This is a genomic window from Ruegeria sp. AD5 (assembly GCF_056542345.1).
On the sequence record NZ_JBQFZR010000001.1, the window covers coordinates 225,340 to 336,681 of the forward strand.

General features: G+C 57.1%; 113 protein-coding genes, 1 tRNA gene, 1 other RNA gene and 1 pseudogene (2 of these 116 cut by a window edge). 65 read left to right on the forward strand and 51 right to left on the reverse strand.

Annotated features, from left to right (window positions below; genetic code table 11):
* A protein-coding gene (hisN, locus tag ACR0JG_RS01100) for a histidinol-phosphatase (RefSeq protein ID WP_170392196.1) crosses the window boundary here: on the reverse strand, positions 1-390 show its 5' portion. Its footprint begins 402 nt before the window's first position; the window shows 390 of its 792 coding nt (coding positions 1-390); its start codon is at positions 388-390; the stop codon falls past the left edge of the window.
* Between the two features lie 44 nt (positions 391-434).
* Entirely contained in the window at positions 435-806 is a 372-nt protein-coding gene (locus ACR0JG_RS01105) for a helix-turn-helix domain-containing protein (protein ID WP_170343628.1), read from the reverse strand.
* Positions 807-1,143: 337 nt separating this feature from the next.
* Here ACR0JG_RS01105 and ACR0JG_RS01110 point away from each other — a divergent pair, with 337 nt between their 5' ends.
* Positions 1,144-2,112, forward strand: coding sequence for an NADPH:quinone oxidoreductase family protein (locus ACR0JG_RS01110; protein ID WP_480567255.1), 969 nt, complete (start codon positions 1,144-1,146; stop codon positions 2,110-2,112).
* On the opposite strand, the gene ACR0JG_RS01115 is transcribed toward ACR0JG_RS01110, so the two are convergent.
* Complete coding sequence (locus tag ACR0JG_RS01115; protein ID WP_170512372.1) at positions 2,096-2,974, reverse strand: LysR family transcriptional regulator; 879 nt, start codon at positions 2,972-2,974, stop codon at positions 2,096-2,098. The genes ACR0JG_RS01110 and ACR0JG_RS01115 overlap by 17 nt on opposite strands.
* A 127-nt stretch (positions 2,975-3,101) precedes the next feature.
* Here ACR0JG_RS01115 and ACR0JG_RS01120 point away from each other — a divergent pair, with 127 nt between their 5' ends.
* From ACR0JG_RS01120 to ACR0JG_RS01155, 8 genes are all read left to right on the forward strand, one after another.
* On the forward strand, positions 3,102-3,320 hold the full coding sequence (locus tag ACR0JG_RS01120; RefSeq protein WP_170401585.1) for a YjiS-like domain-containing protein: 219 nt from the start codon (positions 3,102-3,104) through the stop codon (positions 3,318-3,320).
* Between the two features lie 195 nt (positions 3,321-3,515).
* Entirely contained in the window at positions 3,516-4,253 is a 738-nt protein-coding gene (locus ACR0JG_RS01125) for a Bax inhibitor-1/YccA family protein (protein WP_010441904.1), read from the forward strand.
* A 442-nt stretch (positions 4,254-4,695) separates the two neighbouring features.
* Positions 4,696-5,853 carry a LacI family DNA-binding transcriptional regulator gene (locus tag ACR0JG_RS01130; protein WP_480568992.1) on the forward strand — a complete coding sequence of 386 codons (1,158 nt, stop codon included), beginning with the start codon at positions 4,696-4,698 and terminating at the stop codon, positions 5,851-5,853.
* Complete coding sequence (locus ACR0JG_RS01135) at positions 5,850-7,205, forward strand: extracellular solute-binding protein (protein WP_170392204.1); 1,356 nt, start codon at positions 5,850-5,852, stop codon at positions 7,203-7,205. Before ACR0JG_RS01130 ends, ACR0JG_RS01135 begins: the two co-directional genes overlap by 4 nt.
* 57 nt (positions 7,206-7,262) lie before the next feature.
* Positions 7,263-8,495 (forward strand): carbohydrate ABC transporter permease, encoded by a 1,233-nt coding sequence (locus ACR0JG_RS01140; protein WP_170512412.1) that lies wholly within the window; start codon positions 7,263-7,265, stop codon positions 8,493-8,495.
* Positions 8,495-9,703, forward strand: a complete 1,209-nt coding sequence (locus ACR0JG_RS01145) for a carbohydrate ABC transporter permease (protein ID WP_480567258.1) — start codon at positions 8,495-8,497, stop codon at positions 9,701-9,703. The genes ACR0JG_RS01140 and ACR0JG_RS01145 overlap by 1 nt, the downstream gene beginning before the upstream one ends.
* A gap of 5 nt (positions 9,704-9,708) precedes the next feature.
* Positions 9,709-10,956, forward strand: a complete 1,248-nt coding sequence (locus tag ACR0JG_RS01150; protein ID WP_480567260.1) for an MGH1-like glycoside hydrolase domain-containing protein — start codon at positions 9,709-9,711, stop codon at positions 10,954-10,956.
* Positions 10,956-12,011 carry an ABC transporter ATP-binding protein gene (locus ACR0JG_RS01155; protein WP_170392212.1) on the forward strand — a complete coding sequence of 352 codons (1,056 nt, stop codon included), beginning with the start codon at positions 10,956-10,958 and terminating at the stop codon, positions 12,009-12,011. The genes ACR0JG_RS01150 and ACR0JG_RS01155 overlap by 1 nt, the downstream gene beginning before the upstream one ends.
* 294 nt (positions 12,012-12,305) lie before the next feature.
* Here the strand turns inward: ACR0JG_RS01155 and ACR0JG_RS01160 are convergent, their stop codons facing one another.
* Entirely contained in the window at positions 12,306-12,812 is a 507-nt protein-coding gene (locus ACR0JG_RS01160) for a membrane lipoprotein lipid attachment site-containing protein (protein ID WP_480567262.1), read from the reverse strand.
* Positions 12,813-13,019: 207 nt separating this feature from the next.
* Positions 13,020-13,187, reverse strand: coding sequence for a 50S ribosomal protein L33 (gene rpmG / locus ACR0JG_RS01165; protein ID WP_010441901.1), 168 nt, complete (start codon positions 13,185-13,187; stop codon positions 13,020-13,022).
* Positions 13,188-13,567: 380 nt separating this feature from the next.
* Between rpmG and ACR0JG_RS01170 the strand changes: the two genes are divergently transcribed.
* Positions 13,568-13,900 (forward strand): GYD domain-containing protein, encoded by a 333-nt coding sequence (locus ACR0JG_RS01170; protein WP_170392216.1) that lies wholly within the window; start codon positions 13,568-13,570, stop codon positions 13,898-13,900.
* A 6-nt stretch (positions 13,901-13,906) separates the two neighbouring features.
* Here ACR0JG_RS01170 and rnpB read toward each other — a convergent pair.
* The 5 genes and pseudogenes from rnpB to gatC all read right to left on the reverse strand — a co-directional run bounded on the left by rnpB (position 13,907) and on the right by gatC (position 17,597).
* Positions 13,907-14,300: RNase P RNA component class A (gene rnpB, locus ACR0JG_RS01175), an RNA gene on the reverse strand.
* Between the two features lie 124 nt (positions 14,301-14,424).
* Positions 14,425-15,089 (reverse strand): annotated as a pseudogene (locus ACR0JG_RS01180) (N-acetylmuramoyl-L-alanine amidase).
* On the reverse strand, positions 15,073-15,777 hold the full coding sequence (locus ACR0JG_RS01185; RefSeq protein WP_480567264.1) for a hypothetical protein: 705 nt from the start codon (positions 15,775-15,777) through the stop codon (positions 15,073-15,075). The pseudogene ACR0JG_RS01180 and the gene ACR0JG_RS01185 overlap by 17 nt, the downstream one beginning before the upstream one ends.
* Before the next feature lie 41 nt (positions 15,778-15,818).
* Positions 15,819-17,306, reverse strand: coding sequence for an Asp-tRNA(Asn)/Glu-tRNA(Gln) amidotransferase subunit GatA (gatA, locus tag ACR0JG_RS01190; protein ID WP_480567266.1), 1,488 nt, complete (start codon positions 17,304-17,306; stop codon positions 15,819-15,821).
* 3 nt (positions 17,307-17,309) lie between these two features.
* The gene (gene gatC / locus ACR0JG_RS01195; RefSeq protein ID WP_170392224.1) at positions 17,310-17,597 is read right to left on the reverse strand and encodes an Asp-tRNA(Asn)/Glu-tRNA(Gln) amidotransferase subunit GatC; all 288 of its coding nucleotides are present in this window, start codon (positions 17,595-17,597) and stop codon (positions 17,310-17,312) included.
* Between the two features lie 224 nt (positions 17,598-17,821).
* Here gatC and ACR0JG_RS01200 point away from each other — a divergent pair, with 224 nt between their 5' ends.
* Positions 17,822-17,980 carry a hypothetical protein gene (locus ACR0JG_RS01200; protein ID WP_170401611.1) on the forward strand — a complete coding sequence of 53 codons (159 nt, stop codon included), beginning with the start codon at positions 17,822-17,824 and terminating at the stop codon, positions 17,978-17,980.
* A 154-nt stretch (positions 17,981-18,134) separates the two neighbouring features.
* On the forward strand, positions 18,135-18,698 hold the full coding sequence (locus ACR0JG_RS01205; protein ID WP_170732966.1) for a DUF4202 domain-containing protein: 564 nt from the start codon (positions 18,135-18,137) through the stop codon (positions 18,696-18,698).
* Between the two features lie 30 nt (positions 18,699-18,728).
* Here ACR0JG_RS01205 and ACR0JG_RS01210 read toward each other — a convergent pair whose 3' ends face one another.
* Complete coding sequence (locus tag ACR0JG_RS01210; protein WP_170401615.1) at positions 18,729-19,412, reverse strand: ceramidase domain-containing protein; 684 nt, start codon at positions 19,410-19,412, stop codon at positions 18,729-18,731.
* A 57-nt stretch (positions 19,413-19,469) separates the two neighbouring features.
* Between ACR0JG_RS01210 and ACR0JG_RS01215 the strand changes: the two genes are divergently transcribed.
* Both ACR0JG_RS01215 and ACR0JG_RS01220 read left to right on the forward strand, forming a co-directional pair.
* Positions 19,470-20,162 carry a metal-dependent hydrolase gene (locus tag ACR0JG_RS01215; RefSeq protein WP_480567268.1) on the forward strand — a complete coding sequence of 231 codons (693 nt, stop codon included), beginning with the start codon at positions 19,470-19,472 and terminating at the stop codon, positions 20,160-20,162.
* Positions 20,162-21,328 carry a M24 family metallopeptidase gene (locus ACR0JG_RS01220; RefSeq protein WP_480567269.1) on the forward strand — a complete coding sequence of 389 codons (1,167 nt, stop codon included), beginning with the start codon at positions 20,162-20,164 and terminating at the stop codon, positions 21,326-21,328. The genes ACR0JG_RS01215 and ACR0JG_RS01220 overlap by 1 nt, the downstream gene beginning before the upstream one ends.
* On the opposite strand, the gene ACR0JG_RS01225 is transcribed toward ACR0JG_RS01220, so the two are convergent.
* Entirely contained in the window at positions 21,325-21,777 is a 453-nt protein-coding gene (locus ACR0JG_RS01225) for a nucleoside deaminase (RefSeq protein ID WP_170392237.1), read from the reverse strand. The genes ACR0JG_RS01220 and ACR0JG_RS01225 overlap by 4 nt on opposite strands.
* Positions 21,778-21,838: 61 nt before the next feature.
* Here ACR0JG_RS01225 and ACR0JG_RS01230 point away from each other — a divergent pair, with 61 nt between their 5' ends.
* The 14 genes from ACR0JG_RS01230 to ACR0JG_RS01295 all read left to right on the forward strand — a co-directional run bounded on the left by ACR0JG_RS01230 (position 21,839) and on the right by ACR0JG_RS01295 (position 36,869).
* A complete protein-coding gene (locus tag ACR0JG_RS01230; protein WP_480444218.1) occupies positions 21,839-22,654 on the forward strand; it encodes a pseudouridine synthase in 816 nt (271 codons plus the stop codon).
* A gap of 175 nt (positions 22,655-22,829) precedes the next feature.
* Complete coding sequence (locus tag ACR0JG_RS01235) at positions 22,830-23,744, forward strand: 5-bromo-4-chloroindolyl phosphate hydrolysis family protein (RefSeq protein ID WP_170661886.1); 915 nt, start codon at positions 22,830-22,832, stop codon at positions 23,742-23,744.
* 29 nt (positions 23,745-23,773) lie between these two features.
* Positions 23,774-24,964, forward strand: coding sequence for a toxic anion resistance protein (locus ACR0JG_RS01240; protein WP_480567271.1), 1,191 nt, complete (start codon positions 23,774-23,776; stop codon positions 24,962-24,964).
* Positions 24,964-25,935, forward strand: a complete 972-nt coding sequence (locus ACR0JG_RS01245) for a DUF2927 domain-containing protein (RefSeq protein WP_480567273.1) — start codon at positions 24,964-24,966, stop codon at positions 25,933-25,935. Before ACR0JG_RS01240 ends, ACR0JG_RS01245 begins: the two co-directional genes overlap by 1 nt.
* A 22-nt stretch (positions 25,936-25,957) precedes the next feature.
* A complete protein-coding gene (locus ACR0JG_RS01250; protein WP_480567274.1) occupies positions 25,958-27,106 on the forward strand; it encodes an SPFH domain-containing protein in 1,149 nt (382 codons plus the stop codon).
* A 35-nt stretch (positions 27,107-27,141) separates the two neighbouring features.
* The gene (locus tag ACR0JG_RS01255) at positions 27,142-28,233 is read left to right on the forward strand and encodes a TFIIB-type zinc finger domain-containing protein (RefSeq protein ID WP_480567276.1); all 1,092 of its coding nucleotides are present in this window, start codon (positions 27,142-27,144) and stop codon (positions 28,231-28,233) included.
* Between the two features lie 63 nt (positions 28,234-28,296).
* Positions 28,297-28,965, forward strand: coding sequence for a nitroreductase (locus tag ACR0JG_RS01260; RefSeq protein ID WP_170625233.1), 669 nt, complete (start codon positions 28,297-28,299; stop codon positions 28,963-28,965).
* A gap of 22 nt (positions 28,966-28,987) precedes the next feature.
* A complete protein-coding gene (dtd, locus tag ACR0JG_RS01265) occupies positions 28,988-29,425 on the forward strand; it encodes a D-aminoacyl-tRNA deacylase (RefSeq protein WP_170594645.1) in 438 nt (145 codons plus the stop codon).
* Positions 29,425-30,528: a glycerate kinase type-2 family protein gene (locus ACR0JG_RS01270; RefSeq protein WP_480567277.1), complete on the forward strand. Its 1,104-nt coding sequence runs from the start codon at positions 29,425-29,427 to the stop codon at positions 30,526-30,528. Before dtd ends, ACR0JG_RS01270 begins: the two co-directional genes overlap by 1 nt.
* Before the next feature lie 334 nt (positions 30,529-30,862).
* Entirely contained in the window at positions 30,863-32,449 is a 1,587-nt protein-coding gene (locus tag ACR0JG_RS01275) for an ABC transporter substrate-binding protein (RefSeq protein WP_170392257.1), read from the forward strand.
* 15 nt (positions 32,450-32,464) lie between these two features.
* On the forward strand, positions 32,465-33,421 hold the full coding sequence (locus ACR0JG_RS01280) for an ABC transporter permease (protein WP_170392259.1): 957 nt from the start codon (positions 32,465-32,467) through the stop codon (positions 33,419-33,421).
* Positions 33,421-34,236, forward strand: a complete 816-nt coding sequence (locus ACR0JG_RS01285; protein ID WP_170402849.1) for an ABC transporter permease — start codon at positions 33,421-33,423, stop codon at positions 34,234-34,236. Before ACR0JG_RS01280 ends, ACR0JG_RS01285 begins: the two co-directional genes overlap by 1 nt.
* Complete coding sequence (locus tag ACR0JG_RS01290; protein ID WP_170512411.1) at positions 34,233-35,870, forward strand: ABC transporter ATP-binding protein; 1,638 nt, start codon at positions 34,233-34,235, stop codon at positions 35,868-35,870. The genes ACR0JG_RS01285 and ACR0JG_RS01290 overlap by 4 nt, the downstream gene beginning before the upstream one ends.
* 162 nt (positions 35,871-36,032) lie before the next feature.
* Complete coding sequence (locus ACR0JG_RS01295; RefSeq protein ID WP_480567278.1) at positions 36,033-36,869, forward strand: alkaline phosphatase family protein; 837 nt, start codon at positions 36,033-36,035, stop codon at positions 36,867-36,869.
* A 6-nt stretch (positions 36,870-36,875) separates the two neighbouring features.
* Here ACR0JG_RS01295 and ACR0JG_RS01300 read toward each other — a convergent pair whose 3' ends face one another.
* From ACR0JG_RS01300 to ACR0JG_RS01315, 4 genes are all read right to left on the reverse strand, one after another.
* A complete protein-coding gene (locus ACR0JG_RS01300) occupies positions 36,876-37,799 on the reverse strand; it encodes an alpha/beta hydrolase (RefSeq protein ID WP_480567281.1) in 924 nt (307 codons plus the stop codon).
* Between the two features lie 12 nt (positions 37,800-37,811).
* A complete protein-coding gene (locus tag ACR0JG_RS01305) occupies positions 37,812-39,701 on the reverse strand; it encodes an acyl-CoA synthetase (RefSeq protein WP_170420681.1) in 1,890 nt (629 codons plus the stop codon).
* A 160-nt stretch (positions 39,702-39,861) separates the two neighbouring features.
* On the reverse strand, positions 39,862-41,682 hold the full coding sequence (locus ACR0JG_RS01310) for an ABC transporter transmembrane domain-containing protein (protein ID WP_480567283.1): 1,821 nt from the start codon (positions 41,680-41,682) through the stop codon (positions 39,862-39,864).
* Between the two features lie 143 nt (positions 41,683-41,825).
* Positions 41,826-41,899, reverse strand: a tRNA-Gly gene (locus ACR0JG_RS01315).
* A 294-nt stretch (positions 41,900-42,193) separates the two neighbouring features.
* Here ACR0JG_RS01315 and ACR0JG_RS01320 point away from each other — a divergent pair.
* On the forward strand, positions 42,194-43,837 hold the full coding sequence (locus ACR0JG_RS01320; RefSeq protein WP_480567285.1) for a hypothetical protein: 1,644 nt from the start codon (positions 42,194-42,196) through the stop codon (positions 43,835-43,837).
* A 177-nt stretch (positions 43,838-44,014) separates the two neighbouring features.
* The gene (locus ACR0JG_RS01325) at positions 44,015-45,904 is read left to right on the forward strand and encodes a PhoX family protein (protein WP_480567286.1); all 1,890 of its coding nucleotides are present in this window, start codon (positions 44,015-44,017) and stop codon (positions 45,902-45,904) included.
* A gap of 61 nt (positions 45,905-45,965) precedes the next feature.
* Here the strand turns inward: ACR0JG_RS01325 and ACR0JG_RS01330 are convergent, their stop codons facing one another.
* Positions 45,966-46,526 (reverse strand): tetratricopeptide repeat protein, encoded by a 561-nt coding sequence (locus ACR0JG_RS01330; RefSeq protein ID WP_480567288.1) that lies wholly within the window; start codon positions 46,524-46,526, stop codon positions 45,966-45,968.
* A gap of 40 nt (positions 46,527-46,566) precedes the next feature.
* Entirely contained in the window at positions 46,567-47,043 is a 477-nt protein-coding gene (locus ACR0JG_RS01335; RefSeq protein ID WP_170392279.1) for an Lrp/AsnC family transcriptional regulator, read from the reverse strand.
* 103 nt (positions 47,044-47,146) lie between these two features.
* On the opposite strand from ACR0JG_RS01335, the gene putA reads away from it, so the two are divergent.
* Both putA and ACR0JG_RS01345 read left to right on the forward strand, forming a co-directional pair.
* Positions 47,147-50,545: a bifunctional proline dehydrogenase/L-glutamate gamma-semialdehyde dehydrogenase PutA gene (putA, locus tag ACR0JG_RS01340; RefSeq protein WP_480567290.1), complete on the forward strand. Its 3,399-nt coding sequence runs from the start codon at positions 47,147-47,149 to the stop codon at positions 50,543-50,545.
* Positions 50,546-50,587: 42 nt separating this feature from the next.
* Positions 50,588-51,331 (forward strand): rhomboid family intramembrane serine protease, encoded by a 744-nt coding sequence (locus ACR0JG_RS01345; RefSeq protein WP_480567292.1) that lies wholly within the window; start codon positions 50,588-50,590, stop codon positions 51,329-51,331.
* A gap of 7 nt (positions 51,332-51,338) precedes the next feature.
* Here the strand turns inward: ACR0JG_RS01345 and ACR0JG_RS01350 are convergent, their stop codons facing one another.
* Entirely contained in the window at positions 51,339-52,160 is an 822-nt protein-coding gene (locus ACR0JG_RS01350; RefSeq protein WP_480567295.1) for an IclR family transcriptional regulator, read from the reverse strand.
* 203 nt (positions 52,161-52,363) lie between these two features.
* Here ACR0JG_RS01350 and bhcA point away from each other — a divergent pair, with 203 nt between their 5' ends.
* The 4 genes from bhcA to bhcD all read left to right on the forward strand — a co-directional run bounded on the left by bhcA (position 52,364) and on the right by bhcD (position 56,750).
* Entirely contained in the window at positions 52,364-53,554 is a 1,191-nt protein-coding gene (gene bhcA / locus ACR0JG_RS01355) for an L-aspartate--glyoxylate aminotransferase BhcA (protein ID WP_480567297.1), read from the forward strand.
* Positions 53,555-53,565: 11 nt separating this feature from the next.
* Complete coding sequence (bhcB, locus tag ACR0JG_RS01360; protein ID WP_480567299.1) at positions 53,566-54,537, forward strand: beta-hydroxyaspartate dehydratase BhcB; 972 nt, start codon at positions 53,566-53,568, stop codon at positions 54,535-54,537.
* A gap of 11 nt (positions 54,538-54,548) precedes the next feature.
* Complete coding sequence (bhcC, locus tag ACR0JG_RS01365; protein ID WP_480567301.1) at positions 54,549-55,712, forward strand: 3-hydroxy-D-aspartate aldolase BhcC; 1,164 nt, start codon at positions 54,549-54,551, stop codon at positions 55,710-55,712.
* 72 nt (positions 55,713-55,784) lie between these two features.
* Complete coding sequence (bhcD, locus tag ACR0JG_RS01370) at positions 55,785-56,750, forward strand: iminosuccinate reductase BhcD (RefSeq protein ID WP_480567302.1); 966 nt, start codon at positions 55,785-55,787, stop codon at positions 56,748-56,750.
* A gap of 59 nt (positions 56,751-56,809) precedes the next feature.
* Here bhcD and ACR0JG_RS01375 read toward each other — a convergent pair whose 3' ends face one another.
* Positions 56,810-57,595, reverse strand: coding sequence for an inositol monophosphatase family protein (locus tag ACR0JG_RS01375; protein ID WP_170392295.1), 786 nt, complete (start codon positions 57,593-57,595; stop codon positions 56,810-56,812).
* Between the two features lie 95 nt (positions 57,596-57,690).
* Positions 57,691-58,596 carry a LysR family transcriptional regulator gene (locus ACR0JG_RS01380; RefSeq protein ID WP_170564044.1) on the reverse strand — a complete coding sequence of 302 codons (906 nt, stop codon included), beginning with the start codon at positions 58,594-58,596 and terminating at the stop codon, positions 57,691-57,693.
* Between the two features lie 94 nt (positions 58,597-58,690).
* On the opposite strand from ACR0JG_RS01380, the gene metF reads away from it, so the two are divergent.
* Both metF and ACR0JG_RS01390 read left to right on the forward strand, forming a co-directional pair.
* On the forward strand, positions 58,691-59,557 hold the full coding sequence (gene metF / locus ACR0JG_RS01385) for a methylenetetrahydrofolate reductase [NAD(P)H] (protein ID WP_170609018.1): 867 nt from the start codon (positions 58,691-58,693) through the stop codon (positions 59,555-59,557).
* Positions 59,558-59,760: 203 nt separating this feature from the next.
* Positions 59,761-60,423 carry a J domain-containing protein gene (locus ACR0JG_RS01390; RefSeq protein WP_480567303.1) on the forward strand — a complete coding sequence of 221 codons (663 nt, stop codon included), beginning with the start codon at positions 59,761-59,763 and terminating at the stop codon, positions 60,421-60,423.
* A gap of 61 nt (positions 60,424-60,484) precedes the next feature.
* Here ACR0JG_RS01390 and ACR0JG_RS01395 read toward each other — a convergent pair whose 3' ends face one another.
* Positions 60,485-61,003 carry a YHS domain-containing (seleno)protein gene (locus tag ACR0JG_RS01395; protein ID WP_170392303.1) on the reverse strand — a complete coding sequence of 173 codons (519 nt, stop codon included), beginning with the start codon at positions 61,001-61,003 and terminating at the stop codon, positions 60,485-60,487.
* Between the two features lie 242 nt (positions 61,004-61,245).
* Between ACR0JG_RS01395 and yghU the strand changes: the two genes are divergently transcribed.
* Complete coding sequence (gene yghU, locus ACR0JG_RS01400; RefSeq protein WP_480567305.1) at positions 61,246-62,121, forward strand: glutathione-dependent disulfide-bond oxidoreductase; 876 nt, start codon at positions 61,246-61,248, stop codon at positions 62,119-62,121.
* A gap of 9 nt (positions 62,122-62,130) precedes the next feature.
* On the opposite strand, the gene ACR0JG_RS01405 is transcribed toward yghU, so the two are convergent.
* A complete protein-coding gene (locus ACR0JG_RS01405) occupies positions 62,131-62,919 on the reverse strand; it encodes an SseB family protein (RefSeq protein ID WP_480567306.1) in 789 nt (262 codons plus the stop codon).
* Positions 62,912-63,499, reverse strand: coding sequence for a uracil-DNA glycosylase family protein (locus tag ACR0JG_RS01410; RefSeq protein WP_170420647.1), 588 nt, complete (start codon positions 63,497-63,499; stop codon positions 62,912-62,914). Before ACR0JG_RS01410 ends, ACR0JG_RS01405 begins: the two co-directional genes overlap by 8 nt.
* Positions 63,500-63,707: 208 nt before the next feature.
* Between ACR0JG_RS01410 and ACR0JG_RS01415 the strand changes: the two genes are divergently transcribed.
* Genes ACR0JG_RS01415 through ACR0JG_RS01430 form a run of 4 tightly spaced genes read left to right on the forward strand, consistent with a single transcriptional unit; the run spans position 63,708 to position 68,282 of the window.
* Complete coding sequence (locus ACR0JG_RS01415; RefSeq protein WP_170392311.1) at positions 63,708-64,367, forward strand: ABC transporter ATP-binding protein; 660 nt, start codon at positions 63,708-63,710, stop codon at positions 64,365-64,367.
* Positions 64,345-65,931, forward strand: a complete 1,587-nt coding sequence (locus tag ACR0JG_RS01420) for a KpsE/RkpR family capsule polysaccharide export protein (protein WP_480567308.1) — start codon at positions 64,345-64,347, stop codon at positions 65,929-65,931. The genes ACR0JG_RS01415 and ACR0JG_RS01420 overlap by 23 nt, the downstream gene beginning before the upstream one ends.
* A gap of 5 nt (positions 65,932-65,936) precedes the next feature.
* Positions 65,937-66,770: a 3-deoxy-8-phosphooctulonate synthase gene (kdsA, locus tag ACR0JG_RS01425; protein WP_480567309.1), complete on the forward strand. Its 834-nt coding sequence runs from the start codon at positions 65,937-65,939 to the stop codon at positions 66,768-66,770.
* 15 nt (positions 66,771-66,785) lie between these two features.
* Positions 66,786-68,282, forward strand: coding sequence for a phosphomannomutase/phosphoglucomutase (locus tag ACR0JG_RS01430; protein ID WP_480567310.1), 1,497 nt, complete (start codon positions 66,786-66,788; stop codon positions 68,280-68,282).
* A 51-nt stretch (positions 68,283-68,333) separates the two neighbouring features.
* Here the strand turns inward: ACR0JG_RS01430 and ACR0JG_RS01435 are convergent, their stop codons facing one another.
* A complete protein-coding gene (locus ACR0JG_RS01435) occupies positions 68,334-70,262 on the reverse strand; it encodes an AsmA family protein (RefSeq protein ID WP_480567312.1) in 1,929 nt (642 codons plus the stop codon).
* A 93-nt stretch (positions 70,263-70,355) separates the two neighbouring features.
* Here ACR0JG_RS01435 and rimO point away from each other — a divergent pair, with 93 nt between their 5' ends.
* Positions 70,356-71,753, forward strand: a complete 1,398-nt coding sequence (rimO, locus tag ACR0JG_RS01440) for a 30S ribosomal protein S12 methylthiotransferase RimO (RefSeq protein WP_480567314.1) — start codon at positions 70,356-70,358, stop codon at positions 71,751-71,753.
* 16 nt (positions 71,754-71,769) lie between these two features.
* Here rimO and ACR0JG_RS01445 read toward each other — a convergent pair whose 3' ends face one another.
* Both ACR0JG_RS01445 and ACR0JG_RS01450 read right to left on the reverse strand, forming a co-directional pair.
* Positions 71,770-72,126, reverse strand: coding sequence for a diacylglycerol kinase (locus ACR0JG_RS01445; protein ID WP_170420629.1), 357 nt, complete (start codon positions 72,124-72,126; stop codon positions 71,770-71,772).
* Positions 72,127-72,261: 135 nt separating this feature from the next.
* Positions 72,262-72,450: a hypothetical protein gene (locus tag ACR0JG_RS01450; RefSeq protein ID WP_255611743.1), complete on the reverse strand. Its 189-nt coding sequence runs from the start codon at positions 72,448-72,450 to the stop codon at positions 72,262-72,264.
* Between the two features lie 215 nt (positions 72,451-72,665).
* On the opposite strand from ACR0JG_RS01450, the gene ACR0JG_RS01455 reads away from it, so the two are divergent.
* Positions 72,666-72,908: a CDGSH iron-sulfur domain-containing protein gene (locus ACR0JG_RS01455; RefSeq protein ID WP_010441831.1), complete on the forward strand. Its 243-nt coding sequence runs from the start codon at positions 72,666-72,668 to the stop codon at positions 72,906-72,908.
* A 3-nt stretch (positions 72,909-72,911) separates the two neighbouring features.
* Here the strand turns inward: ACR0JG_RS01455 and ACR0JG_RS01460 are convergent, their stop codons facing one another.
* The 5 genes from ACR0JG_RS01460 to ACR0JG_RS01480 form a co-directional block, all read right to left on the reverse strand.
* Positions 72,912-73,169 (reverse strand): DUF6455 family protein, encoded by a 258-nt coding sequence (locus ACR0JG_RS01460; RefSeq protein ID WP_170512454.1) that lies wholly within the window; start codon positions 73,167-73,169, stop codon positions 72,912-72,914.
* 4 nt (positions 73,170-73,173) lie between these two features.
* Positions 73,174-73,437 carry a DUF6455 family protein gene (locus tag ACR0JG_RS01465; protein WP_480567316.1) on the reverse strand — a complete coding sequence of 88 codons (264 nt, stop codon included), beginning with the start codon at positions 73,435-73,437 and terminating at the stop codon, positions 73,174-73,176.
* Positions 73,438-73,454: 17 nt separating this feature from the next.
* Positions 73,455-73,706: a DUF6455 family protein gene (locus ACR0JG_RS01470; RefSeq protein ID WP_480567317.1), complete on the reverse strand. Its 252-nt coding sequence runs from the start codon at positions 73,704-73,706 to the stop codon at positions 73,455-73,457.
* 68 nt (positions 73,707-73,774) lie between these two features.
* A complete protein-coding gene (locus ACR0JG_RS01475; RefSeq protein ID WP_170392333.1) occupies positions 73,775-74,143 on the reverse strand; it encodes a YigZ family protein in 369 nt (122 codons plus the stop codon).
* Positions 74,143-74,844, reverse strand: coding sequence for a M48 family metallopeptidase (locus ACR0JG_RS01480; RefSeq protein ID WP_170392335.1), 702 nt, complete (start codon positions 74,842-74,844; stop codon positions 74,143-74,145). Before ACR0JG_RS01480 ends, ACR0JG_RS01475 begins: the two co-directional genes overlap by 1 nt.
* Positions 74,845-74,965: 121 nt before the next feature.
* Here ACR0JG_RS01480 and ACR0JG_RS01485 point away from each other — a divergent pair, with 121 nt between their 5' ends.
* The 3 genes from ACR0JG_RS01485 (at position 74,966) to ACR0JG_RS01495 (ending at position 76,624) form a co-directional block, all read left to right on the forward strand.
* On the forward strand, positions 74,966-75,214 hold the full coding sequence (locus tag ACR0JG_RS01485) for a hypothetical protein (RefSeq protein ID WP_170392337.1): 249 nt from the start codon (positions 74,966-74,968) through the stop codon (positions 75,212-75,214).
* 136 nt (positions 75,215-75,350) lie between these two features.
* A complete protein-coding gene (locus ACR0JG_RS01490; RefSeq protein WP_480567318.1) occupies positions 75,351-75,929 on the forward strand; it encodes a nitroreductase family protein in 579 nt (192 codons plus the stop codon).
* Positions 75,926-76,624 carry an EI24 domain-containing protein gene (locus ACR0JG_RS01495; protein ID WP_480568995.1) on the forward strand — a complete coding sequence of 233 codons (699 nt, stop codon included), beginning with the start codon at positions 75,926-75,928 and terminating at the stop codon, positions 76,622-76,624. Before ACR0JG_RS01490 ends, ACR0JG_RS01495 begins: the two co-directional genes overlap by 4 nt.
* A gap of 1 nt (position 76,625) precedes the next feature.
* Here the strand turns inward: ACR0JG_RS01495 and ACR0JG_RS01500 are convergent, their stop codons facing one another.
* On the reverse strand, positions 76,626-76,901 hold the full coding sequence (locus ACR0JG_RS01500; protein ID WP_170392343.1) for a DUF1467 family protein: 276 nt from the start codon (positions 76,899-76,901) through the stop codon (positions 76,626-76,628).
* Positions 76,902-76,906: 5 nt separating this feature from the next.
* The gene (gene mce / locus ACR0JG_RS01505; protein WP_010441821.1) at positions 76,907-77,311 is read right to left on the reverse strand and encodes a methylmalonyl-CoA epimerase; all 405 of its coding nucleotides are present in this window, start codon (positions 77,309-77,311) and stop codon (positions 76,907-76,909) included.
* A 134-nt stretch (positions 77,312-77,445) separates the two neighbouring features.
* Here mce and ACR0JG_RS01510 point away from each other — a divergent pair, with 134 nt between their 5' ends.
* Positions 77,446-78,162, forward strand: a complete 717-nt coding sequence (locus tag ACR0JG_RS01510) for a response regulator (protein ID WP_480567319.1) — start codon at positions 77,446-77,448, stop codon at positions 78,160-78,162.
* Between the two features lie 232 nt (positions 78,163-78,394).
* Here the strand turns inward: ACR0JG_RS01510 and aspS are convergent, their stop codons facing one another.
* The 4 genes from aspS to ACR0JG_RS01530 form a co-directional block, all read right to left on the reverse strand.
* Positions 78,395-80,170, reverse strand: coding sequence for an aspartate--tRNA ligase (gene aspS / locus ACR0JG_RS01515; RefSeq protein ID WP_480567320.1), 1,776 nt, complete (start codon positions 80,168-80,170; stop codon positions 78,395-78,397).
* A gap of 79 nt (positions 80,171-80,249) precedes the next feature.
* Positions 80,250-80,858, reverse strand: coding sequence for a CPBP family intramembrane glutamic endopeptidase (locus ACR0JG_RS01520; protein WP_480503528.1), 609 nt, complete (start codon positions 80,856-80,858; stop codon positions 80,250-80,252).
* A gap of 59 nt (positions 80,859-80,917) precedes the next feature.
* Positions 80,918-81,565 (reverse strand): aminotransferase class IV family protein, encoded by a 648-nt coding sequence (locus ACR0JG_RS01525; protein ID WP_170392351.1) that lies wholly within the window; start codon positions 81,563-81,565, stop codon positions 80,918-80,920.
* Positions 81,520-82,647, reverse strand: coding sequence for an aminodeoxychorismate synthase component I (locus tag ACR0JG_RS01530; protein ID WP_170401766.1), 1,128 nt, complete (start codon positions 82,645-82,647; stop codon positions 81,520-81,522). The genes ACR0JG_RS01525 and ACR0JG_RS01530 overlap by 46 nt, the downstream gene beginning before the upstream one ends.
* A 177-nt stretch (positions 82,648-82,824) precedes the next feature.
* Here ACR0JG_RS01530 and carB point away from each other — a divergent pair, with 177 nt between their 5' ends.
* Positions 82,825-86,169, forward strand: a complete 3,345-nt coding sequence (gene carB / locus ACR0JG_RS01535; protein WP_480567321.1) for a carbamoyl-phosphate synthase large subunit — start codon at positions 82,825-82,827, stop codon at positions 86,167-86,169.
* 102 nt (positions 86,170-86,271) lie between these two features.
* Positions 86,272-86,682, forward strand: a complete 411-nt coding sequence (locus tag ACR0JG_RS01540) for a VOC family protein (protein ID WP_480562424.1) — start codon at positions 86,272-86,274, stop codon at positions 86,680-86,682.
* Here the strand turns inward: ACR0JG_RS01540 and ACR0JG_RS01545 are convergent, their stop codons facing one another.
* From ACR0JG_RS01545 to ACR0JG_RS01555, 3 genes are read right to left on the reverse strand one after another with little or no spacing between them, the layout of a single operon-like run.
* Positions 86,683-89,724, reverse strand: coding sequence for an efflux RND transporter permease subunit (locus ACR0JG_RS01545; RefSeq protein WP_170594597.1), 3,042 nt, complete (start codon positions 89,722-89,724; stop codon positions 86,683-86,685). It lies immediately after the preceding gene.
* Between the two features lie 10 nt (positions 89,725-89,734).
* Positions 89,735-90,772 (reverse strand): efflux RND transporter periplasmic adaptor subunit, encoded by a 1,038-nt coding sequence (locus tag ACR0JG_RS01550; protein WP_480567322.1) that lies wholly within the window; start codon positions 90,770-90,772, stop codon positions 89,735-89,737.
* On the reverse strand, positions 90,769-91,236 hold the full coding sequence (locus ACR0JG_RS01555) for a MarR family winged helix-turn-helix transcriptional regulator (protein ID WP_480567323.1): 468 nt from the start codon (positions 91,234-91,236) through the stop codon (positions 90,769-90,771). The genes ACR0JG_RS01550 and ACR0JG_RS01555 overlap by 4 nt, the downstream gene beginning before the upstream one ends.
* 154 nt (positions 91,237-91,390) lie before the next feature.
* Here ACR0JG_RS01555 and ACR0JG_RS01560 point away from each other — a divergent pair, with 154 nt between their 5' ends.
* Together ACR0JG_RS01560 and ACR0JG_RS01565 are read left to right on the forward strand one after the other, a co-directional pair.
* Positions 91,391-92,515 (forward strand): beta-ketoacyl-ACP synthase III, encoded by a 1,125-nt coding sequence (locus tag ACR0JG_RS01560; RefSeq protein WP_480567325.1) that lies wholly within the window; start codon positions 91,391-91,393, stop codon positions 92,513-92,515.
* Between the two features lie 157 nt (positions 92,516-92,672).
* Positions 92,673-93,317 (forward strand): hypothetical protein, encoded by a 645-nt coding sequence (locus ACR0JG_RS01565; protein ID WP_480567327.1) that lies wholly within the window; start codon positions 92,673-92,675, stop codon positions 93,315-93,317.
* 121 nt (positions 93,318-93,438) lie between these two features.
* Here ACR0JG_RS01565 and ACR0JG_RS01570 read toward each other — a convergent pair whose 3' ends face one another.
* Positions 93,439-93,900 carry a hypothetical protein gene (locus ACR0JG_RS01570; RefSeq protein ID WP_170392365.1) on the reverse strand — a complete coding sequence of 154 codons (462 nt, stop codon included), beginning with the start codon at positions 93,898-93,900 and terminating at the stop codon, positions 93,439-93,441.
* A 355-nt stretch (positions 93,901-94,255) separates the two neighbouring features.
* On the opposite strand from ACR0JG_RS01570, the gene ACR0JG_RS01575 reads away from it, so the two are divergent.
* Entirely contained in the window at positions 94,256-94,834 is a 579-nt protein-coding gene (locus tag ACR0JG_RS01575) for a thymidine kinase (RefSeq protein WP_480567329.1), read from the forward strand.
* Here ACR0JG_RS01575 and ACR0JG_RS01580 read toward each other — a convergent pair.
* The 5 genes from ACR0JG_RS01580 to ACR0JG_RS01600 form a co-directional block, all read right to left on the reverse strand.
* Positions 94,831-95,781: a 2-hydroxyacid dehydrogenase gene (locus ACR0JG_RS01580; protein WP_480567332.1), complete on the reverse strand. Its 951-nt coding sequence runs from the start codon at positions 95,779-95,781 to the stop codon at positions 94,831-94,833. The two genes, ACR0JG_RS01575 and ACR0JG_RS01580, sit on opposite strands and share 4 nt — an antisense overlap.
* Positions 95,781-96,119 (reverse strand): tRNA-binding protein, encoded by a 339-nt coding sequence (locus ACR0JG_RS01585; protein WP_170392371.1) that lies wholly within the window; start codon positions 96,117-96,119, stop codon positions 95,781-95,783. Before ACR0JG_RS01585 ends, ACR0JG_RS01580 begins: the two co-directional genes overlap by 1 nt.
* A complete protein-coding gene (proC, locus tag ACR0JG_RS01590; RefSeq protein ID WP_480567334.1) occupies positions 96,112-96,927 on the reverse strand; it encodes a pyrroline-5-carboxylate reductase in 816 nt (271 codons plus the stop codon). Before proC ends, ACR0JG_RS01585 begins: the two co-directional genes overlap by 8 nt.
* A 33-nt stretch (positions 96,928-96,960) precedes the next feature.
* Positions 96,961-97,461, reverse strand: coding sequence for a type III secretion system chaperone family protein (locus ACR0JG_RS01595; protein ID WP_010441802.1), 501 nt, complete (start codon positions 97,459-97,461; stop codon positions 96,961-96,963).
* Positions 97,462-97,775: 314 nt separating this feature from the next.
* Positions 97,776-98,024, reverse strand: a complete 249-nt coding sequence (locus tag ACR0JG_RS01600; RefSeq protein ID WP_170512483.1) for an accessory factor UbiK family protein — start codon at positions 98,022-98,024, stop codon at positions 97,776-97,778.
* Between the two features lie 97 nt (positions 98,025-98,121).
* Between ACR0JG_RS01600 and lgt the strand changes: the two genes are divergently transcribed.
* The 4 genes from lgt to ACR0JG_RS01620 all read left to right on the forward strand — a co-directional run bounded on the left by lgt (position 98,122) and on the right by ACR0JG_RS01620 (position 102,334).
* Positions 98,122-99,009, forward strand: a complete 888-nt coding sequence (lgt, locus tag ACR0JG_RS01605) for a prolipoprotein diacylglyceryl transferase (protein WP_480567336.1) — start codon at positions 98,122-98,124, stop codon at positions 99,007-99,009.
* Complete coding sequence (locus ACR0JG_RS01610; RefSeq protein WP_480567339.1) at positions 99,006-100,073, forward strand: class I SAM-dependent methyltransferase; 1,068 nt, start codon at positions 99,006-99,008, stop codon at positions 100,071-100,073. Before lgt ends, ACR0JG_RS01610 begins: the two co-directional genes overlap by 4 nt.
* Entirely contained in the window at positions 100,070-100,828 is a 759-nt protein-coding gene (gene pgeF / locus ACR0JG_RS01615) for a peptidoglycan editing factor PgeF (protein WP_480567341.1), read from the forward strand. Before ACR0JG_RS01610 ends, pgeF begins: the two co-directional genes overlap by 4 nt.
* 723 nt (positions 100,829-101,551) lie before the next feature.
* Positions 101,552-102,334, forward strand: a complete 783-nt coding sequence (locus ACR0JG_RS01620) for a Hint domain-containing protein (RefSeq protein ID WP_170392383.1) — start codon at positions 101,552-101,554, stop codon at positions 102,332-102,334.
* 118 nt (positions 102,335-102,452) lie between these two features.
* On the opposite strand, the gene ACR0JG_RS01625 is transcribed toward ACR0JG_RS01620, so the two are convergent.
* Positions 102,453-102,953 (reverse strand): Lrp/AsnC family transcriptional regulator, encoded by a 501-nt coding sequence (locus ACR0JG_RS01625; RefSeq protein ID WP_170392385.1) that lies wholly within the window; start codon positions 102,951-102,953, stop codon positions 102,453-102,455.
* A gap of 227 nt (positions 102,954-103,180) precedes the next feature.
* On the opposite strand from ACR0JG_RS01625, the gene trxB reads away from it, so the two are divergent.
* The 4 genes from trxB (at position 103,181) to ACR0JG_RS01645 (ending at position 108,259) form a co-directional block, all read left to right on the forward strand.
* Positions 103,181-104,122 carry a thioredoxin-disulfide reductase gene (gene trxB, locus ACR0JG_RS01630; RefSeq protein ID WP_480567343.1) on the forward strand — a complete coding sequence of 314 codons (942 nt, stop codon included), beginning with the start codon at positions 103,181-103,183 and terminating at the stop codon, positions 104,120-104,122.
* A 1-nt stretch (position 104,123) separates the two neighbouring features.
* Positions 104,124-104,582: an RES family NAD+ phosphorylase gene (locus ACR0JG_RS01635; protein WP_480567344.1), complete on the forward strand. Its 459-nt coding sequence runs from the start codon at positions 104,124-104,126 to the stop codon at positions 104,580-104,582.
* 102 nt (positions 104,583-104,684) lie between these two features.
* Positions 104,685-106,340, forward strand: a complete 1,656-nt coding sequence (locus ACR0JG_RS01640; protein WP_480567346.1) for an adenylate/guanylate cyclase domain-containing protein — start codon at positions 104,685-104,687, stop codon at positions 106,338-106,340.
* Positions 106,341-106,540: 200 nt separating this feature from the next.
* Complete coding sequence (locus tag ACR0JG_RS01645; RefSeq protein ID WP_170609491.1) at positions 106,541-108,259, forward strand: bifunctional sulfate adenylyltransferase/adenylylsulfate kinase; 1,719 nt, start codon at positions 106,541-106,543, stop codon at positions 108,257-108,259.
* A 72-nt stretch (positions 108,260-108,331) separates the two neighbouring features.
* Here ACR0JG_RS01645 and ACR0JG_RS01650 read toward each other — a convergent pair whose 3' ends face one another.
* The 3 genes from ACR0JG_RS01650 to ACR0JG_RS01660 all read right to left on the reverse strand — a co-directional run bounded on the left by ACR0JG_RS01650 (position 108,332) and on the right by ACR0JG_RS01660 (position 109,937).
* Positions 108,332-109,210, reverse strand: a complete 879-nt coding sequence (locus ACR0JG_RS01650) for a PhzF family phenazine biosynthesis protein (RefSeq protein WP_480567349.1) — start codon at positions 109,208-109,210, stop codon at positions 108,332-108,334.
* Between the two features lie 83 nt (positions 109,211-109,293).
* The gene (locus ACR0JG_RS01655) at positions 109,294-109,518 is read right to left on the reverse strand and encodes a DUF1150 family protein (RefSeq protein ID WP_170392397.1); all 225 of its coding nucleotides are present in this window, start codon (positions 109,516-109,518) and stop codon (positions 109,294-109,296) included.
* 5 nt (positions 109,519-109,523) lie between these two features.
* The gene (locus ACR0JG_RS01660) at positions 109,524-109,937 is read right to left on the reverse strand and encodes an Hsp20 family protein (protein WP_480567351.1); all 414 of its coding nucleotides are present in this window, start codon (positions 109,935-109,937) and stop codon (positions 109,524-109,526) included.
* A 165-nt stretch (positions 109,938-110,102) separates the two neighbouring features.
* Between ACR0JG_RS01660 and ACR0JG_RS01665 the strand changes: the two genes are divergently transcribed.
* From ACR0JG_RS01665 to ACR0JG_RS01675, 3 genes are all read left to right on the forward strand, one after another.
* On the forward strand, positions 110,103-110,327 hold the full coding sequence (locus tag ACR0JG_RS01665) for a YdcH family protein (protein ID WP_010441787.1): 225 nt from the start codon (positions 110,103-110,105) through the stop codon (positions 110,325-110,327).
* Positions 110,328-110,403: 76 nt separating this feature from the next.
* Positions 110,404-110,889 (forward strand): 5-(carboxyamino)imidazole ribonucleotide mutase, encoded by a 486-nt coding sequence (gene purE, locus ACR0JG_RS01670; protein WP_480567353.1) that lies wholly within the window; start codon positions 110,404-110,406, stop codon positions 110,887-110,889.
* Positions 110,886-111,342, forward strand: the 5' portion of a protein-coding gene (locus ACR0JG_RS01675; RefSeq protein ID WP_480567354.1) for an NAD(P)-binding domain-containing protein. It continues 299 nt past the right edge of the window; 457 of the gene's 756 nt are visible here — the first part of the coding sequence; its start codon is at positions 110,886-110,888; its stop codon lies off the right edge, out of view. Before purE ends, ACR0JG_RS01675 begins: the two co-directional genes overlap by 4 nt.

Consider the following 111,342-nt stretch of genomic DNA (forward strand, 5'->3'; position numbering starts at 1 on the left):
GATAAAACGTTCGCCGATATAGGGCTGATCGATCACACCAAGCTTCGGTCCAGTCTCATCGCTTAGGGCGATCAGAACACCCCATGTGGGCGTACCACTTATGAAACCGCGCGTGCCATCAATTGGGTCCAGCACCCAAACTCGTCCGGTAGTTCCCTCGGAATGACCGAACTCTTCCCCCAGGATACCGTCCTCAGGCCGGTGATCAGCCAGCACCCTACGCATTGCTTTTTCTGCTTCGCGATCAGCGGCTGTCACCGGATCAAAACCGGCATCGAGTTTGTTGTCTGTCTTCAGGTTAGATTGGCGGAAAAACGGAAGAATGGCCGCCCGCGCAGCGTCGGCCATTTCTTCGGCAATCTCTAGATCGCTTCGTAGGGTGTTTTGCATTGCTTACCCGTGCGCCCCACACCCCGCGAAGTCAAGCGCTTGTATCAGGCGACGTCGCTCAGCACGCGTGCCAGTTCAAACAGGCGGCGACGCTGGTTTTCCGGGATCGCATAATACGAGCGAACAAGATCAAGCGCTTCTTTGTCACCCATCAAATCCGCAGGAACCGATTTCTTGTCTGCATCCGACTTCTGAGCCTCTTCAAGACCCTCGAAGAAAAAGCTGACGGGAACATCCAACGCTTCGGCAATGTCCCACAAACGCGATGCGCTTATCCGGTTGGCCCCTGTTTCGTATTTTTGGATTTGTTGAAACTTGATACCAACTTGCTGCGCCAACTGCTGCTGAGTCATGCCAATCAGCCAGCGGCGATGCCGGACGCGTTTGCCCACATGGACATCGACGTGATGGGTCATTGGTAGTCTCCTTTACACAAACACCTGTCCGGGAAACCGCGACAGCAGCCATCGCCGCTTAGTTAGCGGGTCGCTGCTTAAGAACTCCCTAATTCGGATCGTGCCCCCCGAACAGCACCATAGTACAATATTGCCGCAATCCGTTATTTTTTCAAGCTGGTTGAATCAGAGAATTCGAACAGTGGTTTGTGGTTGTACGGCCAACATAGAGATTGATAGTTTCTAAATGGGAAACAGTTGATCCACCCTATTCAGTTTAACGCTGTGAAGATTGCGAATGGAATTGACAAACGGTCAAGCCAAACGGCCTATGGCGACAAAAGAGCGGAGACCAATGATGCAGGCATTTCGTATCGAGACCAAAGGGGCACCCGCTCAGCTATGCGAAACACGCGAAGCACCGCTGCAAGAGAACCAAGTTCGTATCGCAATCCGCGCCTGCGGCCTGAACTTTGCAGACCTTCTGATGCAGAAAGGAACGTATCAAGACACCCCCGAAGCACCGTTTACGCTGGGCATGGAGATTGCAGGGATTGTCACCGAAATTGGAAACAATGCTACGCATTTGAAGTTGGGCGATCGTGTTGCAGTCTATTCAGGTCAAGGCGGCCTGGCCGAATCAGGCGTTTTTGATGCGGACCGGGCAATTCCCCTTCCAGATTCCATGAGTTTCGAAGACGCGGCCGCGATCCAAATTGCCTATGGCACCAGCCATATTGCTCTTGCGCACCGGGCGCGACTGCAACCGGGCGAGACCCTACTGGTCACCGGTGCTGCCGGTGGCGTGGGATTGACCGCAGTTGAAATCGGAAAACTGATGGGTGCGACAGTCATCGCCCAAGCCCGCGGGCAGGACAAATTGGCCGTGGCACAAAAAGCTGGTGCAGACCATCTGCTTGACGCAAGCGAAGACCTGCGCGACCGCGTTCTCGCTCTGGGTGGTGCTGACGTGGTCTACGATGCGATTGGTGGAGATGTCTTCAAGGCCGCCTTCCGCGCGACCAACCCGGAAGGCCGCTTGTTACCGATCGGATTTGCCGGAGGTGAGGTGCCCCAGATCCCGGCCAACCATCTATTGGTCAAGAACCTGACCGTGATCGGCGTATATATCGGCGGCTATCTGAATTTCAGACCCGAGATCGTGCGCGACAGCTTCAGCACCTTGTTCCGCTGGCATTCTGAGGGCCGGATTAAGCCTCATATCAGCCACGTCCTGCCCTTGCAGGATGCAGCAAAAGGTTTGGAACTGCTGCGCGATCGCAAATCCACTGGCAAGGTGGTGATCCGCATCAACTCGCCACTTTAAGCGGCTGCGCCGTTGGATGACTGAAGTTCTGGCGCAGCAGGTTCGCAAGCTCTGATACATATTCCTCACGTACCCGCTCTGCACCGTAGAGGTTGATGAACTGCACCGGCAGGTCCGGCAGCACTCCGGCATGGTCAATCAGTTCCTGATGGCTGGGCTGGGTGCCTTCCAGCAAAACTCCCACAGCCAGATCAGCGCTGACGGTGGCTTCAACGGTGCGGTCGGAATCGCTGTCGATGCTCATATCCCATTCGATTCCCGCATCATCCAGCGCCGCTGTCGCAACCGGACGGAAAATGCAATTCCGGCAAAACCCCAGCCGCAAAGGCTTTTGGCGCCAGGCAGATCCGTTCAGCGCGCCAACCCAACGCAAAGGCATATGGTGCAGGGTTTCGGCACCTTCGCCCGCACCCGATTCCGTAGTCACAATCAGATCGAAGCTTCCGCGTGCGAACTCTTCTTTCAAGTGCCGCGTGTTGGAAGTGACCAAGTTCACGCTGACCCGAGGAAAGCTGGCATTGAAACGCTTCAACACGCGCGGGATGAACGGATGAACGACGTCATGCGGTACGCCTAGCACGACCTCGCCCTCAAACGCCTGATCCGTCAACCGCCCGATTACCTCATCATTCAACGCAATCATCCGCCGCGCATAAGCCAGCAACTGCTCTCCGGACGCCGTTAGCGCGATGGTTCGGCCGGATCGATCCAGTAATTCCAGGCCCAAAAGCTCTTCCAGCCGCTTGAGCTGCATTGAGACTGCAGATTGCGTGAGGTGAAGAAATCCAGCGGCACGCGTCACGCCACCATGATCAGCAACAGCCACGAAAGACCGCAAAGTAGTGATGTCCAGATTTCGCATGTTCAAGATTCCTTATGAGACTCGTCATAAACATTCATTTCCAAAATATGTCAGACTGCTCCATATAGATCAAGGAAATTGATTGAAACGCCACGTTTCATCAGACAATCAGGAAAGGGCAATACTCATGACCCATATAGCCATCTCAACCCCTCGTCGCATCAAGCGTAAGGCAATTGGCGACCGGATACTTGACCTGCTTAGCCTCGCTCGTCAGCGTCGCGAACTCGCCCAGCTTGATGATGATGCACTGAATGACATCGGCGTTTCACGCAAAGACGCGCGTAACGAAGCAGAGCGCCCGTTCTGGGACGCGCCCGACAGCTGGCACAAACATCTGTATTAATTCGAAAATACCGGCGGCTTGAGGGATTTGGCGACCAAGCCGCCGGTTTTTTGGCGACAGTTGCAAAAATTGCCGACAGTTTTGCTGAGTTTCAGGCTTAAAACCCTTGAAACGTGGGCCACACTCTCCGATATTTACCGGGAAACCGGCTCGCATCCGTGGGCTGCGAACAGAATATTGAAGGGAGACCCCTATATGGCACAATTCGACACGATCCGGACGGCGTCCGGCGCGCGCGCTGCCGAGATAGACGAGGGCCTGCGCGCCCATATGAACAAAGTCTACGGCACGATGTCCGTAGGCATGCTGATCACATTTGCCGTGGCATGGGCCGTGGGCTCGAGCCCGCAACTGCTGTCGATCTTCCGTGATCCGGTCACGCTGAGCCCCAATATCCTGGGCTGGATCGTGATGTTTGCACCTTTGGCGATGGTGTTTGGCTTTGGCGCTGCGATCAACCGGCTGTCTGCATCTGGCGCACAGCTGTTTTTCTATGCATTTGCAGCAGTCATGGGCCTGTCGCTGAGCTGGATCTTCGTAGCCTTTACAGGCATTTCGATCGCGCAAGTGTTCCTGGTGACTTCGATCGCGTTTGCAGGTCTTTCGCTGTACGGTTATGTGACCAAGAAAGACCTTTCGGGCATGGGCACCTTCCTGATGATGGGTGTGATTGGCCTGATCGTTGCGATGGTCATCAACATCTTCCTGCAATCACCAGCGATCATGTTCGCAGTGTCGATCCTGGGTGTGCTGATCTTTGCCGGCCTGACCGCCTATGACACGCAGAAGATCAAAACCACCTATCTGCAGATGGCTCATGCTGGCGATCAGGAATGGCTTGGCAAAGCGGCGATCATGGGTGCATTGAACCTGTATCTGGACTTCATCAACATGTTCATGTTCCTGCTGCAACTACTGGGCAACAGAGAATAAAACCGCTTCCAACAGAATACAGAAAGCCCCGCTTGGCACTCCGCTAAGCGGGGCTTTTTTTTATGTTGCTCTTCAAAAGCCCATACCAAGCCTTGGTGAAATCGCATGATGTTCCGACCAGTTTCTTTTGCCTCCACAAATTTTACACGCCCTCATAGCCGGCTGTCGCCCGTATTTACGCATAGTTCTCATGCTCGACTCACCGATTCCCATCAAAGCTCGGCGAACAATGATCTGCGTGCAGTTACTGTAGCAGTTGGCAGTCATCCTTCTTGGCGCAACCCTAATTTTGCACCACTCTGAAAGCCGCATTTGCAAGTTAGCATGTGCGTTCATCAGCGCCTTTCACCATTGGTACGTTCGTGTACTTGGTCGATCCAATCAAAGAATTTCATAATTTTGATTGCCGAAACCGGTTTCGGAGAAAACAAATAGAAGAATGATGACGAATCCAAATCTCCAGCAACCGCAGTCTCGCCCCCGGAGTCATTCTGGCCCCGGCAGGGTAAAACTGGATCAATTGGCCGATCATCTTGGGCTTTCTAAGAGCACGGTGTCCCGCGCCCTGAATGGATATACCGACATCTCGGAATCCACGAGAAAGCGCGTTCAAACCACGGCGCGAAAGATGGGCTATCGCCCACTCAGCCATGCGCAGGCGATACGAACCGGGCGGGTGCGCGCCATTGCCATGGTCATCAACAGCGAAGAACCAGACAGGCATAACCCATTTCTTCAGGACTTTCTGGCCGGAGCATGCGAAGCGGCGAGCGCATCCGACTGGACGATGACGATTTCTACGGCGAAGTCCGAAAAAGATATGCTTGATGTATTGGGGCGGCTTGTCGAAGAGCGCAAAGCCGATGGATTCATTCTGCCCCGGACCGAGGTCGACGATGCGAGGGTGAAATACCTGCAAGAGTTGAAGGTTCCCTTCATCATGTATGGCCGCACGGGGTATGGGCAGGCGGACTGGCAGGATGAGACATCCTGGTTCGACATTTCGGGTGAATCTGCAACCCGTGATGCGGTCGGTCGGCTCGTCGATTTTGGCCATACGCGTATCGGCTATGTCGGTAGCGATCCGAAATTCAACTACAGCCATCTGCGCCGTGACGGTTATCTTGAAGGTCTCAAGATCGCGGCCTTGCCTGCCGATCCCGAGTTGATCCGGGAAGGTGCTCGTACGCGCGAGGAGGGTGCGGTTGAGGCACGCGCGCTTTTGACGCTGAATCACCCACCTACTGCAATAGTGTTTGCAACGGATCTGGCTGCGCTGGGGTGTTACTCGGTCTGTACAGAACTGGGCCTCGAGGTCGGGCAAGATGTATCAATTCTGGGATATGACGGCATCCCTGAATGCCAATATGTCAGCCCTGGCCTAACCACGTTCAGCGTCGATTCTAAGCGGGCCGGAGAACGCCTTGCGACGATGCTGATCAGTCAGACTCGCGGTGAAGCGCCCGCAGATCTGCGTGAGATTGGTGAGGCCGATCTGATCGAACGCAGTTCCGACGGGCCACCAAGCGTTACAGCCGAGGAACTGGCCCGAAAAATTCAACTTTCAAAAGATCATAACCGGGGAGGAAACCGACTATGAAACTTGCACCTTTAGCATCGCGAATGATGCTTGGAACATCGCTTGCGCTAGTATTGGCGGCGACGTCAGCTCAGGCGGATACGATCCGCTTCTGGACCACCGAAGAACAGCCCGAGCGGCTGGCCAAGCAACAGGAAATGGCTGACCAGTTCAAGGCTGAAACCGGCACCACGGTCGAGGTTATCCCGGTCACCGAAAGTGATCTGGGTACACGCGCCACAGCAGCATTTGCCGCCGGAGACCTGCCAGATGTGGTCTATCATCCGCTGCAATATGCCCTGCCATGGGCTGAAGCGGGCATTCTGGACACCGAAGCCGCCACCGAAGTGATCGAAGAACTGGGCGCCGACACCTTCGCCCCCGGCGCGCTTGGTATGGCGGCGTTCAATGACGAAACCGCGTCGGTACCGGTCGATGGATGGACCCAAATGGTTGTCTACCGCAAAGACCTGTTTGATGAAGCGGGCCTTGAGGCCCCGAACTCATTCGCCAACGTCGTCGCTGCGCTGGAGCAGTTGCACAACCCGCCCGAGATGTACGGTTTCGTTGCTGCAACCAAAGTTGATGAAAACTTCATGAGTCAGGTTTTGGAGCATGTGTTCCTCGCCAATGGCGTGACCCCCGTTGGCGCGGACGGATTCCAGCCGCTGGATGAAGCCAAGACCATAGAGGTATTGGATTTCTACAAGGCGATCTCGAAAGCCTCGCCCCCGGGTGAGCTATTCTGGAAACAATCGCGCGAGCTGTATTTTGATGGCAAAGCAGCGATGATCATCTGGTCGCCCTTCATCCTTGACGAACTGGCCGGTCTGCGCGACAGCGCCCCGCCGACGATCAACGATGATCCGACCTCGCGCGATCTGGCCTCGAAGACCGGTATCGTCACTAACTTCTCGGGCCCATCGAACCCGGATGGCGCGGCTTGGGGTGACGTTCGTTACTTTGGCATCACCAACGACGCCGACACCGACGCGGCGATGGAGTTCGTGAAATTCGCCATGGACGACGGCTATACTCAAACACTGGCCATCGCACCCGAGGGCAAGTTCCCGGTCCGTCGCGGTAATGCTGACAACCCGACCGCGTTCTCGGAAGCATGGGCAGAGCTGCCTGTTGGCGTGGACCGCAAAGCCCCGTTGGGCGAGCTGTATGATCAGGCGATGATCGATGAGATCGTCGGCGGTCTGGACGTGGCGCAGCGCTGGGGCGTTGCTGAAGGCCAGCTGGCTTTGGCGTCCAAAATGATCAACAGCCAGGCAATTAACCGGGTCGTGCGCCAATATATCGACGATGAAATCGATGCCGCCGCTGCAGTGGCCGCAATGAACGACGAGCTCGCGAAGGTTCAGTAACCTTGTGACACATGCAGCGGCGATTACGCCGCTGCACCCAACCCTTCGAGGTATCCCATGTCTTCGGCCACCCCACCGACCGGAACCGGGGCTCTAGCCAAACGCGAGGCGCGTCTGGCCTGGACGCTGCTGGCTCCGACAGTGATCAGTGTATCGCTTGTGGTGATCCTGCCCTTGCTGGCGATCTTTTGGATCAGCTTCAAGCCCTTCACCCTGTCTGACCTTCGTCCGCCTGCACCTGTGGTGCGTGAAAGCCTGCGCGGATCGGGAGACGATCTGCGGATTGAATACCGCGTCCGCAACTCAAGTCAGGACATCGCCGTTGTCGGAGTCACCCTGACAGATGTTCTACCGGACGGCGTGACGGCGCGCGAAGTTGCAAGTCCCTGTGTTCTGGACGGGCAAAACCTGTTCTGCGATTTCGGCACACTGGAAGGCGGTCAACGCGAACGCATCCGTATTCCGGTCACATTGGACGGAGATCCGGACGCTTTCGAAGAGCTGCTCGAAGGATCAGAGCCCGGCGTGACCGGGAGCGGACCCAGCGTCCTGACCAACCTTGAATTCAGTCTGGAAAACTACGCCCGTGTCTTTGATGGAGACGAGTTCTGGGGCGTGCTGTGGGTCACGTTGTTCTACACCGTGGTCGGCACCATTGGAGCTTTGGTGATGGGCCTGTTTGCAGCCTTGTTGCTGAACAAAAGCTTCAAGGGACAAGGGTTCATACGCGGCCTCTATCTGTTCCCCTATGTGGCGCCAGTCATCGCTGTGGCCTTCACATGGGTCACCTTGTTCGACCCGTTCTCAGGTTCTGCCAACGCATTGTTGGTGCAGATGGGACTAAGCAGTGAACCGATCAACTTCTTCGGGGAACGCCCTTTGGCGCTGATCATGGTGACAGTGTTCGAGATCTGGCGCTATTTCCCGCTGTCGTTCCTGTTCATTCTGGCGCGGATGCAATCAATCGACTCCAGCATGTATGAAGCAGCAGATATGGATGGAGCCTCACCATTCCAGAAATTCTGGCTACTGAGCATCCCGCAACTGCTGGGCATCCTGTCGGTACTGTTCCTGCTGCGTTTCATTTGGACGTTCAACAAGTTCGACGACATCTTCCTGCTGACCGGCGGCAATGCCGGCACCCGTACTCTGACCGTAAATGTCTATGAACAGGCCTTTGCGGTTTCGAACATCGGCGCAGGCGCAGCGGTGGCCGTTGTGATCCTGATGTGCCTGATCGCCTTCAGCTTCGTCTTCTTCCGCTTCATCAGCCGCGAGGAGGGTTTGTGATGCGCAAAGGGTATATAACCGCCCCGATTCTAGGCGCGCTCTGGCTGGTGGTGATCGCCACTACTGTCGCCATCACCATGTCATTCTCGACCGGGGCTGCGTTCCGGCCACAGGTCTTGCTCTGCTTGATATGGGGGGCTGTTGCCGGTCTTGTGTATGTCCGCTTCCCGGCGCAACGCGCACCGGCCCGACTGGGTGTTTCCGCCTTGTTAGGCCTGTCTTGCCTGACCGGAGTCGGGCCTGTCCTGATCGGCTCTGACACATCCCTGCAGGCAATACTGGTCACCGTCGTGGCGATGGCGGTCGTGATACACCTATCCGTTGCCGCAATCCTGAAAGAGACACCGTTCGGCGAGCTCACCCGCCACGAATACGAAGAGGCCGTGATCCGGTTCTGCACGGGCTTTGGCTATATCTTCTTCACGGCGATCGTGATCATTCCGTTCTATGTGATGGTGATGACCAGCCTGAAGTCGCAACAGGCCCTGTTGCAGAACCCGCTGGATTTCTCGGTAGATCTGTCACAAGGCACCGCGCTGTTTCGCAGCTATACCGAGCTGTTTCGCGATTTCAACTTCGGCACCTATCTTTGGACCTCGCTCTACGTCTCGGTCCTGACGGTCTTTATCACCCTGCTGTTCAGCGTCCCCGGAGCCTATGCCGTCGCGCGGTTCCGTTTCTCGGGGCAAAAGGCGTTCTCACGCTCGATCCTGCTGATCTACATGGTGCCGATGATCGTCCTGGCATTGCCGATCTATATCGCGTTCTCGCTGACCGGCTTGCGCAACTCGATCCTTGGCATCGTCATGATCTACCCGGTCACGACGATCCCAGTCGCGCTGTACATGCTGCAAGGATATTTCCGTGGTTTGCCGACGGAAGTGGAAGAGGCCGGTCTCATGGATGGGCTTTCGCGGCTGGCAGTGATTTGGAAGATTACGCTGCCGCTTAGCCTGCCTGCGCTGGCGTCGGTCTCGCTCTACGTCTTCATGATCGCTTGGAACGAGTTCCTGCTGGCCTTCATGCTGCTGGACGACCCTTCGAAATTTACCCTGACCCGAGGCGTCACGATGCTGAACTCCTCGGAAATTCCCCGACAGCATCTGATGGCCGGTGCGGTGATCGCCACCGTTCCGATCATGGCGCTGTTCCTGGGACTTGAACGTTTCATGACTAAGGGCCTGACTGCGGGGTCCGTCAAAGGATGACTGAGATGAACCAACATACAAACCCCGACCGCGAGGCGCGCAACATTCTGGTTGCCAATGATCGCGGCGGCTACACCATCCCGACCGAAGGGCTTTACCCCTATCAATGGAATTGGGACAGCGCGATTGCGGCGCTTGGTTTTGCCGAGTTCGACATTGATCGAGCCTGGGTGGAACTAGAAACACTGTTCTCGGGCCAATGGGATGATGGAATGGTGCCGCATATCCTGTTTCACAAACAGGATGACGGATATTACCCCGGCCCGGATGTCTGGGGTGGCCACGGGCCGATCCCGTCCTCTGGCATCATTCAGCCCCCGGTGGCTGCAACTGTGGCGCGGAAGATCTGGGAAAAAGATGGCAATGCAGGCGCGGACCGCGTTCGCGCGCTCTTCCCATCTCTGCTGGCGTGGCATCGCTGGATCATGAGATGGCGACTCGACGAACACGGCGCGGTCTGCACCACGCATCCGTGGGAAGCTGGTCGCGACAATGCACCGGACTGGGACAAGGCAATGGAGGGCGTAGATCCCACAGGTGTCGGAGACTACCAGCGTCGTGACACAAGCCACGTCAACAGTGCAGACCGACCGACCAAATACGACTATGACCGCTATATCAAATTGGTTCAGATCGGCTGCCAGGCCGACTGGGATCAACAGAAGTTGCTGAGCCTGAATCCCTTCCGAGTCGCAGATCCGACGATGACATTTATCACTCTGCGCGCCGCACGCGATCTGCAGGAGATCAGCGAAAGGCTTGGAATTGCTGCGGATGGACTAAGTAGCGACATTCAAAGGCTCGAAGCGGGCGCGCGATCTTTGTGGAACGAAACGCTGAGCTCGTTTGACTCGCGTGATGCGCTGACTGGTGATTGGGCCGGAAGCATCTCTAACGCGTCGTATCTTTGCTGGTTTGGGGGACTTGATTCACAGCACATGCTGGAGCGCCTGCGGGCGACGCTTGCAAAAGTACCCTTTCCAGTTCCCAGCTATGACCCCACGATGCCCAACTTCGACCAACGCAGGTACTGGAGGGGTCCCACTTGGGGGTTCATGAATATGCTGATCGGGTTTGGATTGGCTGACATGGGGCACCTGGAAGAAGCGGAGGCACTGCGCCAGAAAACGTCGCAGCTGATCGCAACGAACGGCTTCGCTGAATACTACGATCCTCTGACCGGCAGCCCTGCCGGAGGGAATTCATTCACCTGGACAGCCGCGGTTTGGCTGCATTGGGCAGGGAGGAACTAATGGGCAGCATCGAACTAAAATCCGTCGAAAAGTGGTTTGGCTCGGCCCAGGTCATCAAAGGCGTTGACCTAATGATTGATGAAGGTGAATTCATCGTCTTCGTCGGCCCGTCGGGCTGTGGAAAATCCACCCTGCTTCGCATGATCGGTGGGCTTGAAGATATCTCGCGCGGATCGCTACTAATCAACGGCAATGATGTCACGGATCACCCACCCTCCAAGCGGGGTCTGACGATGGTGTTCCAGTCCTATGCGCTTTATCCCCACCTGACGGTCGCCGAAAATATGGGGTTCTCACTTAAGGTCGCGGGTGTTCCGAAGGCCGAGATAGCAGAGCAGGTCAATAAAGCCGCCGAGGTTCTCAAGCTGGGACCGTTTCTGGAACGTCGCCCCAAGGACCTGTCCGGTGGACAGCGGCAGCGTGTTGCCATTGGTCGTTCTATCGTGCGCGACCCGACGGCGTTTCTGTTCGATGAACCGCTTTCGAATCTTGACGCAGCGCTTCGTGTCGAAATGCGTTACGAAATCGCGAAACTTCATCAGAACCTAAAGCGCACTATGATCTACGTGACGCACGATCAGGTTGAAGCGATGACATTGGCCGACCGCATCGTCGTGCTTGAGTACGGCAAGATCGCGCAAGTCGGCACACCCCGCGAGCTTTACGAACGCCCTGCCAACCTGTTTGTCGCACAGTTCATTGGTAGCCCCAAAATGAACATATTGCCTTGCACGACTCAGAACGATGGCTACACTTTGGAACATGGCAGAGGCGGCGACTTCGCACGCTCGGGTGTAGCAAGCAAACTCGGCATTCGCCCCGAACACATCGATGTTGTATCATCGGGCGATGGGCAATGTGATGGCATCATCGAGGTGATTGAGTATCTGGGGGCAGATACCTTCCTGATCGTGGATTGCGGCGCCGAAGAGAAGGTTACCGTGCGCCTGAATGGGGACACCGCTCTAAAGCCTGGGGCAAAGATCGGCCTGCATTTTCCCACCGACAAACTTCATTTCTTTGACGAGAATGGGCAGGCATTGGTAGAGCAATGAACGTTGCTTTCTATCAGTTGAGGTTAAACAGTTCTGCTGATCGGGTCTGAGTTTCACCACTGATTATTCTTTGGCGGTGAGGCGAAATAGAGAGCACGCATAGCGCTTGCTTGGATGCCAACGGATGGCGGGGGCCTCTGAACTCGCGTGATCATCGTCCGGTGTGTCACATGGATTGAATGACCGCTGCTGGGTTTGGGCCCTTGTTCAGCGTCTCGTAAGACTTGCAGAAACACTGAAACTAGAAAGCCCCCGCCAATGGCGGGGGCTTTTACTTAGGTTGTGTAAGCTAAATTAACGGCAGTTCAGTGGCACTGCAAAACCCGAACTGCGCTCGGACGAACCTTTGCGGTATACATCACCCGCGGGCAAGCATCCGGTAAAGCGTTCCGTTTGAGCGCCAAAGGCCGAGCCCACCGATGTATCAACTTTGGTGGAGTTGTTTTCCGTACGCAGGACACCGAACAACTGACCGTTTACATTGACATTGCTCAGGTACAGATTGGTATCACTGCCAGTGAGTTGAACTGAATTCGCATCTGAGCGACCGCCATTATCGATTGCGACACCCGCGATCTTTTCAAGCTCGGCTTTGTCCGATGTAACCTGGACCGTTGGCAGCTTGGCTAGTTCCGCCGGGATGTTGGTTTCTGGCGGCAAAAAGGCTACGGCGCCTTTTACATCCGACACTGTGCGCGGTTCACCATCAATCCCGGTGAAACCAACACCTTCGCGGTTAAAGGGGTCTTCGCAGGCTGACAATGTCAGAACAGCAAGAGCGGGCAACAAGATTTTTTTCATGGCGGTCAACATTTTGGAAAGGGTTGCTGAAGCGTAGCGGCAGGGGATTAGAAAAAGCAAGCCGCTGAGATTCAGAACACCCAAACCTCTGATGCGCCCCTGCAACGCCCCTGCTTGGTTTAGGCCGACCAAGAGATACCCCAAAACAATACAAAAAAGGACCCTGCATGGCAGAGTCCTTCTTCAAAAAGTATGTCAGAGGGCAGATTACTTGATCTTGCCTTCTTTGTACTCGACATGTTTCCGAGCGACCGGATCGTATTTACGAATGGTCATTTTCTCGGTCATGGTGCGCGCGTTCTTCTTGGTCACGTAGAAGTGGCCCGTGCCCGCGGTCGAGTTCAGACGGATCTTGATTGTCGTCGGCTTCGCCATGGTTATCTCCTGCGTCCGAAAAGGCAGGGGCCTTTCGGTTGAATCCTTATGAGCGTGCGCTTTTAACCGCTCATGCGCCCAAGTCAACCGGATTCGCCGCGTTAGGGGAACAATTCCTGACACGGCTTCAAGAGCAGTCGATTTGGAGCGCTCACGATTCTGTGATAGTGTCGCCGGAACCTTCGAAGCCCGTTTTACGGACTTAGGTAATACCGTGCCGGATGTAAATTCCGGCAGACAACACCGCTCACAACTATAGCAACGCCCGGCTGTCTACTTGGCCGGGTCTTTTCCGGTTTGCGCGCAATCCTGCACGCGACACGGCCAGGGAGTCGGCCGCTTTTAGCGCTCCGAATAAACTGCAACCAAGGGAGAGAAATATGCCTGTTTTCATTACCTATGCGTCTTATTCGCAAGATGGGGTCAAAGGAATGTTGGCAAAACCGGAAGATCGCACCGGTCCCGTCAAGGCTTTGCTTGAGAAAGCAGGCGGCAGACTGATCTCATTTTATATAACCACCGGAGGCAATGATGTCGTCGTTATCAGCGAACTGCCTGAAGGCAGTGATGCTGTGGCAATTGGCATGGCCGTCGCGGGCACGGGTGCGGTTTCGAGGATCGAGACCGTTCGCGCATGGTCGGCGCAGGAATTTGTTGCCGTCGCCGAAAAAGCTGCAGCACTTGGCGGCACCTACACACCTCCAGGCGGGTAACAGGAGATGCGCGGAGGGCCTGTAAGCCGGATCCTGTTCCAGGGTTGCCCCCTTCGATGACCATTCCTCTAGGCCGTGCATTGCTGCGCGGCTCGAGCTGCCAACCCGGTCCCTCTCGGCCAAGGCGTGCCTAGCGGCGGTATCGGTTTGCACCGACCGGCCCGCGCGGGGACCCTATTCGGCATTGCTCCCGGTGGGGCTTGCCGTGCCGCCACTGTTGCCAGCGGCGCGGTGGGCTCTTACCCCACCGTTTCACCCTTACCACACATGTGTGGCGGTCTGATTTCTGTGGCGCTTTCCGTCGAGTTTCCCCGCCCGGGCGTTACCCGGCACCGTTGCCTTGTGGAGTCCGGACTTTCCTCTCGGGCCTAACGACCCCAGCGGCCATCCGGCCCTCCGCGCGTGGGTTGGGTAGGCTCTGTGCGTGATGGCGTCAAGAGGGGTTGGGGTGGTGAAGGGGCCAGCCCCTTCTTGGCCTACGGCCAATTCATCCCCGAGATATTTTTGGCCAGATGAAGGGCGGATCAGGTCGATTTTGGGAGCGGACAGAGGGCTATGAGATCATCGAGGTGCAAGGGGCCTGAGGCCCACGGGCGATAGCGCAGGCGTGTGGAATTTAGGAGCGTCTTCTCGTCGCTGTGTAGCCCCGGTTCTGCGCCAGCTCGCGGAAGTTGACGTTCGGATCGAGGGCAGTACCACGCCGAGCGGCAAGGCGCTGGTGTTCCAGCCTTTGCCAGTCGAACCGGGGGCCGGGGTCGGACTTGCGGCCCGGTGCCATGTCGGAATGCCCGATTACACCCTCTGGCGCGATGGTCCAACGCTGCATGAGTTCGGGCAAAAGCTGTTCCAATACACGCATTTGGGGTTCGGCAAACGGGTGATCTCCGCCATTGTCCAGCTCGATCCCGATTGAGCGGGAGTTTATGTCGGCTTGCCCTTGCCACTCCCCTGCCCCGGCGTGCCAAGCGCGATCTTCCTCTCGGACAAGCTGCCAGAGCGCACCGTCGCGACCGATCAGGTAGTGGGCGGAGACCTCGGGACCCGGATCGCAGAGACGTTCAAGCGCGGCAGCAGCGCTCTCCATTGCGGTGTAGTGCAGCACGATCAGCTTGGGTGACAGCCCATCCCGACGGGGGCCGAAATTGGGCGATGGGTGCCAGATGGGGGAGAGCTTAGTTGTTGACGGCACTGCGGAACGGGCTGGGGTCCCAGCCGCAGGCGTAACCGTCGCCGTCCGGATCCAGCCCTTTGCGGTCACGCTGGGGGCCTCCATTCGACAGAAACTCAATCTGCGCCTGATCAGGAGAGGCGAACTGAGCGCAGTTGCGCTGTGCCTTGGCCTGCAGGTTAAATCCGGCTCGGCTGTACAACTGGGTACCGATGGGGTTCGAAGTGCTCAGGGCGTATTGCACGATATTGGGTTGCCCGTCAGAGCCACGCTCGGGCACGGCAGTAGGGGCGATCACCTCGTAAGACTGCCGATTCTTTTCGATACGAGCGGCGTCGGCATCGATACTGCGACGGTTTGAGACAGCCTCAAAATCCTGCTCATCAGAGATACTTGGGTTGTTTGTTGCAGTCAGAGGCGCGACGCGCGTCTCCTGACCAGACGTATTCGCCAAGGCAATGGCCGTCCGGTTGGCGATGTCAGAGGCGTCGCCTGTCGGTGCGGCACCAACAGCCCCCTGCGCCGAGAGCGGCTGCTCTGAAACCGCCTCGGGTGGCGCAAGCGGATTACCGGCCAGACCCTGCCCGGCCAGTTCGGCCTCGCGCTGCGCCTGATATTCCGGCGTATTGAAACCGGTACCCGAAACAGGGGTAACGGTATCACATGCCGCGATCAGCCCAAGGGCCGGGATCAGAAGCAATTTGCGCATTTGACTGCTCCGGTTCTTTATTGCCGTGTCAGGTTTGAGGATTACCACCATTTTCCGGGCTTGGCCACAAACCCAGCCGCGCTCTCTAGCGCGTAGGCGGTGTTGAGCAGATCGCCTTCCTCCCACGGACGGCCGATCAGCTGCAGACCCAACGGAAGGCCCTGTTTGTCCAGACCGGCAGGCACCGAAATACCGGGCAGGCCAGCGAGGTTCACTGTCACGGTGAACACATCGTTCAGGTACATCTGAACAGGATCAGCCTCGGTCATCTCGCCCAGACCGAACGAGGCCGACGGCGTTGCCGGGGTCAGGATCGCATCAACGCCTGCGGCAAAGACATGTTCGAAGTCCTTCTTGATCAGGGTGCGGACCTTGCGGGCGCGGTTGTAGTAGGCGTCATAGAAGCCTGCAGACAGCACGTAGGTGCCGATCATCACCCGGCGCTGGACCTCATGACCGAAGCCTTCGGCGCGGGTCTTTTCGTACATCTCGGTGATGCCATCGCCTTGAGCCAACTGCGCTCGGCGGCCATACCGGACACCGTCATAGCGGGCGAGGTTCGACGACGCCTCGGCAGGAGCAATCACGTAATAGGCAGGCAGCGCGTATTTAGTATGCGGCAGCGAGATATCGACGATTTCGGCGCCTGCGTCTTTCAGCATAGCGGTGCCATCGGCCCAAAGCTTTTCAATCTCGGCAGGCATGCCGTCCATGCGGTATTCCTTCGGGATACCGATTTTCTTGCCTTTGATATCGCCGGTCAACATCGCCTCGAAGTTTGGCACGGCCAGCTCGGCGCTGGTGGAATCCTTGGGGTCATGACCGCACATGGTTTCCAGCATGATCGCTGCGTCACGGACGTTCTTGGTCATCGGTCCCGCCTGATCCAACGAAGACGCAAAGGCCACAATACCCCAACGCGAGCAACGGCCATAGGTGGGTTTGATGCCGGTGATGCCGACAAAGGCAGCAGGCTGGCGGATCGAACCGCCGGTATCGGTACCGGTCGCGGCCAGACACAGGTCAGCCGAGACAGCCGAGGCTGAGCCACCGGACGAGCCGCCGGGTGTCAGCTGTGCATCGTCATTGCCGCGCCGCCACGGGCTGACCGCATTGCCGTAAACGGATGTTTCATTAGACGAACCCATCGCGAACTCGTCCATGTTCAGCTTGCCCAGCATCACAGCACCAGCATCCGCCAATTGTTGCGACACGGTGGATTCGTATTCGGGCTTGAACCCCTCGAGAATTTTCGAGGCCGCTTGCGAGGGCACGCCCTTAGTGCAAAACAGGTCCTTGATACCGATCGGCAGGCCGCACATCGAGGGCGCGTCGCCGCCTTTGATCCGCTCATCCGCCGCCTTGGCGCGCTCCAGCGCGATCTCGGGCGTTTTGTGGACAAAGGCGTTGAGCGCGTCGGCGTCGTCAATCGCCTTGAGGCAAGCCTCGGTCAGTTCAACGGACGTGACATCTTTGGCACGCAGCGCGTCGCGGGCCTCGGCCAGGCCCAATTTGTTCAGTTCGCTCATGACTTACTCCACAACTTTTGGAACAGCGAAGAACCCTTCGCGCGCATCGGGGGCGTTGGATAGGACCTTGTCCTGCTGGTTTCCATCGGTGACCACGTCCTGACGACGCTTCAGGCGCATCGGCTCGACCGAGACCATCGGCTCGACGCCTTCGACATCCACTTCGTTCAGTTGCTCGATAAACCCGAGGATATTGTTGAACTCGGACGCCAGCGCAGGCAGCGCATCATCCTCGACCTTGATCCGGGCCAGTTTGGCCACCTTGGCGGCGGTGCTTTGGTCAATCGACATCGGAAACCCTCATCTACGTTAGGGGGCGTTTACCTGCCTGCCGCAACACTCGCAAGAGCGACAGGCGGCAGACGGGGATTCAAACCCAATATCGCCAGCTGCCATGCATATTTGAATGGCTGATATTCAAATAAGTAAACCGATTAGTTCAGTTTTGCCATTGAAAAAATGAACCGAACAGTTCACCTCAATATCGTGACGCAACGAGAAATCGGAGACACCTCATGAAAACCCTTCTTCCCGCCTTCATATTGTCCGCTCTGGTTCTGACCTCGCCCGCCCTGGCTTTGGGTATCGATATGAACAATCTGACCCGAAACCTTAGCTTCCCCGCGCCTGTTTCGGAGCCCGTGACGAGGGACCACACCCAGGCAGGCAAATAACCCTGACCTGCGCGCCGGATCGGTACGCCCCCTCCCGATCCGGCGCTTTTTACAATTGACTGCTGCACCCATTCCAACAACTCGTTAGCATGGTCTTGGATCAAACGCCGAACCACCCGTCAGGTGCAGTTCAGGCGAGCTAACGGAGCAGAGAATGAGCACACGCAAGCAAACCGTTCTGGACGCAATTGACGCAGCAAATGCGCAAGACCCTAATATAGAGGACGGCCAGCCGGTCGAGCTGCTTTATGGCCAACGCATGAGCACCGAGCTGGATCGGCTATTTCCCGATGCGTCGGATGCTTTACAGATCGCCGCACGTGGTCAGCATGTCGAACGCTGGAAGCTAAAGCGCACTGAATACCCCGAAGGACGTGCAGGGTATCTGGCCTGGAGGAAGGCGCAAGGCGTATATCACGCTGACGTTGTGCAAGGATTCATGGAACAGGCTGAATATGGTGCGGACGATATAGAAGCCGTCGGGCAAATGCTGCGCAAACAGGGGATCAAGCGCAATGCCGAGGTACAGGCGCTTGAGGACGTGATCTGTTTCGTTTTTCTGAAATGGTACTTTGAACCTTTTGCCGCCAAGCACTCCGCCGAAAAAATCCAGCGCATTGTTAAAAAAACGGCTTTCAAGATGTCAGCCGAAGGCCGCGCGCGCGTATTGGCTGAATTTGATCTGCCCGAGGCTTTGGCTGCTGCGTTCAGGGATTAACCAATCAGGATGATGCTTCGGTGGTTCTGATCAATGTCCTGATCCTGCAGCCACCGCAGCTCCGGCAGGTGGATTTCGGATCGCCCGCAGATAAACCTCAATCATCCAGCCCAGCATAACTGCATTCAGAATGTGCCACATAAAATGCGTCCCCGTTGGCAGATACCCGCAAATTGGAGTGTCCAGTGATCGAAAGGTGATCGAGGTGATCAGGACAGTTGCTCCTATTGTCAGCCCACGCGCAGTGTCCGGGGCTTTCCGGCGCAACAGGACCGCATAAATCAGAATCAATAGAGGAACTGGGGCGTATGCCGCCGAGCCACCAAGCCCAGGCACCAACTGGAATAGCGGGATCGTCAGCGCCACGTATGGAAAGAACAGCGCGGTCAAACCCAGCGCGTATCTGTTGCTCAGCCGCCAGACATCGCGATTCACTGCGTAGATGTAAACGAGGATGTACAGCAGAATTGGCGTCACATCCAAGATCGCCGCCCAAACCTGCGCATGGGTATGGAACAGATAGCTGCCAATTCCGATCATCGCCAATATGACAACCAAAGCCATCGCCAAAGGTGCGCCCCGCCCGCGCGCCCTTTGCCACATCACAAATGCAGCAATAAGAAAGGCCGCATTGGTAATCGCGTTTATCGGCTCGGCCCAATACGCGGGTGAGAGCCTCTCACAATATCCATCAACATACTGCGTCCAATCCATAGATTTTTACATAGCCGATGCTAGGCTAACTCCAAGCGGAAAATGGGAGGATTCTCTATGGATATCATTTGGCTGGGACATGGCAGCTTTCGCATCGAAACAGCAGGACAAGTTCTATTGATCGATCCCTGGCTGACGGGCAACCCGTCTTTGCCCGAAGATCAGCATGACGCAGCCGTTGCGGGCGCGACGCATATCCTGCTGACTCATACTCATTTCGATCATGTCGTCGATGTGCTGCCGCTGGCCAAACATCTAAACGTGCCCGTGGTCGGGCAATACGACCTGATGGGCTACTGGGCCGAGGCTGAAGGTATTGAAACGGTCGGATTCAACAAGGGTGGCACTGTTGACCTAAACGGTGTCAAATTAACGATGGTGCCTGCGTCGCACAGCTCGACCTTCTCGACGCCTGATGGTCTTCGCACGGGTGGAACCGAGGTCGGCTATATGATCGCGTCCGAGGACCGTATGCTCTATTTCTCTGGCGATACCGACATTATGGCCGACATGGAGTGGATGGGTGATTATTACAAACCCGATATCGGCATCCTTTCGGCAGGCGGCCACTTTACCATGGACATGAAGGGCACTGCCTATGCTGCCAAGCGGTATTTCAATTTCAAGACAGTGATCCCGTGCCATTACAAGACCTTTCCGATTCTCGCGCAATCGGCTCAGGAATTGGCTGACGGGTTACCCGGTGTCGATGTAATCGAGTCCGAGGTCATGCAGGCGATTTCTCTCTGATGCCCGCGTCGGATTTCAGCGCGCAGGAATACGCTGACCGCATTCACAAGACCCGTTCTGCGATGGATCAACAGGGTATCGAGACCTTGTTGATCACGGACCCATCGAACATGGCGTGGCTCACCGGTTATGACGGTTGGAGCTTTTACGTACCGCAGATGGTCATCCTGCCCGCCAGCGGATCGCCCCTTTGGTGGGGCAGAACGCAGGACAAGGCGGGGGCTGCGCAGACCACCTGGCTGGACCAGATGGACCTGCTGGACTGGCCCGAAGAGCATGTGCAACACCCGGACCACCATCCGGTCGACGCGCTCGTCCTTGCGTTGCGGGATCGCGGCTGGACCTCTGGTATCGGCGTGGAGATGGATAACTATTATTACTCAGCCGCCAGTCACCGCATCCTCGAACGCGCCTTCGGTGCATTGATTGATGCCACAGGGCTTGTGAATTGGAAGCGCGCCGTAAAAAGCGATGCCGAGATCGCAATGATGCGCAAGGCGGGTCAGCTGACCGCACATATGCACGGTGTTCTGCGTGACGCATATCGCGAAGGATTGCCCAAAAACCAACTTGTCGCCGAAGTGCAGGCGGCAGGCATCGCCGGACTGCCCGGCCTAGCCGGAGATTACCCTGCTATCGTGCCGATTGCACCCTCCGGTCGTGAGGCTTCTGCCTCGCACATTACTTGGAACGACCGACCTCTGGCGCGGGATGAGGCGACCTATTTCGAAATCTCAGGCTGCTATCGACGCTATCACTGCCCCGCCAGTCGCAGCCTTTTTCTGGGTGATCCCCCGGATGATATCCGCCGGGCCGAAGCCGCCGTTCTAATCGCTATCGACGACACAATGACCGCCGCACGCCCTGGCATCACCTGCGAAGAGGTCGCGGCTTGTGTCTATGACAGTTTCGCCCGCGCGGGGTATGTCAAAGCCAACCGCACCGGCTATCCCATCGGGCTCAGCTATCCGCCCGACTGGGGCGAGCGCACCATGAGCCTGCGACCCGGTGACACGACGGAATTGCAAGAGAATATGACCTTTCACCTAATGCCCGGCCTCTGGACCCCAGACTGGGGACTGGCGATTACCGAAAGCTTTGTGGTGACGTCAGATGGGGGCAAGCCTCTGGCTGATATCCCACGTGAGATGGTCGTAATAACTTAACCGCGCTGCGTCGCGAAGAAGCGTTTCAGCAGCGCGGCAGCCTCTTCGGCGGCAATGCCGTCATAGACTTCGGGTCGATGGTGGGCCTGTGGGTGCGAAAACACCCGCGCGCCATGTGCGACACCGCCAGATTTCGGATCGGAAGCGCCGTAGTAGATGCGCCGGATGCGGGCTGCGGCCAGCGCTGCGGCGCACATGGCACAAGGCTCAAGGGTTACGTAAAGATCATGATCGGGTAAACGCTCGGACCCGGCCGCGGCACATGCGGCGCGCAGAGCCAGAATCTCAGCATGGGCAGTGGGGTCATTCAACTCGCGGGTGCGGTTCCCATCTGCGGCCACCACCTGCCCGTCGGGCGCGACGATCACCGCGCCGACCGGCACTTCACCTCGGTCTGCTGCCGCCTGTGCCTGTTCCAGCGCCTGTTTCATGTGGGATCTGAACTTCATGCCTCTGACTGCCTCAGAAACCCGTCTTTCGCAAGCCGCCGGGATGGGTTATGGCCGGAGGATGACCAATACCCCTCCTCCCGGCGACCGGATCGCCAAAGTGCTGGCCCGCGCCGGTGTCGCCTCGCGCCGCGAAGCTGAACGCATGATCGAAGCCGGACGTGTGACCGTGAATGGCAAGGCGATCAACAGCCCTGCGCTGAACGTAACCGCCAAGGACAGGATTACCGTCGATGGCAAACCAGTATCCGAGCCCGAGCCATCACGCCTGTGGCTCTATCACAAGCCACCAGGACTGGTGACGACGGCGCGTGACGAAAAAGGCCGCAAGACGATTTTTGACGACCTGCCCGAGGATATGCCCCGGGTCATGAGCGTCGGGCGACTCGATTTGAACTCGGAAGGATTGCTACTGCTGACTAATGATGGCGGCATCAAGCGCAAGCTGGAACTGCCCTCAACTGGATGGCTACGCAAATACCGGGTGCGGGTAAATGGACGCCCCAAAGACGAGGATTTCGAACCGCTGCGCAAAGGCCTGGTAATCGATGGTGAGCGGTTTCAACCCATGACCGTGACACTGGACCGTCAACAGGGCGCGAACGCTTGGCTGACCATCGGCCTGCGCGAAGGCAAGAATCGCGAAATCCGCCGCGCTATCGAAGATATCGGTTATGTGGTGAACAGGCTTTTGCGGGTTTCTTACGGCCCATTCCAACTGGGCAACCTGAAACCCGGCGAGGTTGAAGAAATCCGCCGCCGTGTCATGCGCGACCAACTGGGGCTGGATGCTGAGGATAGCGGAATACCCCCGGCCAAACGCCCTGCTCGACCGCAGCGCAAAAGACCAGCAATCGGCAAGAAACCTCGCAAGTGACGCGGGTTATTCAACCTTCCCCCTAGCGCCAAGCCCTCGTATCGCCTAAATTTTCCCTGATGGTCACAGTTGGGGGGCGCCATGTCCGGGACCGGATTACAAAAATTGGCCTATGCGGCCCTGTTGGTGCTGTTGTTCGGCGTCTGCACCGGTCTGTTGGGGGGCCTGTAGCGAAATGGCCAAACGGTACGGCGGCAAATTCAGCCCAGAAGGCGATGTTTCCTCGCAGGATCAGCCATCGCGTGGCCAATTCGATGGTGCCCGTGTCGAACCGGCAGGTGCACGCGCGAACATCCTGTTTGTCCCGGCGATACCACTGGTGTTTCTGTCTCTGAACGATGGCGCGATCGGAATGACCATAGGCCTGGTTGCGGCAGGGCTACTGACCGCTGCCGCGTTTCTGCTGCGCGAAGGTTTAAGGGCCGAATCCGCTTACAACGCCCGCCGCACCGCACGCAGACCTGCGTTTCCCCGCAAGATATTTTCCAGCGTTCTGACCGGTTTGGGGGCGGCGCTAGCCTCATACCGGACCGAATTTCTGGACGCCGAAACAGCATCACAGGTAAGCCTGCTGGCCCCCATCCTGTTTGGCGCCGCTGCAACGGTTCTACATTCGGTTTCCTTCGGCCTCGACCCAATGAAGGACAAAGGAATGGAGGGTGTCGACACCTTCCAGCAGGACCGTGTCGCACGCGTGGTCGAGGACGCCGAAACCAATCTGACCCAAATGACAGATGCAATAAAACGCGCAGGTGACCGCCGGATCGAAGCGCGGGTCGAACGCTTTCAGGATACAGCCCGCGATCTGTTTCGCACGGTCGAGGAAGACCCGCGCGATCTGGCTGGTGCCCGGAAATATCTAACTGTTTATTTGCAGGGCGCGCGCGATGCGACGGTGAAGTTTTCGGACGTTTATGCCCGTACCCGCGATGCGCAGGCGCTGGCGGATTACTCGGCCCTGCTGGACGATCTTGAACAGAATTTCGCGGCGCGGACGCGAAAGATGCTATTGGATGACCGCAGTGATCTGACGGTTGAAATTGATGTGCTGCGCGACCGGCTGCAGCGCGAAGGCGTCCGGTTGGACTGACCGGCTTTTATGTAAGCGAGGATTACCCCATGTCCGATGAGATTAAAAACAAGGCAGTCGAGGCTGAAACGCTGGTGCAGGAAGTCACCGCCGTAGCCCTCCCCGAGCCGCAGGCCGAGATTGTCCCGTTGGAAGAGGCCGACGAACCGGTTGGTGCCGAGATCCGCAAGCGGATGGGTGAGATCGACATGGGCGACACAAACTCGATCGTGTCCTTTGGGTCTTCAGCACAGGCAGAACTGCAAGAGATCAGTCAGGCCATGCTGGCCGACGTGCGCAACAAGGATGTGGGCCCGGCGGGTGACAGCCTTCGCAATATCGTAACAACGATCCGCGGATTTTCAGTCAGCGAACTCGATGTACGTCGCGAGCGTAGCTGGTGGGAAAAACTACTGGGCCGCGCCGCGCCCTTTGCCAAGTTCACAGCGCAGTATGAAGACGTTCAAAGCCAGATCGACCGGATCACTGATGATCTTCTGGGGCATGAGCATACACTGCTGAAAGATATCAAGTCTTTGGATCTGCTGTACGAAAAAACGCTGGAGTTCTACGACGAACTCGCACTGTACATCGCAGCGGGAGAGGAGAAGCTGACCGAGCTGGACAGCCACGACATTCCTGAAAAAGAGGCCGAGGTTCAGGCCGCGCCCGAAGACCAACAGGTGATGAAAGCGCAGGAATTGCGCGACTTGCGTGCCGCGCGCGATGATCTGGAACGCCGGGTCCACGACCTGAAGCTTACCCGTCAGGTGACGATGCAATCGCTGCCCTCCATCCGTCTGGTGCAGGAAAATGACAAGTCGCTGGTGACCAAGATCAACTCGACCCTCGTCAACACAGTACCGCTCTGGGAAACCCAGCTGGCACAAGCTGTCACCATACAGCGCAGTGCCGAGGCCGCCGCTGCCGTACGTGATGCCAATGATCTGACCAATGAATTGCTGACCTCGAACGCCGCCAACTTGCGCGAATCCAACAAAATGATCCGCGAAGAGATGGAGCGTGGCGTCTTCGATATCGAAGCCGTCAAACAAGCCAATGCAGACCTGATCGGCACCATCAACGAAAGCCTCGTCATTGCAGACGAAGGCAAGGCCAAACGCGCCGCAGCCGAGGAAGAACTGAAGAAGATGGAGGCCGAATTGCGCGATACGCTCGCCTCGGCCAAGGCGCGACAGGACGGGATCGGCGACAATGCCGGAACGGCTGTTCCCGGATAATGGAAACAGCGGGCGTGCGGCCATTTCATCGCGCTAAGATTGCAGTATTGGGCTTGTCGCTGCTGGCATTTGCTGGCTGCGATGAGACATTGACGACGACGATCGCTCCTGAACCTCAACCTGCCCAGCCGCAAGGCCTGAGCAATGCATATCAAGCGCCCTCACCAGCGAGCCTTGATCTCGCGCGATACTATGAAAGCGTACAAAACAACTTGCTGACGCGCGGGTTGCTGAGAACCGATGGCGGTGGCCCTGATACGCCCTATGATGCCGATGATCTGGCTCGGAACTTTGAGACCATAGCGTTTTATAATGAATATCCGGGGCAAGCCGTTGCCAGCGGCAGCAGTCGCACCAGCCGACAGCTTAGTCGCTGGTCTTCGCCGGTTCGCATAAAGCCCGAGTTTGGTCCATCGGTTGCACCTGAAGTCCGCCAGCAAGAGACCGCCCGAATTGACGCCTACGCCAACCGCTTGTCGCGGCTCACTGGACACCCGGTCTCAACCACCACCCGGAATGCAAATTTCCACGTATTCGTGGCGGGTGAAGATGATACCGCTTATGTGCAAGCCCGGCTGCGACAACTGATCCCGGGCATAGGGCAGGCACAACTTGACCTCTTCGACAAACTGCCACGCTCTTTCTATTGCTTTGTATTCGCTTCGGCGTCGAACAGCGCGCCACAGACATATACCCGGGCTGTTGCCTTGATCCGGGCGGAACATCCCGATCTGGTGCGCCTGAGTTGCGTCCACGAAGAGATCGCTCAGGGATTGGGGCTGCCGAATGACAGCCCGTCTGCCCGGCCATCAATCTTCAACGATGACGACGAGTTCGCCCTGCTCACAAGCCATGATGAAAAACTACTAACCATTCTATACGACCCGCGCCTCAAGCCTGGCATGACAGCTGACGAAGCGCGGCCAGTGGTCCGTATCATTGCACGCGAATTGATGGGGCAGTCGCTCTGACCCCGAAGACAGGAGAAATCCAATGGGAATTTTTGATTTTCTGACCGGTGAATTCATAGATGTCATCCACTGGGTCGACGATACGCGCGACACCATGGTCTGGCGGTTCGAGCGTGAAGGACACGAGATCAAATACGGCGCCAAGCTGACCGTGCGCGAAGGTCAAGCGGCGGTCTTTGTGCATGAGGGGCAGTTGGCGGATGTCTTCACCCCAGGTCTCTACATGCTTGAGACAAACAACATGCCGATCATGACGACGCTGCAGCATTGGGATCACGGCTTTCAGTCTCCGTTCAAGTCTGAAATTTACTTCGTTAACACGACCCGGTTCAATGACCTGAAATGGGGCACCAAGAACCCGATCATGCTGCGCGATCCCGAGTTTGGACCAACACGCATCCGGGCCTTCGGCACCTATACAGTGCGGGTCAAGGACCCGGCGAAATTCCTAGTAGAGATCGTAGGCACCGATGGTGAATTCACCATGGACGAGATCAGCTTTCAGATCAGAAACATCATCGTGCAGGAATTCAGCCGCGTCATCGCAGGCTCGGGCATTCCAGTTCTCGATATGGCGGCGAACACTGCCGATCTGGGCAAACTGATTGCCGCCGAGGTGTCGCCGGTGCTGGACGGGTATGGTTTGAGCATGCCCGAGTTCTACATCGAGAACATCTCGCTGCCACCAGCGGTCGAGGCCGCGCTGGACAAGCGCACATCGATGGGGTTGGCGGGCGATCTGGGTAAATTCACGCAGTATTCCGCAGCCGAAGCGATGACTGCGGCAGCCAACAACCCTGGCCAGGGTGGCGGCATGGGAGCGGGTCTTGGCATGGGAATGGGCATGGCGATGGCACAGCAGATGTCGAACATGGCAGCGGGTCAACCAAGCGGCCCTTGGGGCGGTTCCGCCCCCGCTGCCCCGCAAGCCGCAGCGCCTGCGGCACCGCCACCCCCGCCACCCGTCGAGCACGTGTGGCATATAGCGGAGGATGGCCAGACCAGCGGGCCGTTTTCCAAGGCCAAGATGGGCCGAATGGCGACCGATGGTGAGATAACGCGCGAGACCCACGTTTGGACCGCCGGACAGGACGGCTGGAAGAAGGCAGGCGACGTGCAGGAGTTGGCGCAGCTGTTCACGATTTTACCGCCGCCGCCTCCGGGCGCGTGATCTGACATTTGGTAACCTGATTTCGAGGTTCTGTCATGGCGAAAGACGAACACCGTTTCCCCTGTGACCAATGCGGGGCGGATTATCGGTTCAAACCCGGTGACGGAACGCTGACCTGCGATCATTGTGGCAACACCAGAACGATCGGTGCTGGCCCATGGGGTGGTGCGAGTCTGCGAGAGCTGGATTTCGACGCCGCCATCGCGGATCGCTTGCCTGACAGCGAGATTGAAGAAACCCGTGTTCTGACCTGTCCGAACTGCGCGGCTCAGGTTGAGTTTGATCCGAACACCCATGCTGCGGAGTGCCCGTTCTGTGCCACTCCGGTAGTGACCGATACAGGCGTTAGCCGCCATATCAAACCCCGCGGAGTGTTGCCGTTTGCACTGGATGAACGCTCGGCCCACAAGGCAATGGGGGATTGGCTGGGCCGACTGTGGTTTGCACCCAACGGGTTGAAGGAATACGCCCGAAAGGGACGCAAGATGCAGGGCATTTATGTCCCGTATTGGACCTTCGACGCTGATACCAAGTCGAGCTATCGTGGGGAACGCGGTGTGGTGTATTACGAAACCCGAACCGTCATGCGCGATGGAAAGCGCGTGCAGCAACAGGTTCCCAAAGTGCGCTGGACGCCAAAATCCGGACGGGTTGCACGGTTCTTTGACGATGTTCTGGTGTTGGCATCACAATCGCTGCCCAAATCCTATACCGATGCGCTGGAGCCATGGGACCTGCCTGCGCTTGAGCCATACCAGCCGGAATATCTGGCCGGTTTCCGCGCCGAGGCATACACGGTCGAACTGCGAGAAGGTTATCAAGAGGCCCGCGCGCATATGGCACGGGTGATCGAGCGTGACGTACGGTTCGATATCGGAGGCGATCGTCAGCGCATTCACGCTGTCGACACCGAAGTTCGCGATGTTACATTCAAACACATCCTCCTGCCGGTTTGGATGGCGGCCTACAAATACCGCGGCCAGACCTATCGTTTTGTGGTCAATGGCCGGACTGGCCGCGTTCAGGGTGAGCGTCCCTGGTCCGCAATCAAGATTACGATCGCCGTGGTTCTGGGCCTTCTCGTTGCGGCCGGCGTCGGGTATCTGGTGGCAACTGGACAACAATAACGCTGATAAGCAGAGCACGCTCTTGGAACCTACTCCTCGGCATGCCTGAAAGGAGATGTTGAATTGCACCTTGACGCTCTGAACGCGCTCTTGGCCGATCGTTTTTCTTGCCGTGCCTTTCGCACGGACCTGGTGCCGCGCGAACAGATTGAACAGATCGTCGCCAGTGCTGCGCGTGTTCCAAGCTGGTGCAACGCCCAACCCTGGCAGGTCGTCATCACAAGCGGGGCCGAGACAGACCAGTTTCGGGACGCGTTGCAACACGAAGCTTCGCACGTTGCGCCTGCTCCGGACCTACCCTTTCCAACCGGCTATTCCGGTGTTTATCAAGAGCGCCGTCGCGCCTGTGGCTGGGCCCTCTACAAAGCGGTTGGTATCGAAAAAGGTGATCGCAGGGCCTCGGCGCAACAGATGATGGAAAACTATGCTCTGTTCGGCGCCCCACATTGCGCCATACTGTCCAGCCCTGCTGAACTGGGCCCTTACGGCGCGATGGATTGTGGTGGCTTCGTGACCGCATTTTCACTGGCGGCGCAGGCCCTGGGTGTGGCTTGTATCCCGCAGGCAGCGGTAGCGGCCCATGGCACATTTCTTCACCGTTATTTCGGGATATCAGAAGATCGCTTAATTCTGTGCGCGATTTCGTTCGGATATGCGGATATGGATCACCCGGCGAACGCGTTCAGAACGGAACGTGCCGCGCTGGATGAAGTGATCGATTGGCACGAATAGCAATAAAATACAGGACCTGCAGATGCGCGCCTTACTTCAAAGAATTTCCAGTGCCTCGGTCAAAGTCGATGGAACAGTCATCGGGCGATCGGGCCCCGGATTGATGATTCTGGTTTGTGCGATGCAGGGGGATGGAGAGAAACAAGCTGATCAATTGGCTGAAAAGATCGCAAAGCTCCGTATCTTCAAGGACGACGCGGGAAAGATGAACCGGTCGATATTGGACATTGAGGGCTCGGCCCTGGTGGTCAGCCAGTTCACCTTGGCAGCTGACACATCGCGTGGAAACAGGCCTGGGTTTTCCGGGGCCGCCCCGGCGGCTGAGGGCGAACACCTCTACGAGGCGTTTGTACACAACCTTTCATCGCGGGGCATTCCGGTTGAGACAGGTGCGTTCGGAGCTGACATGGCGGTAGAGTTGGTCAATGACGGACCAGTCACAATTTGGATGGAAAGCTGATGCAGAGTTCGCAAAAGGCACAGGACATTTGGCGCGCAGGTGTGGCGGCGGTTGATGGATATCGCGCAACGCTGGAGGCCACTCAGGCGATCGAAGCCCCAGATCAGATATTGGCCGTTGGAAAAGCCGCAGGTGCCATGGCCCGTGCCGCCGTCGAACGGTTTGGCCCAGTGCCCACTCTGGTAGTTACCAAGGATGGCCATGGCCACGACCTGCCTAAGCATATTGTGGTGATTGAAGCTGCACACCCGGTTCCCGATGCCCGCAGTCTGAAGGGTGGGCAGGCATTGCGCGAAACGGTTGAGGCGATGAAACCCAACAGCAAGCTGCTTTTGCTAGTTTCGGGAGGGGCTTCTTCGCTTGCCGAGGACCTCTTGGCCGGTGCGACATTGGATGATCTTGAGGCCCTCAACCAAAGACTGCTGAGTGAAGGCCTCGACATCGGCGCAATGAACACGGAACGGCGCAAGCTGTCCCGGATCAAGGGCGGCGGTTTGTTGTCGGCATTCTCGGGGAAAAGCGTGACCGTTCTGGCGATCTCGGACGTCCCGGGCGATGATCTGGGTGTTATTGGCTCCGGTATCGGGTCATTGCCCGACGAACCGGAGTTTTCTGCCCACACCGCTATAATCGCATCAAATGCACACGCGCGCGACGCCGCAGCATTTGCGGCTGAGAACTCAGGCATCAAGGTCCTCGACAACGAAGAAGCGATGCACGATGACTATCTCTCGGTTGCAGCCAAATTAGGAGATCGGCTGCGAAATATGCCCAAGGGCGCCATGGTATTTGGCGGCGAACCAACCGTGGTCCTACCTGATGCGCCAGGGCGCGGTGGGCGTAATCAGGCCCTTGCTCTGGCACTTGCGCGCGAAATCGCAGGGCAATCTGATTTGACCGTCATCGTCGGAGGAACAGATGGCACCGACGGGCCAACAGATGCAGCAGGCGCCATCGTTACCGGTGACACTTGGTCTGATAAGGCGCAAGCGTATCTGGACAATGCAGATAGCGGCAGTTTCCTCGACAAGGCGGGGGCGCTGTTGGTCACGGGACCCACAGGAACAAACGTAATGGATCTGATTGTTGCAATAAAAAACTGATCCTAGACCCTGACTCCGCCCATCCGAAAAACCCACCAGATAGAATCACTTAAAGGCCGGAATGGCGTTTGATCTGTGGAACGAAAGTTCATGCAAAACTGACCAGGCAACTATCGGATAATTTGTTCAGGTCAGAGTAAGTAGTTAGGAATAAGGGGTTTTGGATTTCCAAAGGCTCATAACAAGATCATCTGGCGCGATCAAAGGCGGAACCTCCCCATTATTTCAAGAGATTTGCACTTGCCCGCTGCCCTGAATTGCACCTAAGTTGACTCATGCGTCAATAAAAAGCCCGCCAACGGGCTGAACATCCTATCAACTGGGAGAAATCTGGATGAACGAACAACTCACTCACATGTCAAAGCAGGTCACAGCTGGAAAGCTGACCCGCCGTGAATTCATGGGTAAAGCAGCGGCACTGGGTGTCTCGGCCGCAATGGCAAGCACTATGTTTGCCGATGCGGCACGTGCCGCTGGTCCGAAAAAGGGCGGCGATCTGAAATTCGGTTTGCAGGGTGGTGAATCGACCAACTCACTTGATCCGGCAACCTACGCAAGCTCAGTCCCGTTCCAGAACGGCAAGCAGTTCGGAGACCAACTGGTCGAAGTGGCGCCCGACGGAACCATCGAACCGCGCCTGGCTGAAAGCGTCGAAGGAAGTGCAGACGCGAAAGTTTGGACGTTCAAGCTGCGTCAAGGGGTCGAGTTCCACAACGGCAAGACCATGACCAGCGAAGACGTGCTGAAAACTATGCAGCGCCACTCGAACGAAGATTCCAAATCAGGTGCCTTGGGCATCATGAAAGGCATCGAGTCGATGAAGGCCGATGGAGATAATTTCCAGGTCACACTGACCGAGCCGAACGCCGACCTGCCGTATCTGATGGCCGACTATCACCTCATCATTCAGCCCGATGGCGGCATGGATAATCCGGCGGCAGGTATCGGCACCGGCCCGTACAAACTAGAAGTGGACGAACCCGGCGTCCGCCACTTGTTCACCAAGAACGAAAACCACTGGAACAGCGATTTCGGCAATTTTGACAGCGTAGAAGTTGTTGTGATCAACGATGCGACGGCACGGACCGCTGCACTGCAGTCCGGACAGGTCCACGCCGTCAACCGCGTTGAACCCAAAGTTGCCGACCTGTTGGGCCGTGCGCCTAACCTGACGGTGCATTCAACCGCTGGTCGCGGTCACTATGTCTTCATCATGCATTGCGACACGGCTCCGTTTGATAACAATGAACTGCGCACCGCACTGAAGTACGCCATCAACCGCGCGGAATTGGTTGACAAAGTTCTGCGCGGCTATGGCTCGATCGGGAATGATATGCCGATCAATTCAGCCTATCCATTGTTTGATGAAACCATCGAACAGCGCGAATTCAGCGTTGAAAAGGCTGCAGAGCACTATAAGAAATCTGGACATGATGGCTCTCCGATTATTTTGCGCGTTGCCGATGGTGCGTTCCCAGGTGCTGTAGATGCTGCTGCTCTGTTCCAGCAGACTGCTGCACAGGCTGGAATTCCGCTTGAAATCAAGCGTGAGCCCAATGATGGCTACTGGTCCGAGGTTTGGAACGTTCAACCCTTCTGTGCGTCTTACTGGGGCGGCCGTCCGGTTCAGGACCAGATGTACTCGACTGCATATCTGTCGACCGCAGACTGGAATGACACGAGGTTTAAGGTTCAGGCGTTTGACGACTTATTGTTCGCGGCAAAGGCGGAACTCGACCCTGAGAAACGCAAAGCCATCTACAGCCAGATGGGTCAAATGGTCCGCAACGAAGGCGGCCTGATCTGCCCGATGTTCAACGACTTTGTCGAAGGCGTCAGCAACCAGCTGGATGGATGGGAATCTGACCCGACGCAAGAGATGATGAACGGCAACATATCCCGCAAAATGTGGTTCGTCTAAAACGGGCTACGGATAATGCATCCCATCATCAAATTGGTTTCCCAGCGCCTGGCGCTGGGACTCCTTTTGCTGCTCGGCGCTTCGGCCCTGATTTTCGGCCTAACCGAAGCCCTACCTGGAGACGCCGCGCAAGCCGTCCTGGGGCAGTCCGCAACTCCAGAGGCCTTGGCAAACCTACGCGAAGAAATGGGCCTGAACCGCCCTGCCCTTACACGCTATTTCGAGTGGTTGGGCGGCATACTTCAGGGTGACCTGGGTCAATCCCTGACCAACAAACTTGATATCTCCGAGAGTATTGGAAAACGCCTTGGGAACACTCTGTTCCTGGCTTGCGTGGCAGCAATAGTTTCCGTACCGCTTGCAATCTTTCTGGGGCTGCTTGCCGTGCGGTTCCGCAATCGCTGGCCCGACAAACTGATTTCAGCCATCACCCTGACGACGGTTTCGATCCCCGAGTTTCTGATCGGTTATGTGGTGATCTACTATATCTCAGTGAAATTGGGATGGTTCTCGTCGCTTGCGATGATCAATGATTCTATGTCGTTTGGACAAAAGTTGAATGCAATCGCGCTACCTGCCTTTGTTCTGACGCTGGTCGTGCTGGCACAGATGATGCGCATGACGCGCGCGGCCATTCTGAACCTCATGCAATCGGCCTATATCGAAACCGCTGAATTGAAAGGCCTCAGCACATTTCAGGTTATTGCCCGCCATGCCTTTCCCAACGCGATTTCACCGATCGTGAACGTCGTCATGCTGAACCTGGCCTATCTGGTCGTGGGTGTTGTCGTGGTCGAGGTTGTGTTCGTCTATCCAGGTATGGGGCAATACCTTGTGGATGCCGTGACCAAACGTGATGTGCCGGTTGTTCTGGCCTGCGGCGTGGTGTTTGCGGCCGTTTATATCGGTCTGAACATGGTTGCAGATATCGTGTCGATCCTTGCCAACCCAAGACTGAGGCATCCGAAATGATAAAGAACATTCCTCTTTCGGCTCTGATTGGCCTTATCTTCACCTTCGCCTATTTCTTTGTGGCGATCGCCGCCCCGTTGATTGCACCCTATGGAATGGCAGAAGTCGTCGGCGACGTCTGGGAGCCGAGCAGCCCCGAACATCTGCTAGGCACTGACAATATCGGTCGCGATCTGCTGACCCGCATGATCTATGGCGGGCGCACGACAATCTTCATCGCGGCAGCGGCGACGCTGCTCAGCTTTCTGACCGGTACGTCGCTGGGCCTGCTGGCTGCTGTACTGGGCGGATGGGCTGATCAGGCGCTCAGCCGTACGGTGGATCTGATCATGTCAATCCCGACTCTGATCCTGGCACTGGTCATTCTGGCCATCGTTCCGGTGACCGTCCCGATCCTGATCCTTGTTATGGGCTTACTGGATGCCACTCGCCCGTATCGTCTATCGCGATCCGTAGCGGTGGACATCAACGTGATGGACTATGTTGAAGCCGCCAAGCTGCGCGGCGAAGGGCGCGCCTGGATCATCTTCCGGGAAATCCTGCCCAATGCGCTGTCGCCACTTGTGGCCGAATTCGGGCTACGGTTCATCTTCATGGTTCTGTTCATCTCGACCCTGTCGTTCCTGGGACTGGGCGTCCAGCCACCGCTGGCTGACTGGGGCGGTATCGTGAAAGAAAACAAGGATGGCATCGTCTATGGTATCGGCGCAGCGCTTTATCCCGCTGTGGCCATTGCGACGCTGGCAATCTCGGTCAACCTGGTGGCTGACTGGGTCCTGAATCGTACCACATCGCTGAAAGGAGGCCGGGGATGAGTGATATCCTTCTCAAGGTCCGCGACCTCAAAATCGGCGCGACCGTCTATCCGCCGGGTGAAAAGCCCCATGACATCGAGATCGTGCACGGGGTCAGCTTTGACCTCGCGCCAGGCAAGGTGCTGGGTCTGATCGGCGAATCCGGGGCTGGCAAATCTACCATCGGTCTGGCCTCAATGGCCTATGGCCGTGGCGGTGTGAAAATCACCGGGGGCGAGGTTTGGGTGAACGGGCGTGATATCCTCAAGACATCTCATGGGGACATCCGCAAACTGCGCGGTGGTGAGGTAACATATGTTTCCCAATCCGCCGCCGCATCGTTCAACCCCGCAAAGAAGATCATGGATCAAGTGGTCGAGGCCGCAGTTGAGCAGAAGAAGTTTTCGCGCAAAGAGGCTGAAGCCCGCGCGCGTGAGCTTTTTGCCAAGCTGGGTCTGCCCGACCCTGACAATATCGGTGATCGTTACCCGCATCAGGTTTCGGGCGGACAGCTGCAGCGCTGCATGACGGCGCTGGCGCTTTGCCCCGAGCCTGATCTGGTGGTTTTTGACGAACCTACCACGGCACTGGACGTGACTACCCAAATCGATGTGCTGATGGCCATCAAAGACGCCATTCGCGACTCGGGCGTTGCCGCCTTGTATATCACCCATGATCTGGCAGTTGTGGCCCAGGTCAGTGATGACATCATGGTGCTGCGGATGGGCGATACGGTCGAATACGGAAATACCGACCAGATCATAAACCGCCCGCAAGAAGAGTACACACAGGCGCTGGTTTCGGTCCGCTCAATCGAGCACGAAGAGAAAAAACCAACTCCTGAACCCGTGCTGAGCGTCGATGGTATCACCGCGCGCTACAAAGGCTTGAATTTCGACGTGCTGCATAATGTCAACGTCGAGCTTCATCCGGGGCAGACACTGGCGGTTGTGGGTGAATCCGGGTCGGGTAAGTCTACGCTGGCGCGGGTCATCACCGGGCTTCTTCCGCCCCGCGATGGTGAGATTACCTTTGCGGGCCGCAAGCTCAGCTCTGATCTGAAAGGCCGCACGCGTGAAGACCTGCGTGAGCTGCAAATGATCTACCAGATGGCCGACGTGGCAATGAACCCGCGTCAGACCGTCGGTACGATTATCGGCCGCCCACTCGAGTTCTACTTCAACATGCGCGGCGCCGAGAAACGCAAGCGGATCGTTGAGCTGCTGGATGAGATCGAACTGGGCGAGAAGTTCATCGATCGTTATCCGGCGGAACTGTCGGGTGGTCAGAAACAGCGTGTCTGTATCGCGCGATCGCTGGCGGCCAAGCCAAAGATGATCATCTGTGATGAGGTCACCTCGGCGCTCGACCCGCTGGTCGCGGACGGTATCCTCAAGCTGCTGCTGGATCTGCAAAAGATTGAGGATGTGGCATACCTGTTCATCACCCACGATCTGGCGACAGTCCGTGCGATCAGCGATAGTATCGCGGTGATGTACCAGGGTCGGGTGGTTCGCTACGGTCCCAAGAGCCAGGTGCTAAGCCCTCCGTTCGACGACTATACAGACTTGCTGCTTAGCTCGGTGCCTGAGATGCATCTTGGCTGGCTGGAAGAGGTTGTCGCCCACCGCAAAATGGAGAGCGCGGGGAACTGATCCGCGCCCTTCTCATAGAAACACCGAAGACCATTCAAATTCCCGGCGCTGTGAACACAAGCAGACGTCGGGATTTTGCTATTTGGGGCGCAAATGCGCAGCCATAGCCGGACGAATCTCATAGGTTCGCCGGAACGAATACTCAGAAACAAGGGCCGGAACATGGACCGCAAACTGCTTTTGATCATCCTCGACGGCGTCCCCTGGCGCAACTTTCGTCGACTGTTTGGCAATCTTGAAGGATGGATCGACAGCGGTGCTGCCCGGGTTTGGAAACTCCGCTCTGTACTGCCTTCGACCTCTGCCAGTTGCTATGCGTCGATCCATACCGGCGTCACACCGCAAGAGCATGGCTGCACCGGCAACGGCAACGTCTTCCGGCTAAGCCACAAGGATGTGTTCAGCCAGGTGCGTGAGGCAGGCGGCATAACCGGCGCGGTCACCCACAGCTATTGGTCTCAATTCTTCAATCGCCACCCATTCGACTACGTCCGCGACGTTGAATATGACGAGCCCGACAACCTGACCATCAACCATGGTCGATTTCATTCGATGACGGGATACGGCAAAGCGAACCAGATGACGCCCAGTGATGTCGATCTGTTTGCCTCGCTGACCAATCTGTGTCTGCGCTTTGGGCTGGATTATGGCATCCTGCACACCTGCACACTGGACAGTATGGGGCATCGTTTCTTCCACGATTGCGCCGAGATGGACCATGCCTGTTTTGTCATGGACGAAATGCTGGCCCCGTTCATTCCGCGCTGGCAGCAGTTGGGCTATGACGTCATCGTGACGGCTGATCATGGACAAGACGAACGTGGCCATCACGGTGGTCGCAGCCCGTTGCAGCAGGAAACAGCGCTTTACTACTTTGGAGAGGCCAAAGGCCCTGATCCCGATATCGTGATAGACCAGCTACAGCTTGCACCAACCATACTTCAGCGCATGGGCGCACCGGTGGCGGATACGATGAAAGCCAAGCCGTTCCTGACCTGACGCGGTTCAGTCGTAGGACCAAATCCCCTGCCCCAAAGCCTCAATCGCCACGGAAATCCGCTCAAAGCTGTCCGCGGCGCGCCTGACCGATGTTCGGGCGCGCAGATATCCGTGGACCAAACCGGCCTCGTTGATGCAATGGGCCTGCCCACCTGCGGCTGTGATCCGGTCGCAATAAGCTTGCCCGTCATCGCGCAGCGGATCGCAATCGGCGGTCACCACCACCGTCGGCGGTAGCCCCGAGAAATCGACGTCATGCAACGGTGCATAGGTAGGATCGTTCTGGGGCGTGGTACCTTGATTCCGAACAGTCTCATAAAACCGGATATCGTCCAATGTCAGCAGCGGGGCATTGGCATGTTCGATATACGACCCCTGCGACATATCTCCGCCTAAGCCGGGATATATAAGGACCTGCCCCAGCACATTTTCCAACCGACTCCGACCATGGTGCGAAACGGCTGCTGCCAGATTGCCACCCGCGCTGTCACCGGCCAGCACGATCGGTTCGCCGTATTCCTGAACCACCCAGTTCGTGGCGGTCCAGCTATCCTGAAACTGCGCCGGGTGCACATGCTCAGGGCACAACCGATAGTCGACCGAAACGATCCGATAGCCCGTCTGGGCGCAGAGTTCCGCACAAACATCATCGTGGCTATCCAAGCCCCCGACGACGAACCCACCACCATGTATGTAGACGACGGTCCGGGTGGGGTCACCGGCGCTATAAATGCGAACAGCTACGCCATCGGCGGACCTGTCGCGCACCTCGATGCCAGGTGGGCGCGGCTGGCGGAAGTCCTGACACATCGCGTCATAGACCCGGCGTTGGTCAGCAATGGACATCTCTACTGTATCATCCGGATAGCTCTCGGCTGTGCGCCGGATGAAACCCCAGGTCTCCTCGTCGATCAGACGTTCATAGTCCATTGTTCCTCCGAATTATTCAGACCACTCCCATGGCCGGGTAAACGAACCCAGTACTTTTGAGACATCGTCTTCGGAAGACCCATTCGCGTCAAGCTGCGCGACAAGACCCCTCTTCTTGTCGTCGATTACCGAAACGACCCGCGCTTCAATGCCTGCGGCGTCCAATGCACCGTTGTAGATGCGAGTGATGGCTTGCTTGCGCAGTTCGGGTTTGAAAACCTTGCCAACGGCGGTTTTCGGCAATTCATCCAGAATGGTCATGTGCTTGGGCTGTGCCGCGCGTTCGTGGACGTGGACCTTGCAATAGTCCATCAGCTCCTGTTCAGTGACCGAGGCCCCCTCGACCAGTTCAACAAAGGCGCAAGGCACCTCACCCGAATGCGCATCGGGCTGACCGATGGCCCCTGCAAAGGCGACGGCATCATGGCCCAGCAAGGCCTCTTCGATTTCTGCAGGATCGATATTGTGTCCGCCGCGAATGATCAGGTCCTTCGCGCGACCGGTGATCCACAGATAGCCGTCCTCATCAAACCGTCCCAGATCGCCCGTGCGCAGGTATTTATCGAAATGATAGAGGTTCGTATTCTTGTCGGTCTCGGTATAAGTATTGCCCGCGTATACGCCGGGGTTCGAGATGCAAATTTCACCGATCTGATCTACGCCGCACTCGGTTGGTCCATCCGGCCCGTCCTGCAGGATTTTGACATCCGTATAAGGGAACGGGATACCGATCGAGCCGATCTTCTTTTCCCCATCCACGGGGTTGCATGACACCAGACAAGTGGCCTCGGTCAGGCCGTAGCCCTCGACGATAGTAACGCCGGTCGCTTCTTCAAACCGACGGAACAGTTCGACCGGCAACGGAGCTGATCCCGAAAACGCCGTTTTCACGCTGGATATATCCGCATCCACAGGTCGCTGCATTTTGGCTGAAATCGCTGTCGGCACTGTAATGATGAACGAAACCTTCCAGCGTTCGATCAGTTTCCAGAAATTGTCGAATACGCCATCACCGCGATACCCGGCAGGCGTCGGGAATACCACATGTGCACCAGACGACACCGCCGCCATCACGATGACATGCACCGCAAAAACATGGAACATCGGCAGAGGGCACATGATGACGTCGTTTTCGTCAAAGAGCAGCGTGTTGCCCAACCAGCCATTGTAGATAAGGCCCGAGTATTTGTGCTGCGCTACTTTCGGCATGCCCGTAGTGCCGCCCGTGTGGAAGTAGCACGCCACCCGATCTTCCTGGCTATCCTCAAAGTTCAGCGTTTTAGGCTGCTTGTTCAGCTCATCAAGGAAGTTCTTGTAATCCGCATGGGCCAGCTTTTCTTTATCACCCATCTTTGGGCGCAAGAACGGTACAAGCCAGGATTTGGGCGGCGTCAGATAGCGATTCAGGTCGATCTCAAGGATCGTGTTGACGCCCGGAGCGTGGCGTACTGCCTCTTCGACCTTTTGGGCTACATCGGTTTTGGGGAAGGATTTCAGCGTGACCACGACCTTCGCCTTGGTCTCACGCAGGATCGCCGCGATCTGCTCCGGCTCCAGCAATGGGTTGATCGGGTTCACGATCCCAGCTACCGCACCGCCCATCATGGTGACCAGCGTCTCGTTACAGTTGGGCAGCACATAAGCCACCACATCGTTTTCTCCGATGCCAAGGGAACGGAACAGATTGGCCGCTTGGTTGACTTTTCCCAGCAGTTCGGACCATGTCAGCGTCTCAGCCTTGTCACTCGGTCCAGACAACAACTGAAAGCTGATCGCTTTGTGGTTCGGGAACTTGCCCGCCGTCCGCGACAACAGCTGGTGGAAAGTGACGGGTACGTCCCGGTCCTCCCACGTCATCTCCTGCTCGATGCGCGCCTTGTCTTCCAATCCCACAAAGGCCATGTGGCTCCTCCCCTGATCTGTCTCCCGTGTCACGCACAGGTTTGATTGTCCTCTCCAAGATGGAAGCAAAACACACCATGCGCAAGCAAGGGCTTAGCGATCAGGTCCGGGAATATGTAGAATGACGCTACGGCGAAACGAGATGTGCCGGAGCGTCACTTTATTCTGCAGCCACCCCGTCGGTGAACTGCAGACGTGCGAGGCGGGCATACAAACCGTCCTGCGCCACCAGATCGTTATGGGTACCCTGCGCTACAATGCGCCCGGCTTCCAGCACGACAATCCGGTCTGCCTTCTTAACGGTCGCCAGACGGTGCGCCACGATCAGAGTGGTGCGCCCTGCCCTCATGTTATCGACCGCACCCTGCACCGCACGTTCGCTTTCTGCGTCCAAAGCCGAGGTCGCCTCGTCCAGCAGCAGCACCGGTGCGTCGCGCAGGATGGCACGTGCGATGGCGATACGTTGCTTCTGACCACCCGACAGCATTACGCCCCGTTCGCCCACAAAGCTGTCATACCCTTCGGGCAAAGCCGAGATGAACTCATGCGCGGCGGCGGCTCGGGCGGCGGACTCGACTTCGGCATCTGAGGCGTCCAGACGGCCAAAGCGGATATTCTCGCGCGCCGAAGCGGCAAAGATCACGGGGTCTTGCGGGACCAGCGCGATGTGCTGACGGAAGTCGTCACGGTTCAACTCGCGCAGGTCGAGCCCATCAAGGCTGACCTGTCCCGCATCGGGATCATAGAACCGCTGAATCATCTGGATGACTGTTGTCTTGCCCGCACCAGACGGGCCAACAAAGGCCACTGTCTCCCCAGGTTTAATCTGCAGTGACAATTGATCCAGCGCGACAACGTCCGGGCGCGCGGGATAGTGGAATGTCACATCGTCGAAACGTATCTCTCCGCGTACGGGCACAGGCAATGCCTTGGCCTGCGACGGATCGTTGACTGTATCTTCAGCGTTCAGAAGCTCGACCAAACGCTCGGTCGCACCTGCAGCGCGCTGCAACTCGCTCCAGATTTCGGACAACGCCGCGACTGAACCCGCCATGATGATCGAATAGATCACAAACTGGATCAGCACGCCCTCGGTCATAACCCCGTTACGCACATCATTCGCACCCATCCACAGCACGCCAACGATGCCCGAGAAGACGAGAAAGATCACAATGACGGTCAGAATCGCACGGGTCTGGATCCGACGCAGAGAAACTTCGTACGAAGTTTCTGTCATCTCTCCGAACTGCGTCCTGCTGGCGTCCTCATGAGTAAAAGCCTGCACGGTTTGCACCGCACCCAACGCCTCGCCGGCATTTCCAGAGGACGCCGCAATCCAGTCCTGATTTTCCCGGCTGATCACCCGTAACCTGCGGCCCAGTACCAATATTGGCACAACCACCAGCGGGATAAGCAACAATACCATTCCGGTCAGCTTGGCCGACGTCAGCAGCATCAGCACCAGTCCACCGACGAACATCAGAAGGTTGCGGAGCGCGATGGACACAGACGACCCCAGCACCGATTGGATCAGCGTTGTGTCGGTGGTGATACGGCTCAGAACTTCGCCGGTCATGATGCGCTCGTAAAACTCGGGGCTCATCCCGATCACGCGGTCAAAAACCGCCTTTCGGATATCGGCCACCACACGTTCACCCAACCGGGTCACCAAAGCATAGCGAATACCCGTACCCACGGCGAGAATCCCGGCTATACCGAGGGCGGCCAGAAAGTACCATTCAAGCAAATCACCATCTTCGATGCGGAAATTGTCGACCACACGCCGCACAGCCAAGGGCAATGTCAGCGTCATGCTGGCCGTCAGGATCAACGCCAGTGTCGCGCCGATCATCAGCAGTCGATAGGGCCTCATGAACGGCCACAATGACCGCAGCACGCCGATTTTCTTAGACCGTGCACGCTGCTCCTGCGCTCGCGGAGCCGAATTGTTCGCTGGACTGGCGGCGTTGGTTCTTGCCATGTCTGGCCCTTGTATTTTGGTCGGTCGCCCTGATCAGGCATCAATCTCAGCTTCTTGGCGTCAGAGGCGTTTGGGGTCAAGCTGAAGACAAAGTTTTGCAGCCCGATAAGGGCTAAATGACGCAACCTGTGTGGGGGATCAGCTGGAGCGGGCGGCGGGAATCGAACCCGCGTCATTAGCTTGGAAGGCTAAGGTCTTACCACTACACAACGCCCGCTCAGCGAGGTCACCACCTATTTCATACAAAATTTGTCGTCAAGAGGATGTTTCAATCAAATGCACCTCGCGGTGAGAATTGATACGTCCATTTTGCCGGCACCGACACTTGCGAACAACCGCGACAGCTGGCTGCTTTCCGATGAGTAATCTTGTCCGACAAGGAGGGCTGGATAGCTCGAAGAGCCTTTTCCGCGCTCCGCGATGCCTTTCACGAAATTGTGCTATAATTCGATGATCCGCTGTTCGGCGCTGATTGCCGGTGTTCGGCGGAGAGTAAGCGGGGGATTGAAGGATGACCGATTTTGACCTCGGCACGTATCGCCGTGCTGTTACCACTTCATCAAGCGAAGCTCAGAAGCTGTTCGATCAAGGGCTCATCTGGTTGTTTGGGTATAATCATGAGGCCGCTGCCGCCTGTTTCGAAGAGGCAATATCTCATGACCCGAATTGCAGCATGGCCCATTGGGGCGTCGCCTATGCGATTGGTCCAAATTACAATAAACCATGGGAGTTCTTTGAGCCCGATGAAAAGGTTGCCACCCTTGACCGGGCGCGTCAGGCAGTCGAAACGGCGATGGCTCTGCGCACATCTTCGACCCCGATTGAGGCGGCCTTGATCGAAGCGATCTCACACCATTTCCCGTCGGACCCCGAAATAGAGGACTATGCACCGTGGAATGACGCCTTCGCCGATTCGATGCGCGCGGTTTTTTCCGATCATCCGGAAGATCTGGACGTCTCGTCCGTGTTTGCCGAAGCCTTGATGAACCGAACGCCCTGGCAGCTTTGGGACCTTAAGAATGGCACACCCCCCGAGGGCGCATCCACCACCGAGGCGCAAACCGTGCTGGAAAGGGCCTTTGAATCTTTGCCTGGTGCATGGGAACATCCCGGCCTGCTGCATATGTATATCCACTTGATGGAGATGTCGCCCACTCCGGAAAAGGCGCTGCGACACGGGGATCGGCTGGTCGATCTAGTGCCCGACAGCGGGCATCTAGTTCACATGGCGACGCATATCGACGTGTTGTGCGGCGACTATCAGAATGTGGTCTGGCGCAATCACCGAGCCGCAGCGGTCGATAAGAAATACGAAGCCATGGCCGGGGGTGAGAACTTCTATACCGTCTATCGCGTCCACAACGTACATTTTGAAGCCTATGGGGCCATGTTCCTAGGGCAACCCGAATTGGCCCTGGCTGCGTCCGAGGAATTGATGCGATTATTGCCGGACAATGTGATCCGTTACTTCCCGGATTTGTTCGAATCCTTCTATGGCAAGAAAGTCCATGTCATGGTCCGCTTTGGCATGTGGCAGGAAATTCTGGATGAACCCATGCCCGGCGACGCGGAGTTATACAGCTATACCACCGCCGCAATTCATCAGGCGCGCGCTGTGGCTCTGGCCAATTTGGGTCGTATGGACGATGCAGCGCATGCACGCAAAGTGGCCGTTCAGGCCAGGAAAGCCGTCCCAGAAAGTCGACTGGTATTCAACAACACCGCCGAGGATGTTTTGATGATCGGCGAGGCGATGATGGATGGAGAGATCGCGTTCAAATCCGGTGACCGTGAAGGCGGGCTTGATCATCTGCGCCGCTCGGTCGAGTTGGATGACAATCTGGTTTATGACGAGCCATGGGGATGGATGCAGCCAACAAGGCACGCTCTGGGTGCCTTGTTGATGGAAGACGGTCAATTCGATGAGGCCGAGGCCGTCTATCGGGCCGATCTGGGTCTGGACGACACGCTCGCCCGTGCCTGCCAGCATCCCGGCAATATCTGGAGCCTACATGGCCTGCATGAATGCCTGATCCGTCGCGGTGAAACGACCGAGGCCCGTCATATCAAGCTGCAACTGGACAAAGCTGCTGCACGGGCCACGGTGCCTATCCATGCCTCATGTTATTGCCGCAGCAAGGCAAAGGCGGCTTAGGCTTCTGGTCGTTTGGCGATAGATTCGCCTAAACACTGATCAGCGCCGCAGGTAGATCGGCGTCAATCTGTACGCGGCGCAGATCAAAAGAAGCTTTGCTCAGACAGTCAATTTCCTGTCATGTGATCGCTCTACACCCACGGGGCGATTCTTAGTTCAGACAGCCAGGAGCTATCCATGACAGACGTCGATCTCACCACCCTTTCCGCCGACGATTGGGATGAGTTGCACTTCCCCCGCCCGGATGAACACGACTTCGACCGCGTGGTTGAAAGCGCTATCTCGCGACGGGGTTTCCTGTCAGGAGTTGTGGCATTTGGGTCGGGCGCTGCGGCGATGGGCGCTGGTTTGTTGGGCTCAACTTCAGCACAGGCGGTCGATGCACAACGCTTTGCCTTCACGCCGATTCCCGCCCAGACCGATGGGACAGTCCACGTTCCGGAAGGTTATGAGTGGAAGATGCTAATGCGCTGGGGCGATCCGCTGTTTTCCGAGGCCGATGGATACGATTTGACCGATGGCGGTAAGGTTGAAAACTCGGACAAGGTTTTCGGCGAGAATACGGATGGGATGGAGACATTCTCGTTCCGGGGTCACGAGCTGATTGCGATCAACCACGAGTACCCGAACCGCAAGATCAACCTGCCTGCCGCGCAGGAAGGTGTTCCAACCCGTGCCGATGACGTTCTGAAGTTGCAGAACATCCAGGGCGTGACCGTAATGGAGATCAAGGAAGGCCCTGCGGGCTGGGCGGTCGTTAAGGACAGCCCCTTCAACCGCCGGATCCACCACAACACTCCAATGAAGATCGTCGGCCCCGCCGCTGGTCATGACCTACTGAAGACCGAGGCCGATCCGACAGGAACCGCGTCGCTGGGCACCATGAACAACTGTGGTTCCGGCAAGACACCGTGGGGCACCTACCTGACCTGCGAAGAAAATTTCAACGGCTACTTTGGTTCCTCTGACGAGAATGCCAGCTACGATCAGAAGGTCGCGGACGGCATGAAACGCTATGGCATCAAAGCCGAAAGCTGGAATGGCTACGAACTGTTTGACCCCCGCTTCGAAACCTCGAAAAACCCCAATGAGCCGCACCGCGCAGGCTGGATCGTTGAAATCGACCCGACCAAACCCGACAGCACTCCGGTCAAGCACACCGGCCTTGGTCGCTTCAAGCATGAAAATGCTGAGGTCGCGCTGGCTGCGGACGGTCGTGTTGTGGTCTATATGGGCGACGATGAACGTGGCGAGTATCTTTACAGGTTCGTCTCGAACGCGGCCTATGCGCCCGGTGTCGACACTCAGGGCTTGTTGAATGACGGCACGCTATATGTCGCCAAGTTCAATGACGACATGAGCGGCGAATGGCTGCCGCTGACGCCGGAAACAACCGGCATGGACGCGGCCGAAATTCTGATCTTTACCCGTATGGCCGCATCGGCTGCGGGCGGCACCACAATGGACCGCCCGGAATGGGTGGCCTCCAGCCCTGTTGCGGTCGAGGCATATTGCTGCCTGACCAACAACAAGAACCGTGGAGTTAAGCCAAATGCTGGGGGTGATGACACTGCAGTCAACGGCCCTAACCCGCGCGAGGCCAACAAATACGGCCAGATCGTGCGCTGGCGTCCAGCGGATGAAGATCACGCGGCCACTGGCTTTGATTGGGATCTCTATGTCATGGCCGGAAACCCGACTGTTCATTCGGATAACCGTGGCGGATCGGCAAATGTGAACGAAGGCAACCTGTTCAACTCACCCGACGGCATGGCCATCGATTCGACCGGTCTGGTCTGGATTCAGACAGACGGGAATGATGACAACGAGGAAGAATTCGCAGGAAACGGCAATAACCAGATGCTAGTTGGCGATCCCGTGACCGGGGAGATTGTGCGCTTCATGACCGGCCCGAATGGCTGTGAAGTCACCGGTCTGGCCTGGTCGACCGACCTGCGCACCATGTTTGTTGGCATCCAGCATCCGGGCAGCAATTGGCCCGATGGCGGTACGCCGCGTTCGTCGGTGATTGCGATCAAACGCACCGACAACGGGCTGGTCGGCTAAACAAGCCCTTGCATCAAAAGCGCCCCTGAACTTCGGTTCCGGGGCGCTTTTTCGTCTCAATTCAAATATCCTCACCCGGTGGATCAAGCAGCCCGCCCGGCGCAAGCAAGGCACGTTCTGAAAGCCACGGGTTCAGTTCGAGTGCATGGTTCAGCGCCGTTCGCGCTTCGTCCAGCCGCTTGAGACCCAACAGCGATAATGCCCGCCCGCTAAGCGCCGCTATATGGTTCGGGGACAGCTCAATGGCCCGATCCAGATCGATCAGGGCCGCACCGTAATCCTGCTGCAAATAGTTGACGAATGCCCGCTGATTGTACCCCTCGGCATAATCCGGGCAATAAGCGACCAGAGCGTCAAACTCGGCCAGCGCACCGGTCAAATCCCAAGACTCGCGCAGAGTCATCCCGCGATCCAACAGGGTTTGAGATCGGGCGTCCGGCGCATCGGTCCAGAGTTGCCACATCCGTCCCGAAATGCCCCGCGCCTCGCGCTCAGACGACGCGGTTTGGGCTTGCGCAATCAGGGCGTCGACGCCAGAAATATGATCCGGCGCGACCGGGCAATCTGCAGAAGCCTGAGCGGCAGAACCAGCGAGTATGGCAACGATAAGTACGTTTTTCATCCTCTCTAACCTGATCCATCAGGCGTTTAGGTCAACTGCTTTATAGCGGAGCCAGCAACCCGGTTTCTTTCACCGCCTCCATCGCAACGAAGGTGGAGGTGTTGGCAACATGCGGCAGGGATGAGATTTTCTCGGCTAGCACCGTGCGGTATTCCGTCATCGATCGGGTCCGGATTTTAAGCAGATAGTCAAAGTTGGACGCGATCATATGAGCCTGTTCAATCTCAGCAACTCTGCGCACCGCTGAATTGAACTCGGCCAGTGCTTTTTCACGAGTATCTGTGAGACGCACCTCGACAAAGGCCACATGATCAAGGCCCAGACGGATCGGGTCCAACATGGCGCGATAGCCTGTGATGATCCCGTCAGCCTCAAGCCGTTTGAGCCGCGCCTGTGTCGGCGATTTTGACAAGCCGATCCTGCGCGCAAGGTCCGTCACTGAGATGCGGCCATCTTCAGCTAATGCCGTAAGGATCGCACGGTCAAAGCGATCAAGGCTGGACAAGTCGTTTTGCATAATCAGGCTCCTATATTTCAGTCAATTCGACCAGAATTCGAGGAAATTCGGTCCATTCTCCTGACTATAGGCGGTTATATTAGGCAAAAGCCCCGGAGTACACATGTCACACAGCCTACGCACCAAAATCGACACTCAGACTTATGCCGACCAGTCCACTGTACTGGACGCGCTGATCTCTCAGGCCAAGCTGTCAGAGGCCGACCGAACGGCCATTTGTGAGGCTGCAGCACAGCTGGTGCGCGACATCCGCTCAAGCACGTCGCCTGGCATGATGGAAGTGTTTCTGGCTGAATACGGCCTATCCACAGATGAAGGCGTTGCGCTTATGTGTTTGGCCGAGGCGCTGTTGCGTGTGCCAGATGCGGATACCATTGACGCACTGATCGAAGACAAGATCGCCCCGTCAGACTGGGGAAAGCATCTGGGACAATCATCCTCGTCACTGGTGAACGCGTCGACATGGGCGTTGATGCTGACAGGCCGGGTCCTGGACGAAGACAAATCCTCGCCCGTCGGCGCGCTGCGCGGGGCCATCAAACGGCTGGGTGAACCGGTGATCCGCACCGCCGTTGGTCGTGCTATGAAAGAAATGGGGCGTCAGTTCGTTTTGGGCGAAACCATTCAATCCGCCATGAAGCGCGCCAAAGGCATGGAAGATAAGGGCTATACCTACTCGTACGACATGCTGGGCGAGGCGGCACGGACCGAGGCCGATGCTGCCCGCTATCACCTGTCTTACTCGCGCGCGATCGCCGCTATTGCCGAGGCCTGCACCCATAAAGACATTCGCGAAAATCCAGGCATTTCGGTCAAGCTGTCGGCCCTGCACCCCCGTTATGAGCTGGCACAGGAACAACGGGTGATGGACGAACTGGTGCCCCGGCTGCGCGCGCTGGCTTTGCTGGCCAAGGCAGCGGGCATGGGGCTGAACGTTGACGCGGAAGAGGCAGATCGCCTGTCGCTCTCGCTGCAGGTGATCGAAGAAGTTATGGCAGAGCCTGCACTGGCCGGTTGGGACGGGTTCGGCATCGTCGTGCAAGCCTACGGCCCACGCGCCGGGTTGGTATTGGATACGCTCTATGAGATGGCCCAGCGGCACGACCGCAAGCTGATGGTGCGGCTGGTAAAGGGCGCTTATTGGGATACCGAGATCAAGCGCGCGCAAGTCGAGGGCGTCGATGGTTTTCCGGTCTTCACCGATAAGGCAGCGACGGATGTGTCCTATATCGCCAACGCCCGCAAGCTGCTGGGAATGACCGACCGTATCTATCCGCAATTTGCCACGCATAACGCCCATACCGTCAGCGCCATCCTACATATGGCGGACGGCCAGCCATTCGAATTCCAGCGCCTGCACGGGATGGGTGAGACCCTGCATCAGATTGTGCGCGAAAAGCAGAACGCGCGCTGCCGCATCTATGCCCCAGTCGGTGCACACCGGGACCTGTTGGCCTATCTGGTCCGGCGTTTGCTGGAAAACGGTGCGAACTCATCCTTCGTCAATCAGATCGTTGATGAGGATGTCGCCCCCGAAGTCGTTGCCGCAGATCCGTTCCTGGCCGTCCAAACACCCGGCAAACCGCTGCCGACCGGGCCCGAGCTGTTCGAGCCGGAGCGACCAAATTCGAAGGGCTTTGATCTGCACCATACGCCGACGCTGGACCAGATCGATATCGCGCGCGACGCCTTCCGCGCCCATCACTGGTATGCGCGACCGTTGCTATCGGATGAGGCGAAGCCTTTGGACGACACTCCCGTGGTCAATCCCGCACAACCGCAGGATCGCCCTGGTTCGGTCGCTGCAGCCAGCCCAGAGGATGTGGAACTGGCGTTGGCCAGCGCCTGCCCATGGCAAGCCCCAGCTGAAGAGCGTTCTGCAGCACTGAACAAAACGGCCGACCTCTATGAAGCGCATTTTGGAGAGCTGTTTGCCCTGCTCGCCCGCGAAGCCGGAAAATCCGTGCCCGATGCGGTAGCCGAACTGCGCGAGGCGGTTGATTTCCTGCGCTACTACGCCGCCAATATTCCTGCCGCCAAACCCGCCGGAATATTTACCTGCATCAGTCCGTGGAACTTCCCATTGGCGATCTTCACCGGTCAGATTTCGGCCGCGTTGGCCACTGGCAACGCCGTGCTGGCGGCCCCTGCCCCGCAAACGCCACTGATCGCCCATCGCGCTGTTCAGCTAATGCACGAAGCAGGTGTTCCACGCGATGCGCTGCAACTGCTTCCCGGTGGGCCGAAAGTGGGCGCGGCGTTGACGTCGGACGAACGCATTTCGGGCGTGGCCTTTACCGGGTCGACCGCTACCGCGCATAAAATCCGATCTGCCATGGCACAGCATATGCGTCCGGGCACGCCATTGATCGCCGAGACCGGCGGCCTGAATGCGATGATCGTAGATAGCACCGCGTTGCCGGAACAAGCTGTGCAATCGATCATCGAAAGCGCGTTCCAATCGGCAGGCCAGCGATGCTCGGCCCTGCGCTGCCTCTATCTGCAAGAGGATATTGCCGATGACGTTCTGACCATGCTGCAAGGGGCGATGGACGCTTTGCAGGTGGATGATCCCTGGCTGATCTCGACCGATTGTGGTCCGGTCATTGACGCGCAAGCCCGGCAAACCATCGCGGACCACGTGGCTCGCGCTCGTGCCGAAGGACGGGTGCTGAAAGAGATGACAACGCCTCCCGAGGGTACATTCATCGCACCGGCACTGATCGAAATACCCGGCATCTCGGCGCTAGAGCGCGAGGTGTTCGGCCCGGTGCTGCACGTCGCCCGGTTCAAGGCACAAGAGATCGACAAGGTCATCGCGGATATCAATGCCACGGGCTACGGCCTGACCTTCGGCCTGCACACGCGTATCGACGACCGGGTGCAGCATGTGACCGAGGCGATCCATGCCGGTAATATCTACGTCAACCGCAACCAGATCGGCGCGATCGTCGGTTCGCAACCCTTCGGCGGCGAAGGTCTGTCCGGCACCGGCCCCAAGGCGGGCGGCCCGAACTATATGGCACGGTTCTGCGCGCCTGATCGGCAGAATGCTTCGGGACGCTGGGACAGTCCGGCTGAACCAGGTGCGCCCGAAGGGCAACCTGCAACGCCCAGCACCCAATCTCTGCCCGGTCCCACCGGCGAATCAAACCGCCTGACCGAATATGCCCGTGCGCCGCTTTTGTGCATGGGTCCGGGGGTCGAGGCCGCCAAGGCTCAGGCGGATGCGGTCAAATCGTTGGGTGGTACTGCGATCCAGATGACCGGCACGTTGGACCTGCACCGCCTTGAAAACCTGACCGGTTTCTCGGGTGTTCTGTGGTGGGGCGACGACGACACTGCCCGCCAGATCGAGCAGCATTTGGCCCGGCGCGATGGCCCGATCATCCCGCTGATCCCCGGGCAGCCCGACCGTGCTCGGGTGCTGGGGGAACGCCATGTCTGTGTCGACACCACCGCCGCCGGAGGCAACGCCGCCCTTCTGGGAGGTGCGGCATAACCGGACCTTGACGCTGGGCGGCGAAAAGCCCAGCGTCGCGCCATGTTTCCGATCCGAGACCATAACCCTTCGGGGCGTACTCCGTTTGTTGTTTATGCCCTTATGGCTGCGAACATCCTGATCTTCCTCAGCTATGTGGGTGTCATGGAGGATGCGCGGCTGATCAATCAGCTTTATGTTGACTACGCGGTCATTCCTGCCCGGATAACTGACGGCTATGGATTCGAGACACTCGTGACGTCAATGTTCCTGCATGGGGGCTGGATGCATCTGGCGGGAAACATGCTGTTCCTGTGGATATTCGGCGACAACCTCGAAGACGAAATGGGGCATGTGCTGTTTCTCGTGTTCTATCTGCTGGCAGGAATCGGAGCAGGGTTGATTCACGTCTTTTCGGCACCGGATTCGGTGGTGCCAACAATTGGCGCGTCCGGAGCGATAGCCGGTGTCATGGGCGGCTATCTTCTGCTTTTCCCAAAAGCGCGCGTAGATATCCTGTTGATTCTGATCGTCTATATCCGGATCTTTACCATCCCGGCCTTTATCATGCTGGGTGTCTGGCTGGGCCTGCAATTCCTTGGCAGCCTCTCCAGCAATCCCGATGAAGGTGGCGTTGCCTATTGGGCGCATACCGGAGGGTTCTTTGTTGGGCTGATCCTGTGCATCCCCCTATGGCTCAGGCGCGGAGGGACTGGGTTCTGGAACCGCACCCACGGCCATCCACCGCATCCGGAACACAAGTACAAACTCTCGCAATCGCGCATCCCCAAAGTGCCGCGCAAATAATCAAGCGTCAGCTCTTGGGTAGCCTACCGCCGCTCAGTTGGGTGATCTCTTGCGCCGCGCGCATGACCAGATCGCCCAATTCGGGCGCGCGTTCGCGGCTGAACCTTACGGTCGGTCCGGATACCGAGATACCGGCGCAAGGCTCAGCCCTGTCATTGAAGATGGCCGCACCAATGCAAGACATACCTTCATACCGTTCTTCGTGATCGTAAGACCAACCTCGGGTACGAGTTTCAGCCAGATCTGCATACAAGCCCGAAGCGGGCAACTTCGTATTTTCAGTGAAAGCAACCGGATCAACCCGGCCCAGAACTTTGCCTAAACTCTCTTCGCTCAACGCAGCGAGAATAGCCTTTCCTGTACCGGACGCATACATGGGCGTCCGCGCACCGGGTGGAAAGAAGGCCCGGATGGGGTTCTGAGTTTCGACCTGCCCGACAAAGACCACCTCTGCTCCATCGGGTACGGCCAGATTTGCGGTCTCACCGCTGTCTTGCATCAGACGCCGCAGGATCGGCCTGCCGATTTCCAGAACGCTGTTGCGCCGCAGAAAAGACGCACCGGTCCGATAGGCTTCGATTCCGACCAGCCATTCCTGCCGTTCCTCATCAAAGGATACGAATCCGTGTTTTTGCAGTGTCACAAGAATGCGATGCGTGGTGGCCGTCGGTACATCGACCTCGCGGGCAAGATCGCTTAGCGCGACGCGCTCTAGCCGGGCAACGGTGGTAAGTACGCTCAGCGCCCGATCCAATGATTGCATGGTCCCGGCCGAACTTTCTTTAAACAGCGATTTGGGTCTGCCGCGCGGTCGCTTTTGCTTTTCCATTTCTCATCTGGCTTTCGGACTTTCCCCCGAAAACCCGAACCAATTTTTCTGGCCCGGAATTCTCAGAGATCATTTTGATAAACTGAATTCCTATCCGTTTCAGCACCTTATCAATTTAACAGATAAAATGAAAATATTTTTCAAGAAAATTGCAACACACAACCGTTCAAGCGACACTTGGGTCCAAAGCAGAGGATTGAGTTATGTCGCATCAAAACCCGGTCTTTATCCCAGGCCCAACCAACATTCCTGATCGTTTGCGCCTTGCCATGCAGGTTCAGACGCAAGACCATCGCGCCCCGGATTTCGTTGAAACCTTCGCCCCGGTACTGGAAAACACAAAACAGGTTTTCGGCACCACCGAAGGCCAGATAATCACTTTTCCAGCCAGCGGAACGGGCGGTTGGGAGGCAGCGATTACAAATACGCTCAGCCCCGGTGACAAGGTTCTTGTCGCCCGCTACGGCGTCTTCAGCCATCGCTGGATCGATCTGTGCGAAAGACACGGGTTGGACGTTCAGATCGTTGAATGCCCATGGGGAACAGGCGCGCCAGCCGACAGGTTCGAGGCGATCCTGTCCGCGGATAAAGCGCATGAAATCAAGGCCGTATTGGTGACGCATAACGAAACCGCGACAGGTGTGCGTTCCGATATCAGCGCTGTGCGCGATGCGATGGATGTGGCACATCACCCGGCCATGATGTTTGTGGATTGCGTGAGCTCTCTGGCCTCAATGCCGTTCGAGTTTGACCGGTGGGGCGTGGATATTGCGGTCTCGGGGTCGCAGAAGGGGTTCATGCTGGCCACCGGCATGGCGATCCTGTGCGTCAGCCCCAAGGCTCTGGCTGCAATGGATACCGCCCAACTGCCCCGCACCTTCTTTGATTTCCGTGATATGATGTCGGCAAATGCGTCTGGCGGCTTTCCCTATACTCCGCCTTTGCAGCTGATCTACGGTATGCGCGAAAGCCTTAAGATGTTGTTCGAGGAAGGGTTGGACAATGTCTATGCCCGCCACACCCGTCTGGCCGAAGGTGTGCGCCGCGCGACTGCGGCCTGGGGCCTGAAGTTGGTCGCACAATCTCCTGACCTCTACTCGGATACCGTCAGCGCCATTTTTGTGCCCGAAGGCTTCGACAGCAACGAACTGACTGACCATGCCTTCAACACCTATGGGGTATCCTTCGGCATTGGTCTGGGTGAGTTGAATGGCAAAGCGTTCCGCATTGGCCACTTGGGCAGCCTGACCGATGTTATGGTCCTGTCGGGGCTGGCCACGGTCGAGATGGCCATGGCCGATCTGAACTACCCGGTGAAGCTTGGCAGCGGGGTTGCTGCGGCGCAGGAATTCTATCGCGCCAGCTCAACCAGCCACGCAAAAGCCGCAGCTTAGGAAGGACAGTCATGTTGGATCAAATCCCCGTCGCCGAACTGACCTATGCCGACGTACAGGCTGCGCACGAAAGGATCGGGCCGCACATCCGACGCACACCGGTAATGACCTCGGACTATCTGAATGAACTGACCGGCGCGCAGCTGTTCTTCAAGTGCGAGAACTTTCAAGAAGCAGGTGCATTCAAAGTGCGCGGTGCCAGTAATGCGGTCTTCGGCCTAAGCGATGAAATGGCGACCAGCGGTGTTTGCACCCACTCAAGCGGGAACCACGCCCTGTCGTTGTCATATGCGGCGGGTCGCCGGGGCATTCCATGCAATGTGGTGATGCCGCGCACCGCGCCGCAGGCCAAGAAAGACGCGGTACGACGCTTTGGTGGTACGATCACTGAATGTGAGCCATCCACCTCTTCCCGCGAGGCAACGTTTGCCGAGGTGCAGGCCCGAACAGGCGGAGAGTTCGTGCACCCGTACAACGACCCTCGTGTTATCACTGGTCAGGCCACATGTTCGGCTGAGCTACTGGAACAGACCGATGGCCTGGATGCAGTGATCGCGCCAATCGGCGGTGGCGGGATGGTCTCGGGCACCTGTCTAACGGTCTCGAATCTTGCACCGGACACCGCGATCTATGCGGCTGAGCCTGAGCAGGCGGACGATGCTTATCGATCCTTCAAGGCGGGTCATATCATCGCGGACGATGCCCCCAAAACGGTGGCAGACGGGCTGTTGGTCCCGCTCAAGGAAAACACATGGCACTTTGTGTCGAACAATGTGACCGACATCTTCACCGCGTCCGAGCAAGAGATCATCGACGCAATGAAACTCACCTGGAAATACTTGCGCGTGGTGATGGAGCCGTCTTCGGCCGTTCCGCTGGCCACCATTCTCAAGAACCCCGACATCTTCCGGGGCAAACGCGTCGGCGTCATCATCACCGGCGGCAACGTGGATCTGGATAAGCTGCCCTGGCTGAAAGGGTAAGGAGAAACAGGATGAACAAACCGATGAACAGTGATCAATTCGAAGTTGGCTATGACATTCCTGCCGCGATCGGCATGGATGAATCCGAAATCCAGACTCCTTGCCTGGTCCTTGATCTGGACGCGCTCGAGCGTAACATCAAGAAGATGGGCGACTATGCCAAGGCACATGGGATGCGGCACCGGGTGCATGGCAAGATGCACAAATCCGTAGACGTCGCGAAGCTGCAGGAACAATTGGGCGGCGCAGTCGGCGTCTGCTGCCAAAAGGTTTCCGAGGCCGAGGTGTTTGCGCGCGGAGGCATCAAAGACATTCTGGTCTCGAATCAAGTGCGGGACCCGGCCAAGATTGACCGTCTGGCGCGCCTGCCGAAGCTTGGTGCACGCACAATCGTTTGCGTCGACGATGTGGACAACGTCGCTGACATTTCTGCTGCTGCCGCTAAGCATGGCACTGAATTGGAGGTTTTTGTCGAGATCGACTGCGGCGCGGGCCGCTGTGGTGTCACCACGACCCCCGCCGTGATCGAAATCGCCAAGGCGGTTGAGGCCACCCCTAACCTGAAATTTACCGGCATTCAGGCCTATCAAGGCGCGATGCAGCATCTGGATACGTATGAGGCACGCAAAGAAAAACTGGATACCGCAATCGCCATGGTCAAGGATGCCGTCGACGGATTGAAGGCTGAAGGGATCGAATGCGAGCTGGTTTCGGGCGGCGGTACGGGGTCTTATTACTTCGAAAGCAACTCGGGCGTTTATAACGAGCTGCAGTGTGGCTCTTATGCCTTCATGGATGCTGATTACGGTCGGATTCTGGACAAGGACGGTCAACGGATCGATCAGGGTGAATGGGAAAACGCCTTGTTCATTCTGACCAGCGTGATGAGCCACGCCAAAGCGGACAAGGCAATCTGCGATGCGGGTCTGAAGGCCCAATCAGTCGATAGCGGCCTGCCCTTCATCTTTGGGCGGGACGATGTGGAATACCTGAAGTGCTCGGACGAACACGGGGTGATTGGCGATCCGGATGGGGTGCTGAAGGTCAACGACAAGCTGCGGCTGGTGCCCGGCCACTGTGACCCGACCTGCAACGTTCATGACTGGTACGTCGGTGTGCGCGGCGGCAAGGTTGAAGCCCTTTGGCCGGTCTCTGCCCGTGGCAAGGCCTATTGATCAACAGATGAATGCAGGGGCGGACGTTTAGCACCGCCCTTTCTAATGCCATCAAAAAGAAAGACAAACGCGATGATCATCGTTCCTGAAAAGGAAATCGGCGCTCTGTTAGGCCGACAGGAAAGCTATACTGCGGTTGAGCAGGTATTTGCCGCGATGGCGGCTGGGGATGCCTACAACTTCCCGGTCGTGCGCGAGGCCATAGGTCATGCGGATGCGCTCTATGGGTTCAAGGGCGGGTTTGATCGCGAGGGCATGAACCTTGGCCTGAAAGCAGGCGGGTATTGGCCAAACAATCTGGAAACGCACGGGCTGATCAATCACCAATCCACCGTGTTTTTGTTTGATCCAGATACGGGTCGCGTTCGGGCCATCGTTGGGGGCAACCTGCTGACCGCGCTGCGCACGGCTGCAGCCTCGTCGGTTTCGATCAACCATTTGGCACGCAAGGATGCCAAGGTGATCGGAATGGTTGGCGCCGGGCATCAGGCGACATTCCAATTGCGCGCGGCATTGGAACAGCGGGACTTTGAGAAAGTCATAGGCTGGAACTTGCATCCAGAAATGCTGCCAAATCTCGAAAAGGTCGCGGCTGAAGCGGGGCTGCCTTTTGAAGCTGTGGATCTGCCCGGCATGGTGCAGGCGGACGTGATTATCACCATCACCTCCTCCTTCGCGCCAACACTGATGTCCGAGCACGTCTCCGACGGCACACACATCGCATGTATGGGCACCGATACCGTCGGTAAGCAAGAGGTCGCCACAGACCTGATCGCGCGCGCAAGCGTCTTTACCGACGAGGTCGCGCAGGCCGTGACATTGGGTGAAAGCCAGCATGCCGTGGCTGCCGAAATGAAAGCCGAAGGCGATATCCGGCAGATCGGAGAGGTCATTAACGGGACCCTTCCCGGGCGTGTGTCCGAGGCTGAGGTGACCGTGTTCGACGGTACTGGCGTGGGGCTGCAAGATCTTGCGGTGGCCAGCGCGGCAGTTGATCTGGCGGTCCAGCAAGGGATCGCGATCGAGGTCGACTTCTAAACCAAAACGCGCGCCCGGACCGGACGCGCGTACCATGATCAAATGACCGGGGTTGAATATCAGCCCCGAATTACCTTTGCGAAATTGTCAAAGATCGGCTCATTGGCGCAGATCACTTCGCCATCCTCAAGCACGCTGCCTTCGGGGTTCAGCGCCTGAACAAAGCCGCCCGCCTCTTTCACGATGATGATGCCTGCGGCCAGATCCCAGGCGTTCAGGCGACGCTCCCAAAAGCCTTCGTAACGACCGGCGGCCACATAGGCCATGTCCAGCGCGGCAGCACCCCAGCGACGAACACCTGCACAGGCAGGCATCAGACGGGCCAGGTCCTGCAAGGTCGCAGGCAGGTCCGAACGGCCACCGAATGGCAGACCTGTCGCGAAGATCGACTCGATCATGCGATGGCGGCCCGACACACGGATGCGCATGTCGTTCATCCACGCACCTTCGCCTTTTTCGGCAAAGAACATCTCATCCTTGGCAGGGTCATAGATCACACCCGAAACGATCTTGCCCTTATGTTCCAACGCGATTGAAACGGCCCAGTGCGGCAGCCCGTGCAGGAAGTTGGTGGTCCCATCCAGCGGGTCGACGATCCAGCGACGAGTCGGGTCTTCGCCGTCAATCGCGCCGCCCTCTTCGGCCAGCCAACCATAGGTCGGACGGGCACCCAGCAATTCCTCTTTCAGGATGGCTTCGGCCGCGATATCGGCCTTCGACACAAAGTCGCCCGCACCTTTCATCGACACCTGCAGGTTCTCGACTTCACGAAAATCCTTGACCAGAGAACGCCCCGCCTTACGCGCGGCCTTGATCATGATGTTGAGATTTGCACTGCCAACCATTTTCCAAAGGCTCCTGTCCGGTCAAGCCGCGCGTATACTGGGGCAACGCGCCCTTGCCAAGAGGAATGATGCGCATGGCTGATCTGCGTCCGGTGTTATTGAGTCTGAAGCTTACGCGCCTCGGTCCGCGCCAGTTTCACCAACTCTTGCACAAAGGGTTTTTCAAGGTCTTCGCTGCGGACCGCAGCATATAACCTGCGGGTAATCCCATCTTTGGTAAGCGGGCGCGTGACGTAGTCCGAGCTATACTTTACCTCGCGCACCACCCAGTCCGGAAGAACGGATATGCCCCTATTCGAAGCCACCAACAACAAGATCACAGCGGTCAGTTCAACCTGTCGGATGGTGGCAGGCTCGACCCGGGCCGGGATCAGCAACTGACTGAAAACATCCAACCGGGTTCGTTCGACCGGGTAGGTAATCAGTGTCTGACCTCGGAAATCTTCAGCTTCGATATAGGGCTTTTCAGCCAATGGATGCGAAGACGCCGCGACAAATACGGCCTGGTAGTCAAAGAGTTCGACAAATTCGACACCCGGCAGATCTTCGGGGTCAGAGGACACCACCAGATCAACCTCTTCCTTCTGCAAGGCGGGCAACGCGTCGAATGCAAGGCCCGGGCGGATATCCACATCAACGTCTGACCAGGATTTACGGAAAGCTTCAAGCACCGGAAACAGCCACTCGAAACAAGCGTGACATTCGATCGCAATGTGCATCCGACCGGTGCGACCGTCGCGCAGCGATGAAAACTCATCCTGCATCGCCTCGACCTGAGGCAGAATTTGTTCAGCGAGCCGCAGCAGCCGCAAACCAGCCGCCGACAACTTCATCGGCTTGGATCGACGTAAAAACAGCTCGACCCCGGCCTGATCTTCCAACCCCTTGATCTGGTGACTTAGTGCGGATTGCGTGATGTTTAGCTGATCAGCTGCACGCGCAAGCCCACCGCATTCGTGGATGGCTTTGATCGTCCGTAAGTGGCGAAATTCGATATGCATTACTCACGCAACTCATGTTGTTGTTGAACAATATGAGTTTGTCTCACGATGCATCTGATGGCACAAGGGCATAAATGACAGCTACGAGGCCACCATGACCAAGCCTGAGATTTCATTCGAGTTCTTCCCGCCGCAGACTCTGGAGGCCTCGTTTCGCCTTTGGGATACGGTTCAGACCTTGGCGCCGCTGAACCCACGGTTTGTATCGGTGACCTATGGTGCTGGTGGTACAACACGTGAGTTGACGCGTGATGCAGTTGCAACCTTGCACAAATCCTCGGGGCTGCCTGTTGCTGCGCATCTGACCTGTGTCGATGCCTCGCGTCAGGAGACGCTTGAGATCGCAGACACATTCGCGCGCGCAGGCGTTCAGGATATCGTTGCCCTGCGTGGCGACCCCCCTAAAGGTCAAGACCGGTTCGCCCCCCACCCTGATGGTTTCACCAACTCGGTAGAACTGATTTCTGCACTGGCCGAGACCGAGATGTTCAGCATCCGTGTCGGCGCCTATCCGGACAAACATCCAGAAGCAAGCAATGCCCGCGCTGATGTGGATTGGCTAAAGGCCAAGCTGGATGCGGGCGCGGACGAGGCGTTGACCCAATTCTTCTTCGAGGCTGAAACCTTCTTCCGGTTTCGCGATGCCTGCGAAAAAGCTGGGATCGACAAGCCTATCGTACCGGGCATTCTTCCCATCGAGAACTGGAAGGGTGCGCGTAACTTTGCAAAACGCTGTGGCGCCCACATTCCCGACTGGATCGAGAACGCATTTGACAAAGCAATCCGGGACGATCGCGAAGATCTTCTGGCGACGGCGCTATGCACCGAACTCTGCTCGGACCTGATAGAAGGCGGCGTGGACAAACTGCATTTCTATACGCTCAACCGACCTGAGCTTACTCGGGATGTCTGCTTTGCCCTGGGCATTACACCCCAGACCGAATTGCAGAACGTCGCCTGATCCCACTGTTTTTGCGCTTGCCCTGTATCGCCGGGCATGGCAGTCGTCTGCCATGCTCATTTGCGACAACCGCTGCGCAGGCGACAATCTCGATATGCACCCGTCAACTGTTGCCCTACCTCAGTCTAATTCCTGAAAAAATTTGACAAAAATGTGATCAATGGCAATCTGACCCCGTTGTAGTTTTAATGAGTGTTTTGAGTATGAAGCCAGTGAGCAAGGTACAGGCTCGGGCCGAAGCGTTGCAGGTTCTTGGTCTGCCCCCAAATGCAAACGCAAACGAGATTCGTGAAGCCTGGCGCAAAATCGCGTTCCACGATCATCCTGATCATACCGACGGTGATTATTCCGGTTTTTCGGATGCTAAATCAGCCTATGATTTTTTGCGTAAAGAAGGGATGACACGCAAAAACGGTGTAGATTCTTCTACACCGCGTCGTCCTCGTCTGAAGAAACGCGTAATCGAACTGGCCGCAGATGAAATCAAAGCTTGTCACGATCTGTTAAAACCCGAACGCGCGCTGAAGGATTTATCGGAACTAGGTGAAACGGACGCCGCCAAAAGTGCCCGCGACTCTTCGGACCATGTTCCTGATGCAATCGGATGCTTCGGGCGCGATCTTACCTACTTCGTTGCATCGTCAGTCTGCGAAGGGTCTAACCGCGTTGCATTGCCAACCTCGGTCCTTTCCGGCTACCGCAAGTCAGAAACAGAGATTCTGACCTTTCGGTCCAAAGGCTCGGGCTCCGGTGAGATTGTCATTCCTGACCCGATACGCGAGAGAAAATTTCCCGGTGCCAAGAGTGTAACAATACGGTTCGAAGCGGATCAACACATGCGGGATATGTTCGAGTTGGCGGGGTGAGAGAACCCGCCAACGAAAAAAGCCCGGCCTTAGTGGCCGGGCTTTCTTTCATTAATCGGAATCAGTTGGAAATTGGGCCTTCTGATGTGAATTTTGGGATCACGCTGGTCGAAGCGGCATCCCCTTCGATTCCGGGCCAGTTGCCTTCCGCCAGGTCGATGTTGGCCGGAACATCCTCTTCCCAGAAACCAACAACAACATCAGTGATGTTCAGATAGAGCTTGTCATCGACAATACGCCACAGATTTGGGTTGCCCGGAACCTTGCCGCCTTTCGATACACCATAGGCGCAGTGGCCATCATATTGCGGAGCGTAAAAGGCCGGGTTCTCCAAAAACTTGTCACGGTTTTCTTCGGTCGCAAACGCCCAGGTTACACCATTATAGTCTGCGGTGATGTCGGCCCGACCGCGAACGGCCTCGGGTTGCGACTGGCCTACGGGCACCTGATCCAGGCTGCGGTAAGCAACAACGTCGTATCCCGATACGGCAAATCCGGTGCCATCAACATATTGTTCTCCGGCGAACGCGGGCACGGCAAAAGCCATCGTCGCGGCAAGGGTCAGCGCAAAGCGTTTCATGTGATTGGTCCTCATGTCCTTACGGTTTCTGGTCACCCGAACTGCGGGTCTGGTCAAACAATAGGTAATTTTGGCCCGGCGCGAAGACCCCCTCGCGCCGCTGTGAAAACCAGAGGGGTTTTGTGAGGTGAACGAGGTGCAATGTTACAAATATCTCGCCACATCCGGGGTTGGACTTTGAGTTTTGCAATATTAGCTGTGAAGGCGGCGCGTTTTGGCCAAATGATGCAGAAAGGCAAAAGATGAGCGAACAATCCACTTACACACCCCCAAAGGTCTGGACTTGGGACAGCGAAAGCGGAGGACGCTTTGCCAATATAAACCGGCCCATAGCTGGTGCGACCCACGAAAAGGAACTTCCGGTCGGAAAGCACCCGCTTCAACTGTATTCGCTCGCCACCCCGAACGGCGTCAAGGTTACGGTCATGCTGGAGGAGCTTTTGGCATTGGGCCATTCCGGGGCCGAATACAATGCGTGGCTGATCAACATCGGTGAAGGTGATCAGTTCAGCTCGGGCTTTGTCGGGGCCAATCCTAACTCGAAGATACCGGCGCTGTGGGATCATTCAGGTGAAACACCTGTGCGCGTTTTCGAGAGCGCCTCCATCTTGCTGCATCTCGCCGAGAAATTCGGTGAGTTTCTGCCCGCCAGCGGTGCCGAACGGACAGAAGTGATGAACTGGTTGTTCTGGCAAATGGGCAGCGCGCCATATCTGGGCGGTGGCTTTGGCCACTTCTACGCTTATGCGCCTGAGAAATGGCAATATCCGATCGACCGTTTCGCGATGGAGGCCAAACGCCAGTTGCATGTGCTGGAACTGGAACTTGCCGATAAGCCTTATATTGCAGGTCAGGACTATACGATCGCCGACATGGCGATCTGGCCGTGGTACGGGCAGCTTGTTCTGGGCCGTCTATACGATGCGGCAGAATTCCTGGATGTCGAAAGCTATGAAAACGTGATGCGGTGGGCCAAAGCCATCGATGCTCGCCCCGCCGTTCAGCGCGGCCGGATGGTCAATCGTGCGTTTGGAGAGCCGCATACGCAGTTGCACGAACGCCATGACGCCAGCGATTTTGAGACCCGCACGCAGGATAAACTGGAAGCGGCGGATTAACGTCCTGCGCTACTTCAATATTGGGGGCCGCTCGGGATCACTGCCCGGCGCGGCCCTTTCCATTTGGGGCGCTTGAGGCTGGGGCAAATCGAACCGCAGCCCAACCTTTGCCAAGGCAGAAGTAGCCGGATCCTGCACTTCAAAAAAGCCAACATCCAGCGCTCCGGCCTCGATCCCCGAAAAGGTCAATGCCTCGGATACGGCGCGTGCAAGCGCTGGCTGCGCGCCTTCGACCGCCGAAACAAAACCCAACAAATGACCCTGCCCCCCATCCTCGGTCCTTGTTCCAACCAGAAACGCCGCTGCAGCCAGACCTGCAGCCGTCGCCAACTTTGCATCAAGCGCGGTCAACAGAACATCTGGCAAACCGGAGGGCGGATAGAATTCGGCAAGTCGCTGCTTCACCTCCTTTGGACCATGCTGCAGCGTGTCAGACAACCAACCGAGCGCTTCAGCGGGGATCAACATCGACGACGGTGCAACATCAAGGTTCAGACCCAGCCCGACCCCCTGCCCCGACAACATCCCTGAAAGAACACGACCTGACAGAGCGACATAGGGGACCGGTCGAGCCGCAAATGCCGCCAGTCGTTCCTCAAGATCAAACACCAGAACAAAACGACCATCCGCCACATCGAACAGCTCGGGCGAAATGCTTTCATCCTTCGCTTCCTCGGTCAGCATCAGGAACAGCTCGCTATCGGCCAGTCTTTCGAAAAAGCGTAGTCGAGCGTTGTCGTCTTCCGGGGCCGCCTGCATGGAGTTATGTGCAGCATCCAAAGCTGTGGCTTCAGTCATTCAGAACCTCATTCACCCGTTTCTGTAGCACCGGCAACAGCTCGGCCTCGAACCAGGGGTTTTTCTTCAGCCAAGCCGTATTGCGCCAGGACGGGTGAGGCAAGGCAAAGACGCGCGGTGCATGGTCTCGCCAAAGGCTGACGGTCTCGGTAACCGGTGTTTTTACGCCAAGATGATATTTATGGGCATGACCCCCGACGAGGATCGTCAACGGTACTTCTCCCAACGCAGCCATCACCTTGTCATGCCAGGTGCGCCCGCATATCGGCGGCGGAGGCAGGTCGGCCTTGCGCTCATTGTATCCGGGGAAGCAAAACGCCATCGGCACGATGGATACGCGCGAACGGTCATAAAATGCGTTCTCATCCAGTCCCAGCCAATCCCGTAGCCGGTCACCCGAAGGGTCGGTGAAAGGCTTCCCTGAAGCATGGACGCGCGCGCCCGGTGCCTGACCTGCGATCAAAATGCGCGCACCGGGGCGAAACCAGACCACCGGGCGCGGCTGGTGCGCAGTCGTGGTCTGCGCGAACCTATCCGCGCACAAACGGCAGGCTTGGATGTCCTCAATCAGCGATTTCATCGGATCAACAGGCTTTTGCAATGTTCATCGATGAAGATAGGCATCATCTACCCTCGAGCCAATGAAACCGTCCTTGCAACACATCAATGTCATGAACGCGGATGCGCATTGATCATTTGTTTCATATTTCGACATAATGTGGCCAACATGGATCGGTAGCACACCGATCCTCAAACCGTCAAAACCCCGAGCGATCTGCAGGCCGCACATGCTGGAATTCGAAAATGTCAGCAAGTCTTTCTGGACCGGAACCCGCCGCAAGGTGATTCTGGATCGGGTCTCGTTCCGGGTTGAGCTTGGAACATCTCTTGGCGTGCTGGCCCCGAACGGAACCGGCAAGACCACGTTGATCAACATGATGGCAGGGCTGGAAAAGCCCGACGAAGGCGTGATTCGGCGCGACTGCCGCGTATCCTTCCCCATGGGCTTTGCAGGAGGTGTGGCCAAGCGCCTGTCCGCGCTGGAGAACGCACGCTATATCGCGAAGATCTACGGCATGGATCCCGACTATGTCGAAGCCTACTGCAAATGGCTGTGCAACTTGGGTGAGTATTTCGACCAGCCGCTCGGAACCTATTCGTCCGGAATGCGGGCCCGGTTTACATTTGCACTGATGCTGGCCCTGGATTTCGATATGTATCTGATCGATGAGGGGATGCCCTCGACAACCGATGTCGAGTTCAACAAGAAGGCGGGCGACATTCTGAAAGAGAAGCTGCGGACAACGACTTTGGTGATCGTATCGCACAACCCTTCGCTTCTTGAAAAATTCGCGCGGCAGGCTGCGGTTTTGGTAGACGGCCAGCTTTACATGTTTGAAACCTTGGAAGAGGCAAAGCAGCTCTATGACTACCAAACCCAAGGCTAGGAAATACAATCCCGACCGCACGGCACGCGGTTCTGGCACTGCCGAGGCACGCTCGGACGCCATTTCGCGCATCCGAAAGGCGACCCAAGGCACAGACTCGGCTGACGACACTCAGCAACCGGGCAACGAGTTGGATGCGATCAAACGCGAAGGTCTGACAGGGCGGCAATTGCGCGTCGCGCGGCGTTTGGCGCACAAGAACGGGCTGGCGGCGACGTCTGACTACGATGCGGTCCGGCTGTTACGAAAGAAAGGAATTGATCCGTTTCAGCGCACAAACCTGCTTGATCTGGCAGCTCCTGACCAAGGTAAGCCAACTGGTGATGACGCCGCGCAAGACAATATAAAGATTCACCTGCCGCAAACGACCAGGGACTCGCAGAAGAACCTGCCAGGACCCGAACTCAGCCCGGCCGAACGTCGTGAATATGAAATCGGGCAGATCCAGAAAGACATCGCCCGCCGCCGCCGCCGCAAGCTTGCCGGGCTATTCGCACGATTGACGGTGTTCGTATTCATTCCAACGTTTATCGTGGGCTACTATTTCTATCGCGTGGCGACGCCGATGTATGCCAGCGACTCGGTGTTTTCGATCTTGCAAGCGGATGGCGGCGGTGCCTCGTTCGGTGGATTTCTGGCGGGCACGCAGTTTGCGACGGCGCAGGATTCCGTGTCCACTCAGGAATTTCTGGAATCCAAGGATGCATTGGAACGGCTTGAGCGTGATGTCGGATTTACTGAGTTTTTTCGGCAGGATTGGATAGACCCGATCCAACGATTGCCGACTGATGCGACGCTTGAAGAAACCTACAAGCTTTATAAGCGTATGATCACAATCGGATATGATCCTAGTGACGGCGTCATCCGAATGGAGGTCGCAGCGCCGAGCCCCGAGATAGCGGTCGATTTGTCCAGGCGGCTTATCTCTTACGCGGAAGAGACCATCAATGGTCTGACTGAATTGAAACGCGAAGACCAGATGCGCGATGCCTTGGCGAGTTTTGAGGCTGCGCAAGAGGCACGCAGACAGGCTCAGGAAGACCTGATCGAACTGCAGCTACAAGGTGCGATACTGGACCCGCAAAGTGTGATCGCCAGCCTGCGAGGAAGGATCGATCAGTTCGAATTCGAGCTGCAGGACAAAGAACTACAATTGGCCGCGCTTCTCGATAATACGCGCCCCAACCAGGCCAAGGTGGATGGTACACGGGCGGATATCGCGCGGCTGCAAGCGGTCCTTGATGAGTTGAATGCCGAGATGCTGGATGTGTCGGCGGGCGAAAATTCGCTGGCGCGTTTGAGCGTGCGAATCCAGATGGCTCAGGCCGATCTGGCGGCGCGTGACATGATGCTGCAAACGGCAATGCAGCAAATGGAAGCCACGCGGACCGAGGCCAATCGGAAAGTGCGGTATCTGACCGTCTCGGTGAACCCGGTCGCCAGCCAGGAACCCAGCTATCCGCGCAAGTTCGAAAATACGATTTTGGCATTCCTGTTATTTGCTGGTATCTACCTGATGATCTCGCTTACCGCGTCGGTCCTTCGTGAACAGGTATCCTCGTAAGACTCATGAAACATGTAAAAATAGCCGACCTGACGGTTGGCAACGACCTTCCGCTGACAATCATTGCCGGCCCTTGCCAGCTTGAAACCGCCGATCACGCCCAAATGATCGCCGGCACCATGAAAGAGGCATGCGACGCCGTAGGTGCGCAATATGTGTTCAAGGCCTCGTATGACAAAGCCAACCGGACCTCGCTGTCCGGCAAGCGCGGCATGGGCATTGAGTCCGGGCTGCAGGTGCTGGAAGATATCCGCAAGACCATGGGCATACCGGTACTGACCGATGTCCATACCGAGGCCCAATGCGCGATCGCGGCTGAGGCCGTCGATATTCTGCAAATCCCTGCGTTTCTGTGTCGTCAGACGGACATGCTGCTGGCGGCGGGCAATACCGGCAAAGCGGTCAACGTAAAAAAAGGGCAGTTTCTCGCCCCGTGGGAAATGCCCAATATCGTTACTAAGATCGAAAGCACTGGCAATCAGAACATCCTGCTGACCGAGCGTGGAACTTCGTTTGGCTACAATACGCTGGTCGCGGACATGCGATCGCTGCCGCAGATGGCGCAAACCGGATATCCGGTCGTCATGGACGCGACACACTCGGTGCAACAGCCCGGCGGCCAAGGTGGTTCCTCGGGTGGACAGCGTGAGTTTGCGCCGGTGATGGCGCGCGCCGCTGTATCTCTGGGCGTCGGAGCCGTTTTCATAGAAACCCATCAGGATCCCGACACCGCCCCCTCAGATGGGCCGAACATGATCCCTCTGAATCAGATGGGCCATCTGGTTGACACATTGATGCAATTTGATGCACTGGCCAAAGAAAACCCAATTCAGATTTAACGATTGAGATTTGTGATGACCAAGCCTTTGCCTGAGGTGACCCCTAACACCTGGAGCTTTCTGCGCGATCCGATGATCAAGCCCACGGGCTTTCGCGAATATGACGCGCGGTGGAAATACCCCGATGAGATCAATCTGCCAGGCATGACGGCCCTGGGTTTGGGTCTGGGCACACAGATGCACAAACGCGGGATCGAACCCGTGATTGCAGTGGGAAATGACTATCGCGATTATTCCCTGTCGATCAAAAACGCGCTGATCGTTGGGCTTATGCAGGCGGGTATTCAGGTGAAGGATATCGGCCCAGCGCTCAGCCCGATGGCGTATTTTGCGCAATTCCATCTGGACGTACCGGCGGTTGCGATGGTCACGGCAAGCCATAACCCGAACGGTTGGACCGGCGTCAAAATGGGCTTTGACCGCCCATTGACCCACGGCCCTGATGAAATGTCGGAACTGCGCGACATCGTCTTGAATGGGGAAGGCGTCGCGCGCCCGGGCGGGTCATATGAATTCGTCGACGGTGTGAAAGAAGCCTATATCGACGATCTGGTCGGTGACTTCATAATGTCACGTCCGCTGAAAGTGGTCTGCGCCACTGGAAACGGTACCGCCGCCGCCTTCGCGCCCGAGATTTTCGAAAGGATCGGGGTTGAGGTTGTGCCCAGCCACACACGGCTGGATTACACATTCCCCAATTACAACCCGAACCCGGAAGCCATGGAAATGCTGCATGACATGTCCGATACAGTCAAATCCAGCGGCGCGGACCTGGCGCTAGGGTTTGATGGTGATGGCGATCGTTGCGGTGTTGTGGATGACGAAGGCGAAGAGATATTTGCCGATAAGGTCGGCGTCATCATGGCCCGTGATCTGGCCAAGCTGCATCCAGGTTCGACCTTTGTAGCCGATGTGAAATCCACTGGGCTGTTCGCCAGCGATCCCGAGTTGCAAGCGCTTGGGGTCAAAGCCGACTACTGGAAAACCGGCCATAGCCATATGAAGCGCCGGGTCAAGGAAATCGGTGCGCTGGCTGGGTTTGAGAAATCGGGACACTATTTCTTGGCGGAACCGGTCGGGCGCGGATACGACTGCGGAATGCGCGTGGCGGTGGAAATCTGCAAACTGATGGACCGCAACCCGGACAAAAGCATGTCAGACCTTCGGAAAGCACTACCAAGGACATGGTCGACGCCCACCATGTCTCCGTACGCAGCGGATACGGAGAAATACGATATCCTGCAGCGCCTGGTCGGCAAATTGGTTGCCAAAGCCGACGCCGGCGAACACTTCGCAGGGCGGGCTATCAAAGAGGTCGTGACCGTCAATGGAGCCCGGGTCATTCTGGACAATGGCAGTTGGGGACTCGTCCGCGCGTCATCCAATACACCCAATCTGGTCGTCGTCTGCGAAAGCAGCGAAAGCGAGGATGAAATGCGCGCGATCTTCGCAGATATCGACGCCGTCATTCGAACTGAACCCGGCGTGGGCGAATACGATCAGACAATCTAAATGACACTATGAAGGGCGCCCATTTCGGCGCCCTTTGTTATCGCGCTTAGATCAATCCCCGCCAAACAGCTTGAGCAGGCCTTTCTTAGCCTCATCCTCAAGCTTGTTCTTCAGCGCGTCTTCGATGTGATCGGAATCCGTCACCGTGGTATCCAGTTCTTTACCAACCTTTTCCAAAACCTTCTTCTTTGCGTCGTCTTCCAGTTCTTTAACTTTGCCTTCGGCTGCCGCCTCAATGACTTTGGTTAGGTCCGGCTTGATCGACGGGTCGCTCCACGGACCTTTAATTCGGACGGGTACCGATATCCCCTGCCCTGAGTTGGCGCGCAGGGCGACTGGTGTAAACAGATAATCGATATCGCGAGCTCCTAAGCCAATGCGGCCCGTACCGTCCGCCCGGAAATTATCCAACTGCATCAACAGGTCCTTGTTGGTCAAGTCGCCATTCTTCATCGTAAAGCTGGCCGTAAGGCTGTTGAATACAGTCGTACCACCCGATCCCTTTCCCCGCCCCATAAGGCGGTCAAGATCCAGCCCCGAGATAACGCCCCGCCCGACCTCGATATCTCCTTTGCCGCTGAGCGATCGCATGATCTGATCTTCGCTCTGTCCGACGCCCAGAAATTCAAGATTGCCTGAACCGGTGCCCGAAAGCCTTTTGATATCCCCCAGCGTTTCGAGCGCTTCGTTGATATCGATATTGGCGGCTTTCAGATTTCCACCAACCGACAGACCGTTGCGATTATTGGCGACCACCTGGCCGTTCAATTGCCCCGAGAACAGCGAGGCCGGGTGCATCTGCAATACAGCCCGCGACCGATCAAGGCTGAGTGTCAGATCACTTTTCCCAAAGATCATACCCGGAACCGCAATCGAGGTGGCTTGCAAGCGGATCTTGCCATTTGCCAGCGCCAGAAACGACGCATCAATTGGGGTTTTTGACCACCCTTCCATATCTGAGGCGCCGTCAGAAGCGTTGCCTCCGCTTACCTTCGATAGGTCGAGATCGCCTGCGTTCAGACGCGCAGTCATCTGGGGCGGATTTGAAATCTGGATATCAGCTTCGCCCTCAAGCCGGTTTTGATCCAGAACCGCGATCATGTTGCGCAATGAAATCCGCCCGTCCCGGGTATAGGTCATCTGCCCGGATACGCTCGCGACCTGTCCTAGTCCCTCGGGCACGGTGACTCCTCCGTGACCAAACGCGGCCAGCATCCTTTGGGTGTCCTTGGCCGTGACCGTCGTCTTGCCATCCATTTCGCCGGCCAGATTCACCCGGCCCGAGAACTGAATATCTCCGCCAGGCGCGGTTAGGCTCAGCTGCAACGGCGTGACAGCGCCGCTGGAAAATGCGGGCAAGTCGGGGATGGTAAGGTCCACTGCGACGCTGCCTCCGGGGACGGACATACTGGCTTGCATTTCCATTGGGGCCGTTACGTCAGGCCAGCGGGCCGAAAGATCGACATCGGCAAAATCCATACTAACCGCGCCATTCTCAAGATAGATTAGGCGCGCATTGGTCAGTTCCAACCGCTCGAGCGTGATGGGTCGGCTTTCAACGGCTTGCGCCGTAGCGCCCGTTTGCGAGGAGTTACCTGGCTGATGCAGCTCCCAGTTGCCGCGCCCATCGGCGCGTTCAAGGCGTAGAACCGGGCTATCGGCCAACACCCGTTTGATCCGGATATTCCCAGACAACAACGCCGAGGCATCGACCCCAACCGCGAGGCTTTGGGCGCTTAGCATCGGTTCCGGCCCGGCCCAAGGCGCATTGCCAAATGTCACAGGGCCGGTTTCCATCCCCAATACCGGCCAAAATGACACTTTGACGTCACCGGTCAACGCGAGATCGCGGCCTGTTTGCGCCTTGACTTGTTCAGCAAGTATTGTCGCCAGTTTTTCGCCTGGCATCAGCAGCAAGGCACCAATGACCAGCCCGAAGGCTGCAACTATGAGAAATAGAAAACGAATGAGCCACTTCATGGGTCTGCCTTTCCGGCCTTTCTGCTCTGTTTCAAGTCAGCCCCGAGCGGGCGGGATTTGCAAGGGGAAGCTTTCCCCTCTATATGCCCGGCCATGAGCACGAACCCACCGAACCTCCGCCCCGATCTAGCCCCAGAGGCCCGGATCACCGAGACGCCCCGCCGTGGCCAACCGACCCTTGGAATGGTGTCGCTGGGTTGTCCAAAAGCGCTGGTTGACAGCGAACGCATCCTGACCCGATTGCGGGCCGAGGGGTACGGCATTTCGCCGGACTATACGGGTGCTGATGCCGTTATTGTGAATACCTGCGGGTTTCTGGACAGCGCCAAGGCCGAGTCGCTGGACGCAATTGGCGAGGCATTGGTTGAAAACGGCAAGGTCATTGTGACCGGCTGTTTGGGGGCTGAGCCTGACTATATCCGGGAACACCATCCGCGCATTCTGGCGGTTACAGGACCGCATCAGTACGAACGGGTGCTGGACGCAGTACATGCAGCCGTACCACCCGATCCAAACCCTTATGTCGATCTGCTGCCCGCTTCGGGCGTCAAACTTACCCCGCGCCACTATAGCTATCTCAAGATTTCCGAGGGCTGTAATCATAAGTGCAAGTTTTGCATCATCCCCGACATGCGCGGTAAACTCGCAAGCCGCCCGGCCCATGCAGTGCTGCGCGAGGCTGAGAAACTTGTCGACAGCGGTGTGCGCGAACTGCTTGTGATCTCACAGGATACCTCGGCCTATGGGCTGGATCGTAAGTATGACGTGAACCCATGGAAAGATCGGGAGGTGCGCAGCCATATCACCGATCTGGCACGGGAACTCGGCCAATTCGATGCGTGGGTCAGGCTTCATTACGTCTATCCCTACCCCCATGTGCGCGATTTGATCCCGCTGATGGCAGATGCGGGTAGCAATGTGCTGCCGTATCTCGACATTCCATTCCAACATGCGCATCCCGATGTTCTGAAACGTATGGCCCGCCCTGCCGCCGGGGCAAAAACTCTGGACGAGATTGCCAACTGGCGCGCTATTTGTCCGGATATCACTTTGCGGTCCACGTTCATCGTCGGCTACCCCGGCGAAACCGAGGCAGAGTTCCAGACGCTCCTGGACTGGATGGACGAAGCGCAGTTGGATCGTGTCGGCTGTTTCCAGTACGAAAATGTCGATGGCGCCCGCTCGAACGACCTGCCGGATCATGTCCCGGCCGAGGTCAAGCAAGAGCGATGGGAGCGTTTCATGGAGAAAGCTCAGGCCATTTCTGAGGCCAAGCTGGCAGCAAAGGTTGGCCAAAAACTCGATGTCATCGTAGACGAGGTGGATGAAGAGGCCGCGACCTGCCGCACCAAGGCCGATGCTCCAGAAATCGATGGTAACTTGTTTATCGACGAAGGCTTCGAAGGCCTGAAACCCGGGGATATCGTCACGGTCGAGGTAGATGAAGCCGGAGAATACGACTTGTGGGGGCGTTTGCGCCCCTCGGCGTAACGAAAGGCGTCTGTCCCTAGAACAAGCCGATCAAAATCACGATCCACGCCACTCCGGCAGCGACTGCAGACAACGCCACCGCTGCACTTGCTGCATCCTTGGCTTGCCCCGCCAACGCGTGGTGCTCGGTCGAGGTGTGATCGACGGCACGCTCGATGGCCGTATTAAATAACTCGGCCACCAAGACCAGAATGCCCAAAGCAAGGATCAGCGCCCGTTCTGCCGTACCTAGAGGGAGTGCAAGCGCCAATAAAGCCGAAATCAGGTTGGCCCAAACCCACCCACGAAACGAATACTCTTGCCGCCAGGTTGCAGCCAGGCCCTGCCAGCTCCAGCGGGTACGATCCTTTAGGTGGTCAAAGAATTTGCGCATGGGGTTTCCGATCAGTCGTCCTGCAAGAAGACGTCCGCGACCCACAGCAGAAAGGCAAGAAAAAACCGCCTCGAGGGCGGTGTTCTTTTTAAAGGTGTGCAGGCGGCCCTGCGGTCAGAACCGCCTGCTTAATACTTATTGGGTGACCGGGTTACATACGGTCTGGCCTGCTTCGGTTGTGGCCAGTTCATAGCCTGCCGAGCAACTGGGTGTACCAAACTTGTCATAGTCGGGCTGGATGTAAACCGGGGTCGGTTCCTCTTGCTGCGAGCACGCAGTCAATACAACGGCCGTGGCGCAGATAGCAGCAAATTTCAGTTTCATGTCCATCAATCCTCTATTACTTTTCTGATATTGCCCAGTTTTTCGGGGCCGGTATCAGAATAGGACCAAGAATTTCATATGGCAACCGAATCGATAACGCATTCGTGAATAAAGGCGAAACCACGCTGGAAGGCGGGTTTTCATTCGCAGTCTACCTTTTTTGACAAAGAGCCCTAAACTTTGACTTCGACATCAGCCAAAGACGGAGTAGCCACATGTCAGACGCCCCGATCATCGCCCAGAAATCGCCCTATCCGGTCGAAGTGACCGAAGGAAAAACCTATTTCTGGTGCGCCTGTGGCAAGTCCAAGCGGCAACCATTTTGCGACGGTTCGCACAAAGATACGTCGTTCGAACCCGTAAAATATACTGCTGAGGCCAGCAAAAAGGTGTTTTTTTGTGGCTGTAAGCACTGCGCCAATCCTCCGTTGTGCGACGGAACGCACAATAAGCTCTGAAAGTCAGGTCAAGTCGTTCAAAACCTGAGCATTGGCACAAAAATCAGGTGCTTTCTCAGCCATTCCTTGTTGTGCGGCAAGCCATATCTGACAACGTTCGTCGCATATTGCGCCCCGGCATCGGGTCACCATCTGAGCGTAGTCGGCAGGTGTCAGTTTCCCTTCGGCCATTGCTTCGGTCAGAGAAATCCCTAAGGATCGCGCGACCGAGCGTGTCAGCCAAAAGTGTTTTTCGATCTCGCCCAGTGATGTTCGATCCATTTGATCACCTTTGCTTGCTGACCCTCAAGGTGGCGAACCTGTGCCGGTTTGGGCAGGTGCAGGGCGCGCTTTCCGCCGTTTCGTTCTCGTTCAACCAGTCTGGGCATGCCCGCGCCCATTTGCACCCGCGGCAGAGCTGAACCATATCTGCCCATTCCTGTTGGCTCAGGTGCCCGTCGCGATGTGCGGTGGCAAGGTCGGCTCCCGTCGCCTGTGCCATTCGCAATACAAGGCGAAGATGGGTCATGATCCGTCCAAGTCGTGGCACGGTAGCCCCCTTTGGCGTTACGGCTTGAGCCTGTTCAGCAGCTCGTGATTGCGGCAGTATTCAGGTGTGTCGGGCGCTGTCAGGTTCTGGGCCAGAAACGCCTTGCAATGGCCCGGATTCGGGCATTCCGTGCACTGCAGTACCGCGTCGGAGATTTCGTCGAACTGTAAGGCCCCTTTGATGGCAACTTCTTGCAAATCTACGCCCAGCGTCGTGGCCATCCGATCTACAAGGTCGGCGTGACGTCGCAGCGTTTCACGATCAGACATGCGGTTTCCTTTTCCATTCACTCTATGGAAAGGGTAACGCATGCCCCGCACAGTGCCCTTGACTCAGGTCAATGCCCGGTTGCCAGCTGGTCCAGATAGGCCCGCGTGGCGTCCTGCACGCGGCGAAAGCGGTCCCCGCCCAGCTTCTTGCCACCGTACCAGCGTGTCACGATGATTACGTGATCCGTCAGCTCGGCCCGCTCCATCATCCGCAAAATGACCATTGCTGCGCCAGACTCTCCGTCATCGGCCTTGAGCGCACCGTTTGGCAAGATGGCCGCCCAAGTGTTGTGAGTTGCCTTCGCATATGCCTTGTCGGATTTCAGTTCCGCCAGTACCGCATCGACATCAGCACGACTGGTGACCCCCGCGCCCGTCACAGCATATTTCGACCCGCGATCACTGAGAACGACACCCAATCGGGTTAAGTTGACCATTATCGTAATCCCAGTTCCCGCGCCGTTTGCAACACAACTTCGACCCGCTGGGCATTGGGAGGGTGCGTGGCAAGGAAACGATCACCCGGATCAGGAATGCGTTGGAAGAAAGCCATCCCGACCAGCGGATTATACCCCGCCGCGTAAGTGATCTGTGTCCCCAGACGATCCGCTTCCAATTCGAACTCACGCGTGTAGTTCTGCACCCCGACCTCAGCACCCAGCGCCTGTGCGCGCTCAATCCCTGCATCGTCCGCGCCCTGATTGCGCGCGAGTTCACCGAATATCCGCGCGCTCTCTTTGGCGTTCTGCGCCTGCCGGGCGATGTGACCCAAAATATGGTGGGCGGCCTCATGGCTCATGACAAAGGCCATCTCGTCCGCGTTCTGCGTTGCATCGATCATCGGCTGTGTAAAAACGACTAGCGGCCGCCCATCCTTGTCCAAGGTCTGAAACGCATTCGCTGGGGCCTTTGACGAGAGATCAACCAAAATCACAAAATCACAATTGGCAGTCCTCGATTGGCGGCGGCATTCCCGGCTTGCGGTCGTTCCGACAGCCCGGCTGACCTGCTCGAATACGCGCGCCCTGTCCTTTTGTTCTGATGACGATGGCTGCCATTGATCGGCCGGGATCGCGATAACAGGCGACATATCGCAAGCCGCCAACAGCATCACCAGCAACAGTGCAAGACGGCGCATTCACATTCCTTTCGGTCACTCTGTCGGCAGACAAGCATAGCGCGGCATTTAAGGCCGGGCCACAGCCGATTACAGCTTGCAACGGGTTGCATTGCGATCTTATGCCCTGCACTCTGCACATATGTTTTCAATTGAACACGAATTCGACTCGACGGTGATCACGCTAGTGGACGAAGGCGCAAAGCCTTTGCAAGAGGATGTCGTGATCAACAACTTCGCTGAATGCGTCACGCTTGAGCAGTTGGACCCGCGGACCGATCAGATCCAGAAGATTACCCTGTCACCAGAGCAGGTACGCGATCTGGCCGCTGCGCTGGATTTGCCCGAGGGCGTTTATCAGATACGTGAGTCCGAGAGCACCAAAGACTAATGGTTCCTTTTGGATCTTGCGTCTGGTCACAAGCAGCAATTCAGATTGAATTTGTCGCCTTTTGATGAGCAGTTTGCCCTTGAAAGAGAACAGTATGCCTCCGACATACAGACTGCCATGTGAAGGAAGTTAACATATGACCCTGAAGAACCAAGCTGCGCTGGATTTTCTGCACGCGCGCCGGTCTCGTCCGGCCAAAACACTGGTAGCCCCGGCCCCGACCCGGGAAGAGCTGAGGCCGCTGCTGACTGCTGCAGCGCGCAGCCCGGACCATGGAAAGCTGGAACCCTGGCGTTTTGTTGTTGTCGAGCATGGGGCCATGCAACGCCTTGCAGATCTTACAGAAACTTGTGGTCTCGCCTTGGAAAAATCGCCCGAAGATATCGCCAAGGCGCGCAGCCAATTCGAAATGGGCCATTTGGCGGTTGCTGTTATTGAGGTGCAGAAACCTTCTGACAAGATACCGGCAATTGAACAGACCTATTCAGCGGGTGCGGTATGTCTGGCTCTGCTGAACGCAGCGCTGGCCGCAGGTTGGGGGGCCAATTGGTTGTCCGGCTGGCAATCGCATGATCGCGAGTTTTGCGAACAGGGGCTTGGCTTGGCCGAAAACGAGAAGATTGCAGGCTTTATCCATATCGCAACCGAAGGTACGACCCCTCCCGAACGACCGCGCCCCAATGTGGAGGCACTAACCCAATGGGTTTCCGAATGATCATCATCCAGTCGTTTCTACAGGCGCTGGGACAGATCGGCGACCCAAGATTCCGCAAGGTACTTCTGTTGGGTGTTGGCCTGACATTCGCGTTGTTGGTGGCTGCCTATGCCGGATTTTTGTGGCTGATCAACGCGCTGGTCGGCGATCAGGCCACCTTGCCAATACTGGGTGAGGTGACATGGTTGAACGACCTGCTCAGCGTGTCATCATTCCTGCTGATGATGGTGCTGTCGGTGTTTCTGATGGTCCCCGTTGCGTCAGCCATCACCTCGATGTTTCTGGATGAGGTCGCACAGGCGGTTGAGGATAAGCATTACCCCGGTCTGCCGCTGGCTCAGCGCATCCCCTTTGGCGATGCGCTAAGGGATACGCTCAGTTTTCTGGGTGTACTGATTGTTGCCAACCTGTTGGCATTGATCCTCTATGCACTCTTCACGCCATTCGCGTTGTTTATCTTTTGGGGTATGAACGGGTTTCTTCTGGGGAGAGAATATTTCACCCTGGCTGCGATGCGCCGACTGGGGCGCGAGGGGGCGCGAAAGCTGCGCGCGAAGCACGCGACAACCATTTGGGTCGCCGGTATTCTTATGGCAGTCCCGCTCTCTGTGCCATTGGTCAACCTGTTGATCCCGATCCTAGGAGCGGCGACCTTCACACACATTTATCACGGTCTGTCGGGTAGCCGAACCTGAGCTACTCGCGCGGCTCCAGTTGGTTTAGCCAATCGAAATCGCGCACGCTGATTACGCCAGAGATAATGATACCTGCAATGATCGCCCACAGCACCACCGATATCCCGGTGGTAATCCACAGCTTCTTCTTCATGTGATGGACTTCCGGCGCACCCGCATGAGTGCCCGGAACAATATCCCCCAGATCCCCCTGCGTTTTGATGCGCACAGGCAGTACAATAAGCAAGGTCAGAAACCAAATTACAGCGAAAAGAACCAGAGCGGCGGTAATGGTCATCGACTTCAGACCTGCTCCAGCTCAACGAGGCATCCGTTGAAATCCTTCGGGTGCAGGAACAACACCGGTTTGCCATGCGCTCCGATCTTGGGTTCACCCGATCCGAGAACGCGCGCACCGGTCTCTTTCAGATGATCGCGGGCTGCGATGATATCCTCGACCTCATAGCAGACATGGTGGATACCGCCTGATGGGTTCTTTTCCAGAAATCCGTTGATCGGGCTGTTCTCACCCAGCGGATACAGCAATTCGATCTTGGTGTTGGGTAGTTCAATAAAGACCACGGTGACCCCATGATCCGGCTCATCCTGTGGAGCGCCGACTTTGGCGCCAAGCGCATTGCGATACTGGGCCGATGCGGCCTCTAGGTCGGGAACAGCAATGGCTACGTGGTTCAGGCGACCAATCATGGGACTCTCCTTCCTTCTGCGTTGCAGCGGTTATGGGGGCAGTATACCCAAAGGACAAGTGCGCCAAATCGTCGTTAACCCTGTATTAGCCAGAAGTTCCTAGCGTGAGGCATCTGCTAAACAGGAGTTCTGCCATGGACGATTCGGGACCTTTCGCCTCTCCGGCGCTGGCCACCAAGATGCGACCGCTGCTGGGCCAAACAATCCTTGTGGTCGAAGACAGCCGCTATGCGTGCGATGCAATACGATTGATGTGCTTGCATAGCGGTGCGCGTATCCGTCGTGCGGATTGTCTGAAATCAGCGCGGCGCCATCTGCAAATCTATCGTCCCTCGGTCCTGATCGTCGATATGGGTCTTCCAGACGGGTCCGGCGCTGACCTGATAGCCGAAATGACCCATGCTGTACCCCGCATCGGTGTCATTCTCGGGCTGTCTGGCGATGACAGCATGCAGGTTATCGCCAGACGCGCAGGTGCAGATGGGTTTCTGGCCAAACCCCTGACCTCGGTCGCTTATTTCCAGACCTCGATACTTGAACTTCTGCCCGAAGATCGCCGCCCAGTAGGTCTGGATTTCGTCAGGGATAATATCGTTCAGCCCGATCCGCTGGCTTATCGGGACGACATGGCCCATATCGCCGACGTGCTTACCGGCCCCACTGATCAGCGCGCATTGGATTATGCGGTACAATTCCTGCAAAGCGTTGCGCGAGACGCCGAAGATACTGTGCTTGCCGAAGCAGCCCGGGACCTCGCCCAATCTCGTGCGCAGGGGACACCGGTCACCGCCCAGGCTGCACGGATTGCGGGTCTGGTTCAGGATCGGCTCGAACGGCAAGAGGCGATCTGAGATGCTGACCGCTTACTTTATTACCGCATCGATCCTTTGCATCTGGGTCTACCGCCTGACACGACAGACGGCCAAGAGCATCCGCAATCGTCGGAATGCCGCAAATCCACTGGATTGAGTTGAGCTTGTTTTGAGACCACCACGCAACTCGGATTTGCGTGGCGCGGCGAATACACCGATTGTATTGCACTGCCCCAAACGTAAACCGCCCGCTCAGGGCGGGCGGCTAGATTTAGTCTTGCGGGATGATCCTGAGACCCAGTTCCATCAACTGATCCGAGGTCGGATCGGATGGCGCATCCATCATCAGGTCTTCGGCGCGCTGGTTCATCGGGAACATCATGACCTCGCGGATGTTGGCCTCATCCGCCAGCAGCATCACGATCCGGTCGATCCCTGCGGCACAGCCGCCGTGCGGCGGGGCGCCGTAGTGGAAGGCATTGAACAGTGCGCCAAAGCGGGACTTCACTTCGTCCTCACCATAGCCCGCCAGTTCAAAGGCTTTCAGCATGATCTCGGGTTTGTGGTTCCGGATGGCACCCGAAACCAATTCGTAGCCGTTACAGGCCAGATCATATTGGTACCCGCGTACGTCCAGAGGGTTGCCCTGCAAAGCTTCCATCCCGCCCTGCGGCATCGAGAAGGGGTTGTGTTCAAAATCAATCGCACCGGTTTCTTCGTCCTGCTCGTAGATCGGGAAATCGACGATCCAGGCAAAGGCAAAGCGGTCTTTCTCGGTGAGGTTCAGTTCATCTCCGATCACGTCACGGGCCTTACCGGCCACCTTCTCAAAGGCTTTTGGCTTACCACCCAGGAAGAACGCGGCATCACCGACGCCCAGACCCAATTGCTGACGGATCGCCTCGGTTCGTTCGGGGCCGATGTTCTTGGCCAGTGGACCTGCGGCCTCCATACCCTCGCCCTGATCACGCCAGAAAATGTAACCCATACCGGGCAGACCTTCTTTCTGGGCAAATGCGTTCATACGGTCACAGAATTTGCGGCTGCCACCGCTCGGCGCTGGGATAGCGCGGATTTCGGTGCCTTCCTGCTCCAACAGCTTCGCGAAAATCGCGAAGCCAGAACCGCGGAAGTGGTCAGAGACCACTTGCATCTTAATGGGGTTCCGCAGGTCAGGCTTGTCGGTGCCGTACCATAGGGCTGAGTCCTTGTAGGAAATCTGCGGCCACTCCTGATCGACCTTGCGCCTGCCCCCGAACTCTTCGAACACACCAGTCAGCACGGGCTGGATGGTGTCGAACACATCCTGCTGCTCGACGAACGACATCTCTAGGTCGAGTTGATAGAAATCGGTGGGCGATCGGTCTGCACGCGGGTCTTCATCGCGGAAGCAGGGTGCAATCTGGAAATATTTGTCGAAGCCCGACACCATGATCAGCTGTTTGAATTGCTGCGGGGCCTGCGGTAGGGCGTAGAACTTGCCCGGATGTAGTCGCGAGGGGACCAGAAAGTCGCGTGCGCCTTCGGGCGACGATGCGGTAATGATCGGTGTCTGATATTCACGGAATCCCTGATCCCACATCCGGCGGCGCATGGATGCGACAACGTCCGAGCGAAGGGTCATGTTTTGCTGCATCGCCTCGCGTCTTAGGTCGAGGTAGCGATAGCGCAGACGTGTTTCCTCGGGGTATTCCTGATCGCCGAACACCATCAACGGCAATTCGTCGGCAGCACCAAGAACCTCCAGCTCACGCACATAAACCTCGATCTCGCCTGTCGGCAGTTTCGGGTTAATGAGATCAGCGTCGCGGGCCTTGACAGTGCCGTCGATGCGGATGCACCACTCGGACCGTACCTTTTCCAGTTCAGCAAATGCCGCACTATCGCCGTCGCACAAAACCTGGGTAACACCGAAATGGTCGCGCAGGTCGATGAACAGCACGCCGCCGTGATCTCGGACACGATGCACCCAACCGGACAGGCGGACGGTTTCACCGACATTGGCGGCGGTCAGAGCGGCGCAGGTGTGGCTGCGATAGGCGTGCATGGATCATATCCCTTCGGGCGCAGAATTCGTCGCGCCGATACACCCCGTCAGGCTTGGAAAGTCAAGGCGGGTCGCGCCGTCAAAACGGCCTTTGCACGTTGCCCGAGTAGAAATAGACGCCCAGCCCTGCCGCAAAGATAATATTACCGGCAATTGCGTGCAGAAGAACTGCATAAAAGAATGATCCGCGCTTGCGGTAGGCCCAGGTGAACAGGAGGCCTCCGACGAAAGTCATGATGGCTACGACCCAGCTCCAGTACATGAGGTGCGCAAGCGAAAACAGGCCAGCGTTCAAAAGGTATGCGGCCCGCCCTTCAGGTAGGATCGCGTGATAGCGTCGGAAAAAGAGAGAGCGAAAAAGCAGCTCTTGTGGCAGAGCGGATAACAACGGGTAGCCGATACAGATGAATATCAACATCTCTGGCCGATGCAGCAGCAAAACAAAGGCTGCATCCGGTCGCGCCCACAGCACCAGGGCGGAACAGAAGGCAGCCATGAACAGGGTAAATGCAAAGACTTCGGTCCACGACCAGTTTCGCCAGCCATACCGAAGCTCCGCCCAGGAAAAACCGGGCGTATCCTGCAGCAGCAGTATCCCCAGTCCGGTAAACGCAAAAAGCGAGGGGAACATCCAGTTTGGCGGGAACAATGTCGCGATGGCTATGGGAACCGCCACAAAAAAGAGCACAAACTCAATCCTGAGGCGTGAGTTGGTAACAGGGGTCTCCACCCATTCGGTATTTTTGCTCAAGGTGCCACAAGCTCCGCACGGATCAGCCCCCGAAGGGAATTTCCACAGTGGATAGATTGCGCGTTTTTTAGATCGGTCAAGGTCAGAACGGATTCGGTAACTTCTTTATTATCCAACAATTCCTCGCGCAAAACCCCGGGAAGCAATCCGCATCGCAGTGAGGGCGTCAGTCGTCTGCCGTCGGGCATGGTCAGGAACAGGTTCGTGATAGTGCCCTCGCAAAGCTCATCCCGTTCGTTCAAAAACAAAAGCTCATCAACTCTTAGCGGCAAGCCCGCCCGCGCCATGTCATAGACGGCCCGTCGGGTCGTTTTGTAACCCAGCCAGATATCCGATGATGATAGTCTCTGTTTGGCCAAATCCACACGCCAGACGGACGGATTGGCAGCCAATTCTCCGGACGTCAGTTCAAATTTGCCATCCGCGTCCAAGGTCAAACGGCAGCGCAATGCAATCTCACCCAAACTCGCATCCAAAATCGTCCAAGCGGCGGTTCGGTCAAAATCAATGCCGAACTTCTGTGCTGTGCGCGCCATGCGGGCCAAATGACGATCAAGCCTGACGAACCCCTGCCCCGGCCTGTAGGCCAAAGTTTCGATCAGACGGAAATCAGGCTCAGTTGGTGGGCGAAGCGGGCTTTCCATAGCGCCTCCTCATATTCCGATGGCGCGGTGCTGTCCCAGACCAGCCCGCCGCCTACGTTAAGGGTCGCCTTGCCGCCTTCAACCATGAGGGTCCGGATGGCCACGTTGAATTCCGACCGACCGTCCGGGGCCGCCCAACCGATGGTTCCGCAATAAACATCGCGAGGCCAAGGTTCCAGTTCGGACAGGATCTCCATCGCGCGAATCTTTGGCGCTCCGGTGATTGATCCGCACGGGAACAGGGCGGTCAGAATATCAGAAAGGCCTACGCCAAGGTGTAACTGCGCCTGCACAAGCGAGACCATCTGATGGACAGTCGCATAGGTCTCAACCTTGAACAGCTCGGGTACTTTCACCGATCCGGCCAGCGCGACTCGGCTAATATCGTTGCGCAGCAGATCGACGATCATCAGATTTTCGGCCCGGTTCTTTTCATCCGAAGACAGGAAAGCGCGTCGACGCTCGTCTTCGACCGGGTCCTCGCTGCGCGGTTGAGTTCCCTTCATCGGGCGCGTTTCGATCCGGCCCTCGGCGTCGGTTCGGAAAAAAAGTTCCGGCGAACGGCTCAGCAGATCAGGCAGCCCCTCCTGCTCAACCAAGGCGCCGTGGCCGACGGGTTGACCAGCCGCAAGCGCCGCATAAAGCGCGACGCTGTCTCCGGTTACATCGAGATCAATTGGGAAGGTCAGATTTGCCTGATAAATGTCACCCGCACCAATCGCCTCATGCACTGTACGAAAGGCCTGCGTATATCGCGCCTCGTCCCAGCGGGGCTGAAACGCAGTGACACTGCCCGACGCCTTTGGCAGTCCAACGCGATCCGGTGCGTCAAACACACCGAAACACAGTAGTGGCAGGCGTCGTCCTTCTGGCAGCCGGTCTGCCAGACGTGGTTCTAGCACGTAGCCCAGCTCATAACTTGCGTACCCTGCCAGCCAGGCCCCATCCGCGCGCGCCTGATCCAGCGCCGCCAGAGCCTGGGGCACCTCAGCCGCGTTATCCGCGCGGATAATCCGGGACGGACGCTCAAACCGGGTTCCGCGCCCAGCTGGTCCTTGATCGAAACGAATACGCAATTGCATCCTCATTTGCCGTGCTGCGCGGTATAGAGAATAGCGCGCCAAGGGAAAGAGGGGAAAGCGGCAATTTCAAACCCGTTTCCGATACCTCTTGCACCTTTTCGCGCGGTCCCTATAACGCAGGACAATTTGGGCGCTGGGGCGGTGCCCTGACTCGCGGACAATTGAAGGGGCCAAGCCATGCCGAGAAGAACCGACATCCAGTCGATCATGATCATCGGGGCAGGCCCCATTGTTATCGGTCAGGCCTGCGAGTTCGACTATTCCGGCGCTCAGGCATGTAAGGCGCTGCGCGAGGAAGGCTATCGGGTCATTCTGGTGAACTCGAACCCTGCAACGATCATGACCGACCCGGGGCTAGCCGATGCGACCTATATCGAGCCGATCACGCCCGAAGTTGTCGCCAAGATCATCGAAAAAGAACGCCCCGATGCCCTACTGCCCACTATGGGCGGACAGACCGGCCTGAACACCTCGCTGGCGCTGGAAGAGATGGGCGTGCTGGATAAGTTCAACGTCGAGATGATCGGCGCCAAGCGAGACGCGATCGAAATGGCCGAAGACCGCGCCCTGTTCCGCGAGGCGATGGATAGGTTGGGCATCGAAAACCCCAAGGCCGAGATCGTGACGGCCCCCAAGGATGAGAACGGCAAGAAAGATCTCGACGCCGGTGTGGCACTGGCGCTTGAAACCCTCGAAACAGTTGGTTTGCCCGCCATCATCCGCCCCGCCTTTACGCTGGGCGGCACCGGCGGCGGTGTCGCATATAACCGCGAGGATTATATCCATATTTGCCGCTCGGGTATGGATGCGTCCCCCGTCGGTCAGATCCTGATCGATGAAAGTCTTCTGGGGTGGAAAGAATACGAGATGGAGGTGGTGCGCGACACCGCTGACAACGCCATCATCGTGTGTTCCATCGAAAACGTCGACCCGATGGGCGTGCATACCGGTGACTCGATCACCGTGGCCCCTGCCCTGACGCTGACCGACAAAGAATACCAGATCATGCGCAATCACTCGATTGCCGTGTTGCGCGAAATCGGCGTCGAAACCGGCGGCTCGAACGTGCAATGGGCGATCAACCCGGTAGATGGCCGCATGGTCGTGATCGAGATGAATCCGCGTGTATCGCGCTCTTCTGCGCTGGCCTCGAAGGCGACCGGTTTCCCGATTGCCAAGATCGCCGCAAAACTGGCCGTTGGGTACACGCTGGACGAGCTGGACAATGACATCACCAAGGTCACCCCAGCCTCGTTCGAGCCGACCATCGACTATGTTGTCACCAAGATCCCGAAATTTGCCTTTGAGAAATTCCCCGGTTCCGAACCCTACCTGACCACCGCGATGAAGTCGGTGGGTGAGGCCATGTCCATCGGCCGCACCATTCACGAATCGATGCAAAAGGCTCTGGCCTCGATGGAGTCGGGTCTGACAGGCTTTGATGAGATCGAAATCCCCGGTCTGAACGTCGGAGTCTGGGAAGAAGCCGACGACAAGGCCGCCGTGATCAAGGCGATCAGCCAGCAGACCCCCGATCGTCTGCGCACAATCGCGCAGGCCATGCGTCACGGCCTGACCGACGATGAGATTTTCGGCGTCACCAAGTTCGACCCATGGTTTCTGTCCCGCATCCGCGAGATTATCGAGGCCGAGCGCACCGTGCGTAAAGACGGCTTGCCGGTAACCGAAGACGGTATCCGCAAACTGAAAATGCTGGGCTTCACCGACGCGCGTCTGGGCAATCTGACCGGCCGTGACGAAGACAACGTCCGCCGCGCCCGCCGCAATCTGGGTGTGAACGCCGTCTTCAAACGCATCGACACCTGTGCGGCTGAGTTCGAGGCGCAGACCCCCTATATGTACTCGACCTACGAAGCCCCGATGATGGGTGAGGTCGAATGCGAGGCACGTCCAAGCGACCGCAAAAAGGTCGTCATCCTTGGTGGTGGTCCGAACCGGATCGGCCAGGGCATCGAGTTCGATTACTGCTGCTGCCACGCCTGTTTCGCGCTGACCGAAGCCGGATATGAGACCATCATGGTCAACTGCAACCCCGAGACGGTCTCAACGGACTATGACACCTCGGACCGTTTGTATTTCGAGCCGCTGACCTTCGAACACGTCATGGAAATCCTTACGAAGGAACAGGAAGCCGGCACGCTGCATGGAGTGATCGTTCAGTTTGGCGGGCAGACCCCGCTGAAACTGGCCAATGCGTTGGAGGCTGAAGGTATCCCGATCCTCGGTACCACGCCCGACGCGATCGACCTCGCCGAAGATCGTGAGCGTTTCCAGGCGCTGGTCAATGAACTGGGCCTGAAGCAGCCCAAGAACGGCATCGCCTCGACCGACGAAAAGGCGCTGGAAATTGCCGAAGAAATCGGCTTCCCGCTGGTCATCCGCCCCTCCTATGTTCTGGGCGGCCGCGCGATGGAAATCGTGCGCGATATGGATCAGCTACGCCGCTACATCAATGAGGCCGTAGTGGTCTCGGGCGACAGCCCGGTTCTTCTGGACAGCTATCTGGCCGGTGCGGTCGAACTGGACGTGGACGCGCTGTGCGACGGTAACGACGTGCATGTTGCAGGCATCATGCAGCACATCGAAGAGGCCGGCGTGCACTCGGGCGACTCGGCCTGTTCGCTGCCGCCTTATTCGCTGTCGAAAGAGATCATCGAACAGATTAAGGATCAGGCGTTCAAGCTGGCCAAGGCGCTGAATGTCGTCGGCCTGATGAACGTGCAGTTCGCCATCAAGGATGACGAGATTTACCTGATTGAGGTCAACCCTCGTGCCAGCCGCACCGTGCCTTTTGTGGCTAAAGCCACTGACAGCGCCATTGCCTCTATCGCTGCGCGTGTAATGGCCGGTGAGAAACTGGCGAACTTCCCGAAACGCCCTCCGTACAAAACGGTCGATGACACCAAAATCGCCGACCAGATGACGCTGGCCGACCCGAACATGCCGTGGTTCTCGGTGAAAGAAGCCGTATTGCCTTTCGCCCGCTTCCCCGGCGTTGACACCATCCTGGGCCCCGAAATGCGTTCGACCGGAGAGGTCATGGGCTGGGATCGCGACTTCCCGCGCGCTTTCCTGAAAGCACAAATGGGGGCCGGTATGGTGCTGCCCAGCGCAGGTCGTGCGTTTATCTCGATCAAGGATGCGGACAAAGGGCCGGATATGCTCGAAGCAGCGCGTGTTCTGGTTGAGCAAGGCTTTGAGCTTGTTGCGACCCGCGGCACACAAGCCTGGCTGACTGAAGAAAGTGTGCCGTGCGGCGTGGTCAACAAGGTGTACGAAGGCCGCCCGGATGTGACCGACCTGATGAAGGACGGCGGCGTGCAGCTGGTCATGAACTCGACCGAAGGCGCACAGGCGGTGGAAGACAGCCGATCAATCCGGTCGATCGCGCTGTATGACAAGATCCCCTATTACACCACAGCCGCAGCAAGCTATGCCGCCGCGCTGGCGATCAAGGCGCAGGCCGAAGGCGATGTTGAGGTGAAATCGCTGCAGGGCTAAGCCCCGGCAATGGTATGAATGAATGGACCCCGGCCTCGGCCGGGGTCTTTTTTCTTCCCCTCCTTGCCCATCGCCCACATGATGGGCGGGGAAGGAGTGCTCATGGACCTCTACACCACATACGGAAGCAACGACCTGCCGCGGGCTATCCGCTTTTATGATGCGATCTTCGCAGTTCTTGGTCAGCCACGCCTGCCCGGATGGATCGACGGTTGGGCCGGATGGGGCGCCGATCCCGACAGCGGGACCGGCTTTTGGATCTGCAGACCTTTTGATGGAGCCCCCGCCAGTACCGGCAATGGCACGATGATCGCCTTTCCCGCTCAGAGTGCCGTTCAGGTTCGGCATTTCCATGCCACGGGTCTGGAAAACGGCGGCACGGATGAAGGCAAACCGGGCGTCCGACCTCATTACGAGCCCGGATTCTATGTGGCCTATCTGCGTGATCCTGATGGCAACAAGCTATCCTGTTTTTACTACCATTATGATCCAAAGGAGGATGCGGGCGGTTGATCAACCAGCAGCCAGACGTCGCTTTTCCTCACGGTTGAAAAACAACATGTAGAAGACAGGTGCGGCAACCATGGTCAGGATCGTGGCAAAGGCCAGACCGCCCATGATCGTGACTGCCATGGACACAAAGAACGCATCCGTCAGAAGCGGTGCCATCCCCAGAATCGTCGTGATCGCCGCCAACATTACCGGGCGCAGACGCGAGACAGAGGCCTCAACAATCGCAGGACGCAGGGCTTTGCCAGTAGCGCGGACCAGATCGATTTCTTCGACCAGTACGATGCCGTTCTTGATCAGCATCCCTGACAGACTTAACAGCCCCAATAGCGCTGTGAAGGTGAAGGGCAGGCCTGTTCCAAGCAGACCGATAACCACGCCATTTACGGACATCGGGACCAGTAGCCAGATAATGACCGGTTGCCGGATTGCATTGAACAGCAATACGGAAATCAACACCATAATCAGCAAGCTCAGCGGCAACTGCCGCCCAAGGCTGGCCTGCGCATCGCCTGAATCCTCGAACTCGCCCCCCCATTCCATACGATAGCCGATCGGCAGTTCCATCGCTTCAATGGCACTGCGTACTTCGGAGTGGACCTGCGCGGCGGTCATGTCAGGGGGGATGTCCGCTCCAACCGTGATGGTCAACACCCGGTCACGGCGGTGAACCAACGTATTGAGCGCCTTGTAGTCGAAGCCATCCACCATCTGCTCGATTGGAACGAAACGTTCCGACTGATCGGAGTAAACCACCTGATCGACGATCGAATAGTCCCCATCCGCTGGACGGCGCAAGATGATCGGGATCTGGCGGTCGCGCTCGCGCAAAACGCCGCCCGTGATGCCATCGGTCGAAAACTGCAACGTAGCCGCAATGTCTTCGCGCGATACGCCTGCTGTTTGGGCGCGCTCCGTGGCATAGATCGGCTGCACGGCCAATTCCTGCTCACGCCAGTCGTGATGCACATGTAGCGCATTCGGAGATGCGGCTGACATGCGCTGTACCGCTTCTTCGGCCAGTTGACGCAGAACAACCGGATCACTACCCGAGAACCGAGCCTGGATTGGATCGCCGCCACCGGGACCAAAAATCAGGCGTTTGGTGCGGAACTCGCCTTCGGGGAACTGGGCTGAACCGAACTCCTCAAGATCGGCTTGCAAGGCAGGAATGTCGTCCAAAGCCTCGGTGCGGATGATCATATGTCCATAGCTTGGGTTTGGCTTCTCGGCAGCATAGGTCAACATGAACCGCGTGGCCCCCTGCCCGACGAATGTGGCAACCGAGACGACGTCATCACGTTCGGCCAGCCAGCCCTCGAATACGGCCATATCTTCCGCCGTGCGGGCGATCGGCGTGCCTTGTGGCAGCTTGTAGTGCACGAAGAACAACGGCGTGTTCGAGTTTGGGAAGAATTGCTGTTTCATCAGTCCAAAGCCCGCAAAACAGACGACTGTGACCCCGATCAACCCGGCCACTACCAGCCATCGGAACCGAAGCGCCCAGTTCAGGATTGCACCGTAGACGCGGAACAGGATGCCGCCATAGGCATCCACCTCACCCTCTTTGCCCTGCTTGAAGAAATAGTGCCCAAGCAAAGGTGTCACCGTGATGGCCAGAACCCAGCTCAGCAGTAGTGAAATGCCGATCACGGCAAATAACGAGAACAGGAATTCCCCGGTCGCGTCAGGACTGAGCCCAATCCCGGCGAAAGCCATGATCCCGATCACCGTCGCGCCCAGAAGTGGGATCTGCGTTTTTGACGCAACCTCTTCCGCAGCATCGCGCGAGGATTTTCCCCGCAACATCGAAATCTGCATTCCTTCGGCCACCACGATGGCGTTGTCGACCAGCATCCCCATGGCGATGATCAGAGCGCCCAGCGAGATCCGTTCCATCTCGATCGAGAACATCGACATGAAGAGCAAAGTACCCACAACGGTCAGCAACAAGGTGGACCCAACGACAATTGCGGCGCGCCAGCCCATGAAAATGCCCAGAACCGCAACCACGATGCTGACTGACATGGCGAGGTTCAGCAGGAAGGCGTTCGAGGCCTCATCGACAACAACATGCTGCTGATAGATGGGCAGGATTTCGACACCAAAGGGGATTTCGGAATCCAGTTCGGCCAGTTTGGCATCTGCACGCTGCCCGACTTCGACGATGTTTTCAGTGGCCAGCCCAGCGATACCCAGCGTGAAAGCTTCAGCGCCGTTGAATCGGATCATGATATCGGGATCATTCTGCCGCCCGCGATAGACATCTGACATATCAAACAGATTGATCACCTGCCCCTGCGATCCAACCGACAGGCCGGCGATCGCCGACACGCTGTCCGAGCCTTCGGCCGTCAAGATCGTGGTGCGGTCACTGTTGGATCGCAGCGAACCCGAAGCGTTGACCGAGTCCGCGTTTGCGATAGCTTCGTTGATCGCCTGCAGCGGAACGTTCTGATTGACCGAGATCGACAGGTCCGGCTCAATAAAGATCGCCTCATCCGGCAAGCCCTGAACCTCGACATCAGCAACACCGCTTACCGTCAGCAATTCGCGGCGAAGGAAGGTCGCCAGTTCGTGCTTCTCGGCGTCAGAAAACCCTTCTGCCGTAACGGCATAGAACAGGCCGAACACATCTCCGAACCCGTCATTCACATAAGGCGCACCCACGCCCGAAGGCAGACCGCGTGCTGCATCGCGCACCTTGGCGCGCAGACGGGTCCAGATGTCGGGCAACTCACTGCCGTCATAGGTGGATTTAATCTCAACCTCGATCAGCGACTGTCCCGGCTGGTTGACCGAGGTGATGACATCCACCTCGCCCATCTGCTGAATGGCAGATTCCAGCGGTTCTGAAACCTCCAGCGCCACCTGTTCGGCAGTCGCACCGGGGTATTGCGTGGCGATCACCGCCTGTTTGATGGTGAAGGCCGGGTCTTCAAGGCGACCTAGCGATGTGAAACCCCAAATGCCGCCGAACAGGGCAATCAGAATGAACAGCCACGTATAGAGAGGCCGGTCGATCGAAGCGCGTGCGATGCTCATGAAACCGCCCTCAGTTCGAGAAGCCGACAAAGCGGCGGACAGTTTGACCATCGGACAATGCACCCCCACCGGCGACGACGATTTCATCTCCATCCGTCAAGCCGGTGAGCACGCGGACATCGCCGCTCTGGGTAGGTTCAACAGTCACGGGAACCCGGCGGACGGTGCCTTCGTCGGCGCGAGCCGGCGAGAAGACCAGAACGCCCAGCGCGCCGCTGGCATCAGCAACTACAGCCGTTGGCGGGATGATGATCCCGGTGCGTTCATCCTGCACCTGCACCGTGACGGTCACGGAGGAACCGGGAAGAATCTGCAATCCCTCGGGCGGTGTCAAACCGAACTGGATGCGAAAGGTCTGGCCCACGCTTGAGGATTCAGCATCGAATTCCCTTATTTCCAGCGGAAAGATCTCGTCGCTGACAGGGAACTTGGCAGTAATCGTGATGTCGTCCTGCTGTCCGGACCGCTGAAATAGGATTTCGGGCACATCCACCTCGATACGCAGTTCAGACATATCGTGTATCCGCACGATCGGAGTACCCGCAGAAACAGTTGTAAACGCCTCAACTGCACGGCTTGAAACCAGCGCGTCGAACGGAGCGGTCAGCGTCGTATGTTCCAACTCATATTCTGCATCTCGAACCGCAATCGCAGCCAGTTGCGCAGCTGTTTCGGCATCATCGACGGCAACCTGGCTGGCTGCGGTTCCACGCAGACGCGACAGGCGGGCAAGTGTTCGATCCGCCTGATCTTTTTGCAAGCGCGTCCGGTCGCGCTGCAGTTCGAACGGTTCCTGATCGAGGCGGGCAATCAACTCACCCTTTGGGATTACAAAGCCTTCGGTCACAGGCATCTCAACGATCTGCCCTGCGACCTGAAACGCCAGATCAACGGTCTGACGAGCGGCGATCCGACCAAAGAATTGGCGCGAAAAGCCGGGAGAGGTTTCGCTTACCTGCATCAGTTTCACAGGCTTGGCAGGCTCTTGCGCTATGGCAGGCGCAGTCAACAAGGACAGTGCGAGGCAAACAGAGGTCAGGAGTTTCATTTCGTCAATCCCTCGGGAATTCCGGTTTTCAGAATGTTGTCACGGATTTTGTGAGCCAGCCGTGCGAACTCGGCGGTTTCTTCGGTGTTCAGACCCGATGCGCTGTGGAAAAGCTCACCCGCCACGGCCACCAGCATATTGCGGGCCTCTTCGCCCTGTTCGGTCAGCACCAAAAGCCAGGCGCGACGGTCTTCGGGATCACGCTGTCGGGTCAGGTGCCCCGCCCGTTCAAGTGCATCGGCGGTCGCCGTAATCGTTGACGGCACTGTCAACATATCTGCGGCCAGCACTCCCATACGTTTGGGCACATCGAGCTTGATTAGCATGTGGCATTCCTGATGGCTCAGGTGTGTTTCGATGCTGTCAAAGCTCTCTTCCAGTTTCCAATAAAGCGCGTAGACCCCCATCATCGCCTGAATCTCAGGGCTGAGGCGTCCTAACCGCATGCTGATATCGTCTGACATGAATCTTTTCCGTGCGAGTCGTGGCGAAATATACTTCGAATTTTGAACTATTCAAGTTATGAAGCGAGGGGCGATGCATTCCCTTGGGTCAACACATCTTGATCAATACTAATGGGGACTGCATTTTGTGCAGATCATGAACTCAGGGCCAGCCATGTACACTCCTGCCATCACCGGGACCGGTGTCTATACACCAGAAAACATCATCACCAACGCTGAACTGGTGGAAGCGTTCAATGCCTATGCCGACCGGATGAACGTCGAAAACGCGGATGCGATTGCAGCGGGCGACATGGAACCGATGCAGCATTCCTCGGAAGAGTTCATCCTGAAGGCATCAGGGATCGAAAACCGGTATGTGATGGACAAGACCGGTGTTCTGAACCCCGAGATCATGCATCCCGCGCTGCGCCAGCGTAGCGACGACGAACCTGGGATCATGACCGAGATGGCGGTGGATGCGTGCCTTAAGGCGCTAGCACAAGCGGGGCGCAGCGCCGAGGATGTCGATTTGGTGATCTGCGCCGCCTCGAACCATGAACGTGCTTATCCTGCAATTGCGATCGAGATTCAGCAGGCATTGGGGATCAGCGGATTCGGGTTTGACATGAACGTGGCCTGTTCCTCGGCCACATTCGGCATTCAGGCGGCGGCGGATATGGTACGCTCGGGCTCGGTCCGGGCGGCGCTGGTTGTCAACCCCGAGATCTGCTCGGGTCATCTCGAGTGGCGCGACCGGGATTGCCATTTCATATTTGGCGATGTCGCGACCGCTACTCTGATCGAGCGGATCGAAGACGCCCGAGGCCCACATTTCGAGATTGTCTCGACCCGGTGTGCAACTGCGTTTTCAAACAATATCCGCAACAATAACGGCTTCCTCCGCCGTTCACGCCCCGATGGTCTGGTAGATCGCCGCGACATGCAGTTCATGCAGAATGGTCGCAAGGTGTTCAAAGAGGTCCTGCCCATGGTCAGCAAACATATCAGCGACCACATGGAGGCAGAAGGCATCAGTAGTGATGATCTAAAACGCCTCTGGCTGCATCAGGCCAACAAGACGATGAACGACTTCATCGGCAAGAAGGTTCTAGGGCGCGAGCCTGAACTGGGTGAGCAACCCAACATTCTGCAAGACTACGCCAATACCTCATCCGCCGGGTCGATTATCGCCTTCTCAAAGCATTCCGATGATCTGGATGCGGGCGATGTGGGCCTGATTTGCTCGTTCGGGGCCGGGTATTCGGTAGGCTCTGTGATCGTCAAACGGCATCAATAAGCGCGCGCCTTAACTGCGCTGCTGGAATCGCTGCAAGACCAAACCGCTTTCTCAAGAATTATTCAGACGGGCTCAACCGCTCCTTCATCTCTGACCGACACATCGAGATCCGGATGCCCTGTGCATCCGAGTGATGTAGTTATGGGAGCCCGCTGTTATGGGAAATAATATTCGCTTTGGACTGGCCGCACTGGTTGCTGCACCTTTCATTGGGGTCATGGCGACCGGCGCGGCAATCGCAGAACCGCAAACCTGTACAGTCAACACCGCGCGTGTTGCCGCCAATGAAGGCGATTTTGACACGCTCTGCGGCTGTTCGCAGGTAACGCGAGGATTTGTATCACATCTGCAAACACGATCTGATTTTGCTTCGATTCTTCAGAACACTTCGGCGCAATGTCCCGGACTGACCCAGCTATTGAGCGATCTGCCCACAGCATCGATCTCTAACACGAATGCCGGGGAAGATCGCAGCAGCGATCCATCCTCCAACTCGGGTGACGCAAATGGAAGCGGAAGTTCGGACAACAGTGGAGGTAGCCCAGGCAACAGCGGAGGAAACTCTGGCGGCAGTAGTGATCCGGGTGATGGCGGAAACAGTCCAGGCGACGGTGGAGGCAAAGGTGGCCACGGCGGCGGCGACAAACCCGGTAAAGGGGGCGGCAAAGGCGGTCACGGCGGAGGTGACAAACCCGGTAAAGGCGGTGGCAAAGGTGGTCACCACGGGGGTGACAAGCCCGGTAAAGGCGGTGGCAAGGGAGGTGACAAGCCCGGCAAAGGTGGGGGAAAGGGTAAAAAGTAACCCGAAACCAAGACAGAAATGAAAGGATCTGTGCCGCGTGAGTGGCCCAGGTCCCATTATTGGTCACGAATGGGGACGACGTACCGAGATAGCGCTCACCTATTTGCCCTGTGCGGGACAGTCAGCTAACGCTTTCTTCTTCCAGGTGTAGCTTCATCTCAATCAGCACCTGCTGCAGCATACTGGTTTCTTTCAACAGTCGCTTCGCCTCGTTCACCGTGATGATGCCATCTTCTATCGCCGACTGATATTCCGTCATCAGCATGGCAAACCGCTGGCTCAGCGCAATGACATCGGAATTTACCCCGCCCGTACGTGGGCTGTCCGAGTTTCGTCCATCGTAAGAAAGCGTGATATTCTTCAAATCCGCCAATGCCGCAGTCACGTGCGGATAGGCAGCCGCGTTTTCCAACCGGGCAACAGCATCCACCGGCATGAACCGGTCAGAATGTTCTGCGTTGTCTGAATAGTACCTGCCAAGCGTGGCTTTGGATTTCCCGGTGATCTCGCACGCTGCTTCGATTCCGACATCCTTAACCAATGCTTCGGTATGCTTTTTCAGATAGGCCCCGATATCTGCCATTTTGCTACCCTTGTTACCTGCGCCCTGCCCCCTCTGCCTGTCCATGCTGGGGGAAAGGGTAGGGAAATTTCCCATATTCGATTCATAATTGAAATGGCAATAATTGACTATCCCTCAGATATGCAGGGATTTTGTGAGTGAGTGGCGGCCGTTCGAGCCGGTAAAGAGTGTATGCGGGGCAGGATTTTAGCCTTGCATTGTATAGGCCACTTGTAGGCCGACGACGCCACTGTCGCGAAGGCGAGGTAATCCATCCCCAAGAGCATTTGCTCAACCTCAGCTGTAGCGATGGTGGCGTCGATTTACCCCCATGAGACGGCTTGCCCAGGCAGCACATGCGAATTAGACCCACGGCATGGCAAAGCTCTATTTCAACTATTCGACTATGAACGCGGGCAAATCGACCGTGTTGCTGCAGGCCTCGCATAACTATCGCGAACGCGGCATGGATTCCTACCTGATGACAGCCGCCATTGACGGACGCGCCGGTGAGGGGCGGATCGCATCAAGAATCGGAATCTCGGAACGAGCGGACATGTTTCGTCCCGACGACAATGTGTTTGCCATGATCGAAAACCGCCTGACACAAGGGGGCATCGCCTGCGTATTCATTGATGAAGCCCAGTTTCTTTCGGAAGAGCAGGTCTGGCAACTTGCGCGCGCGGTAGATGATCTGAAGGTCCCAGTGTTGACCTACGGGTTGCGGGTGGATTTTCAGGGTAAACTGTTCCCCGGGTCGGCAGCATTGTTGGCTCTGGCCGATGAGATGCGCGAAGTACGCACCATCTGCGAATGCGGGCGAAAGGCGACGATGGTGATTCGTCAGGATGAAAACGGAAACGCCATCACTGAAGGGGCGCAGGTACAGATTGGAGGGAACGAGACTTATGTCTCGCTCTGCCGCAAACACTGGCGCGAGGCGGTGGGTTCCTAAACCGGGTTGGGTAACGTTCGCCCGGCCACGAACGCCGCGACATTGTCCAACGCCATGTGACCCATATCGGTGCGCACCTCTTCGGTCGCGGTGCCGAGGTGGGGCAGCAGAGTCACATTTCCCATGTCACACAAGGCCTGCGGCACCTTGGGCTCGAACTCGTAGACATCCAGTCCAGCGCCAGCAATCCGACCCGCATGAAGCGCTTGGATTAAGGCGGCTTCGTCCACAACTTCACCGCGCGCAATGTTTATCACAATGCCCGAGGGCTTCATCGAAGCCAAAATCTGCGCGTTGACCAAGTGTCGTGTTTCAGCTCCTCCGGGGACGGCTATGACAAGAAAATCCACTGCCGCAGCTAATGCACTGAGATCCGGAATATACTCTGCTTGGAGGTCCAGCTGCTTTGGATTGCGTGATTGATAGGCGACGGCCATTTCAAATCCGAAATGACACCTCCGAGCAATAGCCTGTCCTATGCGGCCCATTCCAACGATGCCCACCTTTTTGCCGGTCACGTGGTGGCCCAGCATCTGTGTAGGATGCCACCCCTGCCACTGGCCTGACCTGACCAACCTTTCCCCCTCACCTGAACGGCGGGCCGTAGTGAGCAAAAGTGTCATGGCAATATCGGCGGTGGCATCGGTGACGGCACCCGGCGTGTTGGTAACCGCGACTCCGGCAGCATGTGCGGCGTACACGTCGATATGATTGTAACCAACGCCGAAATTTGCCAGCAGTTTACAGCGAGGCTCTGGCACCTTAGCAAAGATCTCTGCCGAAAACTGATCGCCCAACGTTGGGACCACAACGTCAAACTCAGTCAGCGCCCGCAACATTTCTTCATGCGTCATAGGCGTGGTTTCACTGCGGAATTCCACTTCGAATTCGGCACGGGCGCGCACTTGGACAGCCGAAGTCATCGGTCGGGCAATCAGCAGTTTCATCAATGCATCCTTCCACCGATGGGCACAGCGCCATCGGGGCCTATCAACACGATCTCACCGTTTTCGTCGGGAAGACCCAACACCAAAACCTCGGACATGAATTTACCGATTTGGCGCGGGGGAAAGTTGACCACGGCCATCACCTGCTTGCCCACCAGCGTCGCCGGATCGTAGTGCGCGGTGATCTGGGCTGAAGTTTTGCGCTCACCGATCTCATCGCCAAAATCGACCCACAGCTTGATCGCGGGCTTGCGGGCCTCCGGGTACGGCTCGGCGCGTATCACCTCACCTACACGAATGTCGACTTTGAGAAATTCGTCGAATGAAATCTCACTCACGAGACAACTCCTTAGATCGGTCGGTTGCAGCTTTGACGGCACGATGTAGCAGGTCTGGGAAACCCTCTTCTTCATGCATCAACACCTCCAGTGCGGCCTGAGTGGTGCCGTTGGGAGAGGTGACGTTGACCCGCAATTGAGACGGATGCTCGTCAGCGGCCATCGCCAACGCCCCTGCCCCAGCGACGGTTGATTTGGCTAGCTTCATCGCCAGTTCCGGCGGTAAGCCGTGCGCTTCGCCAGCTTGCGCCAGTGTTTCGATCAGGTGGAATACATAGGCCGGGCCCGAACCGCTGACCCCGGTGACGGCATCCATCTGCGTCTCATCATCCAATCGAACCGTCTCACCAATGGCCGAAAGCAGGTCTTCAGCCAGTAGGATATCCGCGTCCGAGGTGTTGGCATTCCCAATCAGCGCCGTGATCCCCTGCCGAACCGCCGCAGGCGTATTTGGCATCGCACGGATGATCGGTGTGTTCGCGCCGAGGACGTTTTCGAAGGTGGCCAGTGAGGTACCTGCCGCGACCGATATGAAAAGACTGTCACCATCGCCCAGCGCTTGAATGGCTGGCAGGGCTTCGCCCATCATCTGTGGTTTGACCGCTACGAGTACAACTGCGGGTGCCTCGGGGAGAGGAGTGTTGATGTTGACGCCCTGCGCCTTCAGCCAATCCGAGGGAAATGGATCGATCACCCAGACCGATGCGGCAGGAAGGCCATGTTCCAACCAGCCTGCAAGCATCGCCGAGCCCATCTTGCCGCATCCCAGAAGCACAAGCCCCTGTTCCGCAACTCGCGAGATATCCATGATTGCCCCTCCCCTATGGTTCGGGGCAAAGCTTTACGCGCGGCCGTAGGCCTCTGCAATGGCGACTTGCATCGCCTCTTCGGGGTCTCGGTTGCCCCAGGTCACCAGTTGGATCGCGGGGTAGTAGCGCTCGGCGCTCAGTACCGCTGCGGTGATCATGGTATCGATCTGTTCCGGGCTGGCCGTCTGACCACCGGCCAGCACCAAGCCATAGCGATAGACCATCAATTTCTGATTGGCCCAGTAGGTAAACGCCCCGGCCCAACACTGATCATTCATCTTGTTCAGCAGCTCATAAAGCTCGGTTTCGCGCTCGGCCGGAGGCTCCATCTCAAAGGAACACACCATGCGGAGCGTTTCATCGTAATTCGACCAGGCCAAAGTTATCGAATATGTGCGCCACTGTCCTTCGACAGCCATCGCAATCTGATCATCCCCGATCCGGTCAAAATCCCAGTCGTGATGTTCTGCAAGATGTTCAACAATGTCGATCGGATGAAGGTCTTCTTCGAGATACTGCTCGGAAAGGGCCATAATGCCACCTCACTAATCTCTAGCATTTTGGGGCTGGCAGCGCCCCAGCGCTAGTTGCCTGCTCTACAAGCCGGGCTTCCCCAGTCTGCCTGTACTAAATATGGTGCGATGTGAGCACTGCTCTGGCAACCCTATTTATTGGGGATAACAGCAATAAGTTGTGGACAGTTGGCAACGCCGATCAAAATATTGGCGTTGGATGCAGCTTTGTCTTGATAAATTTCTGCAGAGCGGCAAAATGCACAACACCGCACAATCCAAGTTCGGATTGCGCGGCGGATGCTTTTACCCAAAATCTTAAATTCCTGCGGACGTTACTTGTCCAGCTTCGCCTCGAGCGCGGCAATTCGCTGTTCAAGTGCACCGTTCTCTTCGCGCGCTTTCTGCGCCATGGCACGCACAGCATCAAATTCTTCACGGGTTACGAAATCCCGGTCGGCCAGCCAGCGGTCCATCATGGATTTCATCGCATTCTCGGCCTCTTCTCGTGCCCCCTGCGCCACACCCATGGCATTGGTCATCAGTTGAGACATATCGTCCAGAATCTTGTTACGGGTTTGCATGGGCTTTCTCCGATTTCGCGATTGCTCTCTATATGGGTAAAGATTGGCCCGGGCTCAAGGTTGACTTGCCACGCAAACCCCGGGCAATGAGACGCACATGCAGGCTGTTTTGAATTTCCCCGATCTGTCACCCGAAATTTTCTCGATCTCTCTGTTCGGGATGGAGTTTGCGCTCAGGTGGTATGCGCTGGCCTATATCGTTGGCATCCTGATTGCTTGGCGCATGGCGCTGATGGCGCTAAGGCGGCCTGTGCTTTGGGCTGATGACACACCACCGATGCAACCCGATCAGCTTGAGGATTTGGTCACCTGGATCATACTGGGTGTAATTCTTGGTGGTCGATTGGGGTTCGTCCTTTTCTATCAACCCGCATATTATATTGCGTATCCACTGGAAATTCTGATGGTTTGGCAGGGTGGCATGGCCTTCCATGGCGGCCTGTTAGGCGTGGTGATCGCCACGTATCTGTTCGGCAGGCGCCACGCTACACCGATTCTTTCGCTGGGTGATCTGGTTGCCTACACAGTGCCGCCCGGGTTGTTGCTGGGACGATTGGCGAATTTCACTAATGCCGAGCTTTGGGGTCGACCCAGCGAATTGCCGTGGGCGGTGATCTTTCCCGGAACTGCGGCCCAGGATTGTCCCGGCGTTGTTGCCGGGATGTGCGCTCGCCACCCTTCGCAACTGTATGAGGCAGCACTCGAGGGTCTGATCCTCGGGGCGGTTCTGATATGGCTGGCCTACCGGCGCGGCGCGTTTCGAAAACCAGGTCTGGTTATGGGCGTATTCCTCGCTGGCTACGGCGCATCGCGGTTTTTTGTCGAATTCTTCCGTCAACCCGATGCGCAATTTGTATCGCCCGGTAATCCGCTAGGGCTGGCGTGGCATGTTGGCGGATATGGATTGACGATGGGGCAACTCTTGTCGCTACCAATGATTGCACTTGGCCTTTGGTTCTCAATTCGGGCACAACGCAGATCATGAACCTGAAGGATCGTCTGCTCCTGCGCATCCAGAATGATGGCCCTATGACCATCGCCGACTACATGACCGAGTGCCTTATGCGCCCGGAACTTGGGTACTACACAACCCGCGATCCGCTGGGCGCTCAGGGCGATTTCATTACAGCGCCTGAAATCAGTCAGATGTTCGGAGAGCTTATAGGACTGTGTCTGGCGCAATGCTGGCTGGTACAGGGCAAACCCGAAAAGTTTGTTCTGGCCGAGCTTGGCCCTGGTCGTGGCACCCTGATGGCAGACATCCTGCGCGCCACTCAAAGTGTTCCTGGCTTTCACAAAGCGGCCAAGATCGCATTGCTCGAAGCTTCACCTGTATTGCGCGACGTACAAGCCAAGGCACTGCAAGGGTATGAACCTCAGTGGATCGAGGCAATTTCTGATCTTGAAGATCTTCCTCTGTTTCTGGTGGCAAACGAGTTCTTTGATGCCCTGCCCATCCGCCAGTTCCTGCGCGAAGGCGAAGGTTGGCGCGAGAGGTTAGTTGGCAAAAATGGTGCATCGCTTGCGTTCGGTCTTGGTGCGCAATCGGCACAAGCTGCGCTCAGCGAACGTGTCGAGGATACGCAGGACGGAGATCTGGTAGAACTGTGCGCTGCTGCCAGTTCCCTTATGTACTCTGTTGCCGGGCAGATCGCTCGTAACGGCGGAGCCGCGCTGATCATCGATTATGGTGACTGGCGCTCGCTTGGCGACACATTGCAGGCGTTGCAAGCGCATGAACGTGTCGATCCCCTGGATCAGCCCGGTCAGGCGGATCTGACCACACATGTCGACTTTGAGGTCTTGGCGAAGGCGTCTCATGCTTCGGGCTGCGCATATACAAAACTGACCCCGCAGGGGGTGTTTCTTGAACGGCTCGGGATCACTGCGCGCGCGCAATCGCTTGCCGCCCCTCTCAGCGGGTCACAGCTTGAGACGCTGGTCACTGCACATCGACGGTTGACGCACCCCGACGAAATGGGAAACCTGTTCAAAGTACTGGGCCTTTATCCGCCAAACGCCACGCCGCCACCGGGACTGGAACCATGACACTGGAAATCATTACCTCAGACATGCTGTCCCCCGTACGACACGGGTTCTTCAGCCGCCGCGGTGGCGCATCTTCTGGTATCTTCGAAGGACTCAACTGCGGAACCGGGTCGACAGATTTGACTGAGGCCGTAGCTTTGAACCGTCGGCGCGTCGCCGATGCGATGGAAGTGGCACCTGAGGCGATGATCGGTGTGCATCAAGTGCATTCGCCGACCGTGATTGCAGTCGATGGGCCGATGACGGGTGACAAACCCAAAGCTGACGCGGTTGTCACATCAACGCCGGGTTTGGCGCTTACAATATTAACCGCTGATTGTCAGCCGGTGCTGTTCGCGGATCCTGACGCAAGTGTGATCGGGGCCGCACATGCAGGTTGGCGCGGCGCGTTGGATGGTGTGCTGGAATCAACACTGGACGCGATGGAAGCGCTCGGAGCCAACCGGGATAACACAGTTGCCGTAATCGGCCCCACGATTTCACAACGCGCTTACGAGGTCGGCTCAGAGTTTCTGGACGACTTCCTTGCTGACACGCCAGAGAACGCGCGTTTTTTTGCAAATGGCAAAGGTGACCGGATGCATTTCGACCTGCCCGCCTTTGGCCTGCATCGTCTGCGCGAAGCTGGTATCGGCCAGGCCGAGTGGGTCCGTCACTGCACCTATTCCGACCCCGACAGGTTTTATTCCTACCGGCGCTCGACCCATGCCAAAGAGGCCGACTACGGCAGATTGATTTCCGCTATCAGGTTGTAGATCTGGCCCAGATTAAGGCAGCTTTGCCCAGTTTCTGCCACATTTCTTGTGTTTATCAGAGTCAGAATCGTCTCAAATTTTCGCCAATGCACAGACGGTTACCCCAAGTGGGGTCGTCATGGCATGGGCGGAAGCAACTAAGAGGTACCTGAAACCTTCAATTTGTCCTCAATTCAACCCGGATCAGCCTTATAGGCGCCGCAAATCAGCGTCACATTGGCTTCATAAACGGGAACAGGGCGACCGCCCTATCGAAGCAGGACAATGGATATGAAATCGAAATCACGCTTTCTCAGCGCCGTTTTTGCGGCTGTCAGGGATCAAGAACCAGAAATGCCCTGGAAGCGGGTTTCAAGTCACTCTGTCAGAGTTGCACGCCGTCTGGCGGCGCGACGCTGACACAGCAACCCCAAGAGACCAGCTGCCGGTCTCGGAGGGCAATCGCATACCGGATGAAGCTCCGGTCCGGTGTGTGGGGTCGCAATCAGGACTGCGACCAGGGTTCGGAGCGTGTGTGTGCAGGCAATTGCAGCCTGCGGTTTACGAGTTTGTCTGGGGGGTCAAGAACTTGACCAAAACACTGGTGTTTTCTGATACGGCGCTGTGCATTCGCGGCGACCGGCCTGTGTTTACCCATCTGATTACAGACAAAGAACAAGGTCGTCCGGCGATATTGCACGGGGGTTCAAGCCGTCGGACGGAATTTAGAGGGGACGGAATACCATGACTATTCCAAATTCTCTGGCCCGCGCTGCCAGAAACGCGGTCGAGACGTCAGCGCTATTGCGCGATGCGCCTCGTCCCGCGACAAAGCAAAAAGCACAGCTTCGACGTTATGAAGTGTGCAGTCTATTGAAAAACGGGGATATTTCACAGACGCGCCATATCGCGCCAGCTTTGCCGATGTTTGAAGATGCATTTTGTGCGTTCACGCGCGGATCGTTGGTCGAGACGCCGCAAGGCCAGATGGCGATCGAAGATCTGCTGCCGGGTGATGATGTCCTCACTCAGGACGGATCATCGGAAACCGTGCTTTGGAAAGGGTCTGTCACGCTGATACCCGGACGCGAGGATACGCGCGGGCGAACCCGGCCGCTGACACGGATCATGGCCGACACGTTCGGGATGCAAAAACCGATGTCGGGCGTCATCACGGGCCCCGCCGCACGTCTGCTGGGTACGCCTACGCACATGCGTCATTTGAACGGCGGGCAGCCCATGCTGACACCCGTCAGTGAGTTTCAGGATGGAATGGGTATCATTGAAACGCTGCCGCCGACTCCGGTCGAGCTGTTTCATATCTGTGTGGCCCGACATTCCGTGATTCGGGTCGATGGCCTGCAATTCGAGACCTATCATCCGGGCATCAACGCAGTCCGAATGATCAGTCACTCTTTGCGTTCGATCTATTTGAATCTATTCTCACATATCGAATCATTGAATGATTTTGGGCCGTTGCTCTTGCCAAGAGCCGGAGATGGTGAAATTGACGCTATGACAGCGTGAACTGGTTAACTATTACTGCAAGCGTGGGGCATTATGCAGATTTTACTGAGTTGGGTTTTAACCCTTGCACTGGCAGCGATGCTGCCACCCTGTCCTGTGGATCAAACAAGAGGTAGGTTCAGGCCGTCCGGTTCATCCGGTCTTCCAGTACGTCAAATGGTACGCCTGGCTCGTCTTTTGCGCCTCGGATAACAAGCGAAGTCTTGACGCTGGCCACGTTTGGCGTGGTCAGCAACTCGCCTGTCAGAAATTGCTGAAAACTGCTGAGATCCGGTGCGACGCATTTCAGGATGAAATCAACCTCGCCATTCAGCATGTGGCATTCGCGAACCAATGGCCATTCCCGACACCGGTCTTCAAAAGCGCTGAGTTCGGATTCAGCCTGACTTTCAAGTCCGACCATGGCAAAGACCTGCACTTCAAACCCAAGCTCGCGGGCGTTCACCTCGGCATGATAGCCGCGAATGTACCCCGAATCTTCCAGCGTCCGCACCCGTCGCAGGCAAGGAGGAGCGGATATTCCTACGCGCTTGGCAAGCTCAACATTGGTCATACGGCCATCGGCCTGCAGTTCCGCAAGAATTTTGCGGTCGATTTCATCCAACCGGGTCGTGACCATCGAATGCTCCTGAGTTTTTCAGTTGTTATATCAGCAGCCCCGGGAGGCGCAATAATATTTCACAGCCACGCAATTTTCGTTATTTCAGATACATAATTGGCCGCAAAGCCAATCATTAGGCACATCACGGACCTGCAATATGAAGGGGCTTTAAGCCCTGCCCTGCGGTCGCTATATCGATCCGCACCGGACAACATGTCCGCCGAGGCAGTTTGAGTGAGGATACCATGGCCGAAACACGACACACCAAGGTTCTGATCATCGGGTCGGGACCTGCAGGATACACCGCGGGCGTTTATGCAAGCCGGGCCATGTTGGAACCGATCATGGTGCAGGGTATCGAACCCGGTGGACAACTGACCACCACAACTGAGGTGGAAAACTGGCCGGGTGACACCGAGGTTCAGGGGCCAGACCTGATGGTTCGGATGCAGGATCACGCCAAGGCAATGGGATGCGAAGTGATCGGCGATATCATCAGCGATCTCGATCTAAGCCAGCGTCCCTTCACAGCCAAAGGCGACGGTGGCACCGTCTACACCGCCGACGCGGTGATTCTGGCAACGGGCGCACGAGCCAAGTGGTTAGGCATTCCCTCGGAAGAGAAATTTAAAGGGTTTGGCGTATCAGCCTGTGCCACCTGTGACGGCTTCTTCTATCGCGGTCAGGAAATCGTTGTGATCGGCGGCGGAAATACTGCCGTAGAAGAAGCGCTGTTCCTGACCAACTTCGCAAGCAAAGTCACTCTGATCCACCGCCGCGATGAGTTGCGAGCTGAAAAGATCCTTCAGGATCGGCTGTTCAAGAACGAAAAGATCGAGCCGCTTTGGTTTCACGAACTGGATGAGGTGATCGGAACCGATGCCCCACTGGGTGTGGAAGGTGTCAAGGTCAAGAATGTAAAGACCGGGGAAATCACGGAGATTCCGTGCAAAGGCGTATTTGTCGCTATTGGCCACGCCCCGGCAAATGAGCTGGTCAAAGATACGCTGGAAACCCACATGGGTGGCTACGTCGTGACCAAGCCGGGCACGACACAAACTTCGGTTCCGGGAGTTTTCGCTGCCGGAGACCTGACCGACCACGTATACCGTCAGGCTGTGACAAGCGCCGGTATGGGCTGCATGGCCGCGCTGGATGCAGAACGATTCTTGGCGGAGAACGACTGAGATGATCACAGAATTCTCCGGCCTCGTCTGGAGAATTCTGTTTCGCACCCAATCGGGTGACCCGCTCTCATCGGCCCGTGCCCCCGAAGGACGGTTTCATCATTCTGGCCAATTCGCGCTTTATGCGTCGCTTAGCGCTGAAGGTGCCGGGATCGCCATTCGGCGCTATGTCTCGCAGTGCGACCCTCCACGGACGATCCATCGCTTGAAAATATCCAAGGCGCAAGTATTGGATTTGCGGGGGCAACCTTCTGCCTCGATCGTCTGGCAAGACATGCGGGCAACCGGCATACCCTCTCCAACATGGCGATTTTCGGACAAGGCCCGCACATACGGCGCGGATGGGCTGCTATACAGTTCGCGCTCGCGTCCTGAACTGAGCCATCTGGTGTTGTTCAACGCAGAACACCATATGATACAAACCGCAGGCGCCCCCTGCGACTGGTTCCACGAAAGGTGACCGCGCCGATCTTGACCGGTGCCCGGCACCGTATCAGGATCAACCATAGTAACGCGAAGAACAGGTGAGCTTTTGGAAAACGTTCTTTGGCGCGGCGGATGGATGAGCCGGCTCAGAATCGCAAGCGGCCTCGTGCTGTTTGTCTTTGCGTTCTTTCATTTCATCAATATCGGCCTTGGTCTGTTTCACACTGATTTGCTGCACGGGATGCAGGGCGGACGTAAAGCTGTCAGCCGGAATGAGATCGGCAGCGTCGTGATATATGGCGCATTGCTGATGCACATGGGGCTGGCGCTTATCTCACTCGCGCAGCGCCGGACGCTCAGAATGCCTTTCAGCGTCGCGCTTCAGGTTATTCTTGGACTGTTGATCCCGCTGCAGCTTATCTCACATCTGGTTCAGACCCGATACGCGCATGAGATTTTCGGGGTGAATGATGAAATGGGTTACATCATCATTCTGATGTGGCCCAGCACTGCGATCTGGTTCCAAAGCCTATTACTTCTGCTGGTGTGGGTCCACGGATGTATTGGGCTACACATGTGGTTACGGTTGACCACATGGTGGCGCGCGATGGTTCCATATCTGATCGGTCTCGCCGTCTTTGTACCGGGCTTCGCCTTCGCAGGCCTTCTGACCGAGGGGCGGCGTATCTGGGCCGATTTTGCCGACCCCGATCTGCGAGAACAGTATATCGAATACTATAACTGGCCTTCGCAAGAAGAGTTTCAGTCTTTGTTTTCTGTCACAGACTATACGCAGTGGGTATTCTGGGCCGCGCTTGCACTAACAGGCTTGGTCTATCTCGGGCGCAAGCTTTGGCGGCGGCGGCATTCGGTGCGGGTGCGCTATGTCAACGGTCCAGAAGTTGTGTCGGAGAAAGGCATGACCCTTTTGGAGATGTCACGCGCAAATGGCATCCCACATACCGCGCTGTGTGGTGGCAAGGGGCGCTGCACGACCTGTCGCGTAGTGGTTGAAGATGGTGCCGATCAGTTGCACCCGCCGACCGAAGTTGAAGCCCGCAGTCTGAAAGCGATCAGCGCGCCAGAAGGAACCCGCCTGGCCTGCCAGATGCGGCCGTCCGACCCGCTCACTGTATTTCGTGTTTTCCGCCCTGACGGCGCGCGTGATCGTGCACATGCGAGCCAAGGGCAAGAACGGCAGCTGGCGGTTCTGTTTCTGGACATGCGCGGGTTCACCGCCCGCACAACGGGGCAATTGCCGTATGATATCGTGTTTCTGTTGAATCGTTTCTTCGACGCAATTGTCCCAGCAATCACGGTGCAAGGCGGGGTTGTCGACAAATACATGGGCGATGGGTTGCTGGCGATGTTTGAAACAGCCAACGCCGCAAGTTCGTCAAGTGCCGGTCTGAGGGCGGCGGCTGGGATCGGACACGCATTGGAGCGTTTCAACCAGCAGCTCCAAGCAGAAGGCAGCCAACCTGTGCGCATTGGTATGGGTCTACATCTTGGTGATCTTGTGCTGGGCGAAATCGGTGCGGCGAAACACGCGCCACGCACCATCATCGGAGACGCTGTAAATGTTGCCAGCCGTTTGGAGGCTGAAACCAAAGCGTTGGGGGTCGAACTCCTTGTATCGGACAAGGTTTTGGACGCGGCTGGGTTACAATGTGATCCCCGCGATCTGCGGGAATTCAGCCTTCGCGGTGTCTCTGAACCTGTCCCCGCCCTGCCCGTCAGGCACGCAGCCGACCTTGAGTCGCAAACCTCACCACTGGAACAGATTGCCTAAGAATGCGCCTAATGAGCCTGAGCGGCGGGATTTTTTCGATAACCTGAAACAAAAAACAGAAAACCGTTCCATTTCGAGAAAAAACCACGCATTTCATCCTTAGTTTTTGCAAGTCTATGGACTTCACCCTCAGGCCGAGGCACATGCCCTGCAAACACCCTTGAAACAAATGCCAACAGAACTGCAATAAGAGTTTTCCGATGACGATGTTAAGCAATCTAGCCCCTATCTCTGAACTGTATGTTTCCTACGAGTCTGCGCAGAAACTGAAGATAGAAGCTGCTGATCTGACCAGCTGGGATCTTAAGCCCCGGCAGATTTGCGATCTGGAACTGCTTATGAACGGCGGGTTCAATCCGCTCAAAGGTTTCCTGAGCGAAGCGGACTATGACAACGTGGTCGATAACATGCGCCTCGCCGACGGGACACTTTGGCCGATGCCGATCACCCTGGATGTTGATGAGGATTTTGCCGCATCGATCGAGCTGGGCCAGGACATTGCCCTGCGCGATCAGGAAGGCGTGATCCTCGGCACCATGACCGTGACCGACCGCTGGACACCAGACAAGGCGCGTGAGGCGGAAAAGGTCTTTGGTGCTGATGATGATGCGCACCCGGCTGTGAATTACCTGCACAATGTAGCGGGCAAAGTTTATCTGGGCGGCCCGGTCACTGGCATCCAGCAGCCCGTGCATTACGATTTCAAAGCCCGCCGCGACACGCCGAACGAGCTGCGCGCCTATTTCCGCAAAGTGGGCTGGCGCCGGATCGTTGCGTTCCAGACCCGTAACCCTTTGCACCGTGCGCATCAGGAATTGACCTTCCGTGCCGCAAAAGAAGCACAGGCCAACTTGCTGATCCATCCCGTGGTTGGCATGACCAAACCGGGCGATGTGGATCATTTCACCCGCGTGCGTTGCTACGAAGCCGTGTTGGATAAATATCCGGCCTCGACTACGTCGATGTCGCTGCTGAACCTTGCGATGCGCATGGCTGGCCCGCGCGAGGCAGTCTGGCACGGGTTGATCCGCGCAAACCACGGCTGCACCCATTTCATCGTCGGTCGTGACCACGCAGGTCCGGGCAAAAACTCTGCCGGTGAGGATTTCTACGGCCCCTATGATGCGCAAGACTTGTTCCGAAAATATCAGGACGAGATCGGCGTCGAGATGGTCGATTTCAAACATATGGTCTACGTGCAGGAACGCGCGCAATACGAGCCGAATGACGAGATTCTGGACAAGGACAACGTCACGATCCTCAACATCTCGGGCACTGAACTGCGCCGCCGTCTGCGCGAAGGGCTGGAGATTCCGGAATGGTTTTCGTTCCCCGAAGTTGTTCAGGAACTGCGCAACCGCTTCCCGCCGCGCTCGCAACAGGGATTCACCGTGTTTTTCACCGGTTTTTCTGGCTCGGGCAAATCCACCATTGCCAACGCCTTGATGGTCAAGCTGATGGAGACCGGGGATCGTCCGGTTACCCTGCTGGACGGGGATATCGTGCGTAAGAACCTGTCTTCGGAACTGGGCTTTTCGAAGGAACATCGCGATCTGAACATCCGCCGCATCGGTTATGTCGCGTCTGAGATAACCAAGAACGGCGGTATTGCCATCTGTGCTCCTATCGCGCCTTACGCAACTACCCGTCGTGCTGTGCGTGAAGAGATCGAACAATTCGGTGCATTTTGCGAGGTGCATGTCGCGACCAGCATTGAAGAATGCGAGCGCCGAGACCGCAAGGGTCTGTACAAACTGGCACGTGAGGGCAAGATCAAAGAGTTCACGGGGATTTCCGACCCTTACGACGCCCCTGAAGACCCAGAGCTGCGCGTCGAGACCGAGAATGTCGAGGTTGACAACTGCGCACATCAGGTTCTGCTTAAGCTGGAAAGCATGGGGCTGATTGCAGCATCCTGATCACTTAAGACGAAAAAATACATCAAAGGCCCTCAGATTTCTGAGGGCCTTTTTCGCAGGTGCGGGTCTGGTTCAGTCGGGCAAATTCACCTGCCCGCGCATCAGGACATGGCCGCGCCCGGCAACTTTGATCCCCGTCATCGCATCCGAAGGTCCAACGCGTGTCACGGTCGCCTGACCGGGGCGGCCCATGTCATGGCCCTGTTCGGCGATGAATGTCTCTTTGTCCATCAGTCCGTGTTTCCAGAGATAGGCCGCCATCGCACCGGTGGCCGATCCGGTGAACGGGTCCTCCGGCGGGCTGGGGGGCGCCATCATCAGGCGCGAGAATGTGTCGCCCGTAGTCGTTGCGCCTTTCAGTGTTACAAGAAACGGTTCAGCCATGTCCGACCCCGAGAAACCGGCCTTTTCGGTAATATGACTGAGCAAAGCAACATCCAGCTTGGCAGCGCGCAGCGCCTCGTGATCGCGCAGGACCGTAATGCAAAAGGGCAGACCGGTTGAAACGAACTGCGGTGGAGAAATTACCACCTCTTCCGGCAGGCTGATGGCGGCAGCAACCAGATCTGCGGGCACATGATCGCCGAATTGCGGGGCGACCTGCGTCATTTCGATGTCATCACCATTCAGTTTGATCGATACAATCCCTGCTCCGGTCTCAAGCGTCAGAGCATCACCCTGAACCAACCCCCGTGATCGCATCGCTGCAACGGTTGCTATGGTCGGGTGCCCGGCAAATGGGATTTCCCGGCTGGCCAGGAAGTACCGGACCCGGATATCAGCGATATCGGATGGCTCGGTAAAAGTGCATTCAACCAGAGAAGTCTCGCGCACATATGCCAGGCAAACCGCGTCCGACAGCCTTGCACCCTCATGCACAACTGCGCAGCCGTTGCCACCAAAGGCCTGATCGCTGAACGCATCCACCCAATCGAAATCATACCAGCTCATCGCGCACTCCTGCGTTTCAATCAGCGGCACGATCACCGCTGAGGCAGAAAATGTCACGTCAATTCGGCGGAATGTTTGGTGGCCTAGTGAACGGCCACCGGGGACAGGTCATGTTCGCGTGCCAGTACAAAGGCTAGCTTGCGATCGGCCACCAATGCCAGTTGCTGCCCATCGGAATCGTGGACAGCATACAGCTGATCCAGATCGCCTGCCTGCTCGCGCAGATCTTGCGGCAGGTCGGCCACATCAACGGCCTTTACATAGACAATCCGATTGCCTTCGGCGTTGATCTCAATCGGTGTATTCATTGCTCTTACCCCTTCTTGATGTTGATTGTCTGAACCACGGTTTCAGGCACGGCGCGGGTCAGGTCCACATGCAGCAGACCGTTTTCCATGATCGCCTCGCCCACCTCGACCCCGTCAGCCAGCACAAACATGCGCTGGAACTGGCGTGCCGCGATGCCGCGGTGCAGGAATATGCGCCCGTCGCTGTCGTCGCGCTGACGGCCCCGGATCACCAGTTGGCGATCCTCGATAGTGATCGACAAGTCCTCTTCTGCGAACCCGGCTACGGCCAGGGTGATGCGATAAGAAAAATCCGAGGTCTGTTCGATGTTATAGGGCGGGTATCCTTCGTTTCCGGCCTTTGCAGACCGTTCCAGAAGGCGTTCCAACTGCTCGAACCCCAAAAGATGCGGGTATGAGCCTAAGGTAAGTTTCGACACGTATTTTCGTCCTTCATTGTCAAAGCGACGTATTCTGCGGTCCCGATGTCGGCAACCGCGTGATATAGAATATGGGAAGATACAGGGATGTCCACAAGGTCTGGCCGGATAAACCCTGACACACTATCTTGTGTTAGAAGCACCACTTGAAACACTGAGTCGTCCATGAACGCACCCACCGATCTTTCGATGAAAACCGATGAAGTCCTGCGGGTGGAATTGGAGGTCTTTCGACGCCAGCACCGTGATTTGGACGAAGCGATCGAGGCCTTGCAGGCCAAGGGGACCTCGGACCAATTGACGATCAAGCGGCTAAAAAAGCAGAAACTGCGCCTGAAAGACATCATCCGTCTGATCGAAGACAGATTGACCCCCGATATCATCGCCTGAGACGCGCGTACCGCATTGCCACATATGCGGATTTGGCTATAGTGCGCGCTCTTTCCGATGGCAGGGGCGTAAGCGGATGAGCGATGTGAAAGTAGGGATCATCATGGGCAGTCAGTCGGACTGGCCCACGATGAAAGAGGCCGCCGATATTCTGGATGAGCTGGGCATCGCATATGAGGCGCGTATCGTCTCAGCCCACCGCACGCCGGACCGTCTTTGGGACTATGGCAAAACGGCCATGTCGCGCGGCTTGCAGGTCATTATCGCGGGTGCGGGAGGTGCAGCGCATTTGCCGGGCATGATGGCTTCGAAAACCCGCGTGCCGGTAGTTGGCGTTCCGGTGCAGACCCGCGCGTTGTCGGGTGTGGATTCGCTCTATTCCATCGTACAGATGCCCAAAGGTTTTCCGGTTGCAACCATGGCTATCGGTTCCGCCGGCGGGGCCAATGCCGGCCTGATGGCCGCAGGCATTCTGGCGCTGCAGGATGCCGCACTTGCGGAACGGCTGGATGCCTGGCGCGAGGCTCTCTCCGCTTCGATCCCGGAAGAACCTCAGCAATGAGCCGTATCGGTTTCATCGGCACAGGCCACATCGCTGCGCCAATCGCGCGGCTGATGGCTGCGAAAGGTCATGACCTTTATGTCACCGAGCGCAATGCCCAAGTCTCCTCGGCTCTGCAGGCCGAGCTTGGGGTCCAAGTTGGCACTCCGCAAGACGTGATTGATGCGTCCGAGATCGTGTTTCTCTGCCTGCGCCCCCAAATCGCCAAGGACGTTCTGGCCCCGCTAAGCTTTCGCGCAGATCAGAAAGTTGTTTCGGTGATGGCCGCCGTTTCTGAGCTGCAGCTTACCAACCTGTGCGCACCGGCATCAGATTTTGTGCAAACCATCCCGCTAGGGTTCCTTCAGACAGGGGGTTGCCCGCTGGCTGCTTACGGCAACGATCGCCTCTTGGCTGGTTTGTTTGAGCCTGAAAACCCTGTGGTGAAGGTTGCCAATGAGGCCGCGTTGAACG

What these genes read in the sequence shown, in the direction of transcription:
- ACR0JG_RS01105 (WP_170343628.1), bottom strand. Translation starts at nt 806, where the DNA reads ATGACCCATCACGTCGATGTCCATGTGGGCAAACGCGTCCGGCATCGC.
- ACR0JG_RS01110 (WP_480567255.1), top strand. Translation starts at nt 1,144, where the DNA reads ATGCAGGCATTTCGTATCGAGACCAAAGGGGCACCCGCTCAGCTATGC.
- ACR0JG_RS01115 (WP_170512372.1), bottom strand. Translation starts at nt 2,974, where the DNA reads ATGCGAAATCTGGACATCACTACTTTGCGGTCTTTCGTGGCTGTTGCT.
- ACR0JG_RS01120 (WP_170401585.1), top strand. Translation starts at nt 3,102, where the DNA reads ATGACCCATATAGCCATCTCAACCCCTCGTCGCATCAAGCGTAAGGCA.
- ACR0JG_RS01125 (WP_010441904.1), top strand. Translation starts at nt 3,516, where the DNA reads ATGGCACAATTCGACACGATCCGGACGGCGTCCGGCGCGCGCGCTGCC.
- ACR0JG_RS01130 (WP_480568992.1), top strand. Translation starts at nt 4,696, where the DNA reads ATGACGAATCCAAATCTCCAGCAACCGCAGTCTCGCCCCCGGAGTCAT.
- ACR0JG_RS01135 (WP_170392204.1), top strand. Translation starts at nt 5,850, where the DNA reads ATGAAACTTGCACCTTTAGCATCGCGAATGATGCTTGGAACATCGCTT.
- ACR0JG_RS01140 (WP_170512412.1), top strand. Translation starts at nt 7,263, where the DNA reads ATGTCTTCGGCCACCCCACCGACCGGAACCGGGGCTCTAGCCAAACGC.
- ACR0JG_RS01145 (WP_480567258.1), top strand. Translation starts at nt 8,495, where the DNA reads ATGCGCAAAGGGTATATAACCGCCCCGATTCTAGGCGCGCTCTGGCTG.
- ACR0JG_RS01150 (WP_480567260.1), top strand. Translation starts at nt 9,709, where the DNA reads ATGAACCAACATACAAACCCCGACCGCGAGGCGCGCAACATTCTGGTT.
- ACR0JG_RS01155 (WP_170392212.1), top strand. Translation starts at nt 10,956, where the DNA reads ATGGGCAGCATCGAACTAAAATCCGTCGAAAAGTGGTTTGGCTCGGCC.
- ACR0JG_RS01160 (WP_480567262.1), bottom strand. Translation starts at nt 12,812, where the DNA reads ATGAAAAAAATCTTGTTGCCCGCTCTTGCTGTTCTGACATTGTCAGCC.
- rpmG (WP_010441901.1), bottom strand. Translation starts at nt 13,187, where the DNA reads ATGGCGAAGCCGACGACAATCAAGATCCGTCTGAACTCGACCGCGGGC.
- ACR0JG_RS01170 (WP_170392216.1), top strand. Translation starts at nt 13,568, where the DNA reads ATGCCTGTTTTCATTACCTATGCGTCTTATTCGCAAGATGGGGTCAAA.
- ACR0JG_RS01185 (WP_480567264.1), bottom strand. Translation starts at nt 15,777, where the DNA reads ATGCGCAAATTGCTTCTGATCCCGGCCCTTGGGCTGATCGCGGCATGT.
- gatA (WP_480567266.1), bottom strand. Translation starts at nt 17,306, where the DNA reads ATGAGCGAACTGAACAAATTGGGCCTGGCCGAGGCCCGCGACGCGCTG.
- gatC (WP_170392224.1), bottom strand. Translation starts at nt 17,597, where the DNA reads ATGTCGATTGACCAAAGCACCGCCGCCAAGGTGGCCAAACTGGCCCGG.
- ACR0JG_RS01200 (WP_170401611.1), top strand. Translation starts at nt 17,822, where the DNA reads ATGAAAACCCTTCTTCCCGCCTTCATATTGTCCGCTCTGGTTCTGACC.
- ACR0JG_RS01205 (WP_170732966.1), top strand. Translation starts at nt 18,135, where the DNA reads ATGAGCACACGCAAGCAAACCGTTCTGGACGCAATTGACGCAGCAAAT.
- ACR0JG_RS01210 (WP_170401615.1), bottom strand. Translation starts at nt 19,412, where the DNA reads ATGGATTGGACGCAGTATGTTGATGGATATTGTGAGAGGCTCTCACCC.
- ACR0JG_RS01215 (WP_480567268.1), top strand. Translation starts at nt 19,470, where the DNA reads ATGGATATCATTTGGCTGGGACATGGCAGCTTTCGCATCGAAACAGCA.
- ACR0JG_RS01220 (WP_480567269.1), top strand. Translation starts at nt 20,162, where the DNA reads ATGCCCGCGTCGGATTTCAGCGCGCAGGAATACGCTGACCGCATTCAC.
- ACR0JG_RS01225 (WP_170392237.1), bottom strand. Translation starts at nt 21,777, where the DNA reads ATGAAGTTCAGATCCCACATGAAACAGGCGCTGGAACAGGCACAGGCG.
- ACR0JG_RS01230 (WP_480444218.1), top strand. Translation starts at nt 21,839, where the DNA reads ATGACCAATACCCCTCCTCCCGGCGACCGGATCGCCAAAGTGCTGGCC.
- ACR0JG_RS01235 (WP_170661886.1), top strand. Translation starts at nt 22,830, where the DNA reads ATGGCCAAACGGTACGGCGGCAAATTCAGCCCAGAAGGCGATGTTTCC.
- ACR0JG_RS01240 (WP_480567271.1), top strand. Translation starts at nt 23,774, where the DNA reads ATGTCCGATGAGATTAAAAACAAGGCAGTCGAGGCTGAAACGCTGGTG.
- ACR0JG_RS01245 (WP_480567273.1), top strand. Translation starts at nt 24,964, where the DNA reads ATGGAAACAGCGGGCGTGCGGCCATTTCATCGCGCTAAGATTGCAGTA.
- ACR0JG_RS01250 (WP_480567274.1), top strand. Translation starts at nt 25,958, where the DNA reads ATGGGAATTTTTGATTTTCTGACCGGTGAATTCATAGATGTCATCCAC.
- ACR0JG_RS01255 (WP_480567276.1), top strand. Translation starts at nt 27,142, where the DNA reads ATGGCGAAAGACGAACACCGTTTCCCCTGTGACCAATGCGGGGCGGAT.
- dtd (WP_170594645.1), top strand. Translation starts at nt 28,988, where the DNA reads ATGCGCGCCTTACTTCAAAGAATTTCCAGTGCCTCGGTCAAAGTCGAT.
- ACR0JG_RS01270 (WP_480567277.1), top strand. Translation starts at nt 29,425, where the DNA reads ATGCAGAGTTCGCAAAAGGCACAGGACATTTGGCGCGCAGGTGTGGCG.
- ACR0JG_RS01275 (WP_170392257.1), top strand. Translation starts at nt 30,863, where the DNA reads ATGAACGAACAACTCACTCACATGTCAAAGCAGGTCACAGCTGGAAAG.
- ACR0JG_RS01280 (WP_170392259.1), top strand. Translation starts at nt 32,465, where the DNA reads ATGCATCCCATCATCAAATTGGTTTCCCAGCGCCTGGCGCTGGGACTC.
- ACR0JG_RS01290 (WP_170512411.1), top strand. Translation starts at nt 34,233, where the DNA reads ATGAGTGATATCCTTCTCAAGGTCCGCGACCTCAAAATCGGCGCGACC.
- ACR0JG_RS01295 (WP_480567278.1), top strand. Translation starts at nt 36,033, where the DNA reads ATGGACCGCAAACTGCTTTTGATCATCCTCGACGGCGTCCCCTGGCGC.
- ACR0JG_RS01300 (WP_480567281.1), bottom strand. Translation starts at nt 37,799, where the DNA reads ATGGACTATGAACGTCTGATCGACGAGGAGACCTGGGGTTTCATCCGG.
- ACR0JG_RS01305 (WP_170420681.1), bottom strand. Translation starts at nt 39,701, where the DNA reads ATGGCCTTTGTGGGATTGGAAGACAAGGCGCGCATCGAGCAGGAGATG.
- ACR0JG_RS01310 (WP_480567283.1), bottom strand. Translation starts at nt 41,682, where the DNA reads ATGGCAAGAACCAACGCCGCCAGTCCAGCGAACAATTCGGCTCCGCGA.
- ACR0JG_RS01320 (WP_480567285.1), top strand. Translation starts at nt 42,194, where the DNA reads ATGACCGATTTTGACCTCGGCACGTATCGCCGTGCTGTTACCACTTCA.
- ACR0JG_RS01325 (WP_480567286.1), top strand. Translation starts at nt 44,015, where the DNA reads ATGACAGACGTCGATCTCACCACCCTTTCCGCCGACGATTGGGATGAG.
- ACR0JG_RS01330 (WP_480567288.1), bottom strand. Translation starts at nt 46,526, where the DNA reads ATGAAAAACGTACTTATCGTTGCCATACTCGCTGGTTCTGCCGCTCAG.
- ACR0JG_RS01335 (WP_170392279.1), bottom strand. Translation starts at nt 47,043, where the DNA reads ATGCAAAACGACTTGTCCAGCCTTGATCGCTTTGACCGTGCGATCCTT.
- putA (WP_480567290.1), top strand. Translation starts at nt 47,147, where the DNA reads ATGTCACACAGCCTACGCACCAAAATCGACACTCAGACTTATGCCGAC.
- ACR0JG_RS01345 (WP_480567292.1), top strand. Translation starts at nt 50,588, where the DNA reads ATGTTTCCGATCCGAGACCATAACCCTTCGGGGCGTACTCCGTTTGTT.
- ACR0JG_RS01350 (WP_480567295.1), bottom strand. Translation starts at nt 52,160, where the DNA reads ATGGAAAAGCAAAAGCGACCGCGCGGCAGACCCAAATCGCTGTTTAAA.
- bhcA (WP_480567297.1), top strand. Translation starts at nt 52,364, where the DNA reads ATGTCGCATCAAAACCCGGTCTTTATCCCAGGCCCAACCAACATTCCT.
- bhcB (WP_480567299.1), top strand. Translation starts at nt 53,566, where the DNA reads ATGTTGGATCAAATCCCCGTCGCCGAACTGACCTATGCCGACGTACAG.
- bhcC (WP_480567301.1), top strand. Translation starts at nt 54,549, where the DNA reads ATGAACAAACCGATGAACAGTGATCAATTCGAAGTTGGCTATGACATT.
- bhcD (WP_480567302.1), top strand. Translation starts at nt 55,785, where the DNA reads ATGATCATCGTTCCTGAAAAGGAAATCGGCGCTCTGTTAGGCCGACAG.
- ACR0JG_RS01375 (WP_170392295.1), bottom strand. Translation starts at nt 57,595, where the DNA reads ATGGTTGGCAGTGCAAATCTCAACATCATGATCAAGGCCGCGCGTAAG.
- ACR0JG_RS01380 (WP_170564044.1), bottom strand. Translation starts at nt 58,596, where the DNA reads ATGCATATCGAATTTCGCCACTTACGGACGATCAAAGCCATCCACGAA.
- metF (WP_170609018.1), top strand. Translation starts at nt 58,691, where the DNA reads ATGACCAAGCCTGAGATTTCATTCGAGTTCTTCCCGCCGCAGACTCTG.
- ACR0JG_RS01390 (WP_480567303.1), top strand. Translation starts at nt 59,761, where the DNA reads ATGAAGCCAGTGAGCAAGGTACAGGCTCGGGCCGAAGCGTTGCAGGTT.
- ACR0JG_RS01395 (WP_170392303.1), bottom strand. Translation starts at nt 61,003, where the DNA reads ATGAAACGCTTTGCGCTGACCCTTGCCGCGACGATGGCTTTTGCCGTG.
- yghU (WP_480567305.1), top strand. Translation starts at nt 61,246, where the DNA reads ATGAGCGAACAATCCACTTACACACCCCCAAAGGTCTGGACTTGGGAC.
- ACR0JG_RS01405 (WP_480567306.1), bottom strand. Translation starts at nt 62,919, where the DNA reads ATGACTGAAGCCACAGCTTTGGATGCTGCACATAACTCCATGCAGGCG.
- ACR0JG_RS01410 (WP_170420647.1), bottom strand. Translation starts at nt 63,499, where the DNA reads ATGAAATCGCTGATTGAGGACATCCAAGCCTGCCGTTTGTGCGCGGAT.
- ACR0JG_RS01415 (WP_170392311.1), top strand. Translation starts at nt 63,708, where the DNA reads ATGCTGGAATTCGAAAATGTCAGCAAGTCTTTCTGGACCGGAACCCGC.
- ACR0JG_RS01420 (WP_480567308.1), top strand. Translation starts at nt 64,345, where the DNA reads ATGACTACCAAACCCAAGGCTAGGAAATACAATCCCGACCGCACGGCA.
- kdsA (WP_480567309.1), top strand. Translation starts at nt 65,937, where the DNA reads ATGAAACATGTAAAAATAGCCGACCTGACGGTTGGCAACGACCTTCCG.
- ACR0JG_RS01430 (WP_480567310.1), top strand. Translation starts at nt 66,786, where the DNA reads ATGACCAAGCCTTTGCCTGAGGTGACCCCTAACACCTGGAGCTTTCTG.
- ACR0JG_RS01435 (WP_480567312.1), bottom strand. Translation starts at nt 70,262, where the DNA reads ATGAAGTGGCTCATTCGTTTTCTATTTCTCATAGTTGCAGCCTTCGGG.
- rimO (WP_480567314.1), top strand. Translation starts at nt 70,356, where the DNA reads ATGAGCACGAACCCACCGAACCTCCGCCCCGATCTAGCCCCAGAGGCC.
- ACR0JG_RS01445 (WP_170420629.1), bottom strand. Translation starts at nt 72,126, where the DNA reads ATGCGCAAATTCTTTGACCACCTAAAGGATCGTACCCGCTGGAGCTGG.
- ACR0JG_RS01450 (WP_255611743.1), bottom strand. Translation starts at nt 72,450, where the DNA reads ATGAAACTGAAATTTGCTGCTATCTGCGCCACGGCCGTTGTATTGACT.
- ACR0JG_RS01455 (WP_010441831.1), top strand. Translation starts at nt 72,666, where the DNA reads ATGTCAGACGCCCCGATCATCGCCCAGAAATCGCCCTATCCGGTCGAA.
- ACR0JG_RS01460 (WP_170512454.1), bottom strand. Translation starts at nt 73,169, where the DNA reads ATGGATCGAACATCACTGGGCGAGATCGAAAAACACTTTTGGCTGACA.
- ACR0JG_RS01470 (WP_480567317.1), bottom strand. Translation starts at nt 73,706, where the DNA reads ATGTCTGATCGTGAAACGCTGCGACGTCACGCCGACCTTGTAGATCGG.
- ACR0JG_RS01475 (WP_170392333.1), bottom strand. Translation starts at nt 74,143, where the DNA reads ATGGTCAACTTAACCCGATTGGGTGTCGTTCTCAGTGATCGCGGGTCG.
- ACR0JG_RS01480 (WP_170392335.1), bottom strand. Translation starts at nt 74,844, where the DNA reads ATGCGCCGTCTTGCACTGTTGCTGGTGATGCTGTTGGCGGCTTGCGAT.
- ACR0JG_RS01485 (WP_170392337.1), top strand. Translation starts at nt 74,966, where the DNA reads ATGTTTTCAATTGAACACGAATTCGACTCGACGGTGATCACGCTAGTG.
- ACR0JG_RS01490 (WP_480567318.1), top strand. Translation starts at nt 75,351, where the DNA reads ATGACCCTGAAGAACCAAGCTGCGCTGGATTTTCTGCACGCGCGCCGG.
- ACR0JG_RS01495 (WP_480568995.1), top strand. Translation starts at nt 75,926, where the DNA reads ATGATCATCATCCAGTCGTTTCTACAGGCGCTGGGACAGATCGGCGAC.
- ACR0JG_RS01500 (WP_170392343.1), bottom strand. Translation starts at nt 76,901, where the DNA reads ATGACCATTACCGCCGCTCTGGTTCTTTTCGCTGTAATTTGGTTTCTG.
- mce (WP_010441821.1), bottom strand. Translation starts at nt 77,311, where the DNA reads ATGATTGGTCGCCTGAACCACGTAGCCATTGCTGTTCCCGACCTAGAG.
- ACR0JG_RS01510 (WP_480567319.1), top strand. Translation starts at nt 77,446, where the DNA reads ATGGACGATTCGGGACCTTTCGCCTCTCCGGCGCTGGCCACCAAGATG.
- aspS (WP_480567320.1), bottom strand. Translation starts at nt 80,170, where the DNA reads ATGCACGCCTATCGCAGCCACACCTGCGCCGCTCTGACCGCCGCCAAT.
- ACR0JG_RS01525 (WP_170392351.1), bottom strand. Translation starts at nt 81,565, where the DNA reads ATGGAAAGCCCGCTTCGCCCACCAACTGAGCCTGATTTCCGTCTGATC.
- ACR0JG_RS01530 (WP_170401766.1), bottom strand. Translation starts at nt 82,647, where the DNA reads ATGCAATTGCGTATTCGTTTCGATCAAGGACCAGCTGGGCGCGGAACC.
- carB (WP_480567321.1), top strand. Translation starts at nt 82,825, where the DNA reads ATGCCGAGAAGAACCGACATCCAGTCGATCATGATCATCGGGGCAGGC.
- ACR0JG_RS01540 (WP_480562424.1), top strand. Translation starts at nt 86,272, where the DNA reads ATGGACCTCTACACCACATACGGAAGCAACGACCTGCCGCGGGCTATC.
- ACR0JG_RS01545 (WP_170594597.1), bottom strand. Translation starts at nt 89,724, where the DNA reads ATGAGCATCGCACGCGCTTCGATCGACCGGCCTCTCTATACGTGGCTG.
- ACR0JG_RS01550 (WP_480567322.1), bottom strand. Translation starts at nt 90,772, where the DNA reads ATGAAACTCCTGACCTCTGTTTGCCTCGCACTGTCCTTGTTGACTGCG.
- ACR0JG_RS01555 (WP_480567323.1), bottom strand. Translation starts at nt 91,236, where the DNA reads ATGTCAGACGATATCAGCATGCGGTTAGGACGCCTCAGCCCTGAGATT.
- ACR0JG_RS01560 (WP_480567325.1), top strand. Translation starts at nt 91,391, where the DNA reads ATGTACACTCCTGCCATCACCGGGACCGGTGTCTATACACCAGAAAAC.
- ACR0JG_RS01565 (WP_480567327.1), top strand. Translation starts at nt 92,673, where the DNA reads ATGGGAAATAATATTCGCTTTGGACTGGCCGCACTGGTTGCTGCACCT.
- ACR0JG_RS01570 (WP_170392365.1), bottom strand. Translation starts at nt 93,900, where the DNA reads ATGGCAGATATCGGGGCCTATCTGAAAAAGCATACCGAAGCATTGGTT.
- ACR0JG_RS01575 (WP_480567329.1), top strand. Translation starts at nt 94,256, where the DNA reads ATGGCAAAGCTCTATTTCAACTATTCGACTATGAACGCGGGCAAATCG.
- ACR0JG_RS01580 (WP_480567332.1), bottom strand. Translation starts at nt 95,781, where the DNA reads ATGAAACTGCTGATTGCCCGACCGATGACTTCGGCTGTCCAAGTGCGC.
- proC (WP_480567334.1), bottom strand. Translation starts at nt 96,927, where the DNA reads ATGGATATCTCGCGAGTTGCGGAACAGGGGCTTGTGCTTCTGGGATGC.
- ACR0JG_RS01595 (WP_010441802.1), bottom strand. Translation starts at nt 97,461, where the DNA reads ATGGCCCTTTCCGAGCAGTATCTCGAAGAAGACCTTCATCCGATCGAC.
- ACR0JG_RS01600 (WP_170512483.1), bottom strand. Translation starts at nt 98,024, where the DNA reads ATGCAAACCCGTAACAAGATTCTGGACGATATGTCTCAACTGATGACC.
- lgt (WP_480567336.1), top strand. Translation starts at nt 98,122, where the DNA reads ATGCAGGCTGTTTTGAATTTCCCCGATCTGTCACCCGAAATTTTCTCG.
- ACR0JG_RS01610 (WP_480567339.1), top strand. Translation starts at nt 99,006, where the DNA reads ATGAACCTGAAGGATCGTCTGCTCCTGCGCATCCAGAATGATGGCCCT.
- pgeF (WP_480567341.1), top strand. Translation starts at nt 100,070, where the DNA reads ATGACACTGGAAATCATTACCTCAGACATGCTGTCCCCCGTACGACAC.
- ACR0JG_RS01620 (WP_170392383.1), top strand. Translation starts at nt 101,552, where the DNA reads ATGACTATTCCAAATTCTCTGGCCCGCGCTGCCAGAAACGCGGTCGAG.
- ACR0JG_RS01625 (WP_170392385.1), bottom strand. Translation starts at nt 102,953, where the DNA reads ATGGTCACGACCCGGTTGGATGAAATCGACCGCAAAATTCTTGCGGAA.
- trxB (WP_480567343.1), top strand. Translation starts at nt 103,181, where the DNA reads ATGGCCGAAACACGACACACCAAGGTTCTGATCATCGGGTCGGGACCT.
- ACR0JG_RS01635 (WP_480567344.1), top strand. Translation starts at nt 104,124, where the DNA reads ATGATCACAGAATTCTCCGGCCTCGTCTGGAGAATTCTGTTTCGCACC.
- ACR0JG_RS01640 (WP_480567346.1), top strand. Translation starts at nt 104,685, where the DNA reads ATGAGCCGGCTCAGAATCGCAAGCGGCCTCGTGCTGTTTGTCTTTGCG.
- ACR0JG_RS01645 (WP_170609491.1), top strand. Translation starts at nt 106,541, where the DNA reads ATGACGATGTTAAGCAATCTAGCCCCTATCTCTGAACTGTATGTTTCC.
- ACR0JG_RS01650 (WP_480567349.1), bottom strand. Translation starts at nt 109,210, where the DNA reads ATGAGCTGGTATGATTTCGATTGGGTGGATGCGTTCAGCGATCAGGCC.
- ACR0JG_RS01655 (WP_170392397.1), bottom strand. Translation starts at nt 109,518, where the DNA reads ATGAATACACCGATTGAGATCAACGCCGAAGGCAATCGGATTGTCTAT.
- ACR0JG_RS01665 (WP_010441787.1), top strand. Translation starts at nt 110,103, where the DNA reads ATGAACGCACCCACCGATCTTTCGATGAAAACCGATGAAGTCCTGCGG.
- purE (WP_480567353.1), top strand. Translation starts at nt 110,404, where the DNA reads ATGAGCGATGTGAAAGTAGGGATCATCATGGGCAGTCAGTCGGACTGG.